The organism is Kluyvera sp. CHPC 1.251 (assembly GCF_036759945.1).
Lineage (GTDB): Bacteria > Pseudomonadota > Gammaproteobacteria > Enterobacterales > Enterobacteriaceae > Kluyvera > Kluyvera sichuanensis.
This window is the reverse complement of the sequence record NZ_JAPKIC010000002.1, coordinates 66,575-181,917: the sequence shown is the minus strand read 5'-3', so window position 1 is coordinate 181,917 and position 115,343 is coordinate 66,575. Positions and strand designations below refer to the sequence as shown.

Annotated in this window: 106 protein-coding genes and 2 tRNA genes (1 of these 108 cut by a window edge); 45 read left to right on the top strand and 63 right to left on the bottom strand. The window is 56.3% G+C overall.

What is annotated here, in order from left to right:
• From purK to ppiB, 4 genes are all read right to left on the bottom strand, one after another.
• A protein-coding gene (gene purK / locus V6940_RS05290; protein WP_333495108.1) for a 5-(carboxyamino)imidazole ribonucleotide synthase crosses the window boundary here: on the bottom strand, window positions 1-581 show its 5' portion. 487 nt of this gene lie to the left of the window's left edge; 581 of the gene's 1,068 nt are visible here — the first part of the coding sequence; its start codon is at window positions 579-581; its stop codon lies beyond the left edge, outside the window.
• A complete protein-coding gene (purE, locus tag V6940_RS05285) occupies window positions 578-1,087 on the bottom strand; it encodes a 5-(carboxyamino)imidazole ribonucleotide mutase (protein WP_185667073.1) in 510 nt (169 codons plus the stop codon). Before purE ends, purK begins: the two co-directional genes overlap by 4 nt.
• A 119-nt stretch (window positions 1,088-1,206) precedes the next feature.
• A complete protein-coding gene (gene lpxH, locus V6940_RS05280) occupies window positions 1,207-1,929 on the bottom strand; it encodes a UDP-2,3-diacylglucosamine diphosphatase (RefSeq protein WP_333495107.1) in 723 nt (240 codons plus the stop codon).
• A gap of 3 nt (window positions 1,930-1,932) precedes the next feature.
• Entirely contained in the window at window positions 1,933-2,427 is a 495-nt protein-coding gene (gene ppiB, locus V6940_RS05275; RefSeq protein WP_035891791.1) for a peptidylprolyl isomerase B, read from the bottom strand.
• A gap of 185 nt (window positions 2,428-2,612) precedes the next feature.
• Here ppiB and cysS point away from each other — a divergent pair, with 185 nt between their 5' ends.
• Window positions 2,613-3,998 carry a cysteine--tRNA ligase gene (gene cysS / locus V6940_RS05270; protein WP_333495106.1) on the top strand — a complete coding sequence of 462 codons (1,386 nt, stop codon included), beginning with the start codon at window positions 2,613-2,615 and terminating at the stop codon, window positions 3,996-3,998.
• A gap of 54 nt (window positions 3,999-4,052) precedes the next feature.
• Here the strand turns inward: cysS and V6940_RS05265 are convergent, their stop codons facing one another.
• The 6 genes from V6940_RS05265 to folD form a co-directional block, all read right to left on the bottom strand.
• A complete protein-coding gene (locus V6940_RS05265; RefSeq protein ID WP_333495105.1) occupies window positions 4,053-4,955 on the bottom strand; it encodes a LysR family transcriptional regulator in 903 nt (300 codons plus the stop codon).
• Window positions 4,956-5,011: 56 nt separating this feature from the next.
• Complete coding sequence (tsgA, locus tag V6940_RS05260; RefSeq protein WP_333495104.1) at window positions 5,012-6,217, bottom strand: MFS transporter TsgA; 1,206 nt, start codon at window positions 6,215-6,217, stop codon at window positions 5,012-5,014.
• Window positions 6,218-6,265: 48 nt separating this feature from the next.
• Window positions 6,266-7,099, bottom strand: coding sequence for a xanthosine phosphorylase (gene xapA, locus V6940_RS05255; RefSeq protein ID WP_333495103.1), 834 nt, complete (start codon window positions 7,097-7,099; stop codon window positions 6,266-6,268).
• A gap of 272 nt (window positions 7,100-7,371) precedes the next feature.
• A complete protein-coding gene (locus tag V6940_RS05250; protein WP_333495102.1) occupies window positions 7,372-7,893 on the bottom strand; it encodes a metal-dependent hydrolase in 522 nt (173 codons plus the stop codon).
• Between the two features lie 133 nt (window positions 7,894-8,026).
• Window positions 8,027-8,239 carry a ribosome-associated protein YbcJ gene (gene ybcJ, locus V6940_RS05245; RefSeq protein WP_185667069.1) on the bottom strand — a complete coding sequence of 71 codons (213 nt, stop codon included), beginning with the start codon at window positions 8,237-8,239 and terminating at the stop codon, window positions 8,027-8,029.
• A 1-nt stretch (window position 8,240) separates the two neighbouring features.
• Window positions 8,241-9,107, bottom strand: coding sequence for a bifunctional methylenetetrahydrofolate dehydrogenase/methenyltetrahydrofolate cyclohydrolase FolD (gene folD, locus V6940_RS05240; RefSeq protein ID WP_333495101.1), 867 nt, complete (start codon window positions 9,105-9,107; stop codon window positions 8,241-8,243).
• Window positions 9,108-9,360: 253 nt separating this feature from the next.
• Here folD and V6940_RS05235 point away from each other — a divergent pair.
• Together V6940_RS05235 and sbmC are read left to right on the top strand one after the other, a co-directional pair.
• Window positions 9,361-9,437: transfer RNA gene (locus V6940_RS05235), tRNA-Arg, on the top strand.
• Between the two features lie 135 nt (window positions 9,438-9,572).
• A complete protein-coding gene (gene sbmC / locus V6940_RS05230) occupies window positions 9,573-10,043 on the top strand; it encodes a DNA gyrase inhibitor SbmC (protein WP_333495100.1) in 471 nt (156 codons plus the stop codon).
• Between the two features lie 74 nt (window positions 10,044-10,117).
• On the opposite strand, the gene V6940_RS05225 is transcribed toward sbmC, so the two are convergent.
• The gene (locus V6940_RS05225; protein ID WP_333495099.1) at window positions 10,118-11,428 is read right to left on the bottom strand and encodes a serine hydrolase domain-containing protein; all 1,311 of its coding nucleotides are present in this window, start codon (window positions 11,426-11,428) and stop codon (window positions 10,118-10,120) included.
• Window positions 11,429-11,569: 141 nt separating this feature from the next.
• On the opposite strand from V6940_RS05225, the gene V6940_RS05220 reads away from it, so the two are divergent.
• Window positions 11,570-12,472 (top strand): LysR family transcriptional regulator, encoded by a 903-nt coding sequence (locus V6940_RS05220; protein ID WP_333495098.1) that lies wholly within the window; start codon window positions 11,570-11,572, stop codon window positions 12,470-12,472.
• Here the strand turns inward: V6940_RS05220 and V6940_RS05215 are convergent.
• On the bottom strand, window positions 12,469-13,299 hold the full coding sequence (locus tag V6940_RS05215) for a DMT family transporter (protein WP_333495097.1): 831 nt from the start codon (window positions 13,297-13,299) through the stop codon (window positions 12,469-12,471). The genes V6940_RS05220 and V6940_RS05215 overlap by 4 nt on opposite strands.
• A 309-nt stretch (window positions 13,300-13,608) precedes the next feature.
• On the opposite strand from V6940_RS05215, the gene V6940_RS05210 reads away from it, so the two are divergent.
• From V6940_RS05210 to V6940_RS05185, 6 genes are all read left to right on the top strand, one after another.
• Window positions 13,609-15,801: a TonB-dependent receptor gene (locus V6940_RS05210; RefSeq protein WP_333495096.1), complete on the top strand. Its 2,193-nt coding sequence runs from the start codon at window positions 13,609-13,611 to the stop codon at window positions 15,799-15,801.
• A 144-nt stretch (window positions 15,802-15,945) separates the two neighbouring features.
• Entirely contained in the window at window positions 15,946-17,337 is a 1,392-nt protein-coding gene (pheP, locus tag V6940_RS05205; RefSeq protein WP_333495095.1) for a phenylalanine transporter, read from the top strand.
• A gap of 235 nt (window positions 17,338-17,572) precedes the next feature.
• Complete coding sequence (locus V6940_RS05200) at window positions 17,573-18,814, top strand: MFS transporter (RefSeq protein WP_333495094.1); 1,242 nt, start codon at window positions 17,573-17,575, stop codon at window positions 18,812-18,814.
• A gap of 20 nt (window positions 18,815-18,834) precedes the next feature.
• Window positions 18,835-19,863: a sugar phosphate isomerase/epimerase family protein gene (locus tag V6940_RS05195; RefSeq protein WP_333495093.1), complete on the top strand. Its 1,029-nt coding sequence runs from the start codon at window positions 18,835-18,837 to the stop codon at window positions 19,861-19,863.
• On the top strand, window positions 19,860-21,011 hold the full coding sequence (locus V6940_RS05190; protein ID WP_333495092.1) for a Gfo/Idh/MocA family protein: 1,152 nt from the start codon (window positions 19,860-19,862) through the stop codon (window positions 21,009-21,011). The genes V6940_RS05195 and V6940_RS05190 overlap by 4 nt, the downstream gene beginning before the upstream one ends.
• 75 nt (window positions 21,012-21,086) lie before the next feature.
• Entirely contained in the window at window positions 21,087-22,067 is a 981-nt protein-coding gene (locus V6940_RS05185) for a LacI family DNA-binding transcriptional regulator (protein ID WP_333495091.1), read from the top strand.
• A gap of 134 nt (window positions 22,068-22,201) precedes the next feature.
• Here the strand turns inward: V6940_RS05185 and V6940_RS05180 are convergent, their stop codons facing one another.
• Window positions 22,202-23,098 (bottom strand): DMT family transporter, encoded by an 897-nt coding sequence (locus V6940_RS05180; protein WP_333495090.1) that lies wholly within the window; start codon window positions 23,096-23,098, stop codon window positions 22,202-22,204.
• The gene (locus V6940_RS05175; RefSeq protein ID WP_333495089.1) at window positions 23,095-23,901 is read right to left on the bottom strand and encodes an alpha/beta fold hydrolase; all 807 of its coding nucleotides are present in this window, start codon (window positions 23,899-23,901) and stop codon (window positions 23,095-23,097) included. The genes V6940_RS05180 and V6940_RS05175 overlap by 4 nt, the downstream gene beginning before the upstream one ends.
• Before the next feature lie 133 nt (window positions 23,902-24,034).
• Here V6940_RS05175 and V6940_RS05170 point away from each other — a divergent pair, with 133 nt between their 5' ends.
• Complete coding sequence (locus V6940_RS05170; protein WP_333495088.1) at window positions 24,035-24,934, top strand: LysR family transcriptional regulator; 900 nt, start codon at window positions 24,035-24,037, stop codon at window positions 24,932-24,934.
• Here V6940_RS05170 and V6940_RS05165 read toward each other — a convergent pair whose 3' ends face one another.
• Together V6940_RS05165 and V6940_RS05160 are read right to left on the bottom strand one after the other, a co-directional pair.
• Window positions 24,935-26,179 (bottom strand): mechanosensitive ion channel family protein, encoded by a 1,245-nt coding sequence (locus tag V6940_RS05165; protein WP_185667055.1) that lies wholly within the window; start codon window positions 26,177-26,179, stop codon window positions 24,935-24,937. It lies immediately after the preceding gene.
• A 78-nt stretch (window positions 26,180-26,257) separates the two neighbouring features.
• Entirely contained in the window at window positions 26,258-27,685 is a 1,428-nt protein-coding gene (locus tag V6940_RS05160) for an MFS transporter (RefSeq protein WP_333495087.1), read from the bottom strand.
• A gap of 131 nt (window positions 27,686-27,816) precedes the next feature.
• Here V6940_RS05160 and V6940_RS05155 point away from each other — a divergent pair, with 131 nt between their 5' ends.
• The 3 genes from V6940_RS05155 to V6940_RS05145 all read left to right on the top strand — a co-directional run bounded on the left by V6940_RS05155 (window position 27,817) and on the right by V6940_RS05145 (window position 29,428).
• Window positions 27,817-28,656, top strand: coding sequence for a helix-turn-helix transcriptional regulator (locus V6940_RS05155; protein ID WP_333495319.1), 840 nt, complete (start codon window positions 27,817-27,819; stop codon window positions 28,654-28,656).
• Between the two features lie 174 nt (window positions 28,657-28,830).
• Complete coding sequence (locus tag V6940_RS05150) at window positions 28,831-29,148, top strand: type II toxin-antitoxin system RelE/ParE family toxin (RefSeq protein ID WP_333495086.1); 318 nt, start codon at window positions 28,831-28,833, stop codon at window positions 29,146-29,148.
• A 34-nt stretch (window positions 29,149-29,182) separates the two neighbouring features.
• Window positions 29,183-29,428: a helix-turn-helix domain-containing protein gene (locus V6940_RS05145; protein WP_442910784.1), complete on the top strand. Its 246-nt coding sequence runs from the start codon at window positions 29,183-29,185 to the stop codon at window positions 29,426-29,428.
• An 89-nt stretch (window positions 29,429-29,517) separates the two neighbouring features.
• On the opposite strand, the gene nfsB is transcribed toward V6940_RS05145, so the two are convergent.
• The 3 genes from nfsB to V6940_RS05130 form a co-directional block, all read right to left on the bottom strand.
• Entirely contained in the window at window positions 29,518-30,171 is a 654-nt protein-coding gene (nfsB, locus tag V6940_RS05140) for an oxygen-insensitive NAD(P)H nitroreductase (protein ID WP_185669551.1), read from the bottom strand.
• 122 nt (window positions 30,172-30,293) lie between these two features.
• Window positions 30,294-30,662 (bottom strand): MmcQ/YjbR family DNA-binding protein, encoded by a 369-nt coding sequence (locus tag V6940_RS05135; RefSeq protein WP_185669552.1) that lies wholly within the window; start codon window positions 30,660-30,662, stop codon window positions 30,294-30,296.
• Window positions 30,662-31,237 carry a TetR/AcrR family transcriptional regulator gene (locus V6940_RS05130; RefSeq protein WP_333495084.1) on the bottom strand — a complete coding sequence of 192 codons (576 nt, stop codon included), beginning with the start codon at window positions 31,235-31,237 and terminating at the stop codon, window positions 30,662-30,664. The genes V6940_RS05135 and V6940_RS05130 overlap by 1 nt, the downstream gene beginning before the upstream one ends.
• A gap of 189 nt (window positions 31,238-31,426) precedes the next feature.
• Between V6940_RS05130 and V6940_RS05125 the strand changes: the two genes are divergently transcribed.
• Window positions 31,427-32,527, top strand: a complete 1,101-nt coding sequence (locus V6940_RS05125; RefSeq protein ID WP_333495083.1) for an MBL fold metallo-hydrolase — start codon at window positions 31,427-31,429, stop codon at window positions 32,525-32,527.
• Window positions 32,528-32,559: 32 nt separating this feature from the next.
• Window positions 32,560-32,907, top strand: coding sequence for a RamA family antibiotic efflux transcriptional regulator (locus V6940_RS05120; protein ID WP_333495082.1), 348 nt, complete (start codon window positions 32,560-32,562; stop codon window positions 32,905-32,907).
• Between the two features lie 170 nt (window positions 32,908-33,077).
• Here the strand turns inward: V6940_RS05120 and V6940_RS05115 are convergent, their stop codons facing one another.
• Window positions 33,078-33,326, bottom strand: coding sequence for a DUF1158 domain-containing protein (locus V6940_RS05115; protein WP_185669556.1), 249 nt, complete (start codon window positions 33,324-33,326; stop codon window positions 33,078-33,080).
• A gap of 507 nt (window positions 33,327-33,833) precedes the next feature.
• Here V6940_RS05115 and V6940_RS05110 point away from each other — a divergent pair.
• The 3 genes from V6940_RS05110 to V6940_RS05100 are packed head-to-tail and all read left to right on the top strand — an operon-like array spanning window position 33,834 to window position 40,790.
• Entirely contained in the window at window positions 33,834-36,560 is a 2,727-nt protein-coding gene (locus V6940_RS05110) for a cation-transporting P-type ATPase (protein ID WP_442910781.1), read from the top strand.
• A 54-nt stretch (window positions 36,561-36,614) separates the two neighbouring features.
• Complete coding sequence (locus V6940_RS05105; RefSeq protein WP_333495081.1) at window positions 36,615-37,685, top strand: efflux RND transporter periplasmic adaptor subunit; 1,071 nt, start codon at window positions 36,615-36,617, stop codon at window positions 37,683-37,685.
• A gap of 9 nt (window positions 37,686-37,694) precedes the next feature.
• The gene (locus V6940_RS05100; protein WP_333495080.1) at window positions 37,695-40,790 is read left to right on the top strand and encodes an efflux RND transporter permease subunit; all 3,096 of its coding nucleotides are present in this window, start codon (window positions 37,695-37,697) and stop codon (window positions 40,788-40,790) included.
• Here V6940_RS05100 and pdxR read toward each other — a convergent pair.
• Window positions 40,787-42,250, bottom strand: a complete 1,464-nt coding sequence (pdxR, locus tag V6940_RS05095) for a MocR-like pyridoxine biosynthesis transcription factor PdxR (RefSeq protein WP_333495079.1) — start codon at window positions 42,248-42,250, stop codon at window positions 40,787-40,789. The two genes, V6940_RS05100 and pdxR, sit on opposite strands and share 4 nt — an antisense overlap.
• A 233-nt stretch (window positions 42,251-42,483) precedes the next feature.
• Here pdxR and V6940_RS05090 point away from each other — a divergent pair, with 233 nt between their 5' ends.
• The 4 genes from V6940_RS05090 to V6940_RS05075 all read left to right on the top strand — a co-directional run bounded on the left by V6940_RS05090 (window position 42,484) and on the right by V6940_RS05075 (window position 45,476).
• Complete coding sequence (locus V6940_RS05090) at window positions 42,484-43,335, top strand: transporter substrate-binding domain-containing protein (RefSeq protein ID WP_035897617.1); 852 nt, start codon at window positions 42,484-42,486, stop codon at window positions 43,333-43,335.
• 64 nt (window positions 43,336-43,399) lie between these two features.
• Window positions 43,400-44,041 (top strand): amino acid ABC transporter permease, encoded by a 642-nt coding sequence (locus tag V6940_RS05085; protein ID WP_185669560.1) that lies wholly within the window; start codon window positions 43,400-43,402, stop codon window positions 44,039-44,041.
• A 15-nt stretch (window positions 44,042-44,056) separates the two neighbouring features.
• Window positions 44,057-44,722: an amino acid ABC transporter permease gene (locus V6940_RS05080; protein ID WP_333495078.1), complete on the top strand. Its 666-nt coding sequence runs from the start codon at window positions 44,057-44,059 to the stop codon at window positions 44,720-44,722.
• Window positions 44,715-45,476 (top strand): amino acid ABC transporter ATP-binding protein, encoded by a 762-nt coding sequence (locus tag V6940_RS05075; RefSeq protein ID WP_333495077.1) that lies wholly within the window; start codon window positions 44,715-44,717, stop codon window positions 45,474-45,476. Before V6940_RS05080 ends, V6940_RS05075 begins: the two co-directional genes overlap by 8 nt.
• A gap of 604 nt (window positions 45,477-46,080) precedes the next feature.
• On the opposite strand, the gene V6940_RS05070 is transcribed toward V6940_RS05075, so the two are convergent.
• Complete coding sequence (locus tag V6940_RS05070) at window positions 46,081-46,845, bottom strand: SDR family NAD(P)-dependent oxidoreductase (RefSeq protein WP_333495076.1); 765 nt, start codon at window positions 46,843-46,845, stop codon at window positions 46,081-46,083.
• Between the two features lie 181 nt (window positions 46,846-47,026).
• On the opposite strand from V6940_RS05070, the gene V6940_RS05065 reads away from it, so the two are divergent.
• Window positions 47,027-48,343, top strand: coding sequence for an aspartate aminotransferase family protein (locus V6940_RS05065; RefSeq protein WP_333495075.1), 1,317 nt, complete (start codon window positions 47,027-47,029; stop codon window positions 48,341-48,343).
• A gap of 102 nt (window positions 48,344-48,445) precedes the next feature.
• Here the strand turns inward: V6940_RS05065 and V6940_RS05060 are convergent, their stop codons facing one another.
• The 3 genes from V6940_RS05060 to V6940_RS05050 all read right to left on the bottom strand — a co-directional run bounded on the left by V6940_RS05060 (window position 48,446) and on the right by V6940_RS05050 (window position 53,156).
• Window positions 48,446-50,008 (bottom strand): AbgT family transporter, encoded by a 1,563-nt coding sequence (locus tag V6940_RS05060; protein WP_333495074.1) that lies wholly within the window; start codon window positions 50,006-50,008, stop codon window positions 48,446-48,448.
• 191 nt (window positions 50,009-50,199) lie between these two features.
• Complete coding sequence (gene entD, locus V6940_RS05055) at window positions 50,200-50,823, bottom strand: enterobactin synthase subunit EntD (RefSeq protein WP_333495073.1); 624 nt, start codon at window positions 50,821-50,823, stop codon at window positions 50,200-50,202.
• A gap of 47 nt (window positions 50,824-50,870) precedes the next feature.
• Window positions 50,871-53,156, bottom strand: coding sequence for a TonB-dependent siderophore receptor (locus V6940_RS05050; protein ID WP_333495072.1), 2,286 nt, complete (start codon window positions 53,154-53,156; stop codon window positions 50,871-50,873).
• Between the two features lie 195 nt (window positions 53,157-53,351).
• Here V6940_RS05050 and fes point away from each other — a divergent pair, with 195 nt between their 5' ends.
• From fes to entF, 3 genes are read left to right on the top strand one after another with little or no spacing between them, the layout of a single operon-like run.
• Window positions 53,352-54,566, top strand: a complete 1,215-nt coding sequence (fes, locus tag V6940_RS05045) for an enterochelin esterase (protein WP_333495071.1) — start codon at window positions 53,352-53,354, stop codon at window positions 54,564-54,566.
• Window positions 54,567-54,581: 15 nt separating this feature from the next.
• The gene (locus tag V6940_RS05040) at window positions 54,582-54,800 is read left to right on the top strand and encodes an MbtH family protein (RefSeq protein WP_333495070.1); all 219 of its coding nucleotides are present in this window, start codon (window positions 54,582-54,584) and stop codon (window positions 54,798-54,800) included.
• On the top strand, window positions 54,797-58,660 hold the full coding sequence (gene entF, locus V6940_RS05035) for an enterobactin non-ribosomal peptide synthetase EntF (RefSeq protein WP_333495069.1): 3,864 nt from the start codon (window positions 54,797-54,799) through the stop codon (window positions 58,658-58,660). The genes V6940_RS05040 and entF overlap by 4 nt, the downstream gene beginning before the upstream one ends.
• Window positions 58,661-58,779: 119 nt before the next feature.
• Here entF and fepC read toward each other — a convergent pair whose 3' ends face one another.
• From fepC to fepD, 3 genes are read right to left on the bottom strand one after another with little or no spacing between them, the layout of a single operon-like run.
• Window positions 58,780-59,574: an iron-enterobactin ABC transporter ATP-binding protein gene (gene fepC / locus V6940_RS05030; RefSeq protein ID WP_333495068.1), complete on the bottom strand. Its 795-nt coding sequence runs from the start codon at window positions 59,572-59,574 to the stop codon at window positions 58,780-58,782.
• On the bottom strand, window positions 59,571-60,563 hold the full coding sequence (gene fepG, locus V6940_RS05025) for an iron-enterobactin ABC transporter permease (protein WP_333495067.1): 993 nt from the start codon (window positions 60,561-60,563) through the stop codon (window positions 59,571-59,573). The genes fepC and fepG overlap by 4 nt, the downstream gene beginning before the upstream one ends.
• Entirely contained in the window at window positions 60,560-61,567 is a 1,008-nt protein-coding gene (fepD, locus tag V6940_RS05020; RefSeq protein WP_333495066.1) for a Fe(3+)-siderophore ABC transporter permease, read from the bottom strand. Before fepD ends, fepG begins: the two co-directional genes overlap by 4 nt.
• A 110-nt stretch (window positions 61,568-61,677) precedes the next feature.
• Here fepD and entS point away from each other — a divergent pair, with 110 nt between their 5' ends.
• Window positions 61,678-62,916, top strand: a complete 1,239-nt coding sequence (gene entS / locus V6940_RS05015) for an enterobactin transporter EntS (protein WP_442910780.1) — start codon at window positions 61,678-61,680, stop codon at window positions 62,914-62,916.
• A gap of 69 nt (window positions 62,917-62,985) precedes the next feature.
• Here the strand turns inward: entS and fepB are convergent, their stop codons facing one another.
• The gene (fepB, locus tag V6940_RS05010) at window positions 62,986-63,945 is read right to left on the bottom strand and encodes a Fe2+-enterobactin ABC transporter substrate-binding protein (RefSeq protein ID WP_333495065.1); all 960 of its coding nucleotides are present in this window, start codon (window positions 63,943-63,945) and stop codon (window positions 62,986-62,988) included.
• 233 nt (window positions 63,946-64,178) lie between these two features.
• On the opposite strand from fepB, the gene entC reads away from it, so the two are divergent.
• The 8 genes from entC (at window position 64,179) to V6940_RS04970 (ending at window position 73,084) form a co-directional block, all read left to right on the top strand.
• On the top strand, window positions 64,179-65,360 hold the full coding sequence (entC, locus tag V6940_RS05005; RefSeq protein ID WP_333495064.1) for an isochorismate synthase EntC: 1,182 nt from the start codon (window positions 64,179-64,181) through the stop codon (window positions 65,358-65,360).
• Between the two features lie 156 nt (window positions 65,361-65,516).
• The gene (gene entE / locus V6940_RS05000; RefSeq protein WP_333495063.1) at window positions 65,517-67,127 is read left to right on the top strand and encodes a (2,3-dihydroxybenzoyl)adenylate synthase EntE; all 1,611 of its coding nucleotides are present in this window, start codon (window positions 65,517-65,519) and stop codon (window positions 67,125-67,127) included.
• A 13-nt stretch (window positions 67,128-67,140) separates the two neighbouring features.
• Entirely contained in the window at window positions 67,141-67,995 is an 855-nt protein-coding gene (locus V6940_RS04995; protein WP_333495062.1) for an isochorismatase, read from the top strand.
• The gene (gene entA / locus V6940_RS04990) at window positions 67,995-68,750 is read left to right on the top strand and encodes a 2,3-dihydro-2,3-dihydroxybenzoate dehydrogenase EntA (protein ID WP_333495061.1); all 756 of its coding nucleotides are present in this window, start codon (window positions 67,995-67,997) and stop codon (window positions 68,748-68,750) included. Before V6940_RS04995 ends, entA begins: the two co-directional genes overlap by 1 nt.
• Before the next feature lies 1 nt (window position 68,751).
• Window positions 68,752-69,165 (top strand): proofreading thioesterase EntH, encoded by a 414-nt coding sequence (gene entH, locus V6940_RS04985; RefSeq protein WP_035895886.1) that lies wholly within the window; start codon window positions 68,752-68,754, stop codon window positions 69,163-69,165.
• A 284-nt stretch (window positions 69,166-69,449) separates the two neighbouring features.
• Complete coding sequence (cstA, locus tag V6940_RS04980) at window positions 69,450-71,555, top strand: pyruvate/proton symporter CstA (protein WP_333495060.1); 2,106 nt, start codon at window positions 69,450-69,452, stop codon at window positions 71,553-71,555.
• A gap of 78 nt (window positions 71,556-71,633) precedes the next feature.
• Window positions 71,634-71,831 (top strand): YbdD/YjiX family protein, encoded by a 198-nt coding sequence (locus V6940_RS04975; RefSeq protein WP_035895883.1) that lies wholly within the window; start codon window positions 71,634-71,636, stop codon window positions 71,829-71,831.
• 92 nt (window positions 71,832-71,923) lie between these two features.
• The gene (locus tag V6940_RS04970; RefSeq protein WP_333495059.1) at window positions 71,924-73,084 is read left to right on the top strand and encodes a pyridoxal phosphate-dependent aminotransferase; all 1,161 of its coding nucleotides are present in this window, start codon (window positions 71,924-71,926) and stop codon (window positions 73,082-73,084) included.
• On the opposite strand, the gene V6940_RS04965 is transcribed toward V6940_RS04970, so the two are convergent.
• From V6940_RS04965 to citR, 3 genes are all read right to left on the bottom strand, one after another.
• Entirely contained in the window at window positions 73,085-73,711 is a 627-nt protein-coding gene (locus V6940_RS04965; RefSeq protein ID WP_333495058.1) for an IbrB-like domain-containing protein, read from the bottom strand.
• A complete protein-coding gene (locus V6940_RS04960) occupies window positions 73,696-74,919 on the bottom strand; it encodes a phosphoadenosine phosphosulfate reductase (protein WP_333495057.1) in 1,224 nt (407 codons plus the stop codon). Before V6940_RS04960 ends, V6940_RS04965 begins: the two co-directional genes overlap by 16 nt.
• Before the next feature lie 134 nt (window positions 74,920-75,053).
• Window positions 75,054-75,956: a DNA-binding transcriptional repressor CitR gene (gene citR / locus V6940_RS04955; RefSeq protein ID WP_333495056.1), complete on the bottom strand. Its 903-nt coding sequence runs from the start codon at window positions 75,954-75,956 to the stop codon at window positions 75,054-75,056.
• Between the two features lie 679 nt (window positions 75,957-76,635).
• Between citR and ahpC the strand changes: the two genes are divergently transcribed.
• Together ahpC and ahpF are read left to right on the top strand one after the other, a co-directional pair.
• Window positions 76,636-77,199 carry an alkyl hydroperoxide reductase subunit C gene (ahpC, locus tag V6940_RS04950; protein ID WP_035895873.1) on the top strand — a complete coding sequence of 188 codons (564 nt, stop codon included), beginning with the start codon at window positions 76,636-76,638 and terminating at the stop codon, window positions 77,197-77,199.
• 181 nt (window positions 77,200-77,380) lie between these two features.
• Entirely contained in the window at window positions 77,381-78,946 is a 1,566-nt protein-coding gene (ahpF, locus tag V6940_RS04945; protein WP_333495055.1) for an alkyl hydroperoxide reductase subunit F, read from the top strand.
• 101 nt (window positions 78,947-79,047) lie between these two features.
• On the opposite strand, the gene uspG is transcribed toward ahpF, so the two are convergent.
• A complete protein-coding gene (gene uspG, locus V6940_RS04940) occupies window positions 79,048-79,476 on the bottom strand; it encodes a universal stress protein UspG (RefSeq protein ID WP_185669843.1) in 429 nt (142 codons plus the stop codon).
• Between the two features lie 184 nt (window positions 79,477-79,660).
• Entirely contained in the window at window positions 79,661-80,071 is a 411-nt protein-coding gene (gene rnk / locus V6940_RS04935) for a nucleoside diphosphate kinase regulator (RefSeq protein WP_333495054.1), read from the bottom strand.
• Between the two features lie 234 nt (window positions 80,072-80,305).
• On the opposite strand from rnk, the gene V6940_RS04930 reads away from it, so the two are divergent.
• Window positions 80,306-81,136, top strand: coding sequence for an alpha/beta fold hydrolase (locus V6940_RS04930; RefSeq protein ID WP_333495053.1), 831 nt, complete (start codon window positions 80,306-80,308; stop codon window positions 81,134-81,136).
• A gap of 39 nt (window positions 81,137-81,175) precedes the next feature.
• Here V6940_RS04930 and rna read toward each other — a convergent pair whose 3' ends face one another.
• Both rna and dcuC read right to left on the bottom strand, forming a co-directional pair.
• On the bottom strand, window positions 81,176-81,976 hold the full coding sequence (gene rna / locus V6940_RS04925; protein WP_333495052.1) for a ribonuclease I: 801 nt from the start codon (window positions 81,974-81,976) through the stop codon (window positions 81,176-81,178).
• A gap of 94 nt (window positions 81,977-82,070) precedes the next feature.
• Window positions 82,071-83,441, bottom strand: a complete 1,371-nt coding sequence (dcuC, locus tag V6940_RS04920) for an anaerobic C4-dicarboxylate transporter DcuC (RefSeq protein ID WP_333495051.1) — start codon at window positions 83,439-83,441, stop codon at window positions 82,071-82,073.
• Window positions 83,442-84,117: 676 nt separating this feature from the next.
• Here dcuC and pagP point away from each other — a divergent pair.
• Window positions 84,118-84,693 (top strand): lipid IV(A) palmitoyltransferase PagP, encoded by a 576-nt coding sequence (pagP, locus tag V6940_RS04915; RefSeq protein ID WP_442910779.1) that lies wholly within the window; start codon window positions 84,118-84,120, stop codon window positions 84,691-84,693.
• 160 nt (window positions 84,694-84,853) lie between these two features.
• On the top strand, window positions 84,854-85,063 hold the full coding sequence (gene cspE, locus V6940_RS04910) for a transcription antiterminator/RNA stability regulator CspE (RefSeq protein WP_000034825.1): 210 nt from the start codon (window positions 84,854-84,856) through the stop codon (window positions 85,061-85,063).
• A 61-nt stretch (window positions 85,064-85,124) separates the two neighbouring features.
• Here cspE and crcB read toward each other — a convergent pair whose 3' ends face one another.
• Window positions 85,125-85,502 carry a fluoride efflux transporter CrcB gene (gene crcB / locus V6940_RS04905; RefSeq protein WP_333495050.1) on the bottom strand — a complete coding sequence of 126 codons (378 nt, stop codon included), beginning with the start codon at window positions 85,500-85,502 and terminating at the stop codon, window positions 85,125-85,127.
• A 117-nt stretch (window positions 85,503-85,619) separates the two neighbouring features.
• On the opposite strand from crcB, the gene V6940_RS04900 reads away from it, so the two are divergent.
• Window positions 85,620-86,408: a deaminated glutathione amidase gene (locus V6940_RS04900; protein ID WP_333495049.1), complete on the top strand. Its 789-nt coding sequence runs from the start codon at window positions 85,620-85,622 to the stop codon at window positions 86,406-86,408.
• Window positions 86,409-86,534: 126 nt separating this feature from the next.
• Window positions 86,535-86,735 (top strand): twin-arginine translocase subunit TatE, encoded by a 201-nt coding sequence (gene tatE, locus V6940_RS04895; protein ID WP_061283475.1) that lies wholly within the window; start codon window positions 86,535-86,537, stop codon window positions 86,733-86,735.
• A 210-nt stretch (window positions 86,736-86,945) separates the two neighbouring features.
• Here the strand turns inward: tatE and lipA are convergent, their stop codons facing one another.
• The 15 genes from lipA to leuS form a co-directional block, all read right to left on the bottom strand.
• Window positions 86,946-87,911 (bottom strand): lipoyl synthase, encoded by a 966-nt coding sequence (gene lipA, locus V6940_RS04890; protein ID WP_185669836.1) that lies wholly within the window; start codon window positions 87,909-87,911, stop codon window positions 86,946-86,948.
• Window positions 87,912-88,111: 200 nt separating this feature from the next.
• A complete protein-coding gene (locus tag V6940_RS04885; protein ID WP_333495048.1) occupies window positions 88,112-89,068 on the bottom strand; it encodes a YbeF family transcriptional regulator in 957 nt (318 codons plus the stop codon).
• 307 nt (window positions 89,069-89,375) lie between these two features.
• Window positions 89,376-90,017 (bottom strand): lipoyl(octanoyl) transferase LipB, encoded by a 642-nt coding sequence (lipB, locus tag V6940_RS04880; RefSeq protein ID WP_333495047.1) that lies wholly within the window; start codon window positions 90,015-90,017, stop codon window positions 89,376-89,378.
• 99 nt (window positions 90,018-90,116) lie between these two features.
• Window positions 90,117-90,380: a DUF493 family protein YbeD gene (gene ybeD / locus V6940_RS04875; protein ID WP_035894333.1), complete on the bottom strand. Its 264-nt coding sequence runs from the start codon at window positions 90,378-90,380 to the stop codon at window positions 90,117-90,119.
• A 105-nt stretch (window positions 90,381-90,485) separates the two neighbouring features.
• A complete protein-coding gene (gene dacA, locus V6940_RS04870) occupies window positions 90,486-91,685 on the bottom strand; it encodes a D-alanyl-D-alanine carboxypeptidase DacA (RefSeq protein ID WP_123650106.1) in 1,200 nt (399 codons plus the stop codon).
• Between the two features lie 138 nt (window positions 91,686-91,823).
• Entirely contained in the window at window positions 91,824-92,951 is a 1,128-nt protein-coding gene (gene rlpA / locus V6940_RS04865) for an endolytic peptidoglycan transglycosylase RlpA (protein ID WP_333495046.1), read from the bottom strand.
• 10 nt (window positions 92,952-92,961) lie between these two features.
• Complete coding sequence (mrdB, locus tag V6940_RS04860) at window positions 92,962-94,074, bottom strand: peptidoglycan glycosyltransferase MrdB (protein WP_185669832.1); 1,113 nt, start codon at window positions 94,072-94,074, stop codon at window positions 92,962-92,964.
• Between the two features lie 2 nt (window positions 94,075-94,076).
• Complete coding sequence (mrdA, locus tag V6940_RS04855) at window positions 94,077-95,978, bottom strand: peptidoglycan DD-transpeptidase MrdA (protein WP_185669831.1); 1,902 nt, start codon at window positions 95,976-95,978, stop codon at window positions 94,077-94,079.
• 26 nt (window positions 95,979-96,004) lie between these two features.
• Entirely contained in the window at window positions 96,005-96,472 is a 468-nt protein-coding gene (gene rlmH, locus V6940_RS04850; RefSeq protein WP_035894327.1) for a 23S rRNA (pseudouridine(1915)-N(3))-methyltransferase RlmH, read from the bottom strand.
• A gap of 3 nt (window positions 96,473-96,475) precedes the next feature.
• Window positions 96,476-96,793: a ribosome silencing factor gene (gene rsfS / locus V6940_RS04845; protein WP_333495045.1), complete on the bottom strand. Its 318-nt coding sequence runs from the start codon at window positions 96,791-96,793 to the stop codon at window positions 96,476-96,478.
• A gap of 260 nt (window positions 96,794-97,053) precedes the next feature.
• On the bottom strand, window positions 97,054-97,665 hold the full coding sequence (locus V6940_RS04840) for an adenosylcobalamin/alpha-ribazole phosphatase (protein ID WP_333495044.1): 612 nt from the start codon (window positions 97,663-97,665) through the stop codon (window positions 97,054-97,056).
• A 23-nt stretch (window positions 97,666-97,688) separates the two neighbouring features.
• A complete protein-coding gene (gene nadD / locus V6940_RS04835; protein WP_333495043.1) occupies window positions 97,689-98,348 on the bottom strand; it encodes a nicotinate-nucleotide adenylyltransferase in 660 nt (219 codons plus the stop codon).
• A complete protein-coding gene (holA, locus tag V6940_RS04830; protein WP_333495042.1) occupies window positions 98,341-99,372 on the bottom strand; it encodes a DNA polymerase III subunit delta in 1,032 nt (343 codons plus the stop codon). The genes nadD and holA overlap by 8 nt, the downstream gene beginning before the upstream one ends.
• The gene (gene lptE, locus V6940_RS04825) at window positions 99,372-99,944 is read right to left on the bottom strand and encodes an LPS assembly lipoprotein LptE (RefSeq protein WP_333495041.1); all 573 of its coding nucleotides are present in this window, start codon (window positions 99,942-99,944) and stop codon (window positions 99,372-99,374) included. The genes holA and lptE overlap by 1 nt, the downstream gene beginning before the upstream one ends.
• Window positions 99,945-99,958: 14 nt before the next feature.
• A complete protein-coding gene (gene leuS, locus V6940_RS04820; protein WP_333495040.1) occupies window positions 99,959-102,541 on the bottom strand; it encodes a leucine--tRNA ligase in 2,583 nt (860 codons plus the stop codon).
• A 225-nt stretch (window positions 102,542-102,766) separates the two neighbouring features.
• Here leuS and V6940_RS04815 point away from each other — a divergent pair, with 225 nt between their 5' ends.
• Window positions 102,767-103,249, top strand: a complete 483-nt coding sequence (locus tag V6940_RS04815; protein WP_333495039.1) for a zinc ribbon-containing protein — start codon at window positions 102,767-102,769, stop codon at window positions 103,247-103,249.
• A gap of 79 nt (window positions 103,250-103,328) precedes the next feature.
• Here the strand turns inward: V6940_RS04815 and rihA are convergent, their stop codons facing one another.
• From rihA to miaB, 10 genes are all read right to left on the bottom strand, one after another.
• Window positions 103,329-104,264: a pyrimidine-specific ribonucleoside hydrolase RihA gene (gene rihA, locus V6940_RS04810; protein WP_333495038.1), complete on the bottom strand. Its 936-nt coding sequence runs from the start codon at window positions 104,262-104,264 to the stop codon at window positions 103,329-103,331.
• 143 nt (window positions 104,265-104,407) lie between these two features.
• A complete protein-coding gene (locus V6940_RS04805; RefSeq protein ID WP_333495037.1) occupies window positions 104,408-105,133 on the bottom strand; it encodes an amino acid ABC transporter ATP-binding protein in 726 nt (241 codons plus the stop codon).
• Window positions 105,133-105,807, bottom strand: coding sequence for a glutamate/aspartate ABC transporter permease GltK (gene gltK, locus V6940_RS04800; RefSeq protein ID WP_333495036.1), 675 nt, complete (start codon window positions 105,805-105,807; stop codon window positions 105,133-105,135). Before gltK ends, V6940_RS04805 begins: the two co-directional genes overlap by 1 nt.
• On the bottom strand, window positions 105,807-106,547 hold the full coding sequence (locus V6940_RS04795; protein WP_035894314.1) for an amino acid ABC transporter permease: 741 nt from the start codon (window positions 106,545-106,547) through the stop codon (window positions 105,807-105,809). The genes gltK and V6940_RS04795 overlap by 1 nt, the downstream gene beginning before the upstream one ends.
• A 166-nt stretch (window positions 106,548-106,713) precedes the next feature.
• Window positions 106,714-107,634: an amino acid ABC transporter substrate-binding protein gene (locus V6940_RS04790; RefSeq protein WP_185669820.1), complete on the bottom strand. Its 921-nt coding sequence runs from the start codon at window positions 107,632-107,634 to the stop codon at window positions 106,714-106,716.
• A 437-nt stretch (window positions 107,635-108,071) separates the two neighbouring features.
• The gene (gene lnt, locus V6940_RS04785) at window positions 108,072-109,610 is read right to left on the bottom strand and encodes an apolipoprotein N-acyltransferase (protein ID WP_333010294.1); all 1,539 of its coding nucleotides are present in this window, start codon (window positions 109,608-109,610) and stop codon (window positions 108,072-108,074) included.
• A gap of 5 nt (window positions 109,611-109,615) precedes the next feature.
• Window positions 109,616-110,494, bottom strand: a complete 879-nt coding sequence (gene corC / locus V6940_RS04780) for a CNNM family magnesium/cobalt transport protein CorC (protein ID WP_185669850.1) — start codon at window positions 110,492-110,494, stop codon at window positions 109,616-109,618.
• A gap of 120 nt (window positions 110,495-110,614) precedes the next feature.
• Window positions 110,615-111,082, bottom strand: coding sequence for an rRNA maturation RNase YbeY (ybeY, locus tag V6940_RS04775; protein WP_035894311.1), 468 nt, complete (start codon window positions 111,080-111,082; stop codon window positions 110,615-110,617).
• Complete coding sequence (locus V6940_RS04770; protein WP_185669817.1) at window positions 111,079-112,125, bottom strand: PhoH family protein; 1,047 nt, start codon at window positions 112,123-112,125, stop codon at window positions 111,079-111,081. Before V6940_RS04770 ends, ybeY begins: the two co-directional genes overlap by 4 nt.
• Window positions 112,126-112,278: 153 nt before the next feature.
• Window positions 112,279-113,703: a tRNA (N6-isopentenyl adenosine(37)-C2)-methylthiotransferase MiaB gene (gene miaB, locus V6940_RS04765; protein ID WP_333495035.1), complete on the bottom strand. Its 1,425-nt coding sequence runs from the start codon at window positions 113,701-113,703 to the stop codon at window positions 112,279-112,281.
• A gap of 149 nt (window positions 113,704-113,852) precedes the next feature.
• Between miaB and ubiF the strand changes: the two genes are divergently transcribed.
• Window positions 113,853-115,028 (top strand): 3-demethoxyubiquinol 3-hydroxylase, encoded by a 1,176-nt coding sequence (gene ubiF, locus V6940_RS04760; RefSeq protein ID WP_333495316.1) that lies wholly within the window; start codon window positions 113,853-113,855, stop codon window positions 115,026-115,028.
• 158 nt (window positions 115,029-115,186) lie between these two features.
• Here the strand turns inward: ubiF and V6940_RS04755 are convergent.
• Window positions 115,187-115,261: transfer RNA gene (locus tag V6940_RS04755), tRNA-Gln, on the bottom strand.
• Window positions 115,262-115,343: the final 82 nt, after the last annotated feature.

Below are 115,343 nucleotides of genomic sequence, written 5' to 3'. Positions count from 1 at the left end.
GCGACGCTCATGCGCAGAATACCGTCCTGATGCAGGTTATGGGTCAGCGGATAGAACACGGTGCTGCCATCATGGGCACGCGCGCCCACCAGCGACACTTCACCGGAGAAGTTAATACCCTGTTCGACGATGCATTCGCCGTAGCACTCGGCAGGCAGTTGCGCGGTGTCATCTTTACGCAGACGCCACTGGCCGCGGCCATCGTAGCCGCCGGTGCGGCGCTTGACGATAGCCAGCTCGCCCAGACGACTAAACACCTCAGGCCACTCGTCGGCGCTGGCCAGCAGCTGCCACGGGGCGGTTGCCAGGCTGAGCTTATCGAACAGCTGCTTTTGCGTCAGACGGTCGGCGATAATCGGGAAGACGTCGCGGTTAACAAACGCGGTGTGCTCGGCCAGCTCGCGAGTCAGCGCGGTTTCCGGCCAGCGTTCGATTTCAGCGGTAATCACGCTTTGCTGAAACGGCACGGCGGCCGGATCAGCTTCTAAACCTACCGGCCAGACGGCGATGCCCAGCGGCTCGCCAGCCTGACGCAGCATACGACCTAGCTGACCGTTGCCCAGCACGCAGACCTGCTTCATGCCGCACCTCGTGGGTCTGGGTTATCCAGCACTTCATCGGTTTGCGCTTTACGCCAGTCAGCGAGGCGTTGATGCAGTTCAGCGTCGTGCTGAGCCAGGATTTGTGCGGCGAGCAGGGCGGCGTTCGCGGCACCGGCTTTCCCGATAGCCAGCGTCCCAACCGGGATACCGCGCGGCATCTGTACGATGGAGTAAAGGCTGTCTACGCCGCTTAACGCAGCGCTCTGCACCGGTACGCCGAGTACCGGCACCAGCGTTTTCGCGGCAATCATTCCGGGTAAATGCGCTGCACCACCAGCACCGGCAATAATCACCTGGTAACCGTTCTCTTCTGCCGTTTCGGCGAAGCTGAACAGCTTATCGGGCGTACGGTGGGCGGAAACCACTTCAACATGGTGAGGAACGTTCAGAATATCGAGGATTTCTGTGGCGAACTGCATGGTAGCCCAGTCGCTTTTGGACCCCATCACGATGGCGATACGTGCCGGATTATTGCGGGAAGACATGCGTCTTAAAACTCCTGTGGGTGTGCTGCACACGACGTTAGAGGCCACAGAGAATAACACGGAAAACGGGCAAGGAAAACGGTTGCGTAGCCATGCGACGGGGGAATAAGGGGGAAAAATTAGAACGGGAAGGCGATAAGCGTAACGTCTTCTTTGGTGACGCGGATCATCGACCCTTCGCTATGCCAGGCACCCAACACCGCGCGAAACGCCGCGTCGCTGTTGGCCTCAAGAGCGTGGATATCCGGGCGATGGGTATGCCCGTGAATCAGCCACTGCACGTGGTGTTTCTCCATCACGTCGATGACGGCCTGCGGGTTCACATCCATGATATCCATCGACTTACTGCTATTGGCGGCCTTGCTGTCGTTGCGCATCTTCTGGGCAATACGGCGGCGGATAAACAGCGGCAGGGCAAGGAACAGCGTCTGAATCCACGGAGTATGCACTTTGGCACGAAAGGCGAGGTAGCCAGGGTCGTCCGTGCAGAGGGTGTCGCCGTGCATAATCAGAATGCGACGGCCGTAGAGGTCGAGCACCTTCTCTTCAGGCAACAGCTGCATTCCGCTTTCTGTCGCAAAGCGTTCACCAACCAGAAAATCACGGTTGCCGTGGATGAAGTAGCAGGGAACGCCAGAATCGACCAGCGATTTGATCGCGGAGGCCACTTCTCGGTGCAACGGGTTAGGATCGTCATCGCCAATCCAGGCTTCAAACAGGTCGCCTAAGATGTACAGCGCATCGGCCTGACGGGCTTCGCTGCCTAAAAAACGCAGAAAACCGGCGGTAATCGCCGGTTCTTCTGTTTGCAGATGAAGGTCTGCAATAAAGAGTGTCGCCACCAATTACTCGCTGACGGTTACGCTTTCGATGATAACGTCTTCTTTAGGAACGTCCTGATGCATACCGCTGCGACCGGTAGAAACCGCTTTGATTTTGTCGACCACGTCCATACCTTCAACCACTTCGGCGAAGACACAGTAGCCCCAACCCTGCAGGCTTTCGCCAGAGAAGTTCAGGAAGTCGTTGTCTGCTACGTTGATGAAGAACTGAGCGGTAGCGGAGTGTGGAGCCTGAGTACGCGCCATTGCCAGCGTACCACGGGTGTTTTTCAGGCCGTTGTTCGCTTCGTTCTTGATAGCTTCTTTGGTGGTTTTCTGATTCATGCCTGGCTCAAAACCGCCGCCCTGGATCATGAAACCGTTGATAACACGGTGGAAGATCGTGTTGTTGTAGAAACCTTCGCGGCAGTAGTCCAGGAAGTTTTTAACTGTTTCCGGCGCTTTGTCGTCGAAGGTTTTGATGACGATGTCGCCGTGATTAGTGTGGAAAGTAACCATTTCTGCATCCTGTTCCGTTTAGAGTGGTGCTTCAGCCCGCCTGTGGGCCGCACATAGGCATCTGTTATAGCATAACCGGGCGGCGCGATCATCTTGCATTGTGTGCTGCTTCCGGGTTGAATTATGGGTAGAATATACCGTTTAAGGCGAAAGCCCGGTTCACACACGTAAACATGGAATTCTCGATGCTAAAAATCTTCAATACAATGACTCGCCAGAAAGAGGAATTTAAGCCCATTCATGCCGGAGAAGTTGGCATGTACGTGTGTGGTATCACCGTTTACGATCTCTGTCATATCGGCCACGGCCGTACCTTCGTCTCCTTTGACGTGGTTGCACGCTACCTGCGCTTCCTCGGCTACAAGCTGAAGTACGTGCGCAACATCACCGATATCGATGACAAAATCATCAAGCGCGCTAACGAAAACGGCGAAAGCTTTGTCGCGCTGGTCGACCGCATGATCGTCGAAATGCACAAAGACTTCGATGCGCTGAATATTCTGCGCCCGGACAACGAACCGCGCGCAACGCACCATATCCACGAGATCATCGAAATCACCGAGCAGCTGATTGCCAAAGGTCACGCCTATGTGGCAGACAACGGCGACGTGATGTTCTCGGTGCCAACCGATCCGAACTACGGCAAGCTGTCGCGTCAGGATCTGGACCAGCTGCAGGCCGGTGCTCGCGTTGACGTGGTTGACGTGAAGCGCGACCCAATGGACTTCGTGCTGTGGAAAATGTCTAAAGCGGGCGAGCCAAGCTGGTCATCCCCGTGGGGCGAAGGTCGTCCAGGCTGGCATATTGAATGTTCGGCGATGAACTGCAAACAGCTGGGCAACCATTTCGATATTCACGGCGGCGGTTCTGACCTGATGTTCCCGCACCATGAAAACGAAATCGCGCAGTCTACCTGCGCACACGACGGTGAGTACGTGAACTACTGGATGCACTCCGGCATGGTGATGGTTGACCGCGAGAAGATGTCTAAATCGCTGGGCAACTTCTTTACCGTGCGCGACGTGCTGAAGTACTACGATGCCGAAACCGTGCGCTACTTCCTGATGTCTGGCCACTATCGTAGTCAGCTGAACTACAGCGAAGAGAACCTCAAGCAGGCGCGTTCCGCGCTGGAGCGTCTGTACACCGCGCTGCGTGGTACCGACAAATCCGTCGCGCCAGCGGGCGGCGAAGCGTTCGAAGCGCGCTTTATTGAAGCGATGGACGACGACTTCAACACCCCGGAAGCCTACTCCGCGCTGTTTGATATGGCGCGCGAAGTGAACCGTCTGAAGAGCGAAGATATGCATGCCGCCAACGCGCTGGCGTCGCATATGCGTAAGCTCTCTGCGGTGCTGGGCCTGCTGGAACAGGAGCCTGAAGCGTTCCTGCAAAGCGGTGCGCAGGCCGACGACGGTGAAGTGGCTGAAATTGAAGCGTTAATCCAGCAGCGTCTGGACGCGCGTAAAGCCAAAGACTGGGCGGCAGCCGACGCCGCGCGTGACCGTCTCAACGAGATGGGCATCGTGCTGGAAGATGGCCCGCAAGGTACCACCTGGCGCCGTAAGTAACTCAGTCACCCGGACGAGGCGCAAACCGCGCCGACTCCGGGTGTTTCCCCCGCATCAACGTCCCTGCAATCCCGCCACAAACGCCGTCATCAGTTCCGACAGCGGTTCGTCATACCACAGCGCATAAAGATCCGCCGGTACCGTTTCTTCCAGCGGCAGAAAACGCACGCCAGGCCAATGAATCAGCCCGCAGGTTTCCGGTAGCAGAGACAGCCCCATTCCCGCGCTCACCAGCGCCAGCGCCGTTTGCGGCTCGTTCACCTGATGGGTAATTAAAGGGTAAAACCCGGCCTCTACGCAGCGGTCGTGCAGCTGGCGGGCGAAATCACTTTGATGGAAGGCAAGGGAAATCAAGGGTTTGGTTGCTAACGCTGTCAGGGGCACCGCGGCTAGCTGACAAAGCGGATCGTTTTCCGGCACGGCCAGCGACACCGATTCTGGCGCGATAAGCTGATTACGAATATTGGTTTCAGCGTAGGGCAGTACGTTGCGGTTAATGGCGATATCAATCGTGCGGGCCCGAAGTTCGGCAATTTGCTGATGCTGAGAGAGCTCGCGCAGGCTCCAGTCAACGTCCGGGTGGCTTGCCTTAAACGCCTTCAGCCTTGTAAGCAACGTCCCCCAGAGCGCGCTGCCCACCACCCCGATGCTGATGTGCTGATGCTCACTGCGGCCAATCTGCCGGACGTAATTCAGCGACTGCTCGGTGGCGCTAAGAATACGGTCAACCTCGGTTTTTAATACCTGGCCCGCGCGGGTCAGCACCACTTTCCGGCTGGTACGTTCAAACAGCTTCGTTTCCAGCGTCTCTTCCAGCTCTTTAATCTGCGTGCTCAGCGGTGGTTGGGAGATATTCAACCTCTCTGCTGCGCGGCCAAAATGCAGCTCTTCGGCAAGCGTCTGAAAGTAGCGTAGCGCACGGATATTGATACGGTTATTGGCCAGGGCGTCAGTCATGGTCCGTTCGGGAAAAAAGGGAGGGAAGGCCATCATGCCCCCCTCCTTTTTTCTTGTCAAACAGCCGCCGGTGCAGCGGTGTGCAGACGTTCTGCGCGGCTACATACGATAGCGACGACCAATACCAGCAGCAGAACCGCGTAGGAAATCGTGGCGGTGTTCAGGGCACCGTGCAGACCGTAATGACCGTTGACCAGCGAAGAGACGCTGGCGAACAGCAGCGTGCCCACCGTGCCGCAGGTCAGCAGCGCGGAGATAAGCGTTGGCGAGCTCTGGCTAACCTGCAGCGAGCCGTAGCTCATCAGCCCGGAGAACAGACCTGAGTTGAAGAAACCAAAGACGCCGCAGGCCACCAGAATAAGCGTGGTGTTGCTGCTGTTAGCAATCAGCGCAATGGCGATAAGACCAATGACCGTGCAGCCCAGAAGGAAAGTGCGTAGCTTCATCCACTTCACGGTGAACTGGTTGAGGAACAGGCCGATAGCTTTCGCCACCCAGTAGACCGTGGTGTACAGCGCGGCGTCCTGTGGCTGGATATGGAAGCGGAACTGCAGGTAACCCGGCGTCCACATGGTGAAGATGGGTTCTGCCAGCAGGAAGGCGAATAATGCGAAGCAAATCAGATAAATTGATGGGCCCCAGGGTTCACGTGCAGCGCTACTGCTGTGCTGCTCTGCAACAGGAGCTTCTGTGGAGGGGAAACGGCAGCGGATGGTCAGTGCCAGCATCAGCGCGCCCAGGCCGCCCATAATGCCGTACATCGCTACCCAACTTGCGCCCATACGGAACAGCCAGGCCAGCAGGAAAGAGAGGGTTGCGCCTGCCAGACTAAAGAAGAAGTCGGTAAAAATCAGGCTTGAGGAGCGACTTTTTTCATCCGGATTAATACGCACCACCAGATAGCTGCCGATGGTCATGAAAATGCCGCCGCAGGCGCCGATACCGGCAACGGCGAAGCTGAACAGCGTGAGCGTTGGCGAGACGAACAGGATAGCGCTGATAAGAATGGTGAGCGCAGCGGCGATAACCAGCGGCTTTTGTAGCCCCCATTTTCGCATCAGAATGCCGCCCAGCATGATGGGGATAAACATGCCGATATTCATCAGCGTAAAGACCTGGCCGATAAAACTCGGGTCTTTATGGAAAGCTGCGCACAGTGGGCCGAGAACGATACCGAGCGTAGAGACCAGCGCGCCGACGAAATAGTAGCTGAGGTATGAGACGGCGTTTAAATTAGGGCGAGACCAGGACATGTCAGACATAGACGTATCTCCAGGCGGGCAGCAGCGTGCCCGCCGACGAATCAGGGATTAAGCGTATTGTTTAATGAACTGGCCAATCAGACGGATAAAGTCGTCGGTGACCATCGCCGCGCACTTCAGCGTTTGCTCATGCGACAGCTCCACATCACTCAACCCTTCCGCCATATTAGTGATGGCGGAAACCGCCAGCACCTTCAGCCCACAATGACGTGCGGCAATCACTTCCGGCACCACCGACATCCCCACCACGTCGCCGCCCATGCGCTGCATCATGCGAATCTCCGCGGCGGTTTCGAAGTTAGGCCCTGGATAAGAGACGAAAACGCCTTCGTGCAGCGCAATGTCCAGCCCCTGAGCCGTGTGATGCAGTTGGGCGCGCAGGTCTTTATCGTAGGCATTGGCCAGGCTGAAGAAACGCGGGCCGAATCGGTCGTCGTTCGGGCCAACCATCGGCGTTGATGGCATGGTGTTGATATGGTCATTCAGCGCAACAAGGCTTCCGGCCGGGATATCCGTATTGAGAGAACCCGCCGCGTTGGTGCAGAACATAAACTCGCAGCCGAACAGCTTAAAGGTGCGCACCGCCTGGGTCATGATGCCCATGCCTAACCCTTCATAGAAATGACCGCGGCCCTTCATGCAAATCAGCGGCACACCGTGTAATGACCCCATGACGATTTCCCCGGCATGGCCGATGACGGTACTCACCGGAAAGCCGGGGAGTTCCTCATAGGAGAGCGTGGTTTTATTGTCCATCCGATCGGCTAGTGCGCCGAGACCAGAGCCGAGGATGAGCGCGATACGAGGGGTGAAACCGGGTTTGACCGCGCGGAGTACTTCGACGGCTTCGTAAGGGGCATTGTTGAGAATTGACGGTGACATTGGGACTCCAGAATCAGGGATGTTTTTCCCTATTCTGTGGGGCGGTTGATTGCCAATCCAATTTGATAAATGACGATATTGATATGATTATCGAATTGATTGCGAGGTCTGTGATTTTAAGATTTTATTATTCAATGCATTACAAATTAGACGAATGTTTGAGCGACCTGAAAAGCGAGGGTTGGGCGTGATGATTTGTGATGGGCTTCACTTTGACTGGGGCACCGTTCCCGGCGTCGCTGCGCTCGGCCGGGCTACTTACGGCATTTTGTTTACCGACGCCGCCACCATAACCATCCCATCACCACCACCCCCGGCAACCACACCCACAGCAGTTCAGAAATAATCACCTGATGCCCGTACGGCGTGCTGTAGCGAGAGAGCGCAAACGGCGCGACCTTAATCACCTGCCACGGCGCGAAAAATCGTTCATCCGACCACGGCCACAGCCAACCCACGCCTTTGCCCCCGGTGGTCATCGAATCCAGCAGGCTATGGGACAACAGCGAAACGGTTAAAAACAGCCAACAGCGCATTAAGCCAGCGCCAAACCATCGTCGACCCACTATGACGCAGAGCAGGGGCACCACGAAGGCAAACAGCAGCGAATGGGTGAAGCCGCGATGGCCGAAAATATTGCCGTAGGCAATGCCGAACTTGAAGGCCAGCACATCGGCGTCGGGCAGCATCGCTAGCACAATGCCGGTCAACAATAAACGGGGTGGAATAACGCGGGTTCCGAGTCCTAAACCAAGGCACAGCGGGACGGCGGCGTGGGTAATAATCGTTGGCATCTGTAGTCCGTTTTAGCGTGGGGATTACAGAGTATCGTTGCTGAAGCGGATTTATGCAGTAGGGTGTAATTCTGAAAAACGGGGGCGGGAATGAGACCCGGCGTCGCAGTGCTCAGCCGGGCTACAGTGAGGCTTACGCCGTCACGGTGACGCTCTGACCTTCAAAGCTTACGGTTTGACCGGCCACAATTTTGCAGCGCTTGCGGGTTTCCACCGCACCGTCAACGTTAACCAGACCGTCGGCGATGGCGATTTTCGCCTGCGCGCCGCTTTCGCTCCAGCCTTCCAGCTTCAGTAAGTCACAGAGTTCCACATGCGGATGCTTACCCAAAGAAAATGTTGCCATCTTATGCCTTCTCCACGTCGTGATACTCTTCACACGCCTGTAAGGTGTTTTCAATCAGGGTTGCGACGGTCATTGGACCGACGCCGCCCGGTACCGGGGTGATGTAAGACGCGCGCGCGGCGGCATCTTCAAACACCACATCGCCGACTACTTTACCGTTTTCGAGGCGATTAATCCCGACATCAATGACGATGGCACCTTCTTTAATCCACTCGCCCGGAATAAAGCCAGGCTTGCCGACCGCGACGATCAGCAGGTCTGCGTTCTCAACGTGGTGGCGCAGGTTCCTGGTGAAGCGGTGGGTCACGGTGGTGGTGCAGCCGGCCAGCAGCAGCTCCATGCTCATCGGGCGACCAACGATGTTGGATGCGCCAATCACCACGGCATTCAGGCCGTAGGTATCGATGTTGTAGCGCTCCAGCAGCGTTACGATACCGCGCGGGGTGCACGGACGCAGGCGCGGTGCGCGCTGGCACAGGCGGCCAACGTTGTAAGGGTGGAAGCCGTCCACGTCTTTGTCTGGATCGATACGCTCCAGCACTTTGACGTTATCGATGCCCGCAGGCAGCGGCAGTTGCACCAGAATACCGTCGATGGTGCTGTCGGCGTTCAGGGTATCAATCAGCGTCAGCAGTTCGGCTTCTGATGTGGTTTCCGGCAGATCGTAGGAGCGGGAGACGAAACCCACCTCTTCGCAGGCTTTGCGCTTGCTGCCGACATAAATTTGCGATGCAGGGTTGCTGCCCACCAGGACAACGGCAAGCCCAGGGGCACGTTTTCCGGCCGCTACTCGGGCCTTCACTTTTTCCGCAACCTCAGAGCGTACCTGCTGCGCAATCGTTTTACCGTCAATAATCTTTGCTGCCATCAGGGAAAATTTTCCATCTGTCATTAACGAAGGGGGGATGGACATATTTTGTCAGATGCGAGCCTCGCTGTCAGGTATCGTTTGCGAGTTTTCCGCGGAAAGTGATTTTGTTGAAGAGTTGAACGATAGTTGGCTGCTCTTTGTTCACTGCCTCATCACGCGCAGGTTTCGCAAGGAAATGGATTGACTCACCTGCCAGTGACCGTATAATTCCACGCGTTTCACCCCACCATGAAGTTTTGACTTCCCCAGTGCGCCCTTAGCTCAGTTGGATAGAGCAACGACCTTCTAAGTCGTGGGCCGCAGGTTCGAATCCTGCAGGGCGCACCATTTTCCTGAAATTCCCCCTACATTCTTCCCCTGGCAAGAGTGCGAATCTGCTCACATAATGTTCACTGTTCGTTTGTCGAAACCAAAATACGTCAATTATACTGTATGAAATTACAGTATGTTAACGGAGGCAGTATGGACTACGAGATTAAGCAGGTTAAGCAACGTAAAATTGCCGGTTTTCATATGGTTGGCCCATGGGAACAGACGGTCAAACAGGGTTTTGAACAGCTGATGATGTGGGTCGACGGCCAGCAAATTCCTGCTCAGGAGTGGCTTGCCGTCTATTATGACAACCCGGATGAAGTGCCTGCTGAGAAGCTGCGCTGCGATACCGTAGTGTCGGTGGCCGATGATTTCGTCATCCCTGCCAACAGCGAAGGGGTGATGCTGGCGGAAGTGGCGGGCGGGCTGTATGCCGTCGCGCAGGCTCGCGTTATCAACCACGACTTCGCCACGCCCTGGTATCAGTTCTTTGATAGCGTCATGAAGGACGAAACCCATCAATGGGCACCAAAGCCCTGCTTTGAGATTTACCACAATAACGGGGCGGAAGAGGGCTACTGGGATATCGAAATGTTTATCGCGGTAGAGCCGAAGGCCTGACCTGAAAACGCCAGAGCGTAAAGTACGGCTCTGGCGTGGTCATCTGCTGGGCTAACGCCCTGTATCGCGGATGATTAACGCAATGCTTTTGCAATCGCGCTGAACATCAATGAGGCTTCCAGCGGCTGGGCGCTGAACGACGGTTCCGCCTGTGGCCAGGTTGACCACTGGACGATAACCAGATTTTCCGCGCGGTTGACCATGATCATCTGGCCATAGATCCCCAGCGCCCACATGGATCCTTTCAGCGAATCCTGCGGCGCTGGCACCACATTTTTAGCATTGGCTGGCACTTCGTTATTCCACCACTGATAGCCATAAAGCCCCTGCGGATGCGCCACGGAGACAGAATTTTTCGCCTTATTCCAGTCGGCCGACTGGGCAACCCAGTTTTCCGGCAGAATCTGCTTACCGTTCGGCAGACGGCCGTTGTTCAGCACGAATTCGCCGAACCGCCCCCAGTCTTCCAGCGTGGCGTTAAATCCATGTGCGCCAACATCATGCTGATTTTTGCTGTAGGCGTGCCACACGCCATCGCTCGCCATTCCGTACGGCTGCCAGATGTTTTGCTCAAGGTAGGCGGCAAGCGTCATGCCCGTTGCGCGTTCCAGCACATCGCCCAGTAACCAGGCGCCGCCGGAGGAGTAAGACCAGACTTCCCCCGCCGGGTGGGCGCGTTTCAGGCCTGAGACCAGCGTGCGGACGCAGTCGTAGGTCCCCGTGTGCGCTTCACACTGTGTGAGTTTGGCGAAATCAGACTGCGGATTCGCGTAATCTTCATTCCATGCGACGCCGGAGGTGTGCTGGATCAGCTGTTTCAGCGTCACACCGTCCCAGGCGGTGCCCTTCAGGTCGGGTTCATACCGGGTGACCAGATCGTCCATCGAGTGGATTTTTCCCTCTTTTAACGCTACGCCCACCAGCGTAGATACCACCGATTTCCCTACTGACCGGGAGGTCCAGAGCGTGGTGTCGGTGTTGCCTTCGCCCAGGTATTTCCAGGCAATTTTACCGTCTTTCAGCACCAGCATGCCGCTGACGTTCTGGCGTTTAAGGTAGTCCTGGAGCGTCCACTGTTTGCCGTTGACCTCATAGCTCGCCTGCGTCAGCGGTTTTTCTGCCGCCATTAACGGCACGGATTTTCCATGATGGAAAACATCGCCCTGATAATTGCGGTAGTCGTTACGAAAACCGATAACGCGCTCGGCCTGATCCCAGGTCAGCATGGTTTTGGTATCGGGCAGGGTGGTATCAAAAGGGGCCGGGCAGGCGGTGAGTTCTGTGCCTTCACAGGCGGCCATGGCAGGAGAGGACAGAAGTGATCCAGCCACCAGACTTGCCAGCAGACAGTACTTTGCAGGTAAGGATTTATGTTTATTATTCATAGCGTTCTCGATTTTAGTTATACCCATAGACACGTTATCCCGGCGGGGTGACGGGATGGGTGCAGTATAAAAATCGCCGCACTATAATAAAAAACGCGTAATGGGGGAAAAACCCCCACATGTACTGTAAAAGGAGCCAGCGTGCCGTCACTGTCTTACTCATTTTCTCAGCTTGAAGCCTTCACCGCCGTCGCAGAGCACGGCAGCCTGATGAAGGCCGCGATGAAGCTGGAGAAAGATCGCACTACGCTTCGCGATCTTATCGATCTGCTGGAAGATGGCCTTGGCTACCCACTGTTTGTCCGCCAGGGGCGATCGCTGCAGCTGACGGCAGAAGGTGAACAGCTTCATCGCCAGGCGCACCTGCTGATGCGTCAGGCCAGAGCGTTCGAACAGTTTGCCCGTCAGGTGCCGTCAACGGAGGTTCAGGAGTTGGGCATCGTCTACGATCCCTTTACGCCACGCCGTTTTTTGCAGGCATTAATTACCCAGATGGCGACGCGGGGGATCCGCCTGAGCCTGAGATGCACTTCACGCGCTGAAGGTGAAAAAGCGCTGGCGAGCGGGCAGGCCGATCTGGGCTTCTTTCAGGCCAACAACCACAGCGTCGGCAGCGATATGGAGTGGCGCGCGCTCGGCGCCATCGACATGGATTTTTACGCCGCAGAGTCGCTGTTTGTCGATGTCGCGCGCCCATGTTCACTGCTTGATCTCTCTTTGACGCCGCAGGTGGTGATGCACTCTGCGAGCGACGTTCCTATGGCACGGCGGCTGCAAATCTCCGGCAATATCATTGTGGCCAACGAGCTTGAAATGCTGCGCAGCCTGATGGAGGCAGGGTGCGGATGGGGATTTTTACCGACCCATTTTGAGGCGGCACGCTGGAAACATGTTTCGGCGATTCCCACGGTGGTGGGTAACGAAGGTATTAGCCAGACCATGGTGACCATCTGGCGACCGGGTAGCGAAAAGCGGCTGTTGATTGATGACACGCTCACCCGCCTGTCTGCGTTGTGGCGGGAGAGGAGTACGCGCGCGGCTTAAACCCGCCGTTTGTCCGCCACAATCACCAGACCAATGCCGGAAAGAGTGATAATAATCGCCAGCAGCATACGCATATCAATGGCTTCGCCCATAAAGACCAGTCCGCCCAGTGCGGCAAGGCAGGGGACGCTGAGCTGCAGCGTACTGGCGGTGGTGGGGCTGAGCTGAGGTAATAGCGAATACCAGAGCAGATAGGCCCCGCCGGACATCAGTGCCCCGGAGAGCACTGCCAGCATCAGCCCTACAGCATCCGCACGGATGTGAAAACCACTGAGCAGCAGCACCGCCAGTGCCATCGGAACCGCCAGAATGAAATTCCCGGTGGTGGCCGCGGCTGCATTTTGTACCCTCTTGCCGGTAATGCAGTATACGGCCCACGCCGCGCCGGACAGGATCATCAACAGCAACGCGCTGCCGGAAGGATGTCCCGCACCGGGCAGCAGCAACAGCGCCAACCCACCCATCGCCCCCAGCATTCCGAGACTTTTCAGCGCGGTCAGGCGCTCGCCGCGCATCAGCCCCCATCCTGTCATTACGCACTGTACGGTGCCGAACAACAGCAGCGCCCCGGCGGCGGTGGTTAACGACAGATAGGCCAGAGAGAAGGCAAACACGTAAGTCGCCAGCAGTGCGGCATTAACCCAGTTGAACTCAGGCTTGCGGCGTAGACCCGGTAACTGTAGCAGCAGAAAAAGCGCTATCGCCCCGCTTAGCAGGCGCACGCTGCTAAACGATACTGCATCCATATGCAGCCCCTTCAGCGCCAGCCTGCAAAGTAGTGAGTTGGCGGCAAAGGCGACCATAGCCAGGATAATTTTGAGCAGCACGGAGAAGTCCTCTGAGGGCGATGGAATAATTATGCATGAAGCCACACGGCGGCGGCATATTGTTTTGTGCGCTGGACCGCGAACAACAGCATGAATTTTTTGTGGTTATTCCCCGTCTCTACTACTGATTGATACTTGATCACATTTTGATAATGAGTATAGTTCTCGATCTCATTTTTATTCATTGTTGTTATCCGGCTGGCTCAGTAATCGGTGAGAGCATTTCACAGGGTGATTCTGGGGCGTGAGAAGCGAGAAACCCGTTGGGACCGGCAATGAATTTTTTATTCGATACCAAGGGATGCTCTCATGAAAACAAAACTCTCCGTGCTGGCACTGGCGATAAGCACCGTGCTGCCTGCGGCCTATGCCGCAACCTCTGAAAATGCCACAACCGGTAAAAACCAGCCTGAAACGATGGTGGTTCAGGGCGTTGATGGCAGCGATTTCAAAGCCGGTGGCGAAGAACTGGTGCCGGCTTACCTCGATGGACAAATTGCCCACGGTGGGCGCCTGGGGATGCTCGGTGAGCAGAAGGCGATGGATGTACCGTTCAACGTCATCGGCTACACCTCGAAGCTGGTACAGGATCAACAGGCTAAAACCATTGCTGACGTGGTCAAAAACGACGCGGGTGTGCAGGCGGTACAGGGCTACGGTAACTTTGCGGAAACCTACCGTATTCGTGGTTTTAAGCTCGATGGTGATGATATGACCATGGGCGGCCTCTCCGGCGTGGTGCCGCGTCAGGTGATGGACACCCAGATGCTGGAGCGCATCGAAGTGTTCAAAGGGGCGAACGCGCTGGTGAACGGCGCGGCAAGTTCTGGCGTCGGCGGGATGATTAACCTTGAGCCGAAGCGGGCTGAAGACATTCCAACCACGCGCGTCGGCGTGGATTACACCTCCGACTCTCAGGTGGGCGGCTCGCTGGATGTTGGGCGTCGTTTTGGTGACGACAACCAGTATGGCGCGCGCGTGAACGTGCTGCACCGTGAAGGGGAAGGGCGCATAGACAACGACAACCGCCGTACCACCCTGGCGTCGCTGGGCCTTGACTATCGCGGTGACCGCCTGCGCTCCTCGCTGGATTTTGGCTATCAGAAAAAGACCTTCCACGGCGGTGAGATGGGCGTTGGCGTAGCCAATATTGCGCAAATTCCAGCGGTACCGGACGCCACCAAAAGCTACGCGCAGAAGTGGGGCTATAGCGACATCGAAAACGAATTCGGGATGGTGAAAACCGAGTATGACCTGACCGACAACTGGACGACCTACGCCGGGCTGGGCGCGCAGCACGCGCATGAAATCGGCACCTACGCTGCGCCGAAGTTAACTAACGTCGACGGTACTGCCACCGTCGGTCGTCTGGATACCAACCGCATTATCGACAGCTTTAGCGGCATGGGCGGCATCCGCGGTAGCTTCAATACTGGCGTAGTCTCTCATAAAGTGAATGTGGGCTACTCAGCACAGATACGTCGCGATGCGACGGCCTGGCGTATGTCAGACAGCACCAAAAACCCGACTATCAATATCTACAACAGTCATGACGTGGACATGCCGGATTACAAGCCGAATCCAAAAGGCGGCCACTATGACGATCCGCTGACCACCGCGCGCAACCGTACCCAGGGCTGGCTGCTTAGCGATACGCTGGGCTTCTTCGACGATAGCCTGCTGTTTACCGCCGCCGCGCGTCACCAGAAGGTGGTGATCCGTAACTATGATAATCAGACCGGTCTTGAAACCACCACTTCAAGCTTTACCGAAAGCCGCTGGATGCCGACGTTTGGCCTGGTGTACAAACCGTGGGAGACGCTCTCGCTGTACGCCAACCATACCGAAGCGCTGCAGCCAGCAAACAATGCGCCGATAACGGCGAAAAACTACGGTCAAAGCATCGGTATTGCCCACTCTAAGCAGGACGAAGTGGGCATAAAAATTGACTACCAGCGCGTTGGGGGCTCGCTGTCGTTGTTCCAGATAACCAAGCCTTCTGGCGTGCTGGATAGCGATAAGTACTACCGAATGGACGGCGAGCAGCGTAACCGCGGTGTGGAGCTGAACGTCTTTGGTGAGCCAGTGCTCGGCCTGCGCCTGACCGGCAGTACGCTGTGGATTGATCCTGAATTGACCAAAACCGCAGGCGGCACTAATGATGGGAACGATGCAATTGGTGTCTCCCGCTTCTACGCGGTGCTGGGGGCAGAATACGACATCAAACCGATTGATGGGCTGACGGCCACCGCGCGTGTGAACCACACCGGCTCTCAGTATGCTGATACCGCCAACACCAAAAAGCTCGATAGTTACACGACGCTGGATCTGGGAATGCGTTACCGCATGCACCTGAATCAGGAGCAGAACGATCTGGTGTGGCGCGTGGGTGTAACCAACGTGACCAACCAGAACTACTGGTCTGGCGCGGATGACACCGGCGTCTATATCTTCCAGGGCGAACCGCGCACCTTAAAAGTCTCGGTTAGCTACGACTTCTAAGTCATTGCTAAAATAGGGTTATTGCCCCGAAAGCGCGTGCTTTTCGGGGCTTTTTACATCTGGGGAGCCGGTGCTGATGGCCTTGCGGCAAGCGGCGCTAAGTGTTAAAAGGTGCCCCTTCATAAAAATGCTAAGGGGATAGACGTGAAAAACGCGTCATCAGCATCCAGCCAGAATCAATCGGATGCATCGTCGGATAATAGCCCGACGCTTCACCGCGGATTACAAAACCGCCATATTCAATTAATCGCCCTCGGGGGCGCTATCGGCACCGGCCTGTTCCTCGGCATTGGCCCAGCCATCCAAATGGCAGGCCCAGCGGTCGTGCTGGGTTACGCCATCGCCGGCGTTATCGCTTTTCTGATCATGCGCCAGCTTGGCGAGATGGTAGTGGAAGAGCCAGTATCAGGGTCATTTGCCCATTTTGCTTATAAATACTGGGGGCCGTTCGCCGGATTTCTTTCCGGCTGGAACTACTGGGTAATGTTCGTGCTGGTGGGTATGGCCGAACTGACCGCCGCCGGGATCTATATGCAATATTGGCTGCCGCATGTCCCAACCTGGATCTGGGCGGCAGGCTTCTTTGTGCTGATTAACGCCGTGAACCTGGTCAACGTGCGCCTGTATGGTGAAACCGAGTTCTGGTTTGCGCTGATTAAAGTGCTGGCGATTATCGGCATGATTGGCTTCGGTATCTGGATGCTGACGACCGGCAACGGCGGTGAGCACGCCAGCATTGATAACCTCTGGCGCGACGGCGGCTTCCTCGCAACCGGCTGGAAAGGGCTGATTCTGTCGCTGGCGGTGATCATGTTCTCCTTCGGTGGATTGGAGCTTATCGGTATTACGGCGGCGGAAGCGCGCAGCCCGGAGACCACGATCCCGAAAGCGGTGAACCAGGTGGTGTACCGTATTCTGCTGTTCTATATCGGCTCGCTGATTGTGCTACTGGCGCTCTACCCATGGCAGGGCATTCAGTCTGACAGCAGCCCGTTTGTGATGATCTTCCACAATCTGGACAGTAACGTTGTGGCATCGGCGCTGAACTTCGTCATTCTGGTGGCTTCGCTGTCGGTCTATAACAGCGGCGTTTACTCCAATAGCCGCATGCTGTTTGGTCTTTCCGTGCAGGGAAATGCGCCACGCTTCCTGACGAAAGTCAGCAAACGCGGCGTGCCGGTGAATTCACTGCTGCTTTCTGGTGCTATCACTTCGCTGGTGGTGCTGGTCAACTATCTGCTGCCGCAAAAAGCCTTTGGCCTGCTGATGGCGCTGGTGGTGGCGACGCTGCTGCTGAACTGGATTATGATCTGCATGGCACACCTCAAGTTCCGCGCCGCCATGCGCCGTAAAGGCCGCGAAGCGAAGTTCAAAGCGCTGTGGGCGCCGGCCAGCAACTACGTGTGTATCGCCTTCCTGCTGATGATCCTCGTGCTGATGTGCACCATGGACGGCATGCGTCTGTCGGCGATTCTGCTGCCGGTGTGGGTGCTATTCCTGTTCGTCGCCTTCAAAACCTTGCGCCGCAAAGCGTAAGTTTTCCCGCCCGGGCTGCTTATCTCACGTAGCCCGGGCGAGCGCATGCGACCCCGGAATGCACCGCCCATTTTCGTCGTGTTCATCTCCCCCAGCGATTCCCTTCTGAAAGTTGCCTGTTTTTTAATCGTGACTCTTCTCCCAAATTGACAACGGCAAACGGGATCTTCTTTTTGTAATCGATTACTTTTCTTCTGAGTTAGTTTTGTAATCGATTACTTTTAAGGGTGAAAACATGGTGTCTACAACGGAAAGTCGTGAACAAATCGGCGTACAGCACCGGCTGTTAGTCCCGCGCCTGTCGTTAATGATGTTTATGCAGTTTTTTATCTGGGGAAGCTGGTCGGTGACGCTTGGCCTGGTGATGACCCAGTACAACATGTCGCTGCTGATTGGCGATGCCTTCTCGGCGGGGCCGATTGCTTCGATCCTGTCGCCGTTCGTCCTCGGGATGCTGGTTGACCGCTTCTTCCCGTCGCAAAAGGTAATGGCAGTGATGCACCTGCTCGGTGCGGCGATTCTGTGGTTTGTGCCGCAGGCGCTGGTGGCGGAAAACGGCGCGCTGCTGATTGCGCTGCTGTTCGGCTACACGCTGTGCTACATGCCAACGCTGGCGCTGACCAACAACATCGCGTTCCATAGCCTGAGCAATATCGACAAAACCTTCCCGGTGGTGCGCGTGTTCGGCACTATCGGCTGGATTGTCGCTGGGATCTTTATCGGCGTGACCGGCATCTCCGACACCACCGGCATCTTCACGCTGGCGGCGCTGTGCTCGGTGGTGCTGGCGGTCTATAGCCTGACGCTGCCACATACGCCGGCTCCGGCGAAAGGGCAGCCGCTCAAGCTGCGCGACCTGTTCTGCGCCGATGCTTTTGCGTTACTGAAAACCCGTCATTTCCTGGTGTTTGCCGTCTGCGCCACGCTGATTTCCGTACCGCTCGGCACCTACTACGCCTACACCGCCTCGTTCCTGGCGGACGCGGGCGTCGCGGATGTCAGTACCGCCATGTCCTTCGGCCAGATGTCGGAAATCTTCTTCATGCTGATTATTCCGCTGCTGTTTCGCCGCCTGGGCGTGAAGTACATGCTGCTCATCGGCATGCTGGCCTGGTTTGTTCGCTATATGTTCTTTGCGCTGGGCATCAATGAAGAGACGCGCTTCCTGCTGTACCTCGGCATCCTGCTGCACGGTGTCTGCTATGACTTCTTCTTCGTGGTGGGCTTTATCTACACCGACCGCGTGGCGGGCGAAAAGGTGAAAGGGCAGGCGCAGAGTATGGTGGTGATGTTCACCTACGGCATCGGCATGCTGCTGGGTTCGCAGATTTCCGGCTCGCTCTACAATCATCTGGTTGCCGGGCAAACCATTCCGGCAGCCTGGGTGAACTTCTGGTGGATCCCGGCGGTGGCCGCGGTGGTTATTGCACTGATTTTCCTTATCTCGTTCAAATATGACGAGAAAGCGCCGGCGTAATTTTTTTAAAAGGAGGGGATATGAAAACCATCAAGGGACCGGGCATTTTTCTGGCGCAGTTTATTGGCGCAGAGCCGCCGTTTAATACGCTCGATGGGCTAGCTGAATGGGCCGCAGGGCTGGGGTTTAAGGCGCTACAGCTGCCGTGCAACCACCCGGGGATTTTCGATCTGCAGCAGGCGGCGACCAGCCAGACTTACTGTGACGACATCGCCGGAAGGCTTGCTGAACGTGGGCTGGTCATTAGCGAACTCTCTACGCACCTGGAAGGCCAACTGGTAGCCGTGAATTCGGCCTACGACAGCGCGTTTGACGCTTTTGCCCCAGCGACGCTACGCGGCAACCCGGTGGCGCGTCAGCAGTGGGCGGTTGAGCGCGTGAAAAATGCGGCGCGAGCGTCGGCGCGTCTGGGATTGAAGGCGCATGCCACTTTCTCCGGGGCGCTGGCGTGGCCTTACTTCTACCCGTGGCCGCCGCATAACGCGCGGCTGCTGGATGAAGCGTTTAACGAACTGGCTAGCCGCTGGTGGCCTATCCTGGACTGCTTTGACGAGCACGGTGTCGATCTGTGCTACGAAATTCACCCCGGTGAAGACCTGCACGACGGCGTGACCTTCGAGCGCTTCCTGGCGAAGGTGGATAACCACCCGCGCTGTCACATGCTCTACGACCCGAGCCATTTGCACCTACAGAATATCGACTACCTGGCGTATCTCGATATCTACCATTCGCGCATTCGGGCGTTCCACGTCAAGGACGCGGAGTTCGAGCGCAACGGGCGCAGCGGCGTCTACGGTGGTTATCAGAACTGGCTGGAGCGTGCCGGGCGTTTTCGCTCGCTCGGCGACGGCGATATCGATTTTAAAAAGATTTTCAGCAAACTCAGCCAGTACGATTTTGACGGCTGGGCGGTGATGGAGTGGGAGTGCTGCCTGAAAGATGCGCAGACTGGGGCGCGTGAAGGCAGCGAATTTATCAAACGGCATATCATTCCCGTATCCGCACGGGCCTTTGATGACTTTGCCGCAGGCAGCGAGGTACGCGGATGATTCAGGTAGGCATTGTTGGCTCGGGTTTTATTGGCCCGGCGCATATTGAAGCGCTGCGCCGCCTGGGGTTTGTTGAGGTGGTGGCGCTATGCGACGCCTCGCTTGCACTAGCGCAGGAGAAGGCGCGACAGCTTAATATTCCACACGCTTACAGCGACGTTGACGCGCTGCTGGCGCACCCTGGGCTGCAGGTGGTGCATAACTGCACTCCGAACTTTTTGCATGCCGAGGTGAACCGGCAGATCCTGCTGGCGGGGAAGCATGTATTCTCTGAAAAGCCGTTATGTATGACCTCAGATGAGGCGCGCGAACTGGTTAAGATGGCTGAAGAGGCGGGCGTGGTGCACGGCGTGAGCTTTGTCTATCGCCAGTTTGCAATGGTGCAGCAGGCGGCGAGCATGATGCGCGACGGCAGCGCCGGGCGGCTCTTCTCCGCCTACGGTGGCTATCATCAGGACTGGATGCTGCTGGAAAACGACTTCAACTGGCGCGTGGATGCGCAGCAGGGCGGCGTTTCCCGGGCGGTGGCCGATATTGGCTCGCACTGGTGCGATACGGTGCAGTTTGTCACCGGACGGCGTATCGTCGAGGTGATGGCCGACCTCGCGATCGTCTGGCCGACGCGCAAAGCCAGCCTCGGGTTGCAGGCAACCTTCAGCGATCAGCCTGATTCCTCCGGGTACCAGGACGTGCCGGTAAACACCGAAGATGCCGGTTCAGTGCTGTTCCGCTTTGACGATGGTAGCAAAGGCTGCTTTAGCGTCTCGCAGGTGAGCGCGGGGCGCAAAAACCGTCTCCACTTTGATATCAACGCCAGCGCCTGTTCACTGGCCTGGGATCAGGAAACGCCGCAGCAGCTGTGGATTGGTCATCGTAGCCAGCCCAACCAGATGCTGAGCGATGACCCCAGCCTGTTGAACCGCGACGTCGCCGGGCAGGCGCACTTCCCCGGTGGGCATAACGAAGGTTGGCCGGACGCGTTTAAAAACATGATGCTCAATTTCTATCAGGCGGTGCGTGCAGGGGGGATGCCGCAGGAACGTGAACGTCGCTTTGCCTCATTTAGCGAGGGAGCGAACGTCATGTATCTTATTGATGCAATTGTGAAAAGCCATCAGCAGCGGCGCTGGATCAGCGTCGAACAATAACCGTGCGCCCGGTACGCCGGGCCCGTTTTTATGGTAGCCTGCACGCAAAGCGTTAATTGCAGGGAACGGCATAGCATGTCAATTCAGAAAATCGCCCAGCTGGCGGGCGTGTCGGTCGCCACCGTATCGCGGGTGTTGAACAACAGCGAAACGGTGAAAGCGAAGAACCGCGAGCGGGTGCTTCAGGCTATCAAAGAGAGTAACTATCAACCGAACCTGCTGGCGCGCCAGCTGCGCACGGCGCGTAGCTCGATGATCCTGGTGATGGTGTCAAACATCGCCAACCCGTTCTGTGCGGAAGTGGTGAAGGGTATTGAAGAGGAAGCGGAGAAAAACGGCTATCGCATTTTGCTCTGCAACTCCGGCTCTGATATCGAACGTTCGAAGTCTGGCCTGCGTCTGCTGACCGGCAAGATGGTGGACGGCATTATCACCATGGATGCGTTTGCGCGCTTGCCGGAACTGACCACGGTGATTGGCGACGCACCGTGGGTGCAGTGTGCCGAATATGCCGATGCGGGGGACGTTTCCTGCGTTGGTATTAACGATGTTGATGCGGCCCAGCATGCGGTAGGCTATCTGGCGGCGCAGGGTCATCAACGTATTGCCCTGATTAACCATGATTTAAGCTACAAATACGCCCGCCTGCGCGAGCAGGGCTATCAGGACGTGCTGCAACAACAGGGGCTCGATTTCGCGGCGGTAGAATATGCCGACGATCTCAGCGCGGCGGCGGGCAAGGCGGCGATGAAAAACCTGCTGGCGATGAACCCGCGCCCGGATGCGGTGTTTGCCATCTCGGATTCACTGGCGGCAGGGGCTATTCGCGCTATTGAACAAGCCGGGCTGCGCGTACCGGAAGATATCGCCGTGGTGGGTTTCGACGGCACGGAGCTGGCGGAAATGGTCTCGCCGCAGCTTACCACCGTGCAGCAGCCATCAAGAGAGATTGGCGCTAAAGCGGTCACGCTGCTGCTTAACAAAATCGACAACCCGGACGTTGCCCCAGAGCGGGTGATGCTGGAGTGGCGCTTTATTCCCCGCGCCAGCGCATGATATTAGTATTGCCGGATGGCGCTGCGCTTATCCGGCCTACAACGGCTGCTGGATGATGCTTCGTTCATCCGGCCTATAATACGTCTCCTGTAGGCCGGATAAGGCGTTTACGCCGCCATCCGGCAATGCTGACCCTACCGCCTGATAACCACCAACAGTCCGCACACCACCAGCCCCGTCCCCAGCAACTGCTCCACTGACAGCGGCTCGTCCAGCAGCCACCAGCTAAACAGAATGGTCAGAATCGGCCCAATTAACCCAATCAATACTGCCTTCGCTGCGCCGATACGGTGAATAGCCGACGATAGCCAGAATATCGGCATCACCGTGGAAAACACCGCCATACCTGCGCTGTAGGCATACACCTGCCACGGCAGATTGAGTGCGGCAACGGGGCGGGTGGCAAAAAAGTGCACCTGAGTTGCCGCAATCGACACCAGCAGTGCCAGCATTGAAAACGGGATCGCCCCCATGCGCCCGATGGCCACCTCCGCCCCAGCATTGTAAATGGCGTAGGTGATAGCACAGCCAAACACCAGTGAACCGCCAATCAGTACCGAATGGCTATCGGCGGTGAGTCCGAGGTCGTGCACAAAGGCAATCAGAATGCCGCCGTAAGAGAGCAGCATTGCCAGCAGCAGCTTTTTCTCAAAGGTTTTGCCGAGAAAAAAGACGCCAATCAAGATGGTCAGCATCGGGTAGGTAAAGAGAATCAACCGCTCCAGCCCGGCGGTAATATACTGCAGGCCCATAAAATCGAGCATTGCCGAAGCGTAATAGCCCGCCACCCCGAGCACCGCCAGCAGGGCGTAATCTTTGCGATGTAGCGTGGGTATTTTACGCAGCACCGGCAGTGCGGTGAGGGCAATCAGCGGCAGCGACATCGACATGCGCAGCATCAGCAACGTCACCGGGTCGACCGGTGCAACTTCGTAGGCCAGCTTGACGAATATCGCCTTAAACGAAAAGCCAAACGCCGCGAGTATTGCCAGCGAAAACCCGGCAACCCGGGAGGTGAGATGCAGCTTCACCGTACCTGTTCCTGTAGCTCGCTGATTTTTTGCCACATCAGTACCGGGTTGGAATACATCGGGAAGTGCCCGCAGTGGGGAATCTCAGCCAGCGTGACGCCGCGCTGTTCGATACCCGCCAGATAGCTCAGCGTGCTGTTCTGCTCACCGTACATAAACATTTTCGGGCAGGGCAGGTTTAAAAACTTCGCCATCAGGTCGCCGTGGTCGGAATAGTCCACCATTGAGGTAAAAATGGGCCTGACCGCAGCGGCCCGCACTTTATGCTTGAGGCTGGCGGCATACAGCGCGCTGGCCCACGCTGGTGACTGATGAGTACGGGCGATAAAATCGTCGAAGAACTGTTCATCATCGCCATCCGGATAATCAATCGCCTGACGGCTCAGGAAGCAATCTTCCGGGGCGATATTGCCCTCGATATCCACAAAGCTCAGCACCCGCTCGGGGTGGGCGTGCGCCAGCATCAGCGCGGTCAACCCGCCCATTGAGTGGCCGACGAGGTGAAAGCGCTGGAAGCCCAACCGATCAATCAGCGCGAGCGCCGTCTCGACTAAAAATGGAATCGAAATTTTCTGCAGGTTTGAGCATACCGTTTCCCCGCAGCCGGGGGCGTCGTAGGCGAGAAACGGTCGTCCGTCGAAGGCGGCGTGCCGCACGATATCGGCGTAGTCTTCTTTGGTTGAACCGAAACCGTGGAGAAATACAATCGGTTCACGATTACCGGTGCGATGAACGGCGGCCACCTGCATCGGCGTCGCTTGTACCGTTAGCGAAAGGCGCTCGCGGTGAAATTCGTGGGGCATAGTTACTCTTCTTATTCATTCGTGGGATGGCTATCGTCGCCGTGATTCTCTGATATGTAAAATCGTATTAAAGTAATGCTCTGATATATTTTTAATATCGTTTGGCACAAGCATTGAAGGGAGCCATGCAGAGATGATCAATTTTCGCATTATTCGCCATATGTGGCTGTTTCTCGCCGTGGCGGAGGAGAAACATTTTGGCCGCGCGGCGAAGCGGCTCGGCATGACCCAACCGCCCTTAACCCAGCAGATTCAGGTGCTGGAGCAGTCGCTGAAAGTGCAGCTGTTTGACCGTTCAAAGCGTAACGTGCAGCTCACCCCCGTCGGGCTGGCCATTCTGCCGGCGGTCAAACGCTTTGCCGAGCAGGTTGAACGGCTGGAGCTGGCGGTGAACGAAGCGGTGGCCGGGCATACCGGCATGCTGACGATTGGCGCTATCAGCACCGCGATGCTCGACGTGCTGCCACCGCTGATTGATAAGATGAAAGCACGCTACCCCGATATTGTGATTTCCATTAAGGAGATCGACAGCGCCGAAGCGGTGCTGGCGCTGCAAAACGGCGAGATCGATCTGGCTTTTGCGCGTCTCACCGGGGAGATGGGAGAGGGGATTACGTTGTTGCCGCTGTCCAGCGCTGAACTGGTGGTGGCGTTGCCTCGTCAGCATCGGCTGGCAGCCGAGCCTCGGATTGCGCTGCGTGATTTGATGCAGGAAGAGTGGGTGATGTTTTCTCGTCACCTGAGCCCGGTCTATTTCGACAGCATTACCGCTGCCTGTCGCAGCGAAGGTTTCTCGCCGCGAATTATCCACCACGTTCGTTCGGTCTCTTCGCAGATTGCTTTTGTCGGCTGCGGACAGGGCATTGCGCTGGTGCCGGACTCGCTGGAGCGTCTGTCACCAGCCAACGTGGTGACGGTGCCGCTCGACCAGACGATTGAGGTGATCACCACGGCGGTGGCCTGGTCAGCCAGCCGGAAAAATCCGCTGGCTGACAAGTTTATCGCCCTGATTCAGACGCCTGAGATGGGGTGATTACTGCCCGATAGCACCCGCAAGGGCGCGAATATCATTACCGGTTGGCGACTGGTGTATCCGCAGACCAAACTCTTCGACCACAGCAAAAATATGGTCGAAGATATCAGCCTGAATACTTTCATATTCCGCCCAGATAACGGTGTTGGTAAACGCATATATCTCAATTGGCAGGCCGTTATTATCCGGTGCCAGCTGGCGCACCATCAGCGTCATATCCTTGCGGATTTTCGGATGGTTACGAAGATATTCGTTGAGATAGGCGCGGAAGGTGCCGATATTGGTCATTTTACGCAGGTTAAGCACCGAATCATCGCTGCCGTATTCCTGATTCCACAGGCTAATTTCCTGATAACGAGAGTCCATATACGGTTTTAACAGCCGCGCCTGAATTAAGCGCTGCTGCTCTTGCTCATCGAGGAAATGGACGCTGGTGGTATCAATGTTCAGGCTGCGCTTAATTCGACGCCCGCCGGAAGCCGACATACCGCTCCAGTTTTTAAACGAATCGGAGACCAGCGACCAGGTGGGAATAGTGGTAATAGTGTTATCCCAGTTACGCACTTTGACCGTGGTTAAGCCAATATCGGTGACCGCACCATCGGCGCCGTATTTCGGCATCTCCAGCCAGTCACCGAGCTTCAGCATATCGTTCGCCGACAGCTGAATACCGGCCACCAGACCGAGGATCGGGTCTTTAAAGACCAGCATCAGCACCGCCGCCATGGCCCCCAGACCGCTTATCAGAATCGCCGGTGACTGCCCCAGCAGTAGGGAGATCATCAGGATGCCAATCAGAATCGCGCTCACCAGTTTTACGCCCTGGAATATGCCTTTAAGCGGTAACTGAGAAGAGAAGGAGAGCTTCTGCGACAGATTAAAAATAACGTCCAGCAGCGAGAAGAACGACAGCAGGGCATATAGCATTACCCACAGCTGCGCCACCGTGGTTAATATTTCCGCCGCTTCACTGCCTTTTTGCAGCCACAGCACGGCCTGCACGTTAACAATGATCCCCTGTAACGTAAACGCCAGTCGGTGGAACAGCTTATTCTGCGTGATGATTTGCAGCCATAAATGGCTGCTGGCTTGCGCCCGTTTTTCGAAGGTGCGCAGCACCAGTCGATGTAAAATCAGATGAACAATGATGGCAGTGAGAAAAATAATACCAAAGATGATCACCAGCGAATTGGTATGGTTTATTTCAATGCCCATCTCTTCTATCTGGGAAATGAGTTCCTGCATAACGTCTCCTATATAGCCAGCCTTTAATAATGACCAGGCTGGCTATAATATGCAAACAGGTATACAGGAACTTAATAATCAGGAAGTTGCCATCGCCGGGCTACGGTTTAAATGGTGGCGAAGGCCAATGGCAACGATCGCCAACAGCAGCATCATCACCGCCTCTACGCCGAGAAAACCGATCATCGCTTGCGGATAGCTGCCGTGATGGTTACGCATCAGCATCAGCAGCAACGAGCCAAATACCGCTGGGCCAAGCCCCAGCGTGGCCTGCTGCAGCGTACTCAGCAGCGCGCTGCCCGCGCCCGCATCGTTAGCGGTGATATCGCGCATTCCCACACGATAGAAGCAGTTCACAATCAGTGCCTGGCCGTAGCCAATCAGCGCCGTGGCGGGTACCAACGTCAGCGTGGTGGTCGCCTGGCCGTAATGGTGGAAGGTCTCCATCAGCAACAGCAGGCCGCTAATTTGTACCACCAGACCGGCAACCAGGATGCGCCCCATGCTGTGTCGTGCAATCAGCTTCGGCGCGTACATTGCCGACAGGAAGTAGGCCACGCCAAGGGCGATAAAGCTGTTACCCGACTGCCACGGTGCCATGCCGAGGCCGGACTGCATGGTCAGCGCCATACAGAACATAAACCCGGACCAGGCGCTGAAGAACAGCAGCGCAATCACCATGCCGAAGCGAATGCTGGCCAGTTGCAACAGGCGCGGCGGCAGCAGCGGATGCTCGCCGCGCTGCTCTTTGCGCAGTGCGGTGGCGCGCATCCAGAACAGCAGAGGAATAATGGCCAGCAGCATCAGGCGCATTGACCACGGCCAGTGCAGCTCTGGCCCCAGCGCCATCGGGAACAGTAGGCAGCAGAGAATAAGCCCAAGGCTGAAGGTGCCCTGCCAGTCGATGGTGGAGTGTTCATCACGGCGGGTTTCTGGTACGTAACGGCGGCTGAACGCCAGCACCAGCAGGCCAATGGGTACGTTGATAAAGAAGGCGTTACGCCAGCCCATCCCGGCGATATCTGCCGACACCAGCCAGCCGCCGAACATCTGCCCGACGATAAACGAAATGCCGCCAATGCCGCCGTACAGGCTAATGGCACGGGCGTGCGCTGTCCCTTTCAGCGTGACGTGCAGCGTGGCGAGGATCTGCGGCACGATAAGCGCCGCGCCAGCGCCCTGAAGCGTACGGGCGGCGAGCAGGGCGGTAATTGAGTTAGAGACTCCGCACAGCAGCGAAGCGAGGCTAAAAATCGCCACGCCCCACATAAACAGACGGCGGCGACCATAGTTGTCGCCAAGCTTGCTGCCCATCGCCAGACAGACGGCGAACGCCACGCCGTATAGCGCCACAATCAGCTCAAGCTGGGTGGGGCTGGCATGCAAAGACTCGGTGATGGAATCCAGGGCGACGTTGGTAATCGAGGTATCGATTTGGGGCAACATCAGGCCAGTCAGCAGCAGGAAAAGCCCTGCGCGACCGGGTGAAACAGCAGACGTTTTCATGGTGACTCCATTGCGTCATTCAGCGATTGGACGTAGCATCGCTGATTAAATAAACGGGTACCAGTTCCTGGTTATACTGGTACTGGCACTACTATGCTGGAGATACCATGAGCCTCATCAGCCACAGTGAAATGGACGTATTGCAGACACGGCAGATGGATAACCGTAAGCAACTGGGTGCATTTCTTCGAGCGCGACGGGAAAGTCTCGATCCGCAGCGGTTGGGGCTACCGCGCAGCGGGCGACGGCGCACGCCGGGCCTGCGCCGCGAAGAGGTGGCGATGCTGGCGGACGTTGGCGTGACCTGGTATACCTGGCTTGAGCAGGGGCGCGAGGTTAATCCGTCGGTGGCGGTAATGCAAGCGGTCGCCGAGGCGCTCCAGTGCAGCGAACTTGAGACGCGCCATCTGTTCGTGCTGGCGGGGCTGACGCCGCTGGAGTCCGCTAATGTTCCTCAGTGCGAGGGCATCAGCCCCGGCACACGCCGTATGCTGGACAGTTTGCTGCCTCAACCGGCCAGTATTCAGAAGCCCAATTTCGATATCGTGGCGTGGAATGAGGCGTTTTGTCGACTGATGGGCGTCGATTTTTCCATCATTGCCGAAGATGAACGAAATTGTATCTACCTGTATCTGACCCATCCCGGTTGGCGTAGTCGCCTGGCTAATCCTGACGTGCTGGGCAACTTCGTCTCCTATTTCCGCGCCGCGATGGCGGAACACCGGGGAGAACCGGCGTGGGAGAATAAGCTTGCTCGCTTTTTCGCCGCCTCCGCCGAGTTTGAAGCCCTCTGGCACCAGCGCTACGAAGTACGCGGCGTCGAAAACCAGATCAAAACCTTCCGTCACCCTGATTTTGGCGAATTCCAGCTACAGCAGATGTACTGGTACTCTGCGCCGCGCAACGGCTCGCGTCTGCTGGTTTATTTACCGGTAGATGAGGTAGGGGAAGGGGTGCTGGCGAGATTGTAGTACGGGCGGCACGTTGCCTGGATGGGCTACCTGGTGTATGCGTTTTACGATCCGTTATCCATGTTTAAAACCGGAATCTGAACTTTGATGTTAGCAGGAGTAGGGTGGTGCAAAACGGGTGAATTAACCTTTAATGCAATTTGCCTTATATGCTAATATTCAGGGACGATAATCGTGTTCAAAATCCTTGTTCATACAGATGTCAGAGACGAAATGCTGACACTGCCCGCTTCTGCGCAAGCGAAGATGATCGGCAAAATAGAGAAACTTCGGCTAAATCCAACTGCTCTACGAGAGCCAGACAGTAAATCTCTACCTCACGGCCTTTTTGAAATACGTACGGTAGGGATGATTCATTGTCGCGGTATCTATGCTTTTCAGCAGGGGAAGACGATTTTCTTACTACGCGTATTTATTAAAAAAACGCAAAAAACACCTCCAGCGGAACTCCGTCTGGCATTAAAACGGCTACAGGAGATGCAGGATGAGTAAGAAGGTAATTGATTGGGATGACCTGAGAGACGAAATGCTGGAACGGTCAGACGTGAAGGCGGCGTTTGATGCGCAGGAACGACAGGAGCGACTGCGAGAGATGCTGGCGCAGTGGCGTAGTCATGCAGGACTGACGCGGGCGCAGGTTGCGCAGAGAATGGGGGTGAGTGCCCCGACGGTGTCCAGAATGGAAGCCAACGTAACGAGAGCGAGCCTCGATACGCTGACGCGTTATGCGCTAGCTTGCGGGGTGAAACATCCGCAGATCTTGCTGTATTGAGATTCCCCGGCGGCGCGTTGCCTGGCCGGGCTACTCGAATATTGTAGCCCGGCCAGGCAACGCGCCGCCGGGAAGGCACAGACGCTAAATCAGATCTCGGTAATCACCGCTTCTTCCGGCAGACGAGATTTTGGCAGCGCCTTGTTGAAGTCTTCCACGCTATGGTGGCCAACTGGCACTACGACCAGGCTGGTGAAGCCTTTCTCTTTCAGACCAAATTCGGCGTCCATAATCTCGGCGTCAAAGCCTTCGATCGGTACCGCGTCGAGGCCCATTGCGCCCATCGCCAGCAGGAAGTTACCCACGTTCAGGTAGGTCTGGTTAGCTGCCCACTGCGCGTCGTCGTGACGTTCTTTACGGTGCAGGTCGGCGAAGAAGGTGCGGCCTTTGTGGTTAGCGGCTTTGGCTTCTGGCGTCGCAAAACGGCCATCGGCATCTTCCTGATCCACCACTTTTTCCAGCCAGGCATCGTCGATCGCGGTTTTCGCGCAGAATACCACCACGTGAGAAGCATCCAGCATTTTGCGTTCGTTGAACACGTAGCCGCCCGCCGCGGATTTCGCTACGCGCGCTTTACCTTCGTCGGTGCTGGCGACGATAAAGTGCCACGGTTGGGAGTTGGTGCTGGAAGGGCTATAGCGCAGCAGGGTTTTCAGAGCAGCAGCCTGCTCGGTAGTCAGCTTTTTGCTGGCATCAAAGGCTTTGGTGGAATAGCGCGCTTTAGCAACGGAAACGATGTCCATAAACACTCCTGAATGATAAAAAGCACCGCAAATCGGTGCGTCGTATCAAAGCAGGGTACCGCGCGATTTAACAAATGAGAAGGGTGTAAAATGCGATAACACTTATCGCATTTAACGCAAAATCAAACGGGACGCACGCGCTGTTGCACGCGTTTTGGCAGCTTGTTCACCACCAGATTCCACGAATCTTCAATCAGACTGTTGAGCAGATCGACCGTGATCTCATCGCCAGGATGAACCGAAATCCAGTGTTTTTTGTTCATATGGTAGCCCGGCTTGATGTGCGGGTAGATAGCCTGATGCAGCAGCGATTGCTCCGGGTCAACCTTCAGGTTGATGATAGGTTCGCCGCGCAGATAGGCCTTGAGCATAAACATTTTACCCTCAACCGTGAAAACATCGTACTCCGGGCCGAAAGGCCAGTAGATGTCGGAGAAGGGTAGGGTCAGCGCAAACTCGTGCGCCCGTTCATGCAGCGTTTTACCGTCCATTACTCACCTTCCGCCAGGGCCAGCCACATCGCTTCGAAGCCCAGCGCTTTGAACTTATCGGCGCGCTGCGGTTCCCGACTGGCAAATTCAATCGTGGTTTCCGCCAGCGACAGGAACAGCGCATCGCCAAAGGCGCGGAAGTCATCGGACATAAATACCGGACGCACCGAGCGCTGGCAGAGCTTTTGCAGCTCCGGGAACATCGCTTTCACCTGAGCGATGGTCTCTTCGGTAATTTTTTCGCTCACCGCCATGCGTCGCAGCGCGTGGTGTCCGGTCGGGTTGCGTACGCCCCAGTCGATGTAGCTGTTCCAGATGCTATGGGTAAAGTCTTTTGGTACTTCGGTATCCACCAGCCCGGCTTTCATTGCCTCGCACAGGCCGGTTTTCAGATGCAGATAAAGCGCATTAAGCAGGTCGTCTTTGGTGGCGAAATAGCGAAACAGCGTACCCTCAGCAACCCCCGCACTGCGCGCAATCAGCGCAGTCGATGCGGCAATACCGGATTGGGCAATGGCGCTGGTCGCAGCGTCCAGTAACGCTTGTTTTTTATCTTCACTCTTCGGACGAGCCACTACACTTTACCTCTCTGACTGTAAAAAACGTGATTGAAACATGCCGACCCCAGGGACTTCAACGTCGATTGTCAAATTTTGAAAATTGCTTGACGATTTTTTCCCCGCCTTTCTATAATGAGTGCCTACTCACTCATAATCAACCTTTTTAGTGTGGCTTCCTGGACGAAGCCGGTCCAGGGTCAGGATATGAAACCTTTTATCATCAGTGTGGTTGCCATCATGCTTATTGCCAGTGCTGCAAGTTTACCCTTTGTCCTGAACGCCGGTTTTGGTCAGGCGCCGCAAGGGGTTGAGAAAAGCCAGATTGAACGTTCGCCGAACTACCGTGACGGCGCGTTCCAGAACACCCTGCCAACGCCTGGCTTTACCGGTGACAAGAACATGGTGATGGCATGGTGGGAGTTTTTAACCGCCAAACGCGAAAATGCCCGCCCGACGCAGCCGCTGCCGATGGTGCCGACCGATCTCGCCAGCCTGCCGCTGGGGCAGGACACCATGATTTGGCTCGGCCACTCCTCGTGGTATCTGCAGCTATCAGGCAAACGCATTTTGATTGATCCGGTGTTCAGCAGCTATGCCGCACCGTTCTCGTTTCTGAATAAGGCGTTTGCGGGCAACTACCCGTGGCGCACGGAGAACATGCCGGAGATAGACCTGCTGATTATCTCTCACGACCACTACGATCACCTGGATTACGCCACCATCAAGGGGCTGATGCCGAAGATCAAACGTGCCGTGGTGCCGCTAGGCGTGGGTTCACACCTGCGTTACTGGGGCATGAAGGATGACGTGATTACCGAAGCAGACTGGCAGCAGAGCGTCACCATCAGCGAGGCGCTGAGCGTGCACGTGCTGCCCGCGCGTCACTTCTCCGGTCGCGGCCTGAAGCGTAACCAGACGCTGTGGGCGAGCTTTATGTTCGTGACGCCGACGCAGAATATCTACTACAGCGGCGACACCGGCTATGGCCCGCACTTTAAGGAGATTGGCGAGCAGTTTGGTCATGTGGACGTCGCCATTATGGAAGACGGTCAGTACGACCAGGACTGGCGCTACATCCACATGATGCCGGAACAGACCGCGCAGGCGGCGGCGGATCTCAACGCTCGCCGTGTGCTGCCGGGCCACGCCGGGCGCTTCGTGCTGGCGAAACACACCTGGGATGATCCGTACAAACGTCTGGCGCAGGCCAGCAAAGACAAAGCGTATCGGCTGCTGACGCCGATGCAGGGCGAGCCGGTGTGGCTTGCTGATACCGCACAAACATTTAGTGCCTGGTGGGAATAACCACCGGCAGTCGTTAAACGAGGGGAGGGTGTATGACCGAATTAGCCACTCAGGTTGTCGACACACTGGTCGAATGGATTGACGACAATCTGCATCAGCCATTGCGTATTGATGAAATTGCCCGCCGGGCAGGGTACTCAAAATGGCATTTACAGCGCATTTTCCTGCAGCACAAAGGGGAGAGTCTGGGGCGCTACATTCGCCACCGGAAGCTGAATCTGGCGGCGGATGAGCTGTGTACGACCGATCAAAAGGTTTACGACATCTGCCTGAAGTATGGGTTTGATTCCCAGCAGACCTTTACCCGCATTTTCACCCGCACGTTCCATCAGTCGCCGGGTGCCTACCGCAAAGAGAATCATCGTCCGCAGGCGCATTGATTCGGCCCTGGGGTCGGCGTCGCTGTAATCAATCCTCCAGCGAAAACCAGCGCCGATTGCTCCCTCTCCCTCTCAGGGAGAGGGCTGGGGTGAGGGTGTGACTCCGTTGCCTGTTTCCCCTAACCCTCTCCCCAAAGGGGCGAGGGGACCGTACGTGCTCATCGTGGCAATCAATCCGCCAGCGAAAACCAGCGCCGCCATACGAAACGAATCACCAGATACTCAATCGTCCCCAGCGCCAGAAACCACACGCAAAACAGCACGGTGTACAGCTGGCTCAGATCCATAAAATGGAAGGTCTCAACCAGCTTTTGTGCCAGCGTTAGCCCCAGCGACGGTGCAGGCAGCAGCAGGCAGGATAGGAGCGCCAGCAGCAAAATACCGGCGGCGGTCATCAGGGATTCGAGCGGATGCTTCATATAATGTTAATCGTTAGTTAAAGATATTATTGTCCGGTAATTTTTAATGGAACGCAATGTTTCTAATTAAACAAATTCCTTAGAGAATTATTAATATAAATCACCAGACTTACGATAATAATCGTACATCGATAAATGAAATAATATTCTGATTTAAATTAAATATAGCTTTCGTAAATTAACGTCATGCTCCAGATAATATTTTTACAAAAGTATAAGTACTATATCCAATCAGCGTAGCAATCACGACAGCCAGCGCCACGTACAGCGCCAGGCGGCGCCCTTTGTAGATTCCAAACATAATGACCTCGTTTAGATAGGGTTTAGGAACATTCTGCAATATTAATATTAGTAATTCAGCTTAATGTCATTCTGAGATTTTAAAAAGCAAAAAATAATGTGATCCAATAAATATTTTTTGCTCGAAAATATTATTCAGTGATATCGCCTTGGCCAGAAATGGAATTCGGGCTTTCCGTTCGCAGGAATTTAAAAGGAAACCTTATTGTGTCTAAAATGATGAACACCAAGAATGTGCCGCACGCGGGTCACGACCCGCATGAGCACGCCTACCAGCAGACCACCGAGCAGGTGCTGTCTCACCTCAATAGCCAGCCTGATGGTCTGAGCATGGACGACGCCGCCGCGCGTCTGAACACCTACGGCCCGAACGCGCTGCCGGAGAAAAAAGGCAAACCAGCGTGGCTGCGTTTCCTTGCCCACTTTAACGATGTGCTTATTTACGTCCTGTTGGCCGCGGCGGCGCTAACCGCCGTGATGGGCCACTGGGTCGATACCTTTGTCATTCTCGGCGTCACGGTGATTAACGCCCTGATCGGCCACATCCAGGAAAGCAACGCGGAGAAATCGCTGAAAAGCATCCGCAATATGCTCTCCAGCGACGCGCGCGCCATTCGCGGCGGCAGCCATAAAACGGTGGCGACCACCGACCTGGTGCCGGGCGATATCGTGGTACTGCGTGCGGGCGACCGTATTCCGGCGGACATGCGCCTGATTGAAGCGCACAACCTGCGCGTGGAAGAGGCGATCCTCACCGGCGAGTCCACCGTGGTCGACAAGCACACCGACGTGCTGCACGGCGAACTGCCGCTGGGCGACCGTACCAATATGGTCTTCTCCGGCACCACCGTCAGCGCTGGTGGCGGCGTGGGCGTGGTCGTGGCGACCGGGCAGGAGACCGAACTGGGTCACATCAACCAGATGATGGCCGGTATTGAAAAGCACCGCACGCCGTTGCTGGTGCAGATGGACAAGCTCGGCAAAGCGATTTTCGCCATCATCCTGGCGATGATGGGCGCGCTGTTTGTCTTTAGCATGGTGCTGCGCGACATTCCGCTGGGCGAACTGCTGCTGTCACTGATTAGCCTCGCGGTTGCCGCGGTACCGGAAGGTCTGCCGGCAATTATCTCAATTATTCTGTCGCTGGGCGTCCAGGCGATGGCACGTAAGCGGGCGATTATCCGCAAGCTGCCGACCGTTGAAACCCTGGGAGCGATGACCGTGGTCTGCTCGGATAAAACCGGCACCCTGACCATGAACGAAATGACCGTTAAAGCGATCATTACCGCCGACAGCTGCTACCGCGTTGACGGTAACAGCTACGAGCCGCACGGCAGCATTTACTTGGAAGGCAGCAACGAGCCGGTCAAAGTACAGCCGTATACCGTGCTGGAGAAATACCTGCGCACCATCGACCTGTGCAACGACAGCCAGCTAATTCAGGATGCGCAGGGCCACTGGGGCATTACCGGCGGCCCAACCGAGGGCGCGCTCAAGGTGCTGGCAGCCAAGGCCAATCTTGAGCCAATGCGTACCCAGCTGGTTGCCAAGATCCCGTTCGACTCGCAGTACAAATACATGTCCACCCACTTCCAGCTTGCTGATGAAGAGGTGGTGATGGTCACCGGCGCACCGGACGTGCTCTTTGCCCTTTGCCAGCAGCAGCAAACTGCACGCGGCGTCGCCCCGTTCGACCGCGGCTACTGGGAAGCGGAGATGGCGCGTTTTGCCAGCCAGGGTCTGCGTATGGTGGCCGCGGCGACCAAGCCAGCTGCGCCGGGGGCGAAAACCCTCGACCACAGCGATCTGCAGGAAGGTCTGGTGTTCCTCGGCATTGCCGGGATGATGGACCCGCCGCGTCCGGAAGCCGTTGAGGCTATCCACACCTGCCAGAATGCAGGGATCCGCGTGAAGATGATCACCGGCGATCACCCGCAAACCGCCATGAGCATTGGCCAGATGTTGGGGATCCGCAACAGCAGCGAAGCGATGACCGGCTACCAGCTGGAGCACATGGACGACACCGAGCTGGCAAAAGCGGCGGTGGAGTACGACATTTTCGCCCGCACCAGCCCGGAGCATAAGCTGCGTCTGGTGAAAGCGCTGCAGGAGAACGGCGAAATTGTCGGCATGACCGGCGATGGCGTCAACGATGCCCCGGCGCTGCGCCAGGCAGACGTCGGTATCGCGATGGGCATTAAAGGCACCGAGGTGACCAAAGAGGCTGCCGATATGGTCCTGACCGATGATAACTTTACGACCATCGCCAGTTCGGTCAAAGAGGGGCGTCGCGTTTACGACAACCTGAAGAAGACGATTCTGTTCATCATGCCGACCAACCTGGCGCAGGGGCTGCTGATTATCATCGCCTTGCTGGCAGGGAACATCATCCCGTTGACCCCGGTGCTGATTCTGTGGATGAACATGGCGACCTCCGCCACGCTCTCCTTCGGCCTGGCGTTTGAAGCCGCCGAGCGTAACGTGATGAACCGCCCGCCACGCAAAACCGGCCAGCACGTGATGGATGCCTTTGCCGTCTGGCGCGTCGCCTTTGTCGGCTCGATGATTGCCATTGCCGCCTTTATTCTTGAGGCCTGGCTGGCACCGCGCGGCCACAGCGCCGAGTTCGTGCGCACCGTGCTGCTGCAGATGCTGGTGACCGCGCAGTGGGTCTACATGATCAACTGCCGCAGCAGCGACCGCTTCTCCCTGAACAGCGGCCTGCTGAAGAATAAAGGCATCTGGCTGGTGACCGGCGTGCTGCTTCTGCTCCAGTTGGCGATTATCTACCTGCCGCTGATGCAGACGCTGTTCGGCACCGAAGCGCTGCCGCTGCGCTACTGGGGCATTACCCTGGTCATTGGCGTCGCGATGTTCCTGGTGGTTGAAGTGGAAAAACGTCTGACCCGCCGTTTTCGTAAAACTGCCTCGTAACTCATACGCCCCTCTCCAGCCGGAGGGGGGCGCTTGCCCCGCAAGGATTTCTCCATGAAAAACACTTTCCGCCTCGCTCTGCTGGCCTGTGGTCTGGCCGCCTGCGTACAGGCTTCCGCCTCGGTGCCGGTGCGCATCATCACCGTTGAACAGGCACCGCATGCTGCCGAGCGTCAGGTACCGGGCCGCGTTGAGGCCATTCACTCGGTCGAGATCCGCGCTCGTACTGAAGGGGCCATCGTGCAGCGCCATTTCCAGGATGGGCAAGAGGTCAACAAAGGCGACCTGCTGTTTACCCTTGATGATGCCCAGCCCCGTGCAGCACTGTCGCTGGCGCAGGCGGAACTGAAAAGTGCACAGGCCTCGCTGCGTCAGGCACAGCAACTGCTTTCGCGCTATCAGAGTTTGAAAACCAGTCAGGCTATCAGCCGCAACGATGTCGACAACGCCCAGATGCAGCGTGACGTGGCGGCGGCGGCCGTTGAACAGGCGAAGGCTCGTATCTCAGCCCAGCAAATTACCCTTGATTACACCCGCATTACCGCGCCGGTCAGCGGACGTGTTGGCCACAGCGCCTTTCACGTCGGGACGCTGGTTAACCCGGCCAGCGGCGTGCTGGTGGAGGTGGTGCAGCTTGAACCGATTCGCGTGAGCTTCGCGCTCGACGAGTCGGCGTTCTACAGCAAAGCCGGGCAGCATGCGGATATCCGTGCGCTGAAGGCGGCGTGGCTGGCGCAAATCACCCTCGACGGCCAGCGTGAAGATGGCGTACTGACCTCGGTCGATAACCGAATTGATACCCGAACCGCCAGCGTGACGATGCGTGCGGAGTTCGCCAACCCGCAGCACCGTTTACTGCCGGGCGGCAACGTGACGGTCACGCTGCGCCCGCAGGCGCCAACCGAGCGGGTGATGATCCCGGCGGCGGCGGTGCAGCAGGACGCGCAGGGCTACTTTAGCTGGGTACTGACGCCAGAGAATAAGGCCGGGCAGCGTCGTTTATCGCTGGACGGCCAGCAGGGACAAACCTTTGCGGTGGCGCAGGGGCTAACCGCGGGTGAGCGCGTGGTCATTGAGGGCGCACAGCGCCTGACCGACGGTGCCGCCGTGACGCTGCTGAATTAAGGAGGGAGCATGCTGACGTTCTTTATTCGTCGCCCGCGTTTTGCGATGGTGATTGCGCTGCTGATGACCTTTGTCGGTGCAATAGCGCTCAAGCTCATTCCGGTAGAGCAGTATCCGCAAATTACCCCGCCGGTGGTTAACGTCAGCGCCAGCTGGCCGGGCGCCAGCGCGCAGGATGTTGCCGAAGCCATCGCCGCGCCGCTGGAAACGCAGTTGAACGGCGTTGACCATATGCTCTATATGGAGTCGACCAGCTCGGACGACGGCGGCTACAGCCTGAACCTGACCTTCTCTGCCGGAACCGACCCGGATATGGCGGCGATTGATGTGCAGAACCGTGTCTCTCAGGCGGTCGCACAGCTACCCACCGAAGCGCAGCAGAACGGCGTGCAGGTGCGTAAGCGCGCCAGCAACCTGTTAATGGGGGTCAGCCTCTATTCACCTCAAGGTTCGCTCTCTGCTTTGCAGATAAGCAACTACGCCAGCACCCAGGTGCGTGAAGCGCTGGCGCGTCTGCCGGGCGTCGGCCAGGTACAGATGTTCGGCGCGCGCGACTACAGCATGCGCATCTGGCTGCGACCAGACCGCATGAACGCAATGAATATCACCAGTGAAGATATCGCCCAGGCACTCAACGAACAGCACGTGCAGGGGGCCTCCGGGCAAATCGGTACGCCGCCAGTATTTAACGGCCAGCAGCAGACGCTGACCATTAACGGCCTGGGTCGACTAACCGATGCCGACGAATTCCGTCGTATCGTGGTGCGCAGCGGTGAACAGGGCCAACTGGTACGCTTGTCCGACGTGGCGACCATTGAGCTTGGCGCGCGCAGCTACAACTCCAGCGCTCAGCTGAACGGCGTGGAGTCGGCGTATATGGGGATTTATCCCACGCCAACCGCCAATGCGCTTCAGGTGGCAAACGTGGTGCGTGCCGAACTCACCCGCTTGCAAAGCCGCTTCCCGGCGGATCTGATGTGGAAAGTGAAGTTTGATACCACTCGTTTCGTGGCGGCGACAATTAAAGAGATCGGCACCTCGCTGGCGTTGACGCTACTGGCGGTAGTGGCGGTCGTGTCCCTGTTCCTGCAGAGCTTGCGCGCCACGCTGATTGTGGCACTGGCGATTCCCGTCTCGCTGGTGGGGACGTTTGCCGTGCTCTATCTGCTCGGCTATAGCGCCAACACGCTTAGCCTGTTCGCGATTATTCTGGCACTGACCATGGTGGTGGATGACGCCATCGTGGTGGTGGAAAGCGTCGAAGGGCATATGGCGGAAGGGATGAACCGTCTGGAAGCTACCGGGCTGGCGCTGCGTCAGATTGCCGGGCCGGTGATTGCCACCACGCTGGTGCTGCTGGCGGTGTTTGTGCCGGTGGCAATGCTGCCGGGCATTGTCGGCGAGCTATACCGTCAGTTCGCGGTCACGCTCTCCACGGCGGTCACGCTCTCCAGCATCGTGGCGCTGACGCTGACTCCTGCACTGTGTGCGCTGCTGCTGCGTCCTCGCCTCAAACAGCCTGCTCGTTTCTTCCAGTGGTTTAACCTTGGGCTGAACGCTACCCGTGACGGCTACGGCAAACTGGTGGCGTGGATGAACCGTCGCCCGCTGGTCGCGGTAGCCGCCACGACACTCGCCGCGCTGCTGGTGGCGTTTAGCTTCACTAGCATGCCGAAAGGCTTCCTGCCGCCGGAAGATCAGGGCTACCTGTTTGCCAATATTCAGTTGCCGGAGTCCGCATCGCTGGAGCGAACCGAGGCGGTGATGGCGCAGGCGCGTGAGCTTCTGGGCGCACATCCGGCGGTCGAGGATGTGATTCAGGTGTCCGGCTTTAGCATCCTGAGCGGCACCAGTGCCTCCAACGGCGGCTTTATTTCGCTGATGCTGAAGGACTGGTCGCAGCGTGCGCCGCTGGAGACGGTGATGGGCGAGCTTCAACGCCAGTTGATGGCGATGCCGGAAGCTAACATTATGCTGTTTGCGCCGCCGACGCTGCCGGGGCTTGGCAGCGCCGCGGGTTTCGACCTGCGTATTCTGGCACAGGCCGGGCAAACGCCTGCCGAGCTGGAGCAGGTGACGCGCACCATTTTGATGAAGGCCAATCAGCACCCGCAGCTTAACCGCGTGTTCACCACCTGGAGCAGCAACGTTCCGCAGCTGACGCTCACCGTTGACCGAGACCAGGCCGCCAGGCTGGACGTGCCGGTTTCGCGCATCTTTAACAGCCTGCAAACGGCTTTTGGCGGCGCGCGTGCCGGGGATTTCAGCATCAACAACCGCGTTTATCACGTGGTGATGCAAAACGAGATGCAGTGGCGCGAGCGCGCCGAGCAAATCAGCGAGCTGTTTGTGCGCAGCAACCAGGGTGAGCGGGTGCGCCTGAGCAACCTGGTGACGGTAACGCCAACCGTCGGTGCACCGTTTATCCAGCAGTTCAACCAGTTCCCGTCGGTATCGGTCAGCGGTTCGGCAGCGGAAGGCGTCAGTAGCCGTACGGCGATGACCGAGATGGAAACCCTGCTAAAGGCCAACCTGCCAGAAGGCTACGACTACGCCTGGAGCGGGCTCTCCTGGCAGGAGCAGCAAACCGGCAATCAGGCGGTGTGGATTGTGCTGGCGGCAGTGGCGATGGCGTGGCTGTTCCTCGTGGCACAGTATGAGAGCTGGACGCTGCCGGCGAGCGTGATGCTGTCGGTGCTGTTTGCCATCGGTGGCGCACTGCTGTGGCTATGGACGGCGGGCTACGCTAACGACGTGTACGTGCAGATTGGCCTGGTGCTATTGATAGCGCTGGCGGCGAAAAACGCGATATTGATTGTCGAATTTGCCCGCGAGCGCAGGCAGTCCGGGTTTTCTATCGTGGAGGCCGCGCGTGAGGGGGCGACCCGCCGTTTCCGTGCGGTAATGATGACCGCGGTGTCGTTTATTATCGGTATCATGCCGATGATGTTCTCCACCGGGGCTGGGGCGCAGAGCCGCCGGATCATCGGCACCACGGTGTTCAGCGGCATGCTGGTGGCGACGGTGATTGGCATCCTGTTTATCCCGTCGCTCTACGTGCTGTTCCAGCGCCTGCGCGAGTGGGCGCACCGCAAGGCGGGCTAACCCATCTGCGCCAGCTGGCTGCGCAGCACGTCCACCCCCGGCGCAATGGCGTCGGGGTTAATGGCGTGAAAGCCCATGCGGAAAAAATTGTCCGGCGGCGTCGCATCGAGAAAATGCCGTGCGCCGGGTTCAATCAACACCCCGGTGTGGGCAGCGCGCCAGGTGAGCTGCTGAGTACTGATGCTGGCAGGGGTGCGCAGCCAGAAGGCGTTAGCGTGTTCGCTGCCGGGCAGCGGCTGGCACTCCGGCAGCAGCGTCGACAACGCGGTATGCAGCCTGTCCCAGCGCCGGGCGGAATCATCGCGGTAGCGCCGCAGATGCGTTTCATAGTGGCCCTGGGCAAGAAAGTGCGCCATCTGGTATTGAATGTTGGTCGGTGGATGGCGATAAACCAGTCGGCGCAGGGCGCGGGCTTCATCAATCAGGTCCGGGTCGGCGACCATAAATCCTAACCGTAATCCGGGCGACAGCGCCTTCGACAGGCTGCTGACGTAAATCACCCGTCCGCTGCGGTCGCTGGCCTTCAGCGCGGGCAGCGGGTTGGCCTGGAAATTACTCTCCGAATCGTAATCATCTTCGATAATCACCGCATCATGCTGCGCGGCGTGTGCCAGTAGCTGACTGCGCCTGGCCTTGCTCATCGTGACGCCTGTCGGTACCTGATGGCCCGGCGTCACGTAGTAGTAATCGCACGGCGCGTCGTTGAGCACGATCCCTTCTTCATCTACCGGGTGTGGCACGATGTCGCAGTCGCTGAGTAAAAAGGTATTAATCGCCTCGCGAAAGCCGGGGTTTTCTACGCCCACTCGCGTCTGGCGCGACATCAGCAAGCGGGTGAGCAGGTAGAGCGCATTCTGTGAACCGAGGGTAATCAGAATTTCATCCGGCGCGGCGACGATGCCGCGCTTGGGCAGCACGCGGGTGCGAATTTGTTCAATCAGCATCGGCACGTCCTGGTCGATATGGTCGACAACCCACGCCGGGTCACGCATGCCACCGTGCAGCCAGTTTGCCGCCGACCGCCAACTTGCTAACGGAAACTGGCGGGTATCGGGCTGGCCGTAGATAAACGGGTAGCGGTAGTGCATCCAGCCGGCGGGCTTGAGGATCGACTCCTGCTGGCTGGGAGTAATGTTGAGCCGTTTGCCCCACGATGGTGCAGAATCGCCGCTGGCGGGTGCAGGTACGGCGGCAGAAAGACGCGGCGCGTGGTAGTCCGGATGCAGGTAATAGCCGCTGCGCGGGCGGCTGACCAGATAGCCTTCGTTGACCAGGCTTTCAAACACCAATGCGGTAGTGTTGCGCGAAACCTGCAGCTGCTGCGCCAGTTGCCGACACGACGGCAGCGGCGTGTCGACGGCGAAAATGCCGCCGAGAATGGCGTTGACCAACGATTCGCGAACCTGCTCCTGCAACCCGCGCTGGTGGTCAAAATCCACGTGCAATAAGTGCCGAATCATACGCTGCTCCTTCGAATATCCGCTTTCCCTGAGTGCAGCAATTTCTGTACCAGCCTGAAATCGTCTGACACAAGCGCGCGCGAAAACTGGCTCTATTCAGAATGCAAAAAGTCTCCCTACAGTAAAAACGTCGCCCGCCAGCTTAAAAATTGGCGTCAGGCGGCACACATCTTGCAACGCTTTCAGGGCGTCTGGAATAAACGTGTTCGGCATAGTTGAGTAGGGGTCAAACGATGAAAAAAACGATGGGTTCGTATTATCTGGCCGCCGTGATGGCGATGACCTTTTCATTACAGGTCGCCGCCGCTGATTTGCCAGAAATTGAAAAGTCCGGGACCTTAAAAGTGGCCACCGAGGATGATTACGCACCGTTTAACTTTATGAATAACGGCAATGCCGATGGGTTCAACAAAGATATGCTGGCGGCGCTACGTGAATACGCCAAATTCAACGTCACGCAAAGTATTCTGCCGTGGACCGGGTTATTAGCGGCGGTCTCAACCGGGCAGTACGATATGGCATTAACCGGTGCCGTTGTTACCGACGAACGCCTCAACGTGTTTAATTTCACCCCGCCGTGGGCCTCGGCGCAGCACTATTTTGTGAAGCGTGCGGGCGATAACTCTTTAAATACCATTGCCGATCTCAGCGGGAAAAAAGTCGGCCTTCAGGCGGGCAGTGCGCTATTAGCTCGTCTGCCGGAACTGAAAGCAATGATTGAGAAAACCGGCGGCAAATTGGGTCCGGTGGTGGAATACCCGTCCTACCCGGAAGCTTACGCCGATTTAGCCAATAAACGTCTCGATTATGTGATTAACGTCGTTATCTCCGTTAACGATTTGGTGAAAGCCAAACCGAAGGTGTTCGCCAAAGGGCTGCCGGTTTCTGGTCCGGGCTATATGGCCTGGCCCATCCCGAAAAATTCGCCGGAGCTGCTGGCGTACATGACCAAGTTTATCAACCACATGCGTGAAACCGGCAAGCTCGCTGAGCTGCAGAAAAAATGGTTTGGCGAAACCTATGACGACCTGCCAACCGAACCTATCACCAGCGCCGCGCAGTTTCATAAACTCGCCGGACAGTAAGTTATGTCGCCCGGCCGAGCAATGCGACGCCGGGAGTGACACCCACTAATCTCAGGAGGGCACCATGGACGCAATAGCATGGCAGTTACTGATTGAAGGCGCATGGACGACCCTCTGGATTTCGGCCATCGCCATCGCCTTCGGGGTGGTGATAGGGCTGATTATCGCCTTTGTGCGCATGATGAAAATCCCGGTCATTGACCAGATTCTGGTTATCTATATCAGCCTCGCCCGCGCCACGCCGCTGGTGACGCTGGTGCTGTTTCTCTTTTTATCGCTGCCGACGGTGGGCATTAATCTCGATAAAACGGTGGCCGCTATCGTCGCGCTGACCCTCAATACCTCAGCGTTTAACGCCGAAATCTGGCGCAACGCCTTTCGCACCTTCCCGCGCGAACAGCGCGAGGCCGCGGAGTCGGTGGGGATGCGCCGCTGGCCCTACTTCCGCTACATCATGCTGCCGCAAATGTGGCTGGAGAGCCTGCCCGCGCTGGTGAACGAAATGTCCTTCCTGATTAAGGGCAGCCCGGCGATCGCGGTGATAGGCGTGGTGGATCTCACCCGCGTCACCAACCGCATCGCCTCCGTCACCTATGAACCGCTGTCGCCCATTCTGGCCGCCGGGCTGCTGTACGTGGTGATTATTGGCCTGCTGCTCAAGCTTCAGAGCATGGCGGAACGCAAAGCAAAACGATTGGCGCGATAAGCCTCGGGAGGACACATGAACCAATGGGCCATTATCTGGGCCGAGCACGACAATTTTATTGCCGGGCTGCTGGCGACGCTTGAACTGTTTATTATTGCCGCAGTATGTGGGTTATTGATTGGTACGCTGCTGTGCTATTTCACCGAATACCAGAAGCGGGTGTTGAATAACATTATTGTCGGATTTGTGAATCTGATGCGGGCAATTCCGTTTTTGATTCTGGCCTATTTGCTCTATTACGGGCTGCCGGAACTGGGGATTAGCCTGGACGCGTGGACGGCGGGGCTGGTGGCGTTAATTATCTATCACGGTGCTTATTTCTTTGAGATTCTCCGTAGCCAGCGGCGAGTTTTTTCCAACGGCTATATTGAAGCCGCCGTGGTGCAGGGGTTTTCTCGTTACACCATTTTTCGCCGCATCGTCCTGCCGAATATTTTCTCCTCCGCGCTGCCGCTTCTGGGGAATCAGCTGATTATCTGCCTGAAGGACACCGCGTTTCTCAGCATTATTACCGTGCAGGAAATTACCGCCGCCGCGAACAGCGTGCAGGCAACTTATTTTATTCCGTTTAACGCCTTTATTGTTGCCATCGCGCTGTATTGGGCTATCAGCATCGTGCTGGAACTGCTGGTGAAACGGTTGAGTGTTTATAGCGCTAAAAGAGGAATGAGCCATGTCTGATACCACGGCGGTAAGCGTAAAAAATGTCTCCAAGCAGTTTGATAACGTTGAGGTGCTGCGCGATATCAACCTGACGGTGGAGAAGGGGACGGTGGTCAGTATTCTCGGTTCGTCCGGTTCGGGAAAATCAACGCTGCTGCGCTGTATGAACTGGCTGGAGCAGCCTGATCGCGGTGAAGTCCGTATTGGCGGGCAGCGCATTGGCGTTGACGATCGCTCCGGGAAAAGCATGTCGCACCGCGAGCTGTCGAAGATCCGCGAACGGGTAGGGATGGTGTTTCAGAGCTTTAACCTGTGGCCGCACCTGACGGTGCTGCAAAACGTGATGGAGGCGTTGCTGCATGTAAAAGGCATGAAGCGCGATGAAGCTCGGCAAATTGCGCACCAGCAACTGGAGAAGGTAGGGATGGAGCATAAAGCGGATGCCTACCCGATAACCCTTTCCGGCGGGCAAAAGCAGCGGGTGGCGATTGCCCGTTCGCTGGCGATGTCGCCGGAGGTGCTGCTGTTTGACGAACCCACCTCGGCGCTCGACCCGGAGCGTGTGAACGAGGTGCTGAGCGTGATGAAATCGCTGGCGGCGGAGGGGTATACCATGGTGGTGGTGACGCACGAGATGGAGTTTGCCCGCCAGGTGTCGAACGAAGTGGTGTTTCTGGAGAAGGGGATTTTGATTGAGAAAGCGCCGCCGGAGATTTTCTTTACCGCGCCGAAGTCGGAGCGAGTGAGGCAGTTTTTGCAAAGTAGCCGTTAATGCAAAGAGGGAGACCTATTTAGGTTTATCACCCTGTTGCGCTCCCTTTCAGTACTAGCCATATAAATTGCGCGGGCGCAGGGAGCGCGCAAGGGGCGGCCAATCGCCGCCGCCCCCTGCACCCCCGGGCTCTGGCGGCAAAATCGCCGCTGCGCGGTTCCCTCAGCTTATCCCCTCCGGCTTCGGGTCGGGCGCGAGTTCACATCCCTGTGAACCACGCCCTCAGCCCACATCCCTGTGGGCTGACCCGGCCTACAGGGAACGCTTCGGCGATTTAGACGCCACCAAAAACCGTGCGGTCTTTTAATTAACAGCAAAAACCAGTCTTTCTGAAACCGATGAGTCCCCGCTGGAAATCGGCGTGCCGCAGGCTGGAGTCGTAGGCGAGCGTAGTGCGAAGCACCGATTTCCCTGCGGGGCCGCGGGGATTGCGAAGGGGGGCGCGGCCGCCCCCCTTGGCCCGTTCACCGGGGAAGGGACTTCATATTCCACCCGACGTAAAGTGAACGGAACCCTTCACCTTACTGACAAATATCAGGTTTTTCCCCTGAAATTCGTGCAGTAAAGACTGCTACAAGGAAGGGGGGATAAGGAGAAAACCACACTAATCCCTATCAATCGCAAACGGCTGCCACGCCTGACGCACCGGCATCACCTCCACGCGGTTAATATTCATATGGTCCGGCAGAGTGGCGATATAGAACATCTGCTCGGCGATATCCAGCGCCGACAGCGGCGTGGTACCGCGATACAGCGCATCCGAAGCCGCCTGGTCGCCCTTAGTGCGCACTAGCGTAAACTCGGTTTCGGCAATGCCCGGCGCAAGGTCGGTGACGCGCACGCCGGTGCCTAACAGATCGCAGCGCAGGTTATAGCTAAACTGCTTCACAAACGCTTTGCTGGCACCGTAAACGTGGCTGCCGGGATACGGCCACTGCCCGGCAATCGAGCCGATATTAATAATGCTCGCCCCCGCACCGTGGCGAATCAGCGTCGGCAGCAGGGCGTGGGTGACGTTCACCAGCCCGGTGACGTTAGTATCAATCATGGTGTGCCAGTCGGACAGCTCCACCTTTTGCGCCGGCTGCGGCGCTAGCGCCAGCCCGGCGTTATTGATAAGGGCGGTGATATCGGCAAAGTCCAGCGGCAGCGCGGCGACGGCGGCGTCCACTGCGACGCTGTCGCGTACGTCCAGTTCAATTACATGCACCGGTACCCGCTGTGCCAGCTCGGCCTGCAGCGCTTGTAGCCTTGTGAGACGACGCCCGCTCAGCACCAGCGCCCATCCCGCGCGCGCAAATACGTGCGCCGCTGCTTCCCCAAAGCCGGAGGTCGCTCCGGTAATAAACACCACTTTACGCTTTTGCATTGTGCTCTCCTGTGCAGGTTGTTCTGGCCACTATAAAAACCGCCGCGCGGCCTGCCGAGAGCCAGTCGGCGCATGACGATGTGACACCGTTGTCACAGCGCCGCGACTACACTGGCTCTATCACTTTTTTTTCCGCCGACGACATGATGAATCACAGCCAACGGTATGCGAGGAACGACGAATGACAGAGTTGAACAACAAAGCGGTTCGCCAACTGGACAGAGAGTATGTTTTTCATTCCTGGTCGATGCAGGGCAACCTGAGCCCGCTGGTGATTGCCGGCGCGAAAGGGTGTGAGCTATGGGATTACGACGGGAAAACCTATCTCGATTTCAGCAGCCAACTGGTGAACGTGAATCTGGGCTACCAGCATCCGCGCGTGCTGGCGGCGATGAAAGATCAGCTGGAAACGCTGGTCACTATTGCCCCGGCCACCGCCAACCTGGCGCGCGGCGAAGCGGCAAAACGCATTATTGGACTGGCGCCGGAAGGCTTTAGCAAGGTGTTCTTCACCAACGCCGGGGCCGATGCCAATGAGAATGCTATTCGCATGGCGCGTCTTTATACCGGGCGCGACAAGGTGCTGTCGGCCTACCGTTCGTATCACGGTAATACCGGCAGCGCTATTGCCGCCACCGGCGACTGGCGCCGTGTGCCGAACGAATATTCACGCGGCCACGTCCACTTCTTTAACCCGTACCTCTACCGCACAGAGTTTAACGCTACCTCCGAGCAGGAAGAGTGCAGCCGCGCGCTGGCGCACCTGCGGCGGATGATCGAGTGCGAAGGCCCGTCTTCCATTGCCGCTATTCTGCTGGAGTCTATTCCCGGTACGGCGGGGATTCTGGTACCGCCGGAAGGCTATATGAAGGGCGTGCGGGCGCTGGCGGATGAGTTCGGGATTATCCTGATCCTCGATGAGGTGATGGCCGGGTTTGGCCGTACCGGTAGCTGGTTTGCCTTCGAGCAGGATGGGATCGTGCCGGATCTTGTTACCTTCGCCAAAGGCGTGAACGCGGGGTACGTTCCGGCCGGCGGGGTGATCATCAGCGATAAGATCGCTCACTATTTTGACGATCACTTTTTTGCCGGTGGGCTGACCTATTCCGGGCATCCGCTGGCGATGGCGGCGATTATTGCCACCCTTGATGCGATGAAGGACGAAGGGATCGTGGAGAACGCGGCGCGTATCGGCAACGGCGTGTTGCGTCAGGGGCTGGAGGCGCTGGCCGCATCGTCACCGCTGGTGGGCGAAGTGCGCGGGCGCGGCGTATTCCAGGCGCTGGAGCTGGTGAGCGACCGAGCGAAGAAAACGCCGCTGGCGGCAGGGGATATGGCAGAAATTAAAGGCGCATTAACCGAAGCGGGGCTGTTGAGCTTCGTGGTGGAAAACCGGATTCACGTGGTGCCACCATGCACTATCAGCGCCGAGCAGGTGCAGAAAGGGGTGGGGATTTTACACAACGTATTAGGCAATTTTGCCCATTTAGCCGTGTAGTTTTGTGCCGGGGTTCCCCGGAGTCGGCTGCGCCTCGTCCGGGCTACCAACATCGTAGCCCGGCCAAGCGAAGCGCCGCCGGGAATGGCACCGAACAGACCGTTAACTCGGGCTCCAGGTATACGGCGCCGCGATACCCAACGGCAGACCGACACCCCACCACACCAGCAGCAGGATGCTCCACGCCACAAAGAAGGCGATGGAGTACGGCATCATCATTGAGACCAGCGTGCCCACACCCGCGCCCTTCACGTAGCGCTGGCAGTAGATAACGATCAGCGGGAAGAAGACCATCAGTGGCGTAATGATGTTGGTGCAGGAGTCACCAATACGGAACGCCGCCTGAGTCAGCTCCGGAGAAATTCCCACCGCCATCAGCATTGGCACCATAATCGGCGACAGCAGCGCCCATTTAGCCGATGCTGAGCCAATCAGCAGGTTCACCACCGCCGTTAGCACAATCATACCGATAATCGTTGCCTGGCCCGGCAGCGCCAGCGCTTTCAGACCGTCGGCGCCCATCAGCGCGAACAATGTACCAATGTTGGAGTCGCTGAACGCTTTGATAAACATGGCGCAGAAGAAGGCCATCACCATGTACGAACCCATTTTGCTCATGGAGTCGTTCATCGCGCCAATCACGTCTTTGCCGGTTTTAAAGGTGCCGGAGACAAAGCCGTAGACGATACCCGGCAGAATGAAGATCAGGAAAATCAGCGGCACGATGGACTTCATAATCGGCGCGCTGTAGGAGGTCAGTGAACCGTCGGTGCCACGCAGCATCGACCCTTCTGGCCAGGCCGCCGCGGCCAGTGCCGCCAGACCGAGCATCATCACCAGCGATGCGCGGCGGAAAGCGCGGCTCTCCTGCGGCGTGACGTTAGACATATCTTCATCGTGTTTGAAGTCGCCGTCGATAGCCATTTTGCTGACGCGTGGCTCGACGATGCGCTCGGTGACCCACCAGCCAACCAGCGTAATGATGATGGAGGAGGCGATACCGAAGAACAGGTTACACAGCGTGTTTACGGTGTAGGTGCTGTCCAGCAACTGGGCGGCAGCCTGGGTAAAGCCCTGCAGCAGCGCATCGTTACCGGTGGGTACCATGTTGGCGGCAAAGCCACCGGATACGCCGGAGAACGCGGCGGCAATCCCGACCAGCGGGTGACGACCGGCAGACATAAAAATAATCGCGCCCAGCGGCATCACCAGCACGTAGCCCGCATCTGCCGCCACGTGGCTGAACATCGCCACAAAGATCAGCATTGGCGTCAGCAGTTTTTTCGGCGTCACGCGCAGCATCTTTTTCAGCGCCACGTTGATAAAGCCGGAGCTTTCCGCCACACCCACGCCAAGCATTGCCACCAGTACGATCCCAAGCGGCGCAAAGCCGGTGAAGGTGGTGACCATATTGGCCAGCGTATTGGTCAACGCTTCAGGAGAGAGCAGGTTATTCACCTTCACCGCTTCCTGCGTCATCGGGTTTATCACATCAAAGGTCACCATCGACAGCACTGCCGACAGGCCCATCACAATCAGTAAAAAGTAGAAAAAGATCATTGCCGGTTCGGGTAACCGGTTGCCAGCTTTTTCAATCGCGTTCAGAAAGCCTGTCATCAGGCGGCTTTCACCCACTTCATTCCGTGTCCGTGTTTGGGTATTCATTCGGTTCCTTAATTCAGACAATTGTTTCATTGTTTGTATGAATGTTTCAGGAGAATAATAGGGGTAATTGCTGTGCGGAACTATATTTTTATGGTGGATAAATCTGACTAAATCCGCAATTTTTGATTTTTTATTTTATCAATGAGGTTATGACTGGCGGTTGGTTCGGTATTTTCGATGGCTGGTCATATTTATGTCTGATGATAAAGGGTGATGATGCGCTGGGCATCTACGGCATACCAATGAAGGGTAAAGGTTCGGTTAATTGCGGGGATCTGCACGAAAATGTCCTGTGCGTTAATGTGGGTAACGACGGCATCGTGAAAGTTGAGCAGATGTGGGTAACGAGCAGAAAGGGCTTTGTACAGGCTCTCTTTTGCTGAAAAGGCCAGCGTCAGCAGTAGCGGGAAGGGAAGAGGGGTTGCGCGGAGATAGGCGAGTTCTTGCCCTTCGGCTATCTGATCTGCGAGGGATTCGGCAAGTGAATCCGTGAGTACTTCTTCAATATCAACGCCGACGGGCGCATGAGAAACAATGGCCAGCGCGGTATGTCCACAATGGCTGATACTGCCAAAAATCCCCGCAGGCCAAAGCGGTTCCCGGTTTGTTCCAATGCCCGGCACTGATTTCTCACCAACGGTGTGTAGCGCATAAACGGCGGCAATGCGCCCGGCCAGATGCTCGGTTTGACGTTTTTTACCCGTACGGGAAAGCTGCGCGTGATGGGGAAGCCACAGCAGGTCCTGCGGGGCGAAGGTTTCAGGCTGGAAGTCGATACGCTGAATAGCGTGAAACGTGCTGTGGTGGGTAAGCATAGAGCTCCTGAAAACCCTCCCCGAAGGGGGAGGGGAGGGACAGATTATCAGAAGTGCGTGTTGATGCTCATGTACCAGGTACGGCCCGGCTCGTTGTAGGTGTAGGCACCCGCACCGGCCATGTAGGCACCGGTTTTGGTGTCGCTCACGGTCTGGGCGTTACCTTCGCGCCACAGGCGTTTGTCGAAGACGTTGTCCACGCCGCCGGTCAGGCTGACGTTTTTGTTGACGTCCCAGGTCGCGCTCAGGCCCACGATGCTGTAAGGACTGACTTCAGCGGCGGAGGTACCGGTAACCGGTTTGCCCTGGTAGTCATATTTCTTAGGCTGCTGTTTGCCGTACCAGGTAAAGGTTGACTGCAGCGACACATCCTGACGAACCTGCCAGCTCAGGGTAGAGTTCAGCGTGTACTCAGGAATGATCGACAGACGTTCGCCGGTCTCTTTATTCTTACTTTGCAGCATATAGGTGATGTTGTTGGTCCAGCTCACCGTCTCGCTTACCGGAACGTTCAGCGTACCTTCTAGCCCTTCAACCACCGCTTTAGGAATATTTTCCCACTGATAGATATCGGTGTAGGTGGTGGTCGTGCCGCTGGTAATGGAAGTACGGCTCAGTGGAGTGGTGCCCGCTTCAATCTTGTTGCGGTAATCGTTACGGAACCAGGTCACACCCGCAAGCCAGCCATCACGCTTGAATTCCAGACCAATTTCTTTATTGACGCTGGTCTCAGCCTTCAGGTCATCGTTACCCATCATGTAACAGCCAATGCCGGTGGCTGCGCCGGTGGCGTAACAGCCCTGGCCTTTGCTGTACAGAATGTAGTTCGGGTTGAGCTGATACAGACTCGGTGCTTTATAAGCACGGGCAATACCCATTTTCAGCGTGAAGTCATCGCCTAAGCCCTGAGACAGGTTCAGTGATGGGCTCCAGTTGTCACCCACGACGCTGTGGTGATCGAAGCGCAGCGCCGGGGTCAGCATGGTACTGTCGGTCACTTCCATGTTGTTCTCAGCAAACAGCGAGAAGATCTCTGCCTGAGAATATGGGCTACGGTCGGTGCTGCTGTAGCCTGGAATATTACCGCCCATAAAGGTCTGCGTGTTGGAACTGGAGTCCTTCATACGCTGCTGGTTCCACTCGGTGCCCAGCGTCAGGTTCTGATTCACCACGAAATCGAATGGAATGTTGATTTCACTGTGCAGCGTCACATCAGCCAGATCCGTATCGCTGAACTGGTTGCTGTTAAACAGCCCTTCCAGGCCACCGGCCAGACCTTCACCCAGACGGGAGTTGCGGGTGTGTTCGTACTGTGCCCAGTTGCTGGTGGTGATGCCGTTATCCCAGCCGCCGTTCCAGGTCAGTGCATAGTTCTGGCGATACATACGGTTGGTCTCTTTACCGTAGTATTTTTTCACCAGGCCCTTGCCGCCCTTGGTGGTGTCGTTGTCGTTGTTGGTGTTCTGGGTATCGCCCGCGTACAGGTTACCCTGACGGCTGTAGCCCGCTTCGAACTCCAGCGACTGCATTGGCGCGAAGTCCCAACGTACCTGACCGTTAATATCTTTATTCTCAACGCCTTCACGACCGGCTGGCATGGTATCGGCGTAGGCCTTAGTGCGCTCTGACTGATGCCCATCGTTGATATCCCAGGCATCGGCCTGGGTTTTATCCAGGTTACCGAAGAGACGGAAGCTGAACGCGTCGCCCAGCGGCCCTGTCAGGCTGAAATTGGTACGCTTAGTAGAGCCTTCTTCTTTGTGCTCAGGGGCGTTGAAATAGGTGTTCCAGGATCCGTGCCACTCGTTGCTGCTTTTCTTGGTGATGATATTCACCACGCCGCCCGCCGCGCCGTTACCGTAACGGGCCGCCGCGGGGCCACGCAGGACTTCAATGCGTTCAATCATTTCTGGCGGAACCCAGCCGGTATCACCGCGGGTATCACGCTCGCCACGCCAGCCCTGACGCACCGAGTTACGGCTGGTGACCGGCTTACCGTCGATCAGAATCAGGGTGTTTTCCGGGCCCATACCGCGAATATCGATCTGGCGGTTGTTGCCGCGCTGGCCGCTGGTGGAGTTACCGGTCAGGTTAACGCCCGGCATGGTACGGATGATTTCGGAGACGTCGCGCGCAGGTGGGCGCTTACGAATTTCGTCGGCGGTGATGGTCGAAACGCCCGGTGCCTGCAGGTTCTGCTCGGCAGCGGTCACGACCATGGTTTCACCGTCGGCGTCCTTATTGCTGGTAGTCTCGGCGGCAAAAGCCGGAGATGCAACGCCATAAATACCCAGGTTGACCAGGAAGGCCAGGGATTTGATTTTATTATTCATTGTGTGTCCTGCTTTTCGTCGCCAACGTCCCGTCGTGATCCATTCCCAAAAGGGGAGACGCGGCAAGGTTGTATGCCAGAAGCATGGGAAAGTGCGCGGCAATACGCTATTGCAAATGCAAATAGTTATCAATAATATTATCAATAAATTTTTAGATGTAACAATAAATTCCACAATAAACATGGGGTTAACGTGGTGGAGAAGTTAACAACAGGAAGTGACGCGTGGTGGGATGCGATAAAAGGCCCGCAATATGAACGAGTTGGCGATAATTATCGCGTCACGTTCTGGTGGCGTGACCCCGCAGGCAGCGAGCGTTCATCGCCCGTTCGCCGGGTGTGGATTTACATTACCGGCGTCACCGATCACCACCACAACTCAGCCCCTCAGACCCTCGAACGTATTCCTGATACCGACGTCTGGCGCTGGACAACCACGCTGCCATCCACCTGGCGCGGTAGCTACTGCTTTGCGCCAAGCGAGCGCGATGATGATTTCTCCCCTGACATTTTTACCGCCGCCGAGCCGGACCGCCAGCAACTGCGCGAAGGTTGGCGCAAGCTGTTACCGAAGGCCATCTCCGACCCGCTGAACCCGCAAAGCTGGAAAGGCGGGCGCGGCCATGCGGTTTCCGCACTGGAAATGCCGCAGGCCCCGGAACAGCCCGGCTGGTCTGACCCAGCGACAATCTGGCCCAAACCGCAGTGCATCGCCTGGCGCAGCGAACGGTTGGGCAACCAGCGTCGGGTGTGGATTTTTGCCACCGGCGACATCAACGAAGCCGAGAGGCCGCTGGCGGTGCTGCTCGACGGCCAGTTCTGGGCCGAAAGCATGCCGGTATGGCCTGCGCTGACCTCACTGACCGACGCGAAAAAGCTGCCTCCCGCGGTCTACCTGCTGATTGACGTGATTGATAACGCGCACCGTAGCGTTGAACTGCCCTGCAATGCGGATTTCTGGCTAGCGGTGCAGCAGGAATTACTGTCGCAGGTGCAGGCGATAGCGCCGTTCAGCGCTCGTGCCGATCGGACGGTGGTGGCCGGACAAAGCTTCGGTGGCCTGTCCGCGCTGTTCGCCGGGCTGCACTGGCCGGAACGTTTTGGCTGTGTGCTGAGCCAGTCGGGGTCGTACTGGTGGCCGCATCGTGGCGGGCAACAGACCGGGGAAATTGTACAGCAGCTTGAAAGCGGTGAGTTGACCCCGCAGGGGCTGCGGATTGTGCTGGAAGCGGGCATCCGTGAACCGATTATTTTTCGCGCCAATCAGGCGCTTTTGGCGCAGCTACAGCGCACACAGCAGCCGATTTTCTGGCATCAGGTTGATGGCGGACATGATGCGCTTTGCTGGCGCGGCGGGCTGACCGCCGGGCTGATTACGCTCTGGAATAACCAGGCGGCAACGCGCGATTAACGACAGGAGTTTGGTATGCAAGTCAGTAACCCCTTCGACGTGGCGCAAGGGCAGTTTTACCTTCTGCAAAACCCTCACCGGCAGTTTAGCCTCTGGCCCCAGCAGTGTTCACTGCCGGCGGGCTGGACGGTGGTCTGCGAACCGCAGCCGCTTGAGGCGTGCAACGCCTGGCTCACCCATAACTGGACGACCCTTTATCCTGACCATTTCTCCGTCACCGGAGGCCGACCATGAGCTCGCGTTTACCGCTGATTGCCGCTCAACCGGGGATCTGGATGGCGGAAGCCCTGTCGACGTTGCCGAATGCCTGGAGCGTGGCGCACTACGTTGAGCTTAACGGGGAGGTTAACGGCGACCTGCTGGCGCGCGCTATCGTGATGGGTCTGAATCAGGCCGACACGCTGCGCATGCGCTTTAGCGAAGACAACGGCGACGTCTGGCAGTGGCTGGATGAGAGCATGGTGATTGCTGAACCGGCGTGCCACGACTTGCGCGGTGAGTCAGATCCGCAGCAGGCGGCGCTGGCCCTGATGCAGCACGATCTCTCGCAAAACAGCCGCGTCGATAGCGGCAACCCGCTCTACTGTCATCAGCTTTTGCGCGTGGGCGACAACCGCTGGTTCTGGTATCAGCGCTACCACCATCTGCTGGTGGACGGCTTCAGCTTCCCGGCGATTACCCGCCAGATAAGCCTGATTTATCAGGCGCTGGTGACAGGCGAGACGCTGCCGGAACCGGCGTTCACGCCGTTTGCCGAGGTGGTGGACGAATATCAACGCTACCGCGACAGCGAGGCGTTTCAGCGAGACAAAGCCTTCTGGGCCGAGCAGCGCAAAGCGCTACCGTCTCCGGCCTCGCTCTCGTCTGCGCCGCTGCCGGGTCGCGCGCAAAGCACCGCTATCTGGCGCATGAAGCTCATCGCCGACCGCCGGGCGTTTGCTCGACTAACCGCCTCTGCACCGCAGTGCCAGCCTGCCGATCTAGCGCTGGCGCTGGTGGCGCTCTGGCTCGGCCGTCTGTGCGGTCGCAGCGACTATGCCGCTGGGTTTATCTTTATGCGCCGTATGGGCTCCGCGGCCCTGACGGCCACCGGCCCGGTGCTTAACGTACTGCCGCTGGGCGTGACGCTGAACGGTCTGGAAACCTTGCCCGAGCTGGCAACTCGCCTCTCCGGGCAGTTGAAAAAGATGCGTCGCCATCAGCGCTACGATGCGGAACAGATCGTGCGTGATGCAGGAAAGGCAGCGGGTGATGAAGCGCTGTTTGGCCCGGTATTTAACGTCAAAATGTTTGACTATCGCCTCGGTTTCGCCGACGTTCAGGCGACAACGCATACGCTAGCCACCGGGCCGGTAAACGACCTGGAACTGGCGCTGTTCCCCGATGAAGAGGGCGGTCTGTCGCTGGAAATTCTGGCCAACCAGCAGCGCTATGATGAAGCAACGTTGCGGCAGCATATCGCTCGCTTAACCTCGCTGTTGCAGCAGTTCGCCGATAATCCTGCACTGATGTGTGCCGATGCCGAACTGCTGTCGGATGATGAATATCAGCGTCTGGCGCAGATCAACGCCACTGAAAAATCCCTGCCGCAGGCTACGCTCAGCTCGCTGGTAGCGGCTCAGGCGGCGAAAACACCGGATGCCGTGGCGCTGGTGGATGCGAACTATCGTTTCACCTATCGCGAGATGCGCCAGCAGGTAATCGCGCTGGCAAACGTGCTGCGCGAGCGCGGTGTGAAGCCTGGTGATAGCGTCGCCGTTGCATTACCGCGTTCGGTGTTCCTGACGCTGGCGCTGCACGCGATCGTTGAGGCCGGAGCGGCCTGGCTGCCGCTGGATACCGGCTACCCGGATGATCGCCTGCAGATGATGCTGGAAGACGCGCGACCGACGCTGCTGATTACCGCCGCCGACCAGTTGCACCGCTTCCCGAATATCGACAGCCTGTGCCTGAACGCCCCGCTGGCGGCGGGAGATGACCAGCCCCTCGCGCTGACAACGCCGGAACAGACGGCCTATATCATCTTTACCTCTGGTTCGACCGGCCGCCCGAAAGGGGTGATGGTCGGCCATGAGGCCATCGTTAACCGCCTGCTGTGGATGCAGGATCACTATCCGCTGACCGCCGACGATGTGGTGGCGCAGAAAACGCCGTGCAGTTTTGATGTCTCGGTATGGGAGTTCTGGTGGCCGTTTATGACCGGTGCAAGCCTGGTCATGGCCGAGCCGGAGGCGCACCGCGACCCGCTGGCGATGCAGCGCTTCTTTGCCGATTATGGCATCACCACCACCCATTTCGTGCCGTCGATGCTGGCGGCGTTTGTGGCCTCGCTGACGCCGGAAACGGTAGACAGCTGCTGCTCACTACAGCGGGTGTTCTGTAGCGGTGAAGCGCTGCCGACCTCGCTATGCCGTGAGTGGGAAGTACTCACCCACGTGCCGCTGCACAACCTCTATGGGCCAACGGAAGCGGCGGTGGACGTGAGCTGGTACCCGGCCTACGGCGAAACGCTGGCGGCGGTGTCCGGCAATAGCGTGCCGATTGGCTTCCCGGTGTGGAATACCGGCCTGCGAATTCTTGATGCCATGATGCGCCCGGTGCCGTTTGGCGTGGCGGGCGATCTCTACCTTACCGGCATCCAATTGGCACAGGGCTATCTGGGCAGACCGGATCTCACCGCCAGCCGCTTTATTGCCGACCCATTTGCCCCCGGCGAGCGCATGTACCGTACCGGTGACGTCGCGCGATGGCTGGATAACGGTGCGGTGGAATACCTTGGCCGCAGCGACGATCAGCTCAAAATTCGCGGTCAGCGCATTGAGCTGGGTGAAATCGACCGGGTGATGCAGAGCCTGCCGGACGTGGAACAGGCGGTGACGCACGCCTGCGTTATCAACCAGGCGGCGGCCACCGGCGGCGATGCCCGCCAGCTGGTAGGCTATGTGGTATCGATTTCTGGTCTACCGCTTGATACCGATACGCTTCTGGCTCGCCTGCGCGAACAGCTACCGCCGCATATGGTGCCGGTAGTGCTGTTACAGTTGAGCGCACTGCCGTTGAGCGCCAACGGTAAACTGGATCGCAAAGCGCTGCCGCTGCCGTCGCTGACGCAGAAAACAAGCGGCCGCGCGCCGCAAACGGCAACTGAACTGCGGGTTGCCGCGGCGTTTAGCCAACTGCTTGGCTGCGACATTCAGGATGTGGATGCTGATTTCTTTGCCCTCGGCGGCCACTCGCTGCTCGCCATGCGGCTGGCGGCAACGCTGAGCCAGCAAACCGGACGCAAAGTGACGCCGGGGCAGGTGATGGTGTCATCGACCGTTTGTCAGCTCAGTGCGTTGCTGGAAAACAGCGATGACGAGCAGGCGCAGCGTCTGGGCTATGAGCCGCTGCTGCCGTTGCGCACCGGCGATGGCCCAACGTTATTCTGCTTCCATCCGGCGTCCGGTTTTGCCTGGCAGTTCAGCGTGCTGTCACGCTATCTGTCGCCGCGCTGGTCGATTACCGGCATTCAGTCCCCGCGCCCGGAAGGGCCGATGCAGACCGCCGAGACATTGGACGAGGTGTGCGAACATCATCTGGCGACGCTGCTCGCCCAGCAGCCGCACGGGCCGTATTACCTGCTCGGCTATTCGCTTGGCGGTACGCTGGCGCAGGGCATCGCCGCGCGTTTACGCCAGCGCGGCGAAACGGTGGCGTTCCTCGGCCTGCTGGATACCTGGCCGCCGGAAACGCAGAACTGGGCGGAAAAAGAGGCAAACGGTCTCGACCCGGCGGTATTAGCGGAGATTGATCGCGAACGTGAAGCATTTATTGCCGCTCAGCAGGGGCAAGGCTCCAGCGAATTGTTCAGCGCGATTGAAGGCAACTACGCCGACGCCGTGCGCCTGCTGACTACCGCGCATAGCGCGAGGTTTGACGGCAAAGCGACGCTATTTGTCGCCGAGAAAACCCGCCAGGCGGATCCGCAGACGGCCTGGGGGCCGTGGGTGGGCGAGCTGGAGGTTTATCGTCAGGATTGTGCGCACGTCGACATCATTACGCCTGCGGCGTTTGAGGCGATTGGGCCGGTGATGCGGGAGATATTGGGGTAGGTATAGAAATTTCCTCCGTCCGGAAAGCGCGTCCGGTATGATCCCCTCGCCCCTTTGGGGAGAGGGTTAGGGTGAGGGGAAATATGCGCTTACTCCCTTGAAGGGAGAGGGAGTAAGCGCTATCGCCGCCCGAGCGGCACCACCAGCGGCGTATTCGCCACCGGGTCATCAATAATCATGCAGCGCAGGCCGTACACCGCTTCAATCAGCGCCGGAGTGACGATCTCTTTCGGCGCGCCTTCTGCCACTATCTTCCCATCGCGCAAGGCTATCAGGTGCGTCGCGTAGCGGCACGCCTGGTTCAAATCGTGCAGCACGGCGGCGAGCGTATAGCCGCGCTCGCGGTTCAGTTCGCTTAAGAGCTCCAGCAGGTCAATCTGATGGCTGATATCAAGCCAGGTCGTTGGCTCGTCGAGCAGCATGATCGACGTGTCCTGCGCCAGCACCATTGCAATCCACGCGCGCTGACGTTGCCCGCCGGAGAGGGTATCCACGCTCTGGTTGGCGAGGTTGACGATGCCGGTGGCCTGCATCGCATTCTGCACCGCGTCTTCATCTTCCTGGCGCCAGCGGGTAAACAGCGGCTGATGCGGATAACGCCCGCGGGCAACCAGTTCCTGCACTGAAATATCCCCCGGCGTCGTGGCGTTCTGCGCCAGCAGGCCGACGCGACGCGCTACCTCTTTACTGGCGTAGCGCTGGATCTCTTCACCGTCGAGATAGACATGGCCGCGAACTGGCGTCATCAGGCGGCTGAGCGTCCGCAGCAGGGTCGATTTCCCGCAGCCGTTGGGGCCAATAATGGCGGTGAAATGGCCGTCAGGAATGGTGACGTTCAGCGACTCGGCGATGGTCTTTTTCCCGTAGGCAAGGGTTAACGCCTCGCCGCGCAGGCGAGCGACGGTGTCGGTCATTTTTTACGAGACTCCTGAATTAGCAGCACGATGAGGTAGATACCGCCAAGGCTAACGGTGACCACGCCCACCTGAAGCTGATAAGGCAAGAACAGCTGCTGGGCGCAGTAGTCGGCGGCGGCGAGCAGCAGCGCGCCGCAGAGCGCCGCCTGGGTCAGACCCCAGCGCGCGGTGCCGCTGAGGCGACGGGCAATGTGCGGCGCGACCAGCGCAATAAAAGAAATCGGCCCGGCTAACGCGGTGGCGGCGGCGGTCAGCACCACGGCGACCAGCATCAGCAGCAGGCGGGAAACTTCGACACGAACCCCCAGCGCACAGGCGCTGTCGTCGCCCATTTCTAACAGGCGCAGACGGCGCACCAACAGCGCGGAGCAGGCGAGGGCGATGACCATCATCGGTGCAGCGGGCCAGATTTTGGCCCACGTCAGGCCGTTAAGCGAACCGGCAAACCATAGCCCTGCAGAGACGGCGGTCTCCAGCGACGCGCGCAGCAGCAGCCAGGTGTTGAAGGCCATCAGCATCGCGCGGATGCCGATGCCGATAATAATCAGCCGGAAGGTTTCGATACCGTCACGCCACGCCAGTGCCCACACGATAAGCGAGGTGGCGATGCCGCCCGCCATGGCGGCGAGGGTAATGGTAGTGAGGTTCTGGCCGAAGAAGACCAGTGCCACCAGTACGCCACTCCATGCACCGGTGTTAAAGCCCATCACGTCCGGACTGCCCAGTGGGTTGCGCATCAGCGACTGGAAAATCGCGCCGCTGACGCCGAGCGCGGCGCCAATCAACAGCGACATCAGCACGCGCGGTAGACGCCATTCAGTCACCACCAGGGTGATGGTGCGCGGCGCATCGCCAAACAGCGCAGCGAAGATTTGTGAAAATTCCAGCGTGACTGCACCGCTGCGTAGACTCAGCAGCGTGAGCAGCAGGCATGCGGCGACCAGCAGCAGACAGCTGGCGACCAGGCGACGAGAAGGGGCGTTCATCGACCACCTCCGTTCGATTTACGGCGAACCAGGAAAATCAGCACCGGTGCGCCGATAAAGGCGCTGACCACCGATACGCGCAGTTCGCCGGGCACCAGCAGGCGGCCAATAATATCGGCAAACAGCAGCAGCGAGGGGGTAGCGAGCAGGGTGACCGGCAGTGACCAGCGGTGGTCCGAGCCGACCAGCCAGCGGGCAATATGCGGCATCATCAGGCCGATAAAGGCGATAGGGCCTACCACCGAGGTCGCGCTGGCACACAGAATGGTGATCACCAGCAGTCCCATGATTTGTGTGCGCGCCACTTTACTGCCCAGCGCGGTGGCGGTGTCGGCACCGAGGCTCAGGCTGTTAAGCGAACGGCTCATCATCAGCGCGACGGCACCGGCAATCAACACCGGGATCAGCACCGTTTTCAGGGTTTGCAGGGTACGAATATCCAGCGAACCCGCCTGCCAGAAGCGCAGCTGATCGTAGACATCCTGGTTAAGTAAGGCGATGCCGCTGGAGAAACCTTCCAGTACGGCAGCGAGCGCCACGCCTGCCAGCGTTAAGCGTACCGGGCTCAGTTGGCCGCCGCCCTGGCTGCCGGTAAAGGCCACGATTAACGAGGCAACCAGCGCGCCGCAAAAAGCCATCGCCAGCTGTTCCTGTGGCGAGGTAATGCCGAGCAGCGCCGCGCCTAACACGATGGCAAAACTGGCCCCGGCGTTAACGCCAAGAATTCCAGGATCGGCAAGCGGGTTGCGGGTGAGAGTTTGCATCAGCGCCCCGGCAAGCCCCAGCGCGCCACCGGCGAGCAGACCGGCCAGCGTTCGCGGCAGTCGGGCATCGAGCACGATAGTGCAATCGGCGCTCTGGCAGGTGCCGCTAAGCGCGTCGATAACGACGTGAACCGGGAGCGGTTTGGCACCAATCAATAAACTGAGCGTGGCGGCGAGAAACAGCAGTATCAACAATCCAGGCAGCGCAAGGGCGCGCAGCACCGGGGTGGAAAACGACATGGCGACATCCCTGATTTGATAATGATAGTAATTATCGTTATCTATCTTATTCGCTTATGTTAGCATGAGCGCCCTCGGAAAGGGTAAGAAAAAACGTTCAAGGTTTTGTAATGAATCGACAATCCTGGCTGCTGAATCTGAGCCTGCTAAAAACGCATCCGGCCTTTCGCGCCGTCTTTATTGCTCGCTTTATCTCCATTCTCTCGCTTGGCCTGCTCGGCGTGGCGGTACCTGTTCAAATTCAGATGATGACCCACTCCACCTGGCAGGTGGGGCTTTCGGTCACCCTGACCGGCGGGGCGATGTTCGTCGGGCTGATGGTGGGCGGCGTGCTGGCGGACCGCTACGAGCGCCGCAAGCTTATCCTGTTGGCGCGCGGCACCTGCGGTATCGGGTTTATCGGCCTGTGGCTGAACGCCCTGCTGCCGGAACCGTCGCTGGTGTCGATTTATCTGCTTGGTCTATGGGATGGCTTCTTCGCCTCGCTGGGTGTGACGGCGCTGCTGGCGGCGACGCCAGCGCTGGTTGGGCGTGAGAATCTGATGCAGGCGGGGGCGATTACCATGCTGACGGTGCGCCTGGGTTCGGTGATTTCGCCGATGGTCGGCGGCCTGCTGCTGGCGTCCGGCGGCGTGTCGTGGAACTACCTGCTGGCGGCGCTGGGCACCTTTATCACCACGCTGACGCTGCTGCGTTTACCGCAGCTGCCACCGCCGCCGCAAAAGCGCGAACATCCATTCACTTCCCTGGTGGCCGGGTTCCGTTTTCTGCTCGCTAGCCCGCTGATTGGCGGCATTGCGTTGTTGGGTGGTCTGGTGACGATGGCCAGCGCCGTGCGCGTGCTCTATCCCGCGCTGGCGCAGGGCTGGCAGATGTCGGCGGCACAGATTGGCCTGCTGTATGCGGCAATTCCGCTGGGGGCAGCTTTTGGTGCGTTAACCAGCGGACGGCTGGCGCAGAACGAGCGTCCGGGCTGGGTGATGCTGCTGGCGACGGTCGGGGCGTTTGTGGCAATCGGTCTGTTTGCCATGATGCCGCATTGGGCGTTGGGAATGGTGTGCCTGGCGCTGTTTGGTTGGCTGAGCGCCATCAGTTCGCTGTTGCAATATACCTTGATTCAGACCCAGACGCCGGAAGCCATGCTCGGGCGCATTAACGGGCTGTGGACGGCACAGAACGTCACCGGCGATGCCATCGGTGCGGCGCTGCTCGGTGGGCTGGGGGCGATGTTGACCCCGGTGGCATCGGCAAGCGTCAGCGGTTGGGGGTTGGCGATCGTGGGTGGGATTTTACTGCTGGTGCTGGGCGAACTGCGGCGGTTCCGGCGCGAGATCCCGGAGTCGGCGTAACCGCCTCGTCCGGGTTACAGGAAACGTGTAGCCCGGCCAAGCGAAGCGCCGCCGGGAATGACTCGGTGCTTAACCAAACAGCGCCGACAAGCGCGCTAACACGCGCATTGCGCTGTAATAGTCGAGACGGAACGTCTCGGTGCCCAGCGCGTACACGTGCTTTTCTTTCACCGCTGGCAGGTGCGCCAGCAATGGGTTGGCGTAAATCGCGTCCACATCTTTCTGGTCACCGGCGAACAGGAACAGGCTATTGCCGTTCAGGCCGGTTGCCAGGTTTTCACCGCCAAGCTGGATGATGTCGTGACGCTTGCCCTGGCTTTGGCTGGCGTGCAGGCCTTCCGGCAACGTGGCGAGGGTAAAGCCGAGCTGGGAGAGGAACTGCCCCTGCGCGGATTCGCTGGTCCACAGGTTGGCGCTATGCGCCGCGGCGGTATAGACCAGCGCGCTCACCGGCTGCGGTGGCAGCTTCATCTGTTGCTTCACGCTAGCCAGTTGCTTATCAAACTCGGCAATACGCGCCGCAGCCTGCTTCTCCTGCCCGGTGATGGTGCCGAGCTGAGTCAACAGCGCCTGCCAGCTTTTATCGTCGTAGTTAACGATAAGCGTTGGGGCGATGGTGGAGAGCTGGTCGTACAGCGCCAGCGCGGAGTCACCGCCGGTAGCGCTGATAAGAATCAGGTCCGGCATCTGTGCGGCCACGGCTTCAGCGCTGGGTTCGCCAATGTAGAGGCGGGAGATCTTACGCGCTTTTGCAACGTCGCCCCACTGGCGCAGGAAGCCCTGAGCATCTGCTACGCGGTTATTCGGCGTGGTGGCACCGCTGGCAATCACCGGTGCATCAATCGCCAGCAGGGAACCGGTGAGGGTCACGCTGGTGGAAACAATGCGCGTTGGTTTGTGCTCCAGGGTGTGAACGCCGTGGCTGTCGCTAATCTGGCGTGGCCATTCGGCGGCCTGGGTTGAGGATATTCCTAAAACACTAAAACCTGCGATGAGCGCCACGGTGCGCCATAAAGCGGAGAAGTTCACGGATATGCGTCCTGATTGTCATTGGTTAATGCTTCTCATTTTCAACTATTGTTCGCGCTGGATGCAAGCCCTCTTCCATCGCCGGGGCAGGGCAATATCAGGGCTACGCGCTTTTTATTAAGCACAAGATGCTGCTTAGCGCTGTTGACATACGAGGCGTTTACTTTTAGGTTACCCAACCAAAATATAAATGATAATTATTCGTAATATCTTTATCGTTTTTGGAGGATGATATGGAAACGTCACTTGCTGCGGATACACAAGAACAACACCATCAGGCTACGCTCTCGGCTGATAGCTTTTTCTTTATGTCGCCGTTCCGTAGTTTTACCACCTCGGGCTGTTTTCAGCGCTTCACCTGCCCGGCTGAAGGCGGTGATGCGCCAGATAGCGCATTCCAGCAGGGGCTAGCCTCGGCGTTTGCCGCGGCCAAAGCCGCCGGGATTGCCAATCCGGTGATGGTTGGTGCCATCCCGTTCGATACCACGCAGCCTTCCGCGCTGTATATTCCTGAACGCTGTGACGCGTTTTCGCGTACCGCAAAACAACACTCTTCCCGCTACCACGCCTCGCGCGATCCGCTGGCGGTGGTGGCGCGCCGCGAAATCCCCGAAAACCCGGTGTTCCTCGATATGGTGGCCCGAGCGGCGGCGCTGACCGCGACCCCGCAGGTCAATAAAGTGGTGCTTTCCCGCCTGATTGATATCGAAGCTGAGCAGACGCTGAACAGCGGCGCGCTGCTGGAGCGTCTGGTGGCGCAAAACCCGGCGAGCTTTAACTTCCACGTCCCGCTGCCGGACGGCGGCGTGCTGCTGGGCGCAAGCCCCGAGCTGCTGCTGCGCAAAGAAGGATCGCTGTTCCATTCGCTGCCGCTAGCCGGTTCTGCGCGTCGTCAGCCTGATGACATGCTGGATCGTGAAGCAGGCAACCGCCTGCTGGCTTCGGAAAAAGACCGTCACGAGCATGAGCTAGTGACCCAGTCGATGAAAAAAACGCTGGCGCCGCGCAGCCTGCAACTCTCACTGCCGAGCACCCCGCAGCTGGTTACCACGCCAACCCTGTGGCACCTCGCTACGCCGATTGAAGGCCAGGCCAAAGCGGAAGAAAACGCGCTGACGCTCGCCTGCTTGCTGCACCCAACGCCTGCGTTGAGCGGCTTCCCGCATCAGGCGGCTAAACAGCTGATTGCCGAGCTGGAGCCGTTCGAGCGCGACCTGTTCGGCGGCATCGTCGGCTGGTGCGACGCCGAAGGCAACGGCGAGTGGGTGGTGACTATCCGCTGCGCGCGGGTGAAAGCCAATAGCGTGCGTCTGTTTGCCGGTGCGGGCATTGTGCCTGCGTCATCGCCGGAGTCCGAGTGGCGCGAAACCGGCGTCAAGCTTTCTACCATGCTAAATGTTTTCGGCCTGCATTAAGAGCCTATCCCATTAGGCTATTTTATTCGCCATTTTGGCGCCGGGCAGTGCTCGAAATCCTCACGTACTACGTGTACGTTCCGGTTTCTGCGCGCTGTCCGACGTCAAACTGGCTTCAACAATTACGCCTACTGGGATAGGCGGCAAGGAATCAGAATGACCGTGGAATTTACCCGCTGGCCGGACGCGCTGGCGGCGCGCTACCGTGAAAAAGGCTACTGGCAGGATCTGCCGCTCACCGAGATGCTGACCCGCCACGCAGGCAGCGACGCAATTGCGGTGATTGATGGTGACCATCAGATTAGCTATCGCCAGTTGAATCACTACGTCGATAATCTGGCGGCCTCGCTGCAGCATAAAGGGCTGAAGCGTGGAGAGACCGCGCTGGTGCAGTTGGGCAATATCGTTGAGTTTTACATTACGCTGTTTGCGCTGCTGAAAATCGGCGTCGCACCGGTGAACGCGCTGTTCAGCCATCAGCGCAGCGAGCTGAATGCCTACGCCGAGCAGATTGCCCCGGCGGCGCTGATTGCCGACCGTTCGCATACCCTGTTTGGTGACGATAGTTTCCTGAACGCGTTTTGCGAACAGCATCGCTCCCTGCGCATGGTGCTGCTGCGCAAAGGCGAGGGGGAACACGCGCTGGAAGCGGCGATTGCTCGCCCGGCTGCCGATTTTACCCCAACGCCAACCGCCGCCGACGAAGTGGCCTTTTTTCAGCTCTCCGGTGGCAGTACCGGCACGCCAAAGCTTATCCCCCGCACCCACAACGATTACTACTACAGCATTCGCCGCAGTAATGAGATTTGCCGTTTTGATGCGCAGACGCGCTATCTCTGTGCGATCCCATCGGCGCATAACTATGCCATGAGCTCGCCGGGGGCGCTGGGCGTCTTCCTGGCGCAAGGCACGGTAGTGCTGGCGGCGGACCCGAACGCCACGCTCTGCTTCCCGTTGATTGAAAAGCATCAGGTGAACGTCGCCGCGCTGGTGCCGCCAGCGGTTAGCCTGTGGTTGCAGGCGATTACCGAATGGGGTAGCAACGCCCAGCTGCGTTCGCTGACGCTGCTCCAGGTGGGCGGCGCGCGTCTTTCTGCGACGCTGGCGGCGCGTATTCCGGCAGAGATTGGCTGTCAGCTGCAGCAGGTATTCGGCATGGCGGAAGGGCTGGTGAACTACACCCGTCTGGATGATTCAGAAGAAAAGATCCTCAACACTCAAGGTTACCCGATGTGCCCGGACGACGAAGTGTGGGTGGCAGATGCCGAGGGTAACCCATTGCCGCGTGGCGAAGTTGGCCGTCTGATGACCCGTGGCCCATACACTTTCCGTGGTTACTACAAGAGCCCGCAGCATAACGCCAGCGCCTTTGATGCCGACGGTTTTTACTGCTCGGGCGATCTTATTTCCATCGACGAAGACGGCTACATCACCGTTGAAGGGCGCGAGAAAGATCAGATAAACCGTGGCGGCGAGAAGATTGCCGCTGAAGAGATTGAAAACCTGCTGCTGCGTCATGACGCGGTGGTCTATGCGGCGCTGGTCAGCATGGAAGATAGCCTGCTTGGCGAGAAAAGCTGCGCGTATCTGGTGGTGAAAGCGCCGCTGCGCGCCGTGGCCGTCCGCCGTTTCCTGCGCGAGCAGGGCGTGGCCGAATTTAAACTGCCTGACCGCGTCGAGTGCGTAGATGAACTGCCGCTGACCCACGTCGGGAAAGTCGATAAAAAACAATTACGTCAGTGGCTGGCGAGCCGCTCGCAGTGCTGAAGGAGAGAACAACATGGCGATTCCAAAACTACAGGGCTACGCGCTGCCAACCGCGCTGGAACTTCCCGAAAACAAGGTCAACTGGGCGTTTGAGCCGTCGCGCGCCGCGCTGTTGATCCACGATATGCAGGAATATTTCCTCAACTTCTGGGGCGATGACAGCGCAATGATGGAGACCGTGGTGGCGAACATTGCCGCGCTGCGCGATTTCTGCAAAAAAAATGGCATTCCGGTTTACTACACCGCCCAACCGAAAGAGCAGAGCGATGAAGACCGCGCGCTGCTGAATGATATGTGGGGGCCGGGGCTGACCCGTTCACCGGAGCAGCAGCGAGTGATTGCGGCGCTGGCACCAGATACTCAGGATACCGTGCTGGTGAAGTGGCGTTACAGCGCATTCCACCGCTCGCCGCTGGAGCAGATGCTCAAGGAGACCGGGCGTAATCAGCTGATTATCACCGGTGTCTATGCGCACATTGGTTGCATGACCACCGCCACCGATGCCTTTATGCGCGATATTAAGCCGTTCTTTGTCGCCGACGCGCTGGCGGACTTTAGCCGCGACGAGCACCTGATGTCGCTGAAATATGTTGCTGGTCGTAGCGGCCGCGTGGTGATGACCGATGAACTGCTGCCGTCCGTGCCAACCAGCAAAGAGGCGCTGCGTGCGCTGGTGCTGCCGCTGCTGGATGAGTCCGATGAACCGCTCGACGATGACAACCTGATTGATTACGGCCTCGACTCCGTGCGCATGATGGCGCTGGCGGCACGCTGGCGTAAAGTGCACGGTGATATCGACTTCGTGATGCTGGCGAAAAATCCAAGTATCGATGCCTGGTGGGCGCTGCTCTCCCGTGAGGTGAAATGATGGCCGGGTTCGATTTTAACGGCCAGAACGTGTGGGTGACCGGGGCGGGAAAAGGTATCGGCTATGCTACCGCACAGGCGTTTGTGGAGGCGGGCGCGAAGGTTACCGGTTTCGACCTGGCGTTCGACGGCGAGCATTATCCCTTCGCGACTGAAGTACTAAACGTGGCGGATGCTCAGCAGGTGGCGCAGGTGTGCGAACGCCTGCTCGCCACCACCGAGCGGTTGGATGTGCTGGTCAACGCGGCAGGAATTTTGCGAATGGGCGCCACCGACGCGTTGAGCCTGGAAGATTGGCAGCAGACCTTCGCGGTCAACGTCGGCGGCGCGTTTAACCTGTTCCAGCAGACGATGGCGCAGTTCCGTCGTCAGCAGGGCGGGGCGATTGTTACTGTCGCTTCCGATGCGGCGCATACGCCGCGCATCGGCATGAGTGCCTATGGCGCGTCGAAGGCGGCGCTGAAAAGCCTGGCGCTGACCGTCGGGCTGGAGCTTTCCAGCGCGGGCGTGCGCTGTAATCTGGTATCGCCGGGTTCCACCGACACCGATATGCAGCGCGTGCTGTGGGTGAGCGATGACGCCGAGCAGCAGCGTATTCGCGGCTTTGGCGAGCAGTTTAAGCTCGGCATACCACTGGGTAAAATTGCGCGTCCGCAGGAGATTGCCAGCACGATTCTGTTCCTGGCATCGAGCAGCGCCAGCCACATCACGCTGCAGGATATCGTGGTGGACGGCGGCTCAACGCTGGGAGCGTAGGATGATCTGGAAACGTCATTTAACCCTTGATGAACTGAACGCCACCAGCGATAACACCATGGTGGCGCATCTGGGGATTGTTTATACCCATATCGGCGACGACAGCCTGGAAGCGGTGATGCCGGTGGACAGCCGTACCCATCAGCCGTTCGGCCTGCTGCACGGCGGCGCGTCGGCGGCGCTGGCAGAGACGTTGGGCTCGATGGCTGGCTTTCTGATGACCCGCGAGGGGCAGTGTGTGGTCGGCACCGAATTGAATGCGTCGCACCATCGCCCGGTCTCTCAAGGGCAGGTGCGGGCGGTGTGCCAGCCGCTGCATTTGGGGCGTCAGAGCCAGAGTTGGGAAATTGTCGTTTTTGACGAGCAGGGGCGGCGCTGCTGTACCTGCCGGTTAGGGACGGCGGTGCTCGGTTAGGTTTCGAGCGCCGAATAAGGTGTAGGCCGGATAAGCGAAGCGCCATCCGGCATGATGCGGCACATTGCCGGATGGCGCTTCGCTTATCCGGCCTATATACCTGCGTTTATCCCACTTTCACTTCCCGCCTCTCATCCGTTTTTCTGACTTAAGTGATCCCGTTAACAATGTGATGTAAATGTCGGGTACCGTTCCTGTTCATATTCGTTTCAAGGTTGTTAAATCAAGTGTGCTTGCATGGACACAAAATGTAACATCCTCTGCTACTGATACGGACAATAACTATGAACAATTCAGGGAAATACCTTATATGGGCGTTACTCTCCATTGTTGGAGCGTTTGCCCTGGGCTACATCGCCCTCAACCGTGGTGAACAGATAAACGCATTGTGGATCGTCGTGGCGGCGGTCTGCGTTTATCTTATCGCTTACCGTTTTTACGGCCTCTATATTGCGAAAAAGGTGCTGCAGGTTGACCCGACGCGCATGACGCCCGCCGTGCGTCACAATGATGGCCTCGACTACGTACCAACGGACAAAAAAGTACTGTTCGGACACCACTTTGCCGCTATCGCCGGGGCGGGCCCGCTGGTGGGGCCGGTGCTGGCGGCACAAATGGGTTATCTGCCAGGCATGCTCTGGCTGTTAGCCGGGGTGGTGCTGGCCGGTGCGGTCCAGGACTTTATGGTGCTGTTTGTTTCTACCCGTCGCGATGGCCGTTCACTGGGTGAGCTGGTGAAAGAGGAGATGGGACCGGTCGCTGGCGTGATTGCGCTGGTGGCGACCTTTATGATCATGGTGATCATTCTGGCGGTGCTGGCGATGATTGTCGTGAAGGCGCTGACCCACAGCCCGTGGGGAACCTATACCGTTGCCTTTACCATTCCGCTGGCGCTGTTTATGGGGATTTACATTCGCTATCTGCGTCCGGGACGCATTGGCGAAGTGTCGGTTATTGGTCTGGTGCTGCTGGTGTTTGCGATTATTTCCGGCGGTTGGGTGGCGGCAAGCGAAACCTGGGCGCCGTGGTTTGACTATACCGGCGTACAGTTGACCTGGATGCTGGTGGGCTACGGCTTCGTGGCATCTGTGCTGCCGGTGTGGCTGCTGCTGGCACCGCGCGACTACCTTTCCACCTTCCTGAAAATCGGCACTATCGTTGGGCTGGCGATTGGCATTCTGATTATGCGCCCAACGCTGACCATGCCTGCGCTGACCAAATTCGTTGATGGCACCGGCCCGGTCTGGACCGGCGACCTGTTCCCGTTCCTGTTTATCACCATCGCCTGCGGCGCGGTTTCTGGTTTCCACGCGCTGATTGCCTCCGGCACCACGCCGAAGATGCTGGCGAACGAAAATCAGGCCTGCTTTATCGGCTACGGCGGTATGCTGATGGAATCCTTCGTCGCCATTATGGCGCTGGTTTCTGCCTGTATTATCGATCCGGGCGTGTACTTTGCGATGAACAGCCCGATGGCGATGCTGGCACCAGCCGGTACCGTTGACGTGGTGGCTTCAGCGGCGCAGGTGGTCAGCAGTTGGGGCTTTGCGGTGACGCCGGACCTGCTGCATCAGATTGCCAACGAAGTTGGCGAACAGTCGATTATTTCTCGTGCGGGCGGTGCGCCGACGCTGGCGGTGGGGATGGCCTATATCCTTCACGGGGCGCTGGGCGGCCTGATGGATGTGTCGTTCTGGTATCACTTCGCCATTCTGTTTGAAGCGCTGTTTATTCTGACGGCGGTGGATGCGGGTACCCGTGCTGCACGCTTTATGCTGCAAGACCTGCTGGGCGTTATCAATCCGGGGCTTAAACGTACCGATTCGCTGCCCGCTAACCTGCTGGCAACGGCGCTCTGCGTGCTAGCCTGGGGCTACTTCCTGCATCAAGGGGTGGTTGACCCGCTGGGCGGCATTAACACCCTGTGGCCGCTGTTCGGTATTGCGAACCAGATGCTGGCGGGTATGGCGCTGATGCTGTGTGCGGTGGTACTGTTCAAGATGAAACGTCAGCGCTACGCATGGGTTGCGCTGGTGCCGACGGCGTGGCTGCTGGTGTGTACGCTGGTGGCGGGCTGGCAGAAGTCGTTCAGTGAAGATACCCGCGTGGGCTTCCTGGCGATTGCCAACAAGTTCCAGGCAATGATCGACAGCGGCAATATTCCGCCGCAGTACACTGAATCGCAGCTGGCGCAGCTGGTGTTCAACAACCGTCTTGATGCTGGCCTGACCATCTTCTTTATGGTGGTGGTTGTGGTGCTGGCGGTGTTCTCCCTTAAAACCGCGCTGGCGGCATTGAAGGTGGACAAACCGACGGCGAAAGAGACCCCGTACGAGCCGATGCCGGCGGATGCGGAGAATCTGGTCGCGCAGGCGAAACGCGCGCATTAATCTCAATTGCGCGTTGTTTGATGATGTTGTAGCCCGGCCGAGCGTAGCGACGCCGGGTTTACCCAAAGGACAAAAACGATGTTTGATACGCTTTCGAAAGCCGGAAAATACCTCGGTCAGGCCGCTAAAATGATGATTGGCGTGCCGGACTACGACAACTACGTCGAACATATGCGCATCACGCACCCGGACCAGACGCCGATGACCTACGAAGAATTTTTCCGCGACCGCCAGGACGCACGCTATGGCGGCAAGGGCGGCGCGAAATGTTGTTAATGTTTATTTAGACATCTAAACGTCTCGATTGCCAAACGTGTTCGCCGTGTTATATTGATGTTAACTTTAGCATCACGAGCGGCAGACGCAGAATGACGAATAAGCAACTCATCCCACAGAGCAAGTTACCCAATCTCGGCACCACCATTTTCACCCAGATGAGCGCGCTGGCGCAGCAGCACCAGGCGATTAACCTTTCGCAGGGATTTCCCGATTTTGACGGCCCGTCTTATCTTCAGGCACGGCTGGCGCATCACGTCGCCGCGGGCGCAAACCAATATGCGCCGATGACCGGCGCGCTGGCGCTGCGTGAAGCCATCGCCGAGAAAACGCAGACGCTGTACGGCCACTCGCCGGACGTGAATAGCGAGATTACGGTCACCGCGGGGGCAACCGAAGCGCTTTATGCGGCGATTACCGCGCTGGTGCGTAACGGCGATGAGGTTATCTGCTTCGACCCGAGCTATGACAGCTATGCGCCGGCGGTCGAACTCTCCGGTGGTATCGTAAAGCGTATCGCGCTGCAACCGCCGCACTTTCGCGTCGACTGGCAGGCGTTTGCCGACACGCTCAGTGATAAAACCCGATTGGTAATACTCAATACCCCGCATAATCCCTCAGCCACCGTGTGGCAGGCGGCAGATTTTGAGGCGCTATGGCAGGCCATTGCTGAACGAGAAATCTACGTACTCAGCGATGAAGTGTATGAACATATCTGTTTTAGCGAAGCCGGGCACGCCAGCGTGCTGGCGCATCCGCAGCTTCGTGGGCGGGCGGTGGCGGTTTCCTCGTTTGGTAAAACCTATCATATGACCGGCTGGAAGGTGGGGTACTGCGTCGCGCCTGCGCCGATAAGCGCCGAGCTGCGTAAGGTGCACCAATATCTGACCTTTGCCGTTAATACCCCGGCGCAGCTGGCACTGGCGGATATGCTGCGGGCCGAACCTGAGCACTACCGCCAGCTACCCGATTTTTATCGGGCACGGCGCGACCTGTTTATCGATGCGCTGAGCCAGAGCCGACTGAAGTTGCTGCCCTGCGAAGGCACCTACTTCCTGCTGGCGGACTACAGTGCCATTTCTGAGATCGATGACGTGAGCTTTTGCCAGTGGCTGACCACTGAAATTGGCGTGGCGGCGATCCCGCTGTCGGTCTTCTGTGCTGCACCGTTCCCGCACAAGCTGATTCGCCTGTGCTTTGCCAAGCAGGAAGCGACGCTGCTGGCCGCCGCCGAGCGCCTGTGCCGTCTGTAGCTATTTGACCGTCCAGGCCTGTGAGAACTGGCGATTGCCAAATATTTCGCACAGGCCGTTAATCTGCTTAAGACGCAGAATTTCATCGGCATCCATACCTAGCTCCTGACCGATTTTTTCATCATCCCAGCCGAGCTGGCTTAGCTCACGCACGATATCTGACATGGCGCTTATCTGATGGCGACCCCGCGCGCGGTTGTGACGAATGGTGGCCGCTACCCGCGACGGCTGCGAATGGTCGCTATTTTCTAGCTGGGTAATCGGCAAATAGCCGTGCAGGCGTTTTTTCAGCGTGGCTTTTGACTGCGACAACAGATGGCGGTGGAAACCATCGACAATCTCGTAGGCGTTGCTGTTTTTCTCAATCACCACAATCGGTTGAGTAAAACCGTCGGCTTCCAGCGATTTGGTGAGCAGCCGCTTTTCTGGTGGGGCCATATTGTTCGGGTTATAGTCATTCGGTGAAACCTGCTCCTCTTTCACCCACAGTACGCAGTCAATCGGTTGGTCGCGAAACGGGCTCTCCTCGTGCAAAGCCTGCCGAAACTGGTTAATCGCATCAATCTTCTCTTCGTCAGATAAGGTTTGTAGATAGCTCTGCAGTTGTGCAATCAGTTTTTGTTGCATAGTAACCCCCATTGTTGACGCTTCTGTTCCATGCGCGTGCGATAGCGTTGGTAGTGGCTGGCCTTTGTTGGGCTGAAAGAGAGCATCCGGCACCAGTAATCATTGTTTAATAAGACTTTGCAGATTCGTCGCCACGACGGAACGTCTTTAGAGCCCAGATCTTTCTCCTGGCTGTCCGGAATATCTTCCCATCCCTGCTTTTGATACCAGTGAAGATAGACGGCGATTTTATTGCGATAGTGGTCGGCGGTGACTTCCGGCATGGTGTAGAGCAGAAAGTGGGCGTAGCTGCGCCAGCTATGATGCTGCGGCTTTTCAATTTTGCGATGACCGTAGAACTGGTTATCCTGCCCGGCATAGATGCCACCGCTGTGCACGCCGCTGACCCGCTGGCACATTGCGGCCCAGCGTTCAGGCTCCAGGACGTGATAGAGCCACAGCCCTTGCCGCTGCTCCGGCCCAAAAGGCTCGCAGATACGCATATAGCGCAGCGGCACGCCCGCCTGATGCATCAGGTCGTAGAGCGGGTTATAGGGCAGCTTGCTTTTGGCAAACCAGGTCCAGATATCCGCCGTTTTCCAGTCATAGATCGGATAGACGTACCAGGCATGATTGCCCGGCGCGATAGTCGTCCAGGGTTTATCGTCGGCAAAGCGGCGCTTACGCTGCGAAGAAATGGTCAAAAAGCGGTTGTAGGACTCGTCGGCGCGAATACCGACCATCACGGCGGCGGGACGCTGCTGGGAGAACCAGTCGGCAAATTTCTGCACGAACAGTTCGAAGGTCATTCCCAGCTCATAAAAGGGGAAAAAATCGGGGTCGGTAATAGCATCCTCAGGCGGCTGTCTGACCCATTTCGCTCCTGGTTCCCAGCACTGCCACTCAGGAGTGAATTGGGTCAGTGAATTTTGAGTGGTCAGCGGTAGGGCAACCCAATAAAAGGTTTCAATCACATCGCTATACAGCGTGCGTAAATTTTGACAATGATTGATGGTATAGGAGAACTGAGCTTCCCAATCAATAAACAGCACGCTGAATTTTTTACCTGATTGGCGCGCCTGTTCCGCGGCTAAATGCAGCATGACCGTTGAATCTTTCCCACCGGAAAAAGAGATACAAACGCGGGGGAGGTTATTCAACGTCCAGCCTATCCGTTCCCGACTTGCCTCCAGTACGGAGAGAGGTAAGGGGAGTTTGATGATTGACATAAATCAGCAATCCTTTATGGCGATGATGTCTAATAAGGTACTGATTATAGTACGCTGTTATGAGAAGTAATAAATAAGATAATACATGCTAGGTTTTTATTTTTTGGTTATAATGCATTTGTTGTATGAATATATTAAAGGCTCATGGTTTTTTCTATAATCTTAGAAAAGAAGGGGAGGCTCATTGATGAGCGGCTGTAAACCATGTATATCGGGAATGAGGGTAATGTTATCTTTGTCGATATTTCTTTTAGTTTGAATGTATCTTTTAATAGCTCAAAGGCAAGTTTTGGTACAATACCGACTAAATCAGTGTGATGAAGGGTATGATAAATCGTCATTAATGATGATGAGGTGAAAGCAATCTCTCTCTCTGTTAATTGTGCGGAGTCATTGGCATTCTGAAATTCTTTAATTTGATGTTCACGTGCCTGATATAGGGTAAATCGTTCTTTTAAAAGCTGTTCTAATGTCGCACTGTCACCCAATCGTGGATGATTTTGACTGCACGCCAGGATGACCTGGACTTCGCTAAACGGTACACAAACCAGCGAACGATTACTGTGCTGTTGCACGGTAAAGACCACGTCGGCCTTGCGATAATTCATTATTTCTTCAATGTCTTCGGTTTCTATCGCTGTATCGTGATAAACCACCTCAAGGTTTCTATCCTCAAGAAGAATGTTCATAAATTGAGTGAGTTTGGGCTGTGCGTGAAACTGCGGGCCATATACCACAAAACGCCTTCTGAGTTCGGTTTTACCCATAATGTTAATCGTCTGTTCAAGCCCGTTAAGATTATCTTCGAGATGGAGATGCAGGTTATCGGCTACGGTTGTCGGCGTTATACCTTTGCCAGAGCGCACAAAAAGCGGATCGTTTAACTGGACGCGGAGTCGCTGCAAGGACTGGCTAACGGCAGAGGGAGTGATAAATAACGTTTGCGCTGCCTTACTAATACTCAAATGCTGGTATATACATTCGAAAATAATGAGCAGATTTAGATCGAAGCGCTTAAGGTTGTAAAGATTTGCCATGAGATATTCCTTTATTGTTTTAACAAATGCATATGTGGCGAAACATACGCCATACTTTCCGAAACAATCCTTGTATTCGAAAAACTACATTGGGATTTAACCACTTCTGAATATATAACAGGTGTGAGTAATGATCCACTCATTATGTAGAAGAAAAGGATGTATATATATTATTAATAATATTCATGAAAGTGGGGTTATAGCGATTTGTCTTAATTTGCTGATTTCCCTTATGCCGTTCCCTGCTAAAAGCGAGAAACGTCAGGTAAAGAACCGACTACGATGGAAAGTATCCGTAAAATCAGTGGGTAATACGAGATAAACGGCGTAGGCTATCACAGTCATAGACAAGACCGACGCCAGGCCGATTGCCCTTTGCGGAGCAGGGTGATGTAATCCAAGGGCTGTGACAACCTTTGTTAAGGTATGTAGAGCGCAACAATAAGCCAGCCTGGCTGGCGCTGAATTCACCTGCTGGGGATTCAGGTAACGGGGCCGCTGATGCGGCCTTTTTACGTCTGAGGGTGAGCGAATTGTGCCCGTCCTCGTTATCGGTTCACAAAGCTGTCTTGTTCCGGTTGTTAGATAACGCTTATTGATTTGATAATGTAAACGCATTGGTCGAATCAGGAAAAAGTCGTTAACTTAGACCTCAACGAAAACACGGAGGAAGTACTCGATGTCTTTAATTAATACCAAAATCAAACCTTTCAAAAACCAGGCGTTCAAAAACGGTGAATTCGTAGAAGTTACCGAGAAAGATACCGAAGGTCGCTGGAGCGTCTTCTTCTTCTACCCGGCTGACTTCACCTTCGTATGCCCGACCGAACTGGGCGACGTAGCAGACCATTACGAAGAGCTGCAGAAACTGGGCGTGGACGTGTACTCTGTTTCTACCGACACCCACTTCACCCACAAAGCATGGCACAGCAGCTCTGACACCATCGCGAAAATCAAATACGCGATGATCGGCGACCCGACTGGCGCCCTGACCCGTAACTTCGACAACATGCGTGAAGATGAAGGTCTGGCAGACCGTGCAACCTTCGTTGTTGACCCACAAGGTATCATCCAGGCAATCGAAGTTACCGCTGAAGGTATCGGCCGTGACGCCTCTGACCTGCTGCGTAAAATCAAGGCAGCTCAGTATGTTGCTTCTCACCCAGGCGAAGTTTGCCCGGCTAAATGGAAAGAAGGCGAAGCCACACTGGCTCCATCTTTAGACCTGGTCGGCAAGATCTAAGTCGTCTGCCCGGCGGCACGATAATGGCCTACAGCACGTAGGCCGGATAAACGTAGTGCCATCCGGCATCTAACAGGCGCGAATCTGCGCCTGTTTTATTCCAGCATCATGATGCAAGTTGCTTACAGGCAGCTCGTATGTGGCCGCTTGCATGATGATGTTTTAAGCCCAGGAGATAAAAATGCTCGACACCAACATGAAAACCCAGCTCAAGGCCTATCTTGAGAAGCTGACTAAACCTGTTGAGCTGATTGCCACGCTGGATGACAGCGCTAAATCGGCAGAGATCAAGGAACTGTTGGCTGAAATCGCTGAATTGTCAGATAAAGTGACCTTTAAAGAAGACAACACGCTCGCGGTACGTAAGCCATCGTTCCTGATTACTAACCCAGGTTCCGACCAGGGCCCACGCTTTGCGGGTTCCCCGCTGGGCCACGAGTTTACCTCGTTGGTGCTGGCGCTGCTGTGGACCGGTGGTCACCCGTCGAAAGAAGCGCAGTCTCTGCTGGAGCAGATCCGCGATATCGACGGCGACTTTGAATTTGAAACTTACTACTCGCTCTCTTGCCACAACTGCCCTGACGTGGTGCAGGCGCTGAACCTGATGTCGGTACTGAACCCGCGCATCAAGCACACGGCCATTGACGGTGGTACATTCCAGAATGAAATTACCGACCGTAACGTCATGGGCGTTCCGGCGGTCTATATGAACGGTCAGGAGTTTGGTCAGGGCCGTATGACGCTGACTGAAATCGTCGCAAAAGTGGATACCGGCGCGGAAAAACGTGCGGCGGAAGAGCTGAATAAACGTGACGCTTACGATGTGCTGATCGTCGGTTCCGGCCCGTCCGGTGCGGCAGCGGCGGTTTACTCTGCGCGTAAAGGTATTCGTACCGGCCTGATGGGCGAACGTTTTGGCGGCCAGGTGCTGGATACCGTCGATATCGAAAACTACATCTCCGTACCAAAAACCGAAGGCCAGAAACTGGCGGGCGCACTGAAGGCGCACGTGAGCGAGTATGATGTGGATGTGATTGACTCCCAGAGCGCGTCTAAGCTGGTTCCTGCCTCGGTTGAAGGCGGCCTGCATCAGATTGAAACTGCGTCCGGCGCTGTGCTGAAAGCGCGTAGCATTATCATCGCTACCGGGGCGAAATGGCGTAACATGAACGTACCGGGCGAAGATCAGTATCGCACCAAGGGCGTGACCTACTGCCCACACTGCGACGGCCCGCTGTTTAAAGGCAAACGCGTGGCGGTTATCGGCGGGGGTAACTCCGGCGTTGAAGCGGCTATCGATCTGGCGGGTGTGGTTGAACACGTGACCCTGCTTGAGTTTGCGCCAGAAATGAAGGCCGACCAGGTGCTGCAGGATAAAGTGCGCAGCCTTAAGAACGTCGACATTATTCTCAACGCGCAGACCACTGAAGTGAAAGGTGACGGCAGCAAAGTGACCGGCCTGCAGTATCGTGACCGCGTTAGCGGCGACGAGCATCACGTGGCACTGGCGGGGATATTTGTTCAGATTGGCCTGCTGCCAAATACCAACTGGCTGGAAGGCGCGATTGAACGCAACCGCATGGGTGAAATTATCATTGATGCGAAATGCGAGACCAACGTGAAGGGCGTATTCGCCGCAGGCGACTGCACCACCGTGCCGTACAAACAGATTATCATCGCCGCTGGCGAAGGTGCGAAGGCGTCACTAAGTTCATTTGACTACCTGATTCGTACCAAAACTGCATAAAAAAGAAGACAATGCCTGCAATGTCAAAGGCCACCGAAAGGTGGCCTTTTTTTGTGACTGCTATTTCCCGGCGGCGCTTTGCCTTGCCGGGCTACGGTTTTTTATCGTACGACTAACACCGGAATATGCGCGTGGCGGATAACGCTGGAAGCGTTGGAACCAAGCAGGTGCGTACTGATAGACGGGTTACGTGAACCAATCACCACCATATCGGCGTTCAGCTCTTCCGCCAGTTCGTTCACCGCATCGCGGACGCTGCCGAGGCGAACGTGAAGCTTAATACGCGAAGGGTCGATGCTGAAATGGCTCACCATGGTGGTCAGACGGCTTTCGGCTTCCTGCTGCAGATGCTCTTCAAAGCGGCGCAGGTCGGCGGCAAAGCGGCTCATGGTGTAGCTGGCCGATGCGGGCAGCACGTGAAGCAGATGGATAATACCATCCTGCTGGGCTAAAAATTCCGCGTGACGAACGGCTTTGTCACTCAACTCCATCTCAAAAACATCAACTGGCATAATGATTGTTTTGTACATATGGCTCCTCCTTGTCTTTGTGGAACTATCAGAACACATAATGGGTTCTAAATATGTCATTTAGTTCGCAAAATAGTTTATCGAGGCGAGGGGAGTTGTAAAGTTTCGTGAGGCGGGGAAGGGCAGAAGGGGCAAAAACAGAAAGAGGATGCAGAACATCCTCTTAATAGGTTAGCGCGGGAGATTAGCGATGAAATTCGCCTGCGGCTTCCGGCTGGTAAAGCAGCTCGAGCACTTCGAGATGGGTAGATGTACCGCCCGGCAGCTCCCAGTGAATGGCACTGCCCGTGCGCAGGCCAAGCAGCGCGGCGCCAACCGGTGCCATCACGGAAAGCTGGCTGCTGCTGTCGGTCATCTGGGCCGGGAAGACCAGCGTACGGACGCGCTCTTCGCCGGTGGTGAGATCGCGGAATCTGACCTGGCTATTCATACTCACTACATCATGCGGCATGTCCTCTGGGGCACACATCTGGGCACGATCCAGTTCGTCGTTTAGCGCGTTCGCCACCGGGGAATTTGCGTAAGCAGGTTGCTCAAGCAGGCGGTCGATACGCTCGGCATCGAACTCATTAATAATGATGGCAGGTCTGGTCATTATTTACTCCATGTCTATCGATTATCCAAAAGAAAACCCTCACCGCCAGCGGCAAGGGTTCATCTCATCCCATCATACTGATCCTGAGGTCAGGTTTGAAGTGATACAGCGCACATTCGAGAATGGCAACGATCGGCGTTGTGTGAATTTTGTGCGAAATACATCGCAACCTATAAATCTGGATTATCCTTTTTAGGCTGCACCTGGCAGCGTCCTTCCAGTACAGGAGATCGTATGAGTGGTTTCGATAAACTGACCCTGAAAGATGGTAGCTATCTCTGGTTTAAAGATTGGGGGAGCGGACAGCCTATTGTATTTAGCCACGGCTGGCCGCTGACGTCTGATGCGTTTGAGGATCAGATGCTGTATCTGGGGTCAAAGGGGTATCGGGTTATCGCCCACGATAGACGAGGCCATGGGCGCTCGGCGCAGCCCTGGGACGGGCACAATATGGACCAGTATGCGGATGACCTGGCGGAGTTGACCGCCCACCTGAATCTGAAGGATGCGGTGCACGTTGGCCACTCAACCGGCGGCGGCGAGGTGGCGCGCTATATTGGCCGTCACGGCACGCAGCGGGTGGCCAAAGCGGTGTTGATTGGCGCGGTAACGCCCATTATGGTGAAAACGGACTTTAACCCGAACGGCGTGCCGCTGGAGGTCTTCGACGGTATTCGTGACGGGGTAATTAACGATCGTGGCGCGTTTTTCTACGAGCTGACGGCGGCGTTTTACGGTTATAACCGCCCTGGTGCGAAGGAGTCGAAAGCGGTGCGCGAAGGTTTTGTCGAACAAGGATTACAGGGTTCGATTAAGGCGCTCTACGACTGCATCAAGGCGTTCTCAGAGACAGACCTGCGTGAGGACCTGCGCAGAATGACGATCCCAACGCTGGTGATTCACGGCGATGACGATCAGATTGTGCCGTTTGAGACCTGCGGGAAAGTGGCGGCGGAAATTTTGCCTGACGCGGAGCTGAAGGTGTATCGCGGCGGATCGCATGGGATCTGTACCACGCACAAGCACCAGATCAACGACGATCTGCTGTCGTTTATCGAGCAGTAGCGCGAATCGCCCCCGACGGTCGGGGGCGTAATCAAACGATTAGTAGCCGTTTTTATCCAGGATGAACTGTTTGCCGCAGTTGCCGGGGTGCGGCTGTGGGAGCAGTGAATCTGCGCTGAGCGGGTTGTTGATACTGGCGGATTTAATGGCAATCTGCATTTCGGTCAGATAAGCCGGGTTGCCGTCGCAGGTCAGCTTGACCGCTTTCACATTCTCTTTGCCAAAGGCGCGGGCAACCGCGTCGTCAAAGCTCGCGCGGGTAACGGTTTTGCCGTAGTTAGCGGCAAGGAACTGACCTATCGCGCTTTGCTTCACTTCGCTATTCATGCGCACCATGGTACCGAAGTAGGCATCCGGATCGAAGCCGAAGCAGACGCCGTGCTTGGCGTACTCGTAGCGCTCAAGACACGTTTTTCCACCGCTGCCCGGCATCACCTGGTTGAGCTTATTGGCCACCTCCAGTGATAAACCCGTCTCATCGGCGGCGCATTTCCGGCTGGCTTTCGCTTCCGGCATATTGGGGATCGGACGTGTGGCGCAGCCGAAACGCATCCAGCGGTTGTTGTCCACCCCGCGTGAGGCAATGGAACCCGGTAGACCAGGCCATAGGCCGTGTACCGTCAGATAATCGGCCTTATTAGCGGCTTCTGTTGTCCGCAGGCATTCCAGCGGCTCTTTGCGGTTTCTATCATGCTGGCTCTGGCAAAACCCGTTTTGCCAGGAGAGTGCCAGGACGTAACGGTCGAAGTCGCCATATTGTGTGGGTGCCAGTGGGGCTGCTTGAAGGCTACCAGCGCAGAGCAGCAGCGCGCATCCTGACACAATATTCTTCCTTAACATTTTCCTGACTCCACGTTTTTAATCATTTAGTGACGTTATTACATAATAAAATAAGGCGCCCTCAGGCGCCTTATTTTATTTATCCGATAAATGATTATCCGGCGACGCCTGGCACCAGGACTTCGGTGGCGATAATCACCACGATAAGACCAATGATGACCGGTACCGAGGTACGTTTAACCACTTCAAACGGGGAGATTTTCGCCATACCGGCAACCGCAACCACCACGCCGGAAACCGGGGAGATAGTACGACCGAGGTTGGACGCCTGCAGCATTGGAATCGACAGGTATGCCGGGTTGATGCCGGAGGAGTGCGCCAGTTTCGGGATCATCTCCACGAAAGCGTAGAACGGCGCATTACCGGAGCCGGTAGTCATCGCTGCCAGCATGGTCAGGATCACCAGCACCAGCATGAGAATAATGCTGGCCGAACCGAACGAAGTGGCAATGGAAATCAGGCTGTTAATAAAGCCGATGGTGCTCAGACCCTGGGCGAAGACGCCCGCAGCAACCAGCAGCATCACTACGCCGGCGAAGGCATCGGCCATACCGCGATAGGCTACTTCCAGACCGGCAAAGACGTTCTGGGTATTGAAGCCGCGGAAGAATTCCAGCACCGCAGCCAGCAGCATACAGATAACCAGAATGGCGATGATATGCAGTTCCGGACCCCATTTACCGTCAAAGATCAGTACACCGAAAATAGGGGTGAACGGCAGAATCGCGTAGAAGCGAGGCGCGCTGGTGGTGATTTCATTCACATCCAGCATTTCGTGAGAGATATGCTCTTTTTTATCCAGGTAGCGCTGCCAGAAGAAGTGGGCAATCGCCATGGCGATAATTGCCACGATGGAAATAGGCAGCGTGGTTTTAAAGGCAAAATCAATCAGCGGCATTTCTGCGGCTTTTGCTGCCAGCACGACGTCACCGGACGTTGGAGAAAGAATAATGGCCGCCGGAGAGGCGCAGATTGCCGCCGCCGCGCCGCGGCTGATGCCGACGTTCACCATTACCGGGAACAGGGTACCCATCAGCAGCACGCCGAGGCCGGTTGCCGAAGAAACGGCCAGTGACATCAGGCAGGCAACGAAATAGGCTGCAATCATCAATAAATAAGGTGAGTTGATAAACTTCAGCGGTTTAGAGGTCAGCTTAACGACCATATCATTCGCGCCGATATGCGTCATATAAGCGGCAAAACCACAGAGCATCATAATCATCATGCCGAGGTCGCCACCGCGGCTCATTAATAAGATCTTGATGTATTCAACAATATCGGTGGCAGAATAACCGGTGCTGGTTGCGCTACCAGGTAAAATCTTGTGACCCATCAATGCGCTGGCAATCAGTAGCAGTAAGCCACCGACGAAAAGGACTCCCGTCGCGGAATAACCTTTGATGATGTAGCGGGCCACGCCCACAATAACCACAACACCAATCAGGAGTTCAAAGAACGTTAACATTATTAACACCTATCGCCCAGTTGTAAAAATTGACGCAGTGCTGCATCAAAAGTAAGGGATGAAATGTGCCGAAAAAAACGACAAATTTAGCTGATGAAAATCAATAAAAAGATTAATTAAAGATGGCGAAGTTGTCATTTACTCGGTGTACTCACAAAGCTGAACATTGTTACTCCAATGAGTATAGCGCGCTGGTGGAATACTATACAGCCAGAGGAAATGAAATGTTGCCTTGCCAGGCACAACGGTGAAAGGCTCGCGACACCAGTCGTGGTGAGACGGTACGGTGTTGATGCTACTCTTCAGCAGCGTAACGTGTGAAATAAAATAGGGAAAGATAAAGTTGCATAAAATATGTGCTAATTAAATCGTTATTTAATGGTTAAGCAATTATTCTCATATTACGAAAATAATATGGGGAAGTAGTTGGTTTAATATAATCAGAAGGCACTTTAAATTTATGGTTTTCTACTCATGGACGATAATGCGAATCGTTGACCGTAATCGTGCATTATAATTTAGCTTAGGTTGTGCGGTTGGCTTGACGGTTTGTTTAGGAATATTCTAATTTGTAATTCAGATGTAGAAAAAAGCTAAGCCGCCGCTGCGGTTACGATATCATTAAGCATACGCTTGATAGAATATTCTTAATTAATCATTTTTTGGCAAGACTATCGTGTTAAAACTAAATAGATTTTTCGCACTGCTGGTTGTGATGGTAGGGCTGTCGAGCACCGCTCTGCCTGCGTATGCGTCTTTTACTGAGACGATTAAGGATGGCTATAACACGGTGAGCAATAACATCGTGCAAACCTGGGATGAACCGCAGAATTACGATCTGTATGTGCCGGTGATTACGTGGCACGCGCGTTTTGCCTACGATAAAGAGAAAACGGACAAATACAATGAGCGTCCCTGGGGAGCCGGCTTTGGCGTTTCGCGTTGGGATGATAAAGGCAACTGGCACGGCCTCTATTTGATGGCGTTTAAAGACTCCTTTAACAAATGGGAACCGATTGGCGGCTACGGCTGGGAAGCCACCTGGCGACCGCTGACGGACGATAAATTCCACGTTGGGTTGGGTTACACGATTGGGGTGACCGCACGCGATAACTGGAACTACATCCCGCTGCCGGTGGCGCTGCCGATGGCCTCTATCGGTTACGGCCCGGCGACGTTCCAGATGACCTACATTCCTGGCACCTATAACAACGGCAACGTCTACTTCGCCTGGCTTCGTTTTGACTTCTGAAACCGGCCTGGAACACAGCGGGCGCTAAAGTCAACCCGCAAATAAAAGTTAGAGACATTTATCACTTTTTAACGAAGTTAGGCTGGACAAAGCCGACGACAATTGTTGTACTGTTAACTGACACAGATTAGTGTCGTTTTTTCATATAAAGGTAATTTTGATGTCTAAGATTAAAGGTAACGTTAAGTGGTTTAATGAGTCCAAAGGATTCGGTTTCATTACTCCGGAAGATGGCAGCAAAGACGTATTCGTACACTTCTCTGCAATCCAGACCAATGGTTTTAAAACTCTGGCTGAAGGTCAGCGCGTAGAGTTCGAAATCACTAACGGTGCCAAAGGCCCTTCTGCTGCTAACGTCATCGCTCTCTAAGCGAAAAATAGCAGTTCAGAATTCAAAACCCGCTTAAATGCGGGTTTTTTTTATCCTTTTTCTAGCGGCTGGCGCTAAACAACCAGAATGCTGCGGCGGTCATGGCGAATGAGCCCAGCAGGTTCACCGCAACGTTCAGCAGCGCCCAGCTCACTTTTCCTTCCTGTAGCAGGAAGACGACTTCGGCCGAGAAGGTGGAGAAGGTCGTCAATCCGCCGCAAAAGCCGGTGGTGATAAGCAGTTTCCAGACCGGGTCAATATGCGGCAGACGGTTAAACCATGCCAGCCCTGCGCCGATGATAAACGCCCCGACCAGGTTAGCCGTCAGCGTGCCTAGCGGGATGGTTTGGTGCATAGGATTAAATCTCATGCTCAGCAGCCAGCGAGCGACGCTGCCGGTACCTCCGCCGATAAAAACGGCCAACAACAGTTGCATCATGCGAGTTTCCTGCCATTTTCAATTAATGCTGCCAGTGTAGCGTTGAACGGGTGAATCTGGCTATATACTCATCAGTATTCATCATATTGATATATTAGTAAAAGCTGAGGTGTGCGGATGCGGGTAGCAGCAGGGCAGTTTGTCGTGACGCCGGAGTGGCAGGTTAATGCGCAACGCTGCGTCGCGCTGATGCGCTCGGCGGCAGAAGCTGGAACGTCTTTGCTGGTGCTGCCAGAGGCGCTGCTGGCGCGCAGTGATAATGACCCGGATATGTCCGTCAGGTCGGCTCAGGCGTTGGACGGCGGCTTTATGCAGGTACTGCTGGCGCAAAGCCGTAGTGATGCATTGACCACCGTGCTGACTATCCACACGCCGTCAGGGGAAGACCGTGCGCGAAACACGCTGGTGGCGCTACGTGGTGGCGAAGTTATTGCCCATTATCACAAGCTCCACCTCTATGACGCGTTCTCCATTCAGGAGTCAAAGCGGGTGGATGCTGGTGAGGCGTTGCCGCCGCTCATTGAGGTTGAAGATGTTAAGGTTGGCCTGATGACCTGCTACGACCTGCGTTTTCCGGAACTGGCGATGACGCTGGCGCTCCAGGGGGCTGAGATTCTGGCGCTTCCGGCGGCCTGGGTGCGCGGGCCACTGAAAGAGCATCACTGGGCGACGCTGCTTGCGGCACGCGCGTTAGATACCACCTGTTACGTGGTGGCGAGCGGGGAGTGCGGTACGCGAAATATTGGTCAAAGCCGAATTATCGATCCGCTTGGCGTGACGCTGGCAGGTGCGACGGCAGAGCCGCAGTTGATTATTTCGGAGATTCAGCGCGAACATCTTTTGAACGTTCGCCAGCAGCTTCCGGTGCTGAAAAATAGACGCTTTGCGCTACCGCAATTAACGTGACGTTTTTTTAAACAATGCTTGATTCACCTTGTTACAGATTGCTATTGTGTGCACGCGCCAGATGACCGTTAATAAATGACAGTGATGTGGCGCATTCTGCAGCCTGTTTTTGAGAAGAAGGTATCTATGGGTGAGATTAGTATTACCAAACTGCTGGTAGTGGCAGCACTGATTGTTCTGGTGTTTGGTACCAAAAAATTACGGACTCTGGGTGGGGATTTGGGTTCAGCCATCAAAGGCTTCAAGAAAGCCATGAATGATGATGAAACCACGGCGCAGAAAAGCGCAGAAGAAACCCCGGCAGAAAAACTCTCTCATAAAGAGTAAGCAGGGCAGCGTTTCACATGGTGTGCTGATGTAGCGCGCCATGCGCAGGTTTAGCCGCCTGCGGAAGGGGCTACAGCGTAAGTACGTTGTAGCCCTTTTTCATGGAAATAACATTTCTAATGTTGTCTTATTGCAACAATATATTTCTTATTAAACCATAAAAAAAGCCGCTATCAGCAGAGAGCGGCTTTTTGTCGCGGGTATCAGACCTTATTTCACTTCAAGGCCTTTGGCCTGAAGGTCGGCGTGATAGGACGAACGCACGAATGGGCCACAGGCCGCGTGGGTGAAGCCCATCGCCAGCGCTTCGGCTTTCATCTCTTCGAACTCATCCGGGCTGACGTAACGTTGCACCGGCAGGTGGTGACGGCTTGGTTGCAGATACTGACCGAGCGTCAGCATAGTAACGCCGTGGCGACGCAGGTCACGCATAACTTCAACGATCTCGGCGTTAGTTTCGCCCAGACCCACCATCAAACCAGATTTGGTTGGAATTTCCGGGTGCGCTTCTTTAAAGCGCTCCAGCAGCTTCAGTGACCAGTTATAGTCAGCCCCTGGGCGCACGTGGCGGTAGATACGCGGCACGTTTTCCAGGTTATGGTTGAAGACGTCTGGAGGGGTTGCGGTCAGGATCTCTAACGCGCGATCCATACGGCCACGGAAGTCCGGCACCAGCGTTTCAATCTTAATGGTCGGATTCTTTTCGCGAATGGCGGAGATGCAGTCAGCAAAGTGCTGAGCGCCGCCGTCACGCAGGTCATCGCGGTCCACTGAGGTAATAACCACATAGCGCAGCCCCATGTCCGCAATGGTCTGGGCCAGTTTTTGTGGTTCATTCGCATCTGGGGCGACCGGGCGACCGTGTGCAACGTCGCAGAACGGGCAGCGGCGGGTACAGATAGCGCCCAGAATCATAAAGGTCGCGGTGCCGTGGTTAAAACATTCTGCCAGGTTTGGGCAGGAGGCTTCTTCACAGACGGAGTGCAGGCCATTTTTACGCATGGCCGCTTTGATACCCTGGATACGGGAGGAGTCTGCCGGAAGTTTAATTTTCATCCATTCCGGTTTTCGCAGCAGCGCTTCGCGCTCTGTTGCCACGTTTTTAACCGGGATAAGGGCCATTTTATCGGCATCGCGGTACTTAACACCGCGTTCCATCACAATGGGTTTACTCATAGCGTACGTGTTCCAGTTCCGAGTATCGAGGGAAAGCGTTTCAATTCAAGGGAATGTTGTATTTATCAACTATTTTTGAATTTATGGCAGGCAGTATACCATTTAAATGGGGTACAAAGCAGCCTACTGTGCCGGCAAATTGTAAAATAGTTGTTGAATAATGCTTTTTTGCCGGCCAGCAAAGATGAGGAGTACGAGGTTCAGAACGCCTGATGGATGACGTTGATAATGTTTTGCATTACCGGGTCACGCAGGCTGAGCTTATTGTAATGCAATGAAAAGTCGACGCGTTCATGCTGGAGCGGCGTAAAGTCCAGCGTTTGCAGCGGCCAGCACTGTCTGAAGATATGGTAAAAGCGCAGCGGCATAATGCCAATCAGGTTGCTTGAGGCGATCAGTGACGCGATGGTAAACAAATTGTAACTGCTCACGCTGACCTGGCGATCGGGCAGCATGTCGCGAATCCGCCGGTACTGGTCGTTTTGCCCCGCACCGTCCATTGTCAGCAGCGTGTGTTCATACTGCATCAGCGTGTCCAGAGAGGGGGATTCTTCCAGAGCCGGGTGGTCGTTGCGGCATACCAGCACCAGCTTGTCGCTGAACAGCGCATGACGGCCCAGCGTTCGAGGGTTGTTGTGTTCATGATTATCGATAATTAAATCGGTCTGGAACTGGCTGAGCTGTGCGTTGGCATCGGTAACGGCCACGTTTCTCAATAGCACCTGGGGGTAGGTCTTCTTCACAACCTGATAGATAACCGGCATCACGATAGCACCCACCGAGGCGGCGGTGCCGATAGTAATCACTCGTTGCTTGTCATAGCTGCCGTTCAGATCCAACGCGCCGAGAATCGACTCCAGCCCCTGACTGATATATTCATGAAGATGGGTAGCGTACGCCGTTGGAGTGACGCCCTGGCCTTTGCGAATAAAGAGAGGGTCGGGAAAGAGCAGTCTAAGTTTCTGAATCGATTGGCTTATCGCTGAAGGGGTGAGATTCAGTATTTTCGCGGCGTTGACGATACCTTTATGCACGTAGACCGCTTCAAATATGGTCAATAAATTGAGGTCAATATTACGCAGCGTGCGGAAGATTTGTGGTGTCTCATTTTCAACGTTGAGGTTAGTTTTATTTTCGGGCTTATCGTTATAATCCACACTGCTTACTCCGTATTCATTCACTCCATGAATGATAGTTGAGAATAATAATATTATTATTATTCTGAGAAACGCAGAATCGCAAGGTAAAAACGTGATTTTTACGTTAATACTCAATGCATTAATGTTGCTAATACATTGCTGGTATCTATGTCGTTATGCGTGTCATTGCGCGAAAGTGAGCGTTGCGATGCACTTTATGGCGAAATTAAGCAGAAAAAATAGAGAAACTTGCCGTTATTGTAAAGAGGGAGATGAAAAGATAGTGAATGACCCAACGGATTATTGGGTCAGGATGTATCATATATTAAGCGTGAATATATTCGTGAGGTGGATTGTTTAGCAAAGCTAAAAAGTGGGAGACCAGACGAGGTGATATATTTTCCGGCGTTGCGTCATCCACCCACTGTGACACCTGGGCCATTTCCATTCCCGCATAACCGCAAGGGTTAATTCTCAGGAACGGTGACAGGTCCATCGCGATATTCAGCGCCAGGCCGTGGAATGAACAGCCTTTACGGATACGTAGCCCCAACGAACAGATCTTTTTCTCCCCTACGTATACCCCTGGCGCATCGGCACGAGGGTGCGCTTCGATCCCCACCTCCGCCAGCGTATTGACCACCGTCTGCTCTAACAGTGTGACCAGTTCGCGTACACCAAGCTTTCGGCGCTTGAGGTTTAACAGGACGTACATCACCTGCTGACCGGGTCCGTGATAGGTCACCTGGCCGCCGCGGTCGCTCTGAATGACCGGAATATCGCCGGGCACCAGCACATGTTCGGCTTTACCTGCCTGGCCCTGGGTGAAGACGGGCTGATGCTCTACCAGCCAGATTTCATCCAGCGTGGATTCATCGCGGCTATCGGTAAAATCATGCATTGCCTGGGAAACCGGTTCGTAAGGCTGCAGGCCAAGTTGACGGATCAGGAGGGTATTTAAGTCCAAAACAGCGTCTCCGCAGAGAGGGGAAATGATGGACGCAGAGTATATCACAGGGAGGAGGGGAGAGGCGTTACCCGGCAGTGCCGGGTAACGGTGATGCGATTACAGCACCATACGGACGATTTCGATATTGCCCAACTCTTCGTACAGCGTTTCTACCTGCTCAATGTGGGTTGCATTGATGGTAATGGACACCGAGTGGTAATTGCCTTTGCTGCTCGGTTTTATCTGCGGAGAGTAGTCACCTGGCGCATGGCGCTGTACCACTTCAACCACCAGGTCAACCAGCTCAGGTTTCGCCAGACCCATTACTTTGTAAGTAAATGGTGTAGGGAATTCAAGCAGTTCGTTCAGTTTGGTTTTCATGTCAGCTCCAGTGTTGAAAAAGAACAACTCCCGCAAATGTGCGGGAGTTGTTTTTACTATGCATAGTATATGGGGATGGAAATCACACTTTCAAGTGGGTGATTTTTAACCAAACCAGTGGTGGAACATTAATTTAATATAATCAATGATCTTACCGAAGAAGTTGCCTTCAGGAATTTCCTGCAGCACTACCAGAGGACGCTGATCGATGGTTTTGCCATCCAACTGGAAGTTGATAGTACCCACAACCTGGTTTTTCTGCAGCGGCGCGTGCAGCTCGCTGGTGGTCAGCACGTAGCTCGCCTTCAGATCTTTCATACGGCCGCGTGGGATGGTCAGGTATACGTCTTTATCCACGCCCAGTGAGGCACGGTCGGTATCACCAAACCAGGCTGGTTCAGAGGCGAACTCTTTACCGGCTTTAATTGGGTTCACGGTTTCGAAGAAACGGAAGCCCCAGGTCAGCAGTTTTTTACTTTCGGTTTCACGACCTTTATAGGTACGCCCGCCCATGACGGCAGAAACCAGGCGCATTTGACCTTCGGTTGCGGAAGCGACCAGGTTGTAGCCTGCTTTATCGGTGTGGCCGGTTTTGATGCCGTCGACGTTCAGGCTGTTGTCCCACAGCAGACCGTTACGGTTCAACTGACGGATACCGTTAAAGGTGAACTCTTTTTCTTTGTAGATGGTGTATTCGTTCGGCACATCGCGGATCAGCGCCTGGCCGATCATCGCCATATCACGCGCGGAGCTGTACTGACCATCTGCATCCAGGCCGTGAACGGTCTGGAAGTGGGTGTTCTGCAGACCCAGCGCGGTTACGTAGCTGTTCATCAGCCCAACAAAAGCGTCCTGGCTACCGGCGACGTAGTCGGCCATTGCGACACAGGCATCGTTACCGGACTGCAGGTTAATCCCGCGGATCAGTTGGGATACCGGAACCTGCATGCCAGGTTTCAGGAACATCAGGGAAGAGCCTTTGAATACCGGGTTGCCGGTGGCCCAGGCATCGTTGCCGATGGTGACCAGATCGGACTCTTTAAATTTACCTGCTTTCATCGCCTGGCCGATGACGTAGCTGGTCATCATTTTGGTCAGGCTCGCCGGGTCGCGACGGCTGTCAGCATTTTGCTCAGCCAGCACTTTACCGGAGTTGTAATCAATAAGAATGTAGGATTCCGCGTCAATCTGCGGAACGCCTGGAATCATGGTTTTGATGTTCAGGTCATCGGCGTGGGCAGCGGAAGAGAGTGCTGCGACGGAGAGCGCCGGAATGAGTAAGCGAGCGAAAAAAGAGGTCTTCATGGTCAAAACAACGACATCCGTGATGGAGTTAAAAAAGTGCCTTACTATAGCAAATGCCCTGCAGACAGGCATCCGACATCGCATATGACTTTGTTAATGACTTTTACATATACGAAGAATCGGATACCTCTGAGCGTTCTAGTTGGCGTGAGTAATAAACGATTGCAGCTGTGCTTCACTCTGCAAACGTTGCTGTATGGTGCTGGCTTCGCCTTTGCTGCTGAACGGGCCTAGCTGAATACGCCAGACCGCACCGTTTTGTGTGACACGGCCCGGTACGGAAAACTGCTGGCTTAAGCGCTGTTGATACTGCTGCGCGCGCGCCTGATCGCTTACGGCACCAACCTGCACGACGAAATCGCCGGTGGCGGCAGGTGCGGCGGTTGCTGCGGCGGCTGGTGCTGCGGCGGCCGGTGCTGCTACTGCAGCTGCAGGCGCCGTCACTGGCGCGGCTGCCGATGGTGTTGCCGCTGGAGCTGGCGTCGGTGCTGGCTCTTCGAGAACGCCGCTGTTTAACGGCGTAGGGGCGCCAAGGAAGCCGCCGCTTTTCACCGGGGCCCCATCACCGCTGTTTGCTGGGGTCAGCGTATCGTTGCTGATAGGGCGGATATCTCCCTGCGGCGCTGCCGCCTGCGGGGCGGAAGAGGCGCTGCCCATACCGCCGCTCAGGTCTGGACGGCTTGGCAACGCATAGGTCTGTTTGGCCACGGTGGTACAGGCCATGCCAGGACCGGAAAGCGAACCATCCTGTGCCACAATAATCGGGTCGATACGGACCTTGGTGTTATTGGAGGTGTTCAGGCGATCCGCTGCCGCACGGGAGAGCGAAATCACACGATCGTTGCCATAAGGGCCGCGATCGTTAATGCGTACGACGATCATCCGGCCGTTGGCCAGGTTGGTGATACGCGCGTAGCTTGGAATCGGTAACGTCGGGTGCGCCGCCGTCAACTGCGTCGGGTCAAACGCTTCGCCGCTGGCGGTCAGATTGCTGCCCGGTTCAGCGTCGTAAATGGCAGCGAGGCCCGCCTGGCTGAAGTTTGACGGATCCTGAACGACTTTGTATTTCTTGCCGTCACGTTCGTAGTCCTGATTCGCAGTCGCATTCAGGGGTTCAAAGTGCGGATCGGCCCCGCTGATTTCGACCGACGGGCCGTTACATACCGCAGGTTGTGGTGCAGATACGGTTTGTTGTTGACCATCATCGCTCGAACAAGCCGCCAGCAGCCCTGCCGCTATGCAGATCCCAAGCCATTGCTTACGCATTGAGCACCCCTTAGACGCTTTTTGACAACATTTTTCTGTGTGTATGTATCGACATCACGATACCGAACCCGGCCATCAGTACGATCAGGGCGGAGCCCCCGTAGCTGACCAGCGGTAGCGGCACGCCAACCACCGGCAAGATGCCACTTACCATACCAATATTTACGAAGACATAAACGAATAAAATCAGCATTAAACCACCGGCCATAACGCGGCCGAAGGAAGTTTGCGCCTGGGCGGCAATCCACAGCCCGCGCATAATCAGCAGGACGTAGAGCGCTAATAGGATAAGGATGCCGATAAGCCCCAGTTCTTCGGAGAGAACCGCGAAGATAAAGTCGGTGTGGCGCTCCGGCAGGAATTCGAGCTGCGATTGTGTACCGTGCAGCCAGCCTTTGCCGCGCAGGCCGCCGGAACCAATGGCGATTTTAGACTGAATAATGTGGTAGCCCGCGCCGAGTGGGTCTGATTCCGGATCCATTAACATCATGACGCGCTGCCGCTGATAGTCGTGCATCAGGAAGAACCACAGAATCGGGATAAAGGCGGCGACCAGCAGTACGGCGACCAGAATCAGGCGCCAGCTTAAGCCCGCGAGGAACAGCACGAACAGGCCGGACAGGGCGATCAGGATTGAGGTACCAAGGTCAGGCTGCGCGGCAACCAGCAGGGTCGGCAGGAAGATCAGCACCAGCGCAATGCCGGTGTTCTTCAGCGTCGGCGGACAAACATCGCGGTTGATAAAACGCGCGACCATGAGCGGTACTGCGATCTTGGCAATTTCCGACGGCTGGAAGCGGACGATACCGAGATCCAGCCAGCGCTGTGCCCCTTTGGAGATCGCCCCGAAGGCGTCTACTGCGACCAGCAGTATAATACAGAAGATATAGAGCCACGGCGCCCAGCCTTCGTACACACGCGGTGGGATCTGCGCCATCACAATCATGATAACGAGGCCCATCGCAATCTGGCCGATTTTACGTTCCATCATGCCCATGTCCTGGCCGCTAGCGCTCCAGATAACCAGCGCGCTGTAGGTCAGCAGCGCCAGCAGAATGAGCAGCATAGCTGGGTCGAGGTGGATCTTATCCCAGAACGATTTTTTGTTCGGATTATCCGTCATGTTTATTGGTCCTCCGCCGCGGCGGCCGCTGGGTTTTCAGCCGGTAAATCGGTGTTGTTATCGCCCAGCATGATGTGATCAAGAATTTGACGCATGATGGTACCGACCGCCGGGCCAGCACCACCGTTTTCTAAAATAATAGCGACCGCAACCTGTGGGTCGTTATATGGCGCAAACGCGGTCATTAATTTGTGGTCACGCAGACGCTCCGCAATACGGTGGGCGTTATACGTTTCGTTAGCTTTCAGACCAAAGACCTGCGCAGTACCAGACTTGGCCGCAATCTTATACGGTGCGCTGGCGAAATATTTATGCGCGGTACCGTTGCCACGGTTGGCAACGCCGAACATCCCGTCTTTGGCAATTTCCCAGTAGCCGGAATGAATATCGCCTATCGGCGGCTCCTGTGGCTGTATCCACGGCACTTTCTTGCCTTCTTCGACGGTGCTAGCCAGCAGGTGAGGCGTTTTGATGATGCCATCGTTAATCAGGATCATCAGCGCTTTGCTCATCTGGATAGGAGTTGCCGTCCAGTAACCCTGGCCGATCCCCACCGGAATGGTATCGCCCTGATACCACGGTTTTTTAAAGCGTTTAAGCTTCCATTCACGGGTTGGCATATTACCGGAACGCTCTTCCGCAAGGTCGATACCGGTATAGTCACCATAGCCGAACTTACTCATCCATTCTGACAGACGGTCAATACCCATATCATAGGCGACCTGATAGAAGAAGGTATCCGCGGACTCTTCCAGCGCTTTGGTGACGTTCAGGTGGCCGTGGCCCCATTTTTTCCAGTCACGGTAGCGTTTTTCTGAACCAGGAAGCTGCCACCACCCTGGGTCAAACAGGCTGGTATTGCGGTTAATTACGCCTGCGCTCATGGCGGAGACCGCCACATACGGTTTCACCGTGGAGGCCGGAGGGTAAACCCCCTGGGTAGCGCGGTTGACCAGCGGTGTATTCGGATCGTTTAACAGGCCGCTGTAGTCTTTACTGGAGATGCCATCAACGAACAGGTTAGGGTCGTAGCTTGGCATTGAGACCAGCGCCAGAATACTGCCGTTGCGAGGGTCAGTGACCACCACGGCGGCACGGCTACCGGCCAGTAGCGTCTCGATATACTGCTGCAGTTTGAGGTCGAGCGTCAGGTAGATATCGTGACCTGCCTGCGGCGGTACTTCTTTCAACTGACGGATAACGCGGCCGCGGTTGTTGACTTCAACCTCTTCGTAGCCGGTCTGCCCGTGCAGCATATCTTCGTAATAGCGCTCAATGCCCAGCTTGCCGATATCATGGGTTGCCGCATAGTTGGCCAGCTTGCCGTCTTTATCGAGGCGGTCGACGTCTTTATCGTTAATTTTTGAGACGTAGCCGATAACGTGGGTCAGGGCAGAACCATACGGATAGAAGCGTCGCTTATAGCCTTTAACCTCAACGCCCGGGAAGCGGTACTGGTTGACGGCAAAGCGCGCCACCTGTACTTCGGTGAGGTTGGTTTTCAGTGGGATAGAGGTAAAGCGGTGCGAACGTGCGCGCTCTTTTTTAAAGGCGGCAATGTCGTCATCGGAAAGATCGACAACGCTGCGCAGGCCATCAATGGTCTCCTGCACGCTGTCGACTTTTTCCGGCATGATTTCCAGCTGGTAGATGGTGCGGTTAAGCGCCAGCGGCGTACCGTTACGATCGTAAATAATGCCGCGGCTCGGCGCGATAGGCACCAGCTTGATACGGTTTTCGTTAGAACGCGTCTGGTAGTCGGTAAAACGAACGATCTGCAAATTGTAGAGGTTGGCAATCAGCACGCCGGTAAGCAGCAAAATTCCCAAAAAAGCGACCACCGCCCGGCGCACAAATAGCGCGGACTCTGCCGTATAGTCGCGAAAAGAATTCTGTAGTTTCATTCGCTGCTTAATCTACCTAGGTCTCATTACTCGCGGTGGTAAGGGTGGTTGGTGGTGATGCTCCACGCCCGATAAAGGCTTTCGGCAACCAACACGCGCACAAGCGGGTGCGGGAGCGTCAGCGTGGAGAGCGACCAACTTTGTTCTGCTGCGGCTTTGCATGCCGGGGAAAGACCTTCTGGGCCGCCGATAAGCAGGCTAACGTCACGACCGTCACCTTTCCAGCGTTCCAGTTCACGTGCAAGCTGCGGCGTATCCCAGGGCTTACCTGGAATATCCAGCGTGACGATGCGGTTTTTTCCTGCGGCGGCGAGCATTAACTCGCCCTCTTTATCCAGAATACGTTTGATGTCCGCGTTTTTACCGCGCTTACCGGCAGGAATTTCCACCAGTTCAAACGGCATATCTTTCGGAAAACGACGAAGGTATTCGGTAAATCCGGTTTGTACCCAATCCGGCATTTTGGTGCCGACGGCGACTAACTGCAGCTTCACAACTTAACCCCAGAGCTTTTCCAGTTCATACAGGCGACGGCTGTCTTCCTGCATGACATGGACAATGACATCGCCTAAATCAACAACAATCCAGTCGCCGGTGTTTTCGCCTTCAACGCCCATCGGCAGCAAACCGGTGGCGCGGGATTCCTGGACCACATGGTCGGCAATGGACATTACGTGGCGGCTGGAGGTGCCAGTACAGATAACCATGCAATCAGTGATGCTGGATTTACCTTTAACATCAATAGCGATGATGTCCTGACCTTTCAAATCATCAATTTTGTCGACAACAAAATCCTGGAGTTCTTTACCCTGCAAGTGTTCCCCCTGGGGTGTGAAGATAAACGGTATTAAACAGCCTGACAGTATACCCGAATTGAAAATATTATCGGGACAAAAAATCACCGAACGGGCGTTCTGGCGGGCTATCATCCCATCCCTTAGCGCCGATTGCATCGCCATTTTTGTAAAACAATTTCTGTCCACAAGTGTTGGAGGGGGATGATTCTGGCTGCGGAGGATAACAGCCTTGCAACGTGTGTCAATGGGTGGACGGAGGTCTGATGCAGAAATCCGTTTTATTCCGCTTCCGGCAGCCAGATTGCGCGACTATTGAGCACCCGGAGGGTGACAAATTCCGCTGAAAAATCAATAACGCTCCACGCGCCGTGGTCAATACGGAAATGCCACATTCCGGCCATCGGCATGCCGAGCAACAGCGCAGTCAGCAGGCTGAGCACGCCCTGATGGCTGACGATCAGCAGGTTACGGTCATCATAGCGGGCAAGTTCGGCGGCAAACGCTGAAACGCGGCGGGAGAAATCGGGGAAACCTTCGCCGTTGGTCGGGGCGGCGTGCTGCCAGTCGGCGCACCAGGCGGCGTAGTTGTCTTTATCTTCAATCTGAAGATCGCGGTGATGGCGCATCTCCCAGTCGCCGAAAAACATTTCATTCAGCAGCGGGTGAGGGGTGACAGGGATTTGTCGCTCGCCCAGCAGCAGGCGCGCCGTGTGCTGGGTGCGCTCCAGTTCGCTACACAGTACGCGGTCGAAGGGCACCTGATGCAGCATCTCGCCGAGGCGTTCAGCCTGCTGCTGGCCTTTAACGGTGAGCGGTGTCGGCGCGTGGCCACTGTACAGTCCTGCCACGTTGGCTTCGGTTTCACCGTGGCGTACCAGCCAGATTTTCATCGCGCTTCCCCTGATGTATGACGCTAAGCGCCGTGGTGATACAGCCCCTGATTGATGATGTAAGAGAGTACAGCCTCCGGCATCATCTCTTCACAGGACTCACCGCGCTCTAAGCGTTCGCGAATCAGCGTGGCGGATACATCAAACCACGGCGTTTCTGCGAGATAAATCTTCCCCGCAGGCTGATTGTGCAGATCTTCGATGTTGCTGGTGAGGTGACGATCCAGCCACTGCTGGTGCTCCTCCTGCTTCATAGTCAACGGATAGCCCGGCCGACGCGTGACCAGCAGGTGAGCGTTGTCGAGAATCGTCTCGTAGCGCTCCCAGCTTGGGAAGGTAAGCAGCGAATCCTGACCGATGATAAAGGCGAGCGGTTGCTCTGGACCCTGTTCCTGTCGCCACTCCTGCAGCGTATCTGCCGTCCAGGACGGCGTGTCACGGCGCAGTTCGCGTTCGTCGAGCACGAACAGCGGCTTATCGGCAATGGCCAGCTCGACCATAAACTTACGCTGTTCGCTAGTGGCTTCCGGCTGCGGACGGTGCGGCGGCACGTTATTAGGCATAATGATGACCCGAGACAGGCCTATCTGGTTAGCCAGAATCTCTACTGGTTTGAGGTGACCGTAGTGAATGGGATCGAAGGTCCCGCCGAAAAGCGCCTGTAGTTTTGCCATATCATCCATCGATAAAAACGTCGGCCAGTGCTTTATGACAAAGCAGCAGCGACAAACTTTCCAGTTCAGCCCAGACCGACTGACCGTAATCCTGTTTCAGCGTCAGCTCTGCGTGACTTAACAGCGTCACGGCCTGACGAAGCTGTGCGGCGCTAAGACGGTTAAGCGCATCGCCCACCATGCCGCGACGGTTTTGCCAGACCCGATGCTTATCAAACAACGAGCGCAGCGGGGTGTGTGCGCTCTGACGCTTTAAGGTCACCAGCATAAGCAGTTCACGCTGTATGGTGCGCAGCAGGATAACCGGCTCGCTGCCTTCCAGACGTAGCTGCTGCAGGATATGCAGCGCGCGTTTGCTCTTGCCAGCTAACAGGGCATCGACCCAGTGGAAAGGGGTAAAGTGCGCGGCATCGTTGACGGCCTGCTCTACGCGAGGCAGCGTCAGCTTGCCGTCCGGCCACAGCAGCGACAGCCGCTCCAGCGCCTGCGACAGCGCCAGCAGGTTGCCTTCATAGCAGTAGCAGAGCAGCTGGCTTGCCGGTTCATCAAGCTGCAGGTTGTTTTGCTTCGCGCGGTTAGCTAGCCAGCGCGGCAAATTCGCGGGTTCCGGCGTCTGGCAGCTAATCTGCACGGCACGGGTCGCCAGTGCGGTTAGCCAGGCGGCGTTTTCCTGCGCTTTGGTCAGTTTGTTGCCGCGAATAATCAGCAGGAGATCGTCGTGCAGCAGACTTACCAGCGTGGCGAGCTGTTCGTTGATCGCGGCGTTAGGGCCGTTTTCAGGCAGCAGCAGGAGCAGCGTCTGGCGGCTGGCGAACAGGCTCATCGCCTGGCAGAGGGAAAAAAGCTCGTTCCAGTCGGTGCTGGCGTCAAGCGTGAAGGTATGGTGCTCGATAAAGCCTTCGCTAACGGCGGCATGCCGAATGGCGTCCTGGCTTTCCTGGAGGAAGAGGGGGTCATTACCGAGCAGGAGATACGCCGCGCGCAGCCCTTCAGAGAGCTGCGCGCGGAGTTGTTCTGGGTACAACCGAATCATCAGTTACCCAGAGTAGTTGATACACGAGAGCTGGCGGCAGGCTGGGTCGCCTGATTATCCGCACTCTCTTTGGCATCGGCAATGTGTACGCTTGGCAGCTTACGAATCAACTGTTCGGCCGCTTTCTGGTACATCTCTTGTACGATCATGCCCTGCTCACTGTCTTTCGCCAGCGCTTTCTGCGGGTTGTCGAAGAACGAACGATACACTTTGGTCGAGATAGGGAAAATATCCTGACCTGGGATGAGCACCGTGGCGTTAACCGTCATCACCATCTGATATTCAGCCGTTTGACCATTCTGGAACACGGAAGCCGTATCCTGCTGGAGGCCGAATGAACCCAGACGCAGGGACGGGACGTCCTGGCGCGTTGTGCTTTGATCAAGCACGGTAATGCCACTCGTTCTCAGCTGTTCACGAACTGCGCGGCTCAGAGGGCCGTTTGGATCGCTAGACTGGAAAATCAGTGTTTTCATTTCGTCCGGCACCTGCGTAGTACTACGCAGATGCCAGCCACACCCGGCGGTGACCAGCACCGCCAAAGATAACAACAATGTTGTCAGGTATCGCACGCTTCCTCCCGCGCTTAGCCAACGACCAGGTTAAGCAGCTTGCCCGGTACGTAAATCACTTTACGCACGGTTACGCCCTCAAGGTATTTCGCAACCAGGTGTTCCTGGCCTGCACGTTCACGAACTTGCTCTTCAGTTGCATCAACCGCAACGGTGATTTTACCGCGAACTTTACCGTTGACCTGAACAACGACCAGCGTGGTGTTTTCCACCATCGCTTTCTCGTCAGCCACCGGCCACGGTGCGTTATCGATATCGCCTTCGCCGCCCAGTTCCTGCCACAGCGTAAAGCTAACGTGTGGGGTGAACGGGTTGAGCATACGCACGACGGCCAGCAGCGCTTCCTGGATCAGCGCTCTGTCCTGCTCGCCTTCCTGCGGTGCTTTCGCCAGCTTGTTCATCAGCTCCATAATCGCCGCGATGGCGGTGTTGAAGGTCTGACGACGACCGATATCATCGGTAACTTTAGCAATAGTTTTATGAACGTCACGGCGCAGCGCCTGCTGATCTTCCGTTAACGCCTCTACGTTCAGCGCCGCAACCGGACCCTGAGCGGTGTGTTCATAGACCAGTTTCCAGACACGTTTCAGGAAGCGGTTTGCCCCTTCAACGCCAGATTCCTGCCATTCCAGAGTCATATCCGCTGGAGACGCAAACATCATGAACAGGCGCACGGTATCCGCGCCGTAACGCTCAACCATGACCTGTGGGTCGATGCCGTTGTTTTTGGACTTGGACATTTTGCTCATGCCGGTATACACCAGTTCATGGCCCGCCGCGTCCTTCGCTTTCACGATACGGCCTTTCTCGTCGCGCTCAACGATAGCGTCAACCGGAGAAACCCAGTTACGTTCGCCGTTTGTGCCCACGTAGTAGAAGGCGTCTGCCAGCACCATGCCCTGACACAGCAGCTGTTTAGCCGGTTCGTCAGAGTTCACCATACCCGCATCGCGCATCAGTTTGTGGAAGAAGCGGAAGTAGAGCAGGTGCATGATGGCGTGTTCGATACCGCCAATGTAGATATCAACCGGCAGCCAGTAGTTTGCCGCTTTAGAATCCAGCATGCCTTCCTGATACTGCGGGCAGGTGTAGCGCGCGTAGTACCATGACGATTCCATGAAGGTGTCGAAGGTGTCGGTTTCACGCAGCGCAGGCATGCCGTTAACGGTGGTTTTTGCCCACTCTGGGTCAGCTTTGATCGGGCTGGTGATGCCGTCCATGACCACATCTTCCGGCAGGATAACCGGCAACTGATCTTCTGGAGTTGGCAGCACGGTGCCGTCTTCCAGCGTAACCATTGGGATTGGCGCACCCCAGTAGCGCTGACGGGATACGCCCCAGTCGCGCAGACGGTAGTTCACTTTACGCTCGCCCACACCCATCGCCGTCAGTTTGTCAGCAATAGCGTTGAAGCCGTCTTCAAAGCTCAGGCCGTCGAACTCGCCGGAGTTAAACAGGGTGCCTTTTTCGGTCAGCGCCTGCTCGGAGAGATCCGGCTTGCTGCCGTCTGCGGCAAGGATAACTGGCTTGATGTTCAGGCCGTATTTAGTCGCAAATTCATAGTCGCGCTGATCGTGACCCGGAACGGCCATCACTGCACCAGTACCGTACTCCATCAGTACGAAGTTTGCCGCCCATACCGGGATCGCTTCACCGGTCAGCGGATGAATAGCCTTAAAGCCGGTGTCGACGCCTTTTTTCTCCATGGTCGCCATATCGGCTTCAGCCACTTTGGTGTTGCGGCATTCGTCGACGAAAGCGGCCAGGGCTGGGTTGTTAGCCGCAGCCTGCTGTGCCAGCGGGTGACCCGCAGCAACGGCCAGATAGGTGCAGCCCATAAAGGTATCTGGACGGGTGGTGTAAACGGTCAGCTTGTTGGCGTAGTCGTTAACGTCAAAGGAGATTTCAACCCCTTCGGAACGGCCGATCCAGTTGCGCTGCATCGTTTTCACGGTGTCAGGCCACTGATCCAGGTTGTCCAGATCGCGCAGCAGTTCGTCAGCGTAAGCGGTGATTTTGATAAACCACTGTGGGATCTCTTTACGCTCAACTTTGGTATCGCAGCGCCAGCAGCAGCCGTCGATAACCTGCTCGTTCGCCAGTACGGTCTGGTCATTCGGGCACCAGTTCACCGCAGAGGTCTTCTTGTACACCAGGCCTTTTTTATACAGCTCGGTGAAGAACTGCTGCTCCCAGCGATAGTATTCTGGGGTGCAGGTGGCCAGCTCGCGGCTCCAGTCATAGCCAAAGCCCAGCATTTTGAGCTGGTTTTTCATGTACGCGATGTTGTCGTAGGTCCATGGCGCAGGCGCGGTGTTGTTTTTTACCGCCGCACCTTCAGCCGGCAGGCCGAACGCATCCCAGCCGATGGGCTGCAGAACGTTTTTGCCCAGCATGCGCTGATAGCGGGCAATAACGTCGCCGATGGTGTAGTTACGGACGTGGCCCATGTGTAGTCGACCAGAAGGATAGGGAAGCATCGACAGGCAGTAATACTTCTCTTTGCTCTCGTCTTCAGTAACTTCAAATGTGCGCTTCTCATCCCAGTGAAGCTGGACTTTCGATTCTATCTCTTCCGGGCGGTATTGCTCTTGCATGGCAGCCAGTGATCCTGTTTTCAATACAGCTACAAATGTAGCCTATAGATGTGGTATTTCAGATCCGCATAGCATAGCCCAAACGTTCACGTCAAAACAGCCTTTCGCACGTTAAGGCGGCGAAAAGCTCCGGGCGTCATTTATCAACTCTGTGGTGAAGCTGGCAAAGCAGAAATCAAATAACGGCTATTATTAGAAGAGGTTAACTGGCTGGGAGAGGAAACAATGAACAAGGTTGCTCAAATTTACCGTGAATTGGTGGGTTCGCTGACGGAACGTCTGCGCAATGGTGAACGCGATATCGATGCCCTGGTCGCGCAGGCGCGGGCGAAGGTCGCACAAACCAGCGAGTTAACGCGTACTGAAATTGATGAACTGCTGCGCGCCGTTCGTCGTGACCTCGAAGAGTTCGCGATGAGCTATAGCGAAAGCCAGGAAGATGATTCCGACAGCGTATTTCTGCGGGTCATCAAAGAAAGTCTCTGGCAGGAGCTGGTGGATATTACCGACAAAACGCAATTGGAATGGCGCGAGGTGTTCCAGGACTTGAACCATCACGGGGTGTATCACAGTGGGGAAGTGGTGGGGTTGGGTAACCTGGTGTGCGAGAAGTGTCATTACCACCTGGCGGTGTATACGCCGGACGTGTTGCCGCGCTGCCCGAAGTGTGGGCATGACCAGTTCCAGCGTCGGCCTTTCGAGCCGTAATCGGTATTCCCGGGGGCACTGTTCGCCCGGGCTACATAAGGATTGTAGCCCGGCCAGGCACAGCGCCGCCGGGGCAGGCTCAATGGTAAAACGCTAACCGCTCCGCCAATAGTTCAACAAACGCCTCGCGGTCTACATCCACCATGACCGTAGCATTCGGTTTATTCCCCGTCAGGAAGTAGTAATCCACCACCGTCATCCCCTGCGTATATTTTCCCTGCGTCTCCACGCCAACCCAGCGCTCAACGGTGGTGAAAATCTCCGGCTTTAGCAGCCAGGCGATGGTGCACGGGTCGTGTAGCGGCGCGCCGACAAAGCCCCATTTTTCATCCTTGTGGTACTCCATAAAGAAGTCGAGTAGTTCGGCAACAATGGTTGAAATCGGGTTGCCAATCGCACGGAAGCGTTCGGTATCGGCGGCGTGGATTTGCGCTTTATGGGTCACATCAAGCCCGGCCATAACAACCGGAATACCTGACTGGAAGACGATTTCTGCCGCTTCTGGATCAACAAAGATGTTGAACTCGGCGGCAGGTGTCCAGTTACCGAGCGTCATCGCACCACCCATGATAACGATGCGGGCGATTTTTGCGTGCAGTTCCGGGTGCCCGTTGAGCAGCAGGGCGACGTTGGTTTGCGGGCCAGTAGAGACAATAGTGACCTGCTGCGGACTTTCACGTAGGGTTTTGGCCATCAGCTCAACGGCGGTGCATGGCTGCGGCGCAAAGGACGGCTCAGGTAACGCCGGGCCATCAAGCCCGCTCTCTCCGTGTACGTTGTCGGCAATAATCAGCTCGCGCATCAGCGGCTTTACCGCGCCGCAGGCGACCGGAATATCCTGCCGCTGGAGCAGCGTCAGCATGCGTAACACGTTACGTAGCGTTTTGTCCGGCGTTTGGTTGCCAGCGGAAGAGGTGATGGCTTTTACCTCCAGCTCAGGGGAGGCGAGGGCGAGAACAATAGCGATCGCGTCATCATGACCCGGGTCGCAATCAAGAATAATCGGCAGTGCCATAGCGGTTCCTTGTCAGCATTATTTTGTGACAAGGGTAAATCCTGTATGTGGAATGAACGAGAGCAGAAACGCGAAAACGTGATGAGGTGCGCAAAAGGGTAGCCCGGCGTCGCTTCGCTCGGCCGGGCTACATGAGGTTGAGATTAGTGGAGAATTTTGGCGAGGAAATCTTTCGCGCGTTCAGATTTCGGGTTAGCGAAGAAGGCCTCTTTGTCGGCATCTTCAACGATCTTGCCTTCATCCATAAAGATCACTCGGTTGGCCACTTTGCGTGCAAAGCCCATTTCGTGGGTCACCACCATCATGGTCATTCCTTCATGGGCCAGCTCGACCATCACGTCCAGTACTTCATTGATCATCTCTGGATCGAGCGCCGACGTTGGCTCATCAAACAGCATCGCGACCGGATCCATACAGAGCGCACGGGCGATTGCCACACGCTGCTGCTGGCCGCCAGAGAGCTGCGCCGGGAACTTGTTGGCGTGAGCCGAAAGCCCTACGCGCTCGAGCAGCTTTAAGCCTTTGTCGCGGGCCGCGGCTTTATCGCGTTTCAGAACTTTAACCTGCGCCAGCGTCAGGTTCTCAATGATTGACAGGTGCGGGAACAGCTCGAAGTGCTGGAACACCATGCCGACGTGAGAACGCAGCTTCGCGAGGTCGGTTTTTTTGTCGTTGACCTTAGTACCGTTGACAAGGATTTCGCCCTGCTGTACTGGCTCAAGGCCGTTAACGGTTTTAATCAGCGTGGATTTGCCGGAGCCGGACGGCCCGCACACTACCACCACTTCGCCTTTTTTCACTTCCGTGGAGCAATCGGTCAGCACCTGAAAGTGACCATACCATTTAGAGACGTTTTTCAGGGTAATCATTATACGGTCCTTTTCTTCAAGTAGCTGACCAGCAGCGAGGCGCTAAGGCTAATCACAAAATAGACAAAACCAGCAAACAGAATCATTTCTACCTGAGTCCCGTCACGCTCACCAATCGTGGAGGCGGTGCGGAAGAAGTCCGCGAGGCTCAGGACGTACACCAGCGAAGTATCCTGGAACAGGACAATCCCCTGGGTCAGCAGCAGTGGCACCATGGCGCGGAAAGCTTGTGGCAGAATGATGAGCTTCATTGACTGCCAGTGGGTCATCCCCAGCGCCAGCGCGGCGCTAGATTGCCCGCGCGAGATGCTCTGAATACCCGCACGGATAATCTCGGAGTAGTAGGCGGCTTCAAACATCGAGAACGCCACCATCGCCGAGATCAGGCGGATATCGCTTTTGGGTGACAACCCGAGCACGTTTTGCAGGAAGCCCGGCACAATCAGGTAGAACCACAGCAGCACCATCACCAGTGGAACGGAGCGGAAGACGTTGACGTAGGCTTTAGCAAACCAGGCAATAGGTTTAAACGCCGACAGGCGCATCACCGCCAGCAGTGTGCCCCAGACGATGCCGATGATAATTGCCGTGACGGTAATTTTGAGGGTGATAACCAGACCTGCCAGCAGGTAAGGCATCGACGGAACAATCGAACTCCAGTCAAAATCGTACATTATTTACCTCCCAGATTGCCTGGCAGGCGGATTTTGCGTTCCACCAGCGCCATCACCAGCATAATCACGGCGTTAATGAAGACGTAGGCGAGGGTGATCGCCGTAAAAGATTCCCAGGCGTGCGCGGAGTAATCCAGCAGCTTGCCTGCCTGCGCGGCCATATCGACCAGACCAATCGTGGAGGCGATGGCCGAGTTCTTCACCAGGTTCATCATCTCGGAGGTCATCGGCGGCACAATTACGCGATAGGCGTTCGGCAGCAGCACGTAGCGATAGGTTTGCGGAAGCGTCAGGCCCATCGCCAGACCGGCGTTCTTCTGCCCGCGCGGCAGCGACTGAATGGCGGCGCGTACCTGCTCGCAGACGCGGGCGGCGGTAAACAGACCCAGACAGATCATCGACGAAAGGAAGAACTGAATGTTCGGATCCAACTCCGACTTAAACCACATGCCGAGATTTTCCGGCAGTAATTCCGGCACCACGAGGTACCAGGTAAAGAACTGCACAATCAGCGGGACGTTACGGAACAGCTCGACATAGCAGGTGCCGAGTGAGGATAGAAAGCGGTTAGGAACGGTACGCAGGATGCCGAACAGCGAGCCGACGAGGAAAGCGATAATCCAGGCGGTAATCGAGAGTGCGACGGTGACCTGAAAGCCGCTCCACAGCCAGCCGAGATAGGTGGTGTTGCCGAATGGGGCCTGTTGTAAAAAGATACCCCAGTTCCAGTCTATTGACATAATGAACTCCAGAAAAAAAAGGGTAGCAGTACGACCTGCTACCCTCGAAGATTGTGGAACAGCGTTTTGCGGTATTCAGGCCAGGTGGGGAACGACCACCTGACGTATAGTCTGTCCGTGCTGAACTACAATCGAGAGGGCAGATTTATCCGCCCCATTTTTTTAATTAGTTAAGTGCTTTGTCGTTTGGCGTTTTGAACAGCGTTTTCATCTCTTCTGACAGCTCAAAGTTCATGTTCAGGTTTTTCGGTGGAATTGGGTTTTTGAACCACTTATCAAACCATTTCGCCGCTTCACCTGAGGTCTGCGCCTGAGCGATGGTGTCATCCATCAGCTTTTTGAAGTCCGGGTCGTTTTTACGCAGCATACAGCCGTAAGCTTCCTGAGACTGCGGTTTGCCGACGATCTCCCAGTTGTCTGGTTTCTTGGCTTTCGCACGTTCACCGGCCAGCAGGGCATCATCCATCATAAACGCCACTGCACGACCGCTTTCCAGCGTACGGAAAGAGTCACCGTGGTCTTTGGCACTGATGATGCGCATATTCATTTTTTGCTCGTCGTTCAGCTTGTGCAGCAGAATTTCAGAGGTAGTACCGGAGGTCACGACCACCGCTTTATCTTTCAGGTCCGGGAAGTCTTTAATCGGGCCGCCTTTTTTCACCAGCAGACGCGTACCGACCACGAAGATAGTGTCGGAGAATGCAGCCTGTTTCTGGCGTTCGACGTTGTTGGTGGTAGAGCCACACTCAAAGTCGAAAGTGCCGTTTTGCAGCAGTGGAATACGGTTCTGGGAAGTGATTGGAATCAGCTTCACGTCCAGTTTCGGGTTGTTGAGCTTTTTCTTGATAGCGTCAACGATGGCGTTGGAGTAGTCCTGAGAGTAACCGACCACTTTCTGCTGGTTGTCGTAGTAGGAGAACGGCACGGATGATTCGCGGTGGCCAACGACGATAACGCCGTTTTTAGCAATTTTATCCAGCGTCGATTGCTGCGCGGCATCGGCGGCAGGTTGTGCGTCTTCTGCATGCGCCAGGCCAGCGGTCACACCCATGACCAGCATGGCGGCGGCCAGTTTACGTAATTGCATATCCAACTCCTTTATCCTCTGCATCGGCAAAGATGCATTGATACCCATTGTGATTGTTGTGTTGTTCTCGCTGCGTCTTTAGCGTGCAGCGTTATGTGTGTTTGTTAGCATTTAGTTTGGCTTAATGTAAAGATTTTGCTGTCTTATTGTTTATTTTTGCGAAGCACGCCGCACCGATTTGAGGCAAAAATCGCAGTTTGCACGATTTTGGTGCTACCGATGAGTCGCGGCGGTGCAACCCGGTTGCGCTATTCGGTGTTATGCAGCTTCTTGATTATATTAAGCAATTGGCGTGCCAGAATGGGCTTTGGGAGGGAAGGTTGTGGGTGGGGAAATCGTGTAGGCCTGATAAGCGCAGCGCCATCAGGCGCCATACGGCACGGTTGCCGGATGGCGGCGTACCGCCTTATCCGGCCTACATTCGGTAGTGCAGAGTTTTACTTGCGGCGCTGACGCAGGCTCATCACCAGCGCACCAAAACCAAACAGCGCGGTAATCAGCCATACCGTCCAGTCACCGGTGCGAGCATAAGGCGTTAGCCCGGTGGTTGGCGTCACTTTGGTGGTCAGTACCTGACGCGTGAACTGCGGGATCATCGCCTGAATTTCACCGCGCGGGCCAATCACGGCGGTAATGCCGTTGTTAGTGCTACGCAGCAGCGGACGCGCCAGTTCCAGCGCGCGCATGCGTGCCATCTGGAAATGCTGCCACGGGCCGATAGACTTACCAAACCACGCATCGTTAGAGATAGTCAGCAGGAAGTTGGTGTCCGGGCGGAAGTTGTCGCGCACCTGCTGGCCGAGAATAATCTCGTAGCAGATAGCGGCAGTCAGCTTCAGATTATGCGCCTGCAGCTGCGGCTGGACGTACGGACCACGGCTGAATGACGACATCGGCAGGTCAAAGAACGGCGCGAGCGGGCGCAGAATCGACTCTAGCGGCACAAACTCACCAAATGGCACCAGGTGATTTTTGTTGTAACGGTTGGTCGACTCGTAGCTGTACGGGCTGTCTTTACCCAGCGTGATGATGGTGTTGTAAGTGTCGTAGCGGTTCTGCTTGTTGAGTCGCTGGTCGACAATACCGGTAATAAGCGTGCTGTCTTTGGCGCGCAGTAAATCATCCATCATGCTCAGGAAGCGCTGCTGGTTGATTTCCAGATCCGGAATCGCCGACTCCGGCCAGATAATCAGCTGCGATTTACCCATTACCTGTTCGGTGGCATCAAGGTAGATTTTCAGCGTATTAATCAACTGGCCTTCATCCCACTTCATGGCCTGCGGAATATTACCCTGTACCAGTGAAACCTGGGTGGTTTTGTCGGTTTGCAGGGTATACCACTGGATATAGCGCAGCGGGAACGGCAGGGCGAAGAGCACGACGCCCACCACCAGCGGACGCCAGTTGCGGGTCACCAATGCCAGCACTAACAGGCCGCTTACTGCCATCAGCAGGAAGTTGATGGCCTCAACGCCCATCAGCGGCGCTAGCCCTTTCAGCGGGCCGTCAATCTGGCTGTAGCCAAACTGCAGCCACGGGAAGCCGGTCAGCACCCAGCCGCGCAGGAACTCGGTGATTTGCCAGACAACCGGCGCGGCAATAGCGACGCGGACCCAGTTGGTTTTCGGCCACAGGCGCGACAGAATGCCGGCAAACAGGCCGGTATAGAGTGATAGATAGGCGGCCAGCAGTACCACGAGGAAGACGTTGACCGGGCCCGGCATACCGCCAAATTGCGCGATGCTGACGTATACCCAATTAATGCCGGTACCAAACAGGCCAAAGCCCCAGAAATAACCAATAGCGGCGGCCTGCACGGGACGACGGTTGAGCGTCAGCGCCTGCAGCCCTATCAGCGAAACAATCGCCGCTGGCCAGAAGTCATAGGGAGAAAAAGCCAGCGTACCGCTGGCTCCGAAAAGTAGCGCCAGCAGCAGACGAATGCGCTGGCGTTCAAGCAATGAGGCAAATGCCATGAAGGTTATTCATCCAGTTTCGGTTGTGGGGAATCGTCCGGGATTTTAACGTGAACCTGAATAATACGACGGCTGTCCGCCATAGCGACCTTAAACTGGTAACCATCGATGTCGATGGTTTCCCCACGGGCAGGCAGGTGGCCAAAGGCCTGCATTACCAGACCGCCAATGGTGTCCACTTCGTCATCGCTGAAGTGGGTGCCGAACGCGTCGTTGAAGTCCTCAATAGAGGCCAACGCGCGTACCGTCCAGGTGTGGCGGCTGAGCTGACGGAAGTCGATATCGTCCTCTTCGTCATACTCATCTTCAATTTCGCCGACGATAAGTTCGAGAATGTCTTCAATCGTCACCAGACCCGACACGCCGCCAAACTCATCGATAACGATGGCCATATGGTAGCGCTGGGAGCGGAACTCCTTCAGCATACGGTCAACCCGCTTGCTTTCCGGCACGACAACTGCGGTGCGTAACACTTTATCCATGCTGAAGGCTTCAGAGTCGCTGCGCATAAACGGCAGCAGATCTTTGGCCATCAGGATCCCTTCGATGTGATCTTTATCCTCACTGATCACCGGGAAGCGCGAGTGGGCGGACTCGATGATCACATCAAGACATTCGTCCAGGGTCTGGTTGCGTTTCAGGGTAATCATTTGGGAGCGCGGGATCATGATGTCGCGGACACGTTGGTCTGCGATATCCATTACCCCTTCAAGCATATCGCGCGTATCTTCATCGATAAGCTCGTTCTGCCCGGAATCACGGATCAGCGCCAGGAGATCGTCACGGTTTTTCGGTTCACCGTGGAAAAGCTGGCTGAGTAAGAGGGAGAAGAATCCCTTTTTGCTGTTTACTGTGTCACTACTGTGTGAATTGTCGTCGCTCATGGCGTCGTTTGGGTTCTCATGTTGATTTAACTGTCGCTCGTCACGCGTAAACTCAGCGCCGGACGGCATGTGTACTCGTCGTACTTCACGTCTATAAAGGCAGGGCCGAAGCCCTACCGTTTATTCTTTCTCGGAAATGTACGGATCCTCATAGCCCAGAGCAAGCATTATCTCTGTCTCGAGGCTTTCCATCTCTTCCGCTTCCTCATCTTCGATATGGTCATAGCCCAGCAGATGCAGGCTACCGTGCACTACCATATGCGCCCAGTGGGCTTCCAGCGGCTTGCCTTGCTCAACGGCTTCCTGCTCAACGACCTGGCGGCAGATGATCAAATCGCCCAGCAGAGGCATTTCCATTCCCGGAGGTGCTTCAAACGGGAATGACAGTACGTTGGTTGGCTTATCCTTGCCGCGGTAGGTGAGGTTCAGTTCGTGGCTTTCGGCCTCATCCACCAGGCGAATCGTGACTTCTGATTCTTCCTGAAACTGCGGGATGACGGCATCCAGCCATGTCTGAAACTGACTTTCTTCTGGCAGACCGGTGTTGTTTTCACAGGCCAACTGGAGATCGAGGATCACCTGACTCATTTCTGCTCCTGCGCCTGAGCTTCGCGTTTGCGTTCAGCGGCCTGCTCGGCTTTACGTTTTTGATCGGCTTCTTCCCACGCCTCGTAGGCGTTAACGATACGGGCAACCACCGGGTGGCGCACCACGTCTTCGCTGTGGAAGAAGTTAAAGCTAATTTCATCGACTTCAGCCAGCACTTCAATCGCGTGGCGCAGGCCGGATTTGGTGCTGCGCGGCAGGTCAATCTGGGTGACGTCGCCGGTAATCACCGCCTTGGAGTTAAAGCCGATACGGGTCAGGAACATCTTCATCTGTTCGATGGTGGTGTTCTGGCTCTCATCGAGGATGATAAAGGCATCGTTCAGCGTACGGCCGCGCATGTAGGCCAGCGGCGCAACTTCGATGACGTTACGCTCCATCAGCTTCTCTACTTTCTCGAAGCCCAGCATCTCGAACAGTGCGTCGTACAGCGGGCGCAGATACGGGTCAACCTTCTGGCTTAAATCCCCCGGCAGGAAGCCGAGTTTTTCGCCTGCTTCAACCGCAGGGCGGGTCAGCAGAATGCGGCGAATCTCCTGGCGCTCCAGCGCATCAACGGCGGCGGCGACGGCAAGATAGGTTTTACCGGTACCGGCAGGGCCTACGCCGAAGGTGATGTCATGGTCGAGAATATGGGCGATATACTGCGCCTGGTTTGGCGTACGCGGTTTAATCACTCCACGTTTGGTTTTGATATTGATGGCTTTGCCGTAATCCGGCACGCTTTCCGCGCTCTGTTCCAGCACGCGCGCTTCTTTAATCGCCAGGTGAATCTGTTCCGGTTCAATATCCTGAAGCTGGCCGCGCATTGGCGCGGTATCAACGTACAGGCTGCGCAGGATGTCGGCAGCGGCGGTCACGCAGATGGCGCGTCCCGTCAGTTTGAAATGGTTATCGCGGCGGTTGATCTCGATGCCCAGTCGTCGCTCCAGCTGTTTGATATTGTCATCAAACGGGCCACACAGGCTCAGCAGACGGGCATTGTCGGCTGGCTCCAGGGTAATTTCGCGAGTGTCTATGTTCAAACTGTTCCTCTTATGCATGAGTTGCCGGTAGTAAGACGTGACCGGCTGATAAAGGAATTATTCACGCCGCAGTAAAAAGGCGCAAGCATTGCAATAAATATGGGGGTGACGGCAGGAAATACAAGGCCCGTCAGGGGAGACGGGCCAGGGAGATTAAGGCTGATAAATCCCGACGCCCGCCTCGCTCTCTTTGCGAGTACGTGCAATCACCGACTCCGGTGATTCAACGATACGCAGGCCCATTTCGTCCTCGGTGCGCACCAGTTTGCCGCGCAGCGAGTTGGTGTAGACATCAACGATCTCCACATCGACGAATTTACCGACCATATCCGGCGTACCTTCGAAGTTGACCACGCGGTTGTTCTCGGTGCGGCCGGTCAGCTCCATAATGCTCTTACGGGAAGTGCCTTCGACCAGAATGCGCTGCACGGTGCCGAGCATACGGCGGCTCCAGGCCATTGCCTGCTGGTTGATACGTTCCTGCAGAATATAGAGGCGCTGCTTTTTCACCTCTTCCGGCACGTCGTCGACCATATCGGCCGCTGGCGTACCAGGACGCGCGGAGAAGATAAAGCTAAAACTGACGTCAAAGTTCACGTCGCCAATTAGCTTCATGGTCTGCTCGAAGTCCTGGTCGGTTTCGCCCGGGAAGCCAACGATAAAGTCAGAGCTTATCTGAATATCCGGGCGCGCGTCGCGCAGCTTACGGATGGTGGATTTGTACTCCAGCGCGGTATGGGTACGCCCCATCATGTTCAGCACACGGTCAGCGCCGCTCTGAATCGGCAGATGCAGGAAGCTCACCAGCTCCGGCGTATCGCGGTAGACATCGATAATATCGTCGGTAAATTCGATCGGGTGGCTGGTGGTAAAACGGATACGGTCGATGCCGTCAATTGCCGCAACCAGACGCAGCAGCTCGGCAAAGCTGCCGGTGGTACCGTCGAAGTTTTCACCACGCCAGGCGTTGACGTTCTGCCCCAGCAGGTTGACTTCACGCACGCCCTGAGCGGCCAGTTGGGCAATTTCAAACAGAATATCGTCGCACGGACGACTGACCTCTTCACCACGGGTGTACGGCACCACGCAGTAGGTGCAGTATTTATTGCAGCCTTCCATGATAGAGACAAATGCGGTCGGGCCGTCGGCGCGCGGCTCCGGCAGGCGGTCAAATTTCTCGATTTCCGGGAAGCTGACGTCTACCACTGGACGGCGATTATTACGCACGGCATCGATCATTTCTGGCAGGCGGTGCAAGGTCTGCGGGCCAAAAACGATATCCACGTAATGCGCACGTTGGCGGATAAGTTTGCCTTCCTGTGAGGCGACGCAGCCGCCAACACCAATAATCAGCTTAGGATTTTTTGCTTTAAGTAATTTCCAGCGGCCTAAAAGGTGGAAGACTTTCTCCTGGGCTTTCTCACGGATTGAGCAGGTGTTCAGCAGCAGGACGTCGGCTTCTGCTGCGTTTTCAGTCAGTTGATACCCATGAGTGGCATCCAGCAGATCGGCCATCTTTGATGAATCGTATTCGTTCATCTGACAGCCCCAGGTTTTAATATGGAGTTTTTTTGTCATCGACTTGCTCTTGCTCAATTATGAATAGCCCACATTGCAGGGCGCGTATTGTAATGCTTTGGTGCGGTTGTGACCAGCTTGACGGTTATTGGCCTCAGAGGGCGAAAGTCCGGTAAACTGAAGGTATTCGGCTTTAAGGATAATAAATGATGACAATTCTACATAAAGACGTTGCGGTGGTTGGCGGCGGGATGGTCGGTGGCGCGCTGGCATTAGGGTTGGCGCAGCAGGGGTTTTCCGTGGCGGTGCTGGAAAAGAGTCCGCCGCCGGACTTTGACCCGAACTCACAGCCTGATGTCCGAATTTCAGCCATCAGCGCCTCTTCGGTGCAACTGTTGCGCGGCCTCGGCGTCTGGGACGCCGTGCTGGCGATGCGGGCGCATCCCTGGCGTCAGCTGGAGACCTGGGAGTGGCAAACCGCGCACGTTGTTTTTGATGCCAGCGAGCTGAAGCTGCCTAATCTTGGCTATATGGTGGAGAACAACGTCCTGCAACTGGCGCTGTGGCAGGCGCTGGAGGCACATCCGCAGGTGACGTTACTGCACGGTACGTCGCTCAATGCGATGCGGGATGATGGCGATAGTCACGTTTTACATCTCGAAGATGATCGTCAGGTTACGGCTCGCCTGGTGGTGGGCGCTGACGGTGCGCTTTCGCAGGTGCGTCAACAGGCGGGAATTGGCACCAACGGCTGGCAGTACCCGCAGTCCTGCATGCTGATTACCGTACAGTGTGACAATGAACCGGGTGACAGCACCTGGCAGCAGTTTACGCCAACCGGGCCGCGCGCTTTCTTACCGCTGTTCGATCACTGGGCATCGTTGGTGTGGTACGACACTCCGGCGCGGATCCGTCAGCTGAAATCTCTGCCAATGCCGCAACTACAGCGAGAAATCACGCGTCATTTTCCGGAGCGTTTAGGAACTATCACGCCGGTTGCCGCCGGGGCATTTCCGCTGACTCGCCGTCATGCGCAGCAGTATGTACAGCCGGGACTAGCGCTGATAGGCGATGCCGCACACACCATTCATCCGCTGGCGGGGCAGGGGGTAAACCTTGGTTATCGCGACGTCGATGCCTTGCTGGATGTGCTGGCGAATGCGCGCAGCATCGGCGAAAACTGGGCCAGCCTGTCGGTGTTACAGCGTTATCAGGCGCGCCGTCGGGTAGATAACCTGCTGATGCAAAGCGGGATGGATCTGTTCTATGCTGGGTTTAGTAACGATCTCGGCCCGCTGCGGATTTTACGCAACGTGGGGCTAATGGCGGCGCAGCACGCAGGCGTGTTGAAGCGTCAGGCGCTGAAATACGCGCTGGGGCTGTAGTTCTGATGTAGGCCGGATAAGGCAGCACCGCTGTGTCTGATGGCGCTTCGCTTATCAGGCCTACGATATTCAGCAATGTAGTCCGGGCGAACGCAGTGACTCCGGGATATCAAAAGCACAAAAACAAAAAAAGCTCGCCGAAGCGAGCTTTTTGAAAATGGCTGGGGTACGAGGATTCGAACCTCGGAATGCTGGTATCAGAAACCAGAGCCTTACCGCTTGGCGATACCCCAACGGGTGCGTCCACAAAAGTGAACGACTTTTTGAAAATGGCTGGGGTACGAGGATTCGAACCTCGGAATGCTGGTATCAGAA

Coding starts and splice junctions, on each gene's coding strand:
- nadD (WP_333495043.1), bottom strand. CDS start 98,348: ATGGATGATATGGCAAAACTACAGGCGCTTTTCGGCGGGACCTTCGAT.
- uspG (WP_185669843.1), bottom strand. CDS start 79,476: ATGTACAAAACAATCATTATGCCAGTTGATGTTTTTGAGATGGAGTTG.
- ahpC (WP_035895873.1), top strand. CDS start 76,636: ATGTCTTTAATTAATACCAAAATCAAACCTTTCAAAAACCAGGCGTTC.
- fepD (WP_333495066.1), bottom strand. CDS start 61,567: ATGTCGTTTTCCACCCCGGTGCTGCGCGCCCTTGCGCTGCCTGGATTG.
- ybeD (WP_035894333.1), bottom strand. CDS start 90,380: ATGAAAACCAAACTGAACGAACTGCTTGAATTCCCTACACCATTTACT.
- rihA (WP_333495038.1), bottom strand. CDS start 104,264: ATGGCACTGCCGATTATTCTTGATTGCGACCCGGGTCATGATGACGCG.
- fepG (WP_333495067.1), bottom strand. CDS start 60,563: ATGAACGCCCCTTCTCGTCGCCTGGTCGCCAGCTGTCTGCTGCTGGTC.
- entD (WP_333495073.1), bottom strand. CDS start 50,823: ATGCTTACCCACCACAGCACGTTTCACGCTATTCAGCGTATCGACTTC.
- V6940_RS05040 (WP_333495070.1), top strand. CDS start 54,582: ATGCAAGTCAGTAACCCCTTCGACGTGGCGCAAGGGCAGTTTTACCTT.
- V6940_RS04970 (WP_333495059.1), top strand. CDS start 71,924: ATGACGAATAAGCAACTCATCCCACAGAGCAAGTTACCCAATCTCGGC.
- V6940_RS04995 (WP_333495062.1), top strand. CDS start 67,141: ATGGCGATTCCAAAACTACAGGGCTACGCGCTGCCAACCGCGCTGGAA.
- entF (WP_333495069.1), top strand. CDS start 54,797: ATGAGCTCGCGTTTACCGCTGATTGCCGCTCAACCGGGGATCTGGATG.
- V6940_RS05120 (WP_333495082.1), top strand. CDS start 32,560: ATGACCGAATTAGCCACTCAGGTTGTCGACACACTGGTCGAATGGATT.
- V6940_RS05080 (WP_333495078.1), top strand. CDS start 44,057: ATGAACCAATGGGCCATTATCTGGGCCGAGCACGACAATTTTATTGCC.
- V6940_RS05185 (WP_333495091.1), top strand. CDS start 21,087: ATGTCAATTCAGAAAATCGCCCAGCTGGCGGGCGTGTCGGTCGCCACC.
- entC (WP_333495064.1), top strand. CDS start 64,179: ATGGAAACGTCACTTGCTGCGGATACACAAGAACAACACCATCAGGCT.
- V6940_RS04900 (WP_333495049.1), top strand. CDS start 85,620: ATGCGGGTAGCAGCAGGGCAGTTTGTCGTGACGCCGGAGTGGCAGGTT.
- V6940_RS05085 (WP_185669560.1), top strand. CDS start 43,400: ATGGACGCAATAGCATGGCAGTTACTGATTGAAGGCGCATGGACGACC.
- rlpA (WP_333495046.1), bottom strand. CDS start 92,951: ATGCGTAAGCAATGGCTTGGGATCTGCATAGCGGCAGGGCTGCTGGCG.
- nfsB (WP_185669551.1), bottom strand. CDS start 30,171: ATGGACATCGTTTCCGTTGCTAAAGCGCGCTATTCCACCAAAGCCTTT.
- rnk (WP_333495054.1), bottom strand. CDS start 80,071: ATGACCAGACCTGCCATCATTATTAATGAGTTCGATGCCGAGCGTATC.
- V6940_RS05190 (WP_333495092.1), top strand. CDS start 19,860: ATGATTCAGGTAGGCATTGTTGGCTCGGGTTTTATTGGCCCGGCGCAT.
- V6940_RS05125 (WP_333495083.1), top strand. CDS start 31,427: ATGAAACCTTTTATCATCAGTGTGGTTGCCATCATGCTTATTGCCAGT.
- V6940_RS05145 (WP_442910784.1), top strand. CDS start 29,183: ATGCTGGAACGGTCAGACGTGAAGGCGGCGTTTGATGCGCAGGAACGA.
- V6940_RS05210 (WP_333495096.1), top strand. CDS start 13,609: ATGAAAACAAAACTCTCCGTGCTGGCACTGGCGATAAGCACCGTGCTG.
- fepC (WP_333495068.1), bottom strand. CDS start 59,574: ATGACCGACACCGTCGCTCGCCTGCGCGGCGAGGCGTTAACCCTTGCC.
- cspE (WP_000034825.1), top strand. CDS start 84,854: ATGTCTAAGATTAAAGGTAACGTTAAGTGGTTTAATGAGTCCAAAGGA.
- V6940_RS05060 (WP_333495074.1), bottom strand. CDS start 50,008: ATGAATACCCAAACACGGACACGGAATGAAGTGGGTGAAAGCCGCCTG.
- lipA (WP_185669836.1), bottom strand. CDS start 87,911: ATGAGTAAACCCATTGTGATGGAACGCGGTGTTAAGTACCGCGATGCC.
- V6940_RS05165 (WP_185667055.1), bottom strand. CDS start 26,179: ATGCAGGAACTCATTTCCCAGATAGAAGAGATGGGCATTGAAATAAAC.
- ybeY (WP_035894311.1), bottom strand. CDS start 111,082: ATGAGTCAGGTGATCCTCGATCTCCAGTTGGCCTGTGAAAACAACACC.
- gltK (WP_333495036.1), bottom strand. CDS start 105,807: ATGTACGATTTTGACTGGAGTTCGATTGTTCCGTCGATGCCTTACCTG.
- V6940_RS05175 (WP_333495089.1), bottom strand. CDS start 23,901: ATGCCCCACGAATTTCACCGCGAGCGCCTTTCGCTAACGGTACAAGCG.
- tsgA (WP_333495104.1), bottom strand. CDS start 6,217: ATGTCTGACATGTCCTGGTCTCGCCCTAATTTAAACGCCGTCTCATAC.
- entH (WP_035895886.1), top strand. CDS start 68,752: ATGATCTGGAAACGTCATTTAACCCTTGATGAACTGAACGCCACCAGC.
- mrdB (WP_185669832.1), bottom strand. CDS start 94,074: ATGACGGATAATCCGAACAAAAAATCGTTCTGGGATAAGATCCACCTC.
- V6940_RS04840 (WP_333495044.1), bottom strand. CDS start 97,665: ATGAAAATCTGGCTGGTACGCCACGGTGAAACCGAAGCCAACGTGGCA.
- dacA (WP_123650106.1), bottom strand. CDS start 91,685: ATGAAGACCTCTTTTTTCGCTCGCTTACTCATTCCGGCGCTCTCCGTC.
- V6940_RS04975 (WP_035895883.1), top strand. CDS start 71,634: ATGTTTGATACGCTTTCGAAAGCCGGAAAATACCTCGGTCAGGCCGCT.
- ppiB (WP_035891791.1), bottom strand. CDS start 2,427: ATGGTTACTTTCCACACTAATCACGGCGACATCGTCATCAAAACCTTC.
- xapA (WP_333495103.1), bottom strand. CDS start 7,099: ATGTCACCGTCAATTCTCAACAATGCCCCTTACGAAGCCGTCGAAGTA.
- entS (WP_442910780.1), top strand. CDS start 61,678: ATGAATCGACAATCCTGGCTGCTGAATCTGAGCCTGCTAAAAACGCAT.
- cysS (WP_333495106.1), top strand. CDS start 2,613: ATGCTAAAAATCTTCAATACAATGACTCGCCAGAAAGAGGAATTTAAG.
- V6940_RS05170 (WP_333495088.1), top strand. CDS start 24,035: ATGATCAATTTTCGCATTATTCGCCATATGTGGCTGTTTCTCGCCGTG.
- V6940_RS05100 (WP_333495080.1), top strand. CDS start 37,695: ATGCTGACGTTCTTTATTCGTCGCCCGCGTTTTGCGATGGTGATTGCG.
- V6940_RS05250 (WP_333495102.1), bottom strand. CDS start 7,893: ATGCCAACGATTATTACCCACGCCGCCGTCCCGCTGTGCCTTGGTTTA.
- leuS (WP_333495040.1), bottom strand. CDS start 102,541: ATGCAAGAGCAATACCGCCCGGAAGAGATAGAATCGAAAGTCCAGCTT.
- sbmC (WP_333495100.1), top strand. CDS start 9,573: ATGGACTACGAGATTAAGCAGGTTAAGCAACGTAAAATTGCCGGTTTT.
- V6940_RS04805 (WP_333495037.1), bottom strand. CDS start 105,133: ATGATTACCCTGAAAAACGTCTCTAAATGGTATGGTCACTTTCAGGTG.
- entE (WP_333495063.1), top strand. CDS start 65,517: ATGACCGTGGAATTTACCCGCTGGCCGGACGCGCTGGCGGCGCGCTAC.
- purE (WP_185667073.1), bottom strand. CDS start 1,087: ATGTCTTCCCGCAATAATCCGGCACGTATCGCCATCGTGATGGGGTCC.
- V6940_RS04930 (WP_333495053.1), top strand. CDS start 80,306: ATGAGTGGTTTCGATAAACTGACCCTGAAAGATGGTAGCTATCTCTGG.
- V6940_RS05105 (WP_333495081.1), top strand. CDS start 36,615: ATGAAAAACACTTTCCGCCTCGCTCTGCTGGCCTGTGGTCTGGCCGCC.
- ybcJ (WP_185667069.1), bottom strand. CDS start 8,239: ATGGCAACATTTTCTTTGGGTAAGCATCCGCATGTGGAACTCTGTGAC.
- V6940_RS04790 (WP_185669820.1), bottom strand. CDS start 107,634: ATGCAATTACGTAAACTGGCCGCCGCCATGCTGGTCATGGGTGTGACC.
- V6940_RS05065 (WP_333495075.1), top strand. CDS start 47,027: ATGACAGAGTTGAACAACAAAGCGGTTCGCCAACTGGACAGAGAGTAT.
- mrdA (WP_185669831.1), bottom strand. CDS start 95,978: ATGAAACTACAGAATTCTTTTCGCGACTATACGGCAGAGTCCGCGCTA.
- V6940_RS05115 (WP_185669556.1), bottom strand. CDS start 33,326: ATGAAGCATCCGCTCGAATCCCTGATGACCGCCGCCGGTATTTTGCTG.
- V6940_RS05265 (WP_333495105.1), bottom strand. CDS start 4,955: ATGACTGACGCCCTGGCCAATAACCGTATCAATATCCGTGCGCTACGC.
- ubiF (WP_333495316.1), top strand. CDS start 113,853: ATGACAATTCTACATAAAGACGTTGCGGTGGTTGGCGGCGGGATGGTC.
- citR (WP_333495056.1), bottom strand. CDS start 75,956: ATGGCAAATCTTTACAACCTTAAGCGCTTCGATCTAAATCTGCTCATT.
- V6940_RS05225 (WP_333495099.1), bottom strand. CDS start 11,428: ATGAATAATAAACATAAATCCTTACCTGCAAAGTACTGTCTGCTGGCA.
- V6940_RS05070 (WP_333495076.1), bottom strand. CDS start 46,845: ATGCAAAAGCGTAAAGTGGTGTTTATTACCGGAGCGACCTCCGGCTTT.
- V6940_RS04960 (WP_333495057.1), bottom strand. CDS start 74,919: ATGTCAATCATCAAACTCCCCTTACCTCTCTCCGTACTGGAGGCAAGT.
- folD (WP_333495101.1), bottom strand. CDS start 9,107: ATGGCAGCAAAGATTATTGACGGTAAAACGATTGCGCAGCAGGTACGC.
- tatE (WP_061283475.1), top strand. CDS start 86,535: ATGGGTGAGATTAGTATTACCAAACTGCTGGTAGTGGCAGCACTGATT.
- holA (WP_333495042.1), bottom strand. CDS start 99,372: ATGATTCGGTTGTACCCAGAACAACTCCGCGCGCAGCTCTCTGAAGGG.
- corC (WP_185669850.1), bottom strand. CDS start 110,494: ATGAGCGACGACAATTCACACAGTAGTGACACAGTAAACAGCAAAAAG.
- V6940_RS05090 (WP_035897617.1), top strand. CDS start 42,484: ATGAAAAAAACGATGGGTTCGTATTATCTGGCCGCCGTGATGGCGATG.
- lnt (WP_333010294.1), bottom strand. CDS start 109,610: ATGGCATTTGCCTCATTGCTTGAACGCCAGCGCATTCGTCTGCTGCTG.
- cstA (WP_333495060.1), top strand. CDS start 69,450: ATGAACAATTCAGGGAAATACCTTATATGGGCGTTACTCTCCATTGTT.
- dcuC (WP_333495051.1), bottom strand. CDS start 83,441: ATGTTAACGTTCTTTGAACTCCTGATTGGTGTTGTGGTTATTGTGGGC.
- V6940_RS05195 (WP_333495093.1), top strand. CDS start 18,835: ATGAAAACCATCAAGGGACCGGGCATTTTTCTGGCGCAGTTTATTGGC.
- pdxR (WP_333495079.1), bottom strand. CDS start 42,250: ATGATTCGGCACTTATTGCACGTGGATTTTGACCACCAGCGCGGGTTG.
- V6940_RS05075 (WP_333495077.1), top strand. CDS start 44,715: ATGTCTGATACCACGGCGGTAAGCGTAAAAAATGTCTCCAAGCAGTTT.
- crcB (WP_333495050.1), bottom strand. CDS start 85,502: ATGATGCAACTGTTGTTGGCCGTTTTTATCGGCGGAGGTACCGGCAGC.
- V6940_RS04815 (WP_333495039.1), top strand. CDS start 102,767: ATGAACAAGGTTGCTCAAATTTACCGTGAATTGGTGGGTTCGCTGACG.
- V6940_RS05160 (WP_333495087.1), bottom strand. CDS start 27,685: ATGAAAACGTCTGCTGTTTCACCCGGTCGCGCAGGGCTTTTCCTGCTG.
- V6940_RS05050 (WP_333495072.1), bottom strand. CDS start 53,156: ATGAATAATAAAATCAAATCCCTGGCCTTCCTGGTCAACCTGGGTATT.
- V6940_RS05200 (WP_333495094.1), top strand. CDS start 17,573: ATGGTGTCTACAACGGAAAGTCGTGAACAAATCGGCGTACAGCACCGG.
- V6940_RS04965 (WP_333495058.1), bottom strand. CDS start 73,711: ATGCAACAAAAACTGATTGCACAACTGCAGAGCTATCTACAAACCTTA.
- V6940_RS04795 (WP_035894314.1), bottom strand. CDS start 106,547: ATGTCAATAGACTGGAACTGGGGTATCTTTTTACAACAGGCCCCATTC.
- entA (WP_333495061.1), top strand. CDS start 67,995: ATGGCCGGGTTCGATTTTAACGGCCAGAACGTGTGGGTGACCGGGGCG.
- ahpF (WP_333495055.1), top strand. CDS start 77,381: ATGCTCGACACCAACATGAAAACCCAGCTCAAGGCCTATCTTGAGAAG.
- V6940_RS05135 (WP_185669552.1), bottom strand. CDS start 30,662: ATGGACGGTAAAACGCTGCATGAACGGGCGCACGAGTTTGCGCTGACC.
- rna (WP_333495052.1), bottom strand. CDS start 81,976: ATGTTAAGGAAGAATATTGTGTCAGGATGCGCGCTGCTGCTCTGCGCT.
- miaB (WP_333495035.1), bottom strand. CDS start 113,703: ATGACAAAAAAACTCCATATTAAAACCTGGGGCTGTCAGATGAACGAA.
- V6940_RS05155 (WP_333495319.1), top strand. CDS start 27,817: ATGGACGTATTGCAGACACGGCAGATGGATAACCGTAAGCAACTGGGT.